Origin of the sequence: Anaerotruncus sp. G3(2012), from assembly GCF_000403395.2 — a bacterium.
Lineage (GTDB): Bacteria > Bacillota > Clostridia > Oscillospirales > Ruminococcaceae > Anaerotruncus.
Genome location: NZ_KE159657.1, coordinates 486,172 through 601,074, shown reverse-complemented (window position 1 = coordinate 601,074; position 114,903 = coordinate 486,172). Strand labels below are relative to the sequence as shown.

Below are 114,903 nucleotides of genomic sequence, written 5' to 3'. Positions count from 1 at the left end.
CCATCTGGGTCAGCAGCTCAAGGGTGCGGGCGCGCCGGGCTTCCTTATCGAGCGTGGTGTGGTATTTAAGATTCTCCCCGATCTGGTAGCCGATCGTATAGACCGGGTTGAGCGCAGTCATCGGGTCCTGGAAGATCATCGCGATGTCCGCGCCGCGCAGGGAGCGCATCTCCTTGCCGTTGCGCTCGAGCAGGTCGATGCGGATATCCCCATCGGGGGCATGGTAGGTGATGCTGCCGCTCTCAATCCGCGAGAGCTTGGGCAGAAGCTGCATGATCGAGGAAGCGGTTACACTCTTGCCGCAGCCGGATTCCCCGACCACACAGAGGGTGCGTCCTTTATAAAGCTCAAACGAAATCCCGTTGAGCACCTTGTTGCAGCGTTTATCCGAATAAAAATAGGTTCTAAGATCCTTGACCGTAATAATCGCCTGTTGTTGCATCGTGTCGCCTCCTTAGCCCTGCTGGGTCGGGTCGGTGGAATCGCGCAGGCCATCGCCGATACAGTTGATCGAGATGACGAACAGGGATACCACGATACCAACCGGCAACCACATCCACCAGTAATTCTGCATGACATAAAGGTCCTGCGCCGCGTTCAGGATGTTGCCCCATGTCGCGACCTCGGGCGGGACGCCCAGACCGAGGAAGCTCATCGCAGCCTCATCGAGGATAAACATTGCGGTCGAAAGGGTCAGGTTGACCACGACCGGTCCGATCGCATTCGGGAGCATATGCTTGTAGGCGATGACAAAATCGTTCAAGCCAAACGCCTTCATCGACTGTACATACTCCTCTTCACGCAGCGAGAGCATCTTGGCGCGAGCCTGCCGGTAGACAGCGCCCCAGCCAGTGATGATGAAGATAATCACGAGGTTCCAAAGCCCGCGCCCGAAGATCGAGCCGAGCATAATTACGAGGATCAGCTGCGGGAAGGACATAAACACCTCGGAAAGCCGCAGGATCACCTGGTCAAGCAGGCCACCCTTGTAGCCGGCATAACAGCCGAGCAGCACGCCGATAATCGCCGCGCCCATCGCCGAGCCAAGCCCGATCAACATCGAGAGCCGCCCGCCGTAAAGGGTGCGGGTAAAGACATCCCGCCCGAGCTTGTCGGTGCCGAACAGATGCTGCATAGAGGGCGGTTTCGTCATCTGGGTGAGGTCGGTCATCTGGGGATCGTAGGAGGAGATGACTGGCGCAAGCAGGCAGGCGAGGAAGATGATCGCAAAGACCGCCACGCCGATCACCGCCAGCCGGTTGCCGAGCATCTTGCGCAGCGAACGGTTCATTTTGCTTCTTTTGAGCAGGCCCGCTTCCTCCGCATCGCGCAGTTTGTCAAACTTCCGGTCGAGCCGGGTTCTTTTCCTGGTCAGTTCAGCCGTCATGTTTGCGCCCTCCTTATTCCAATTTGACACGCGGGTCGAGGATTGCCGTCAGGATATCCACCAGGAAACTCGCCATCAGCACCGCGAGCACCGAGAACAGCGCAATCATCATGACCAACGGATAGTTCTGGCCGGTAACAGCCGTTTTGAACGCATTGCCGATGCCGGGCCACTGGAAGATCGTCTCGATAACCACCGAACCGCCGATCAGCGTCGGCAGACGGAATCCGATCAGAACCACCACTGGCGTGAGCGAGACACGGAATCCATGCACCAGATTGACCCGCCACTCGGGAAGCCCCTTGGCGCGGGCGGTTTTGATGTAGTCCTTGTTCATTGTGTCGAGCATACTTGAACGGGCATAACGCATGACGCCAGCTGTCAGCGAGATACCAAGCACGCTCGCGGGCAGGATCAGGAATTTCAGATGGGCAAATGCCCCGGTCATACCGGGAGCGGTGCGTCCTCCGATCGGCAGCCAGCCGAGGTTGAGTGCAAACACCACGATGCAGACCATGCCAAAGAAGAACTGCGGGATCGAAACGCCGATCATACCCGCAACCGTGAGCAGGTTGTCGCCGAGCGAGCCTTTTTTCAGTGCGCTCAGGATGCCCAGCACGCTTCCGAGTATGGTCGAGATGAAGAGCGCCGCAAGCGAAAGTTCAAGCGTTGCCGGGAAAAGCTGGGCAAGCAGGTCTTTGATCGCTACGCCGTTGGTGATCGAATATCCGAAATTGCCCTGCAAAAGCTGCCAGAGCCACTTCAGATAACGAAGGAAAAACGGGTCGTTCAGCCCGTAAAGCTCACGCATCTCGGCAAGCTTCTGCGGGTCGATGTTGGCGAGCTGGTCGGGCGAGAACATATACGAGATCGGGTCGCCCGGCGTAAGATCCAGCCCCCAGTAGATCAGGAATGTGATGACGAGCACCATCGGGATCATCAACAACAGTTTTTTCAGGACGTATTGCAGCGTATTTCGCATTTTCCACCCTCCTTGGGATCAAAATAGGGTAAAAGGAAGAGGCGGCATCCGCCGCCTCTTCCTAACGAAGCCTGTTTCGCGCCCGAGAAACACACAACGGGCAGCGGAACCAGGGTTTATGTCGCTGAGGCGCCGTGATCCAGATTATCCAACAGTCCAGTTTTGGATATCCCAGTCATAATTGAACTGCGGATTCGCTTTCTTGATATCACCGATCCGGTCGCTGGTGATCAGGAAGATCGGCTGATAATAAAGCGCCATTGTGAACATTGACTCGTTCTCATATTTAGACAGCTCTTTGAAAGCCGCAATCTGCTCTTCCATCTTGGGGGAAGCGTTGGTCGCGTCGATCAGCTCGTTGAGCTTTGCGTCCTCCGGGGTATGGGAATTGGTGGGGGAGCCGGTGCGGTAACGGTCATAATACTCGTGCAGGGAGAGCGCTGCGTTTGCCGCATAGCACATATCCCAGTTGACCGCTGTCGGGCCGTTGACCTGGTCCGCCGGAGCCGCCCACAGCAGGGTTGCAAGGTCGCCCTGTACCAGCTCAAATTCCATCTTGATACCGACCTGTCCCAGGAACGCCTGGATTGCCGTCATCAGATCGACCGTAGCCTGATCGGTGTAGTAATAGACTGTTTTGAGGGTGGTATTCGGATCCCAGTTTGCCTCGGCGAGCAGCTCCTTGGCTTTCTCCGGATTGTAGTCATAGTTTTCCAGCCCAGACGCCTTGTCCGCTTCGCCCGGGATCAGGCTGTTTGCCGGAACCGCCGAACCCTGGAACAGGGTCTCACAGATCGTTTTCATGTCGATCGCATACCGAATCGCCTGACGTACCCGCGCATCTGCCAGCGGCGAAGGAGTACCATCGGTCTTGGAGAATTTGTTGAGGTAGAGCAGGCGGGTATACCGGACGTCAACCGGAGTGATGGTGATGCCCGGAGTGCCCTCCAGCGACTGAACGTCCGAGATCATCTTGGTGTAGCCGTAGTCAAGCTGGCCGGATTTGGCGCGGGTAACGATGTTCGGGTCGCTGTCGCCCGCGCTCGGCAGGAGCTGGATTTTGAAGTCCGCAACGCCGTTGTAGTACTTGTCAAACGGAGCCAGAATCGCATAGTTCTTCATCTGCACGTCCTCTACCATGAACGGGCCGGAGCCGATCGGTTTCTGGAAGTAAGGAGCCTGCTGGACCTGGAGCGGATCCACATCCGCGAAACACTTCTTCGGAACCGGAGCGAACTGAGTGAAGGTCAGCAGAGCGTCGGGCGCGATGCTGTCAAACGCAATCGTGATCTTCTGTCCATCAATCACAATGCCGTCAAACGTCTCGTTGATGTCGCCATTTGCATCGGTGCTTCCCGCAATCGCCTTGAAAGTCGCGAGGAACACCGGGTTGACCACTGCGGTTTTCGAGACGTACTCAATGCTCCATTTGATGTCCTCCGGGGTGATCTTCTCACCGTCGTGCCAGTAAGCGTCATCGCGCAGTTCGAAGGTCAGGGTCTTGCCGTCGTCACTGTAGGAATAGGTTGCCAGTGCGTCGGGATGGTCAGGGATCGGGCTGAGGTTTTCATCCGCCACGATCAGGTGGGAATAAAGCGCTTTGGAATAGGTATAAGTACCCGGGTTGAGCCACGGGGTCTCAAAGAACTCTTCCGGACCGCCGTTGGAATAGATGATCTTCGCGCCGTCCGCCGAAGGAGCCGGAGCCGCAGGCTGTGCCGCACTGGGCGCCGCCGACGATGCTGCTCCGGGGTCTGCCGCCGGAGCGCTGCCCGAACCCCCACAGGCAGTCATCCCCGTCATTGCCAGAACGAGCAGCGTACTGAGCGCGCGTTTCCACATCTTTTTCATATTGGGTTGTTCTCCTTCCTCTTTTGGAACTTTCTGGTTTATGTGCCGTTGACATAAAGCACTGGGTAAAATACTAACCTCATTATAGACCCGATGAAAACCATTTTCAATTATAATTGTCTACGAAAATTCTATTCAAAGTTTGTCTATTTCGCTTATTTTTTTTTACTTTTATAAAAATATCTTGTAAGTTTTGCACCTTGCCTATATAATTGAAAAGTAATCGTGACAATTTGCACCATTGCGAAAGGCGGAAACGATATGGATAACATCCTGGATAGAGTCATCCAGAACTATCATTTTTTTACACGATCGGAAAACAAGGTCGCTGATTACATCCTCAAGGCCAAACAGGAGATTCAGAGTATGACGATCTCCGAACTGGCTGCCAATTGTGGCGTTGCCGAAGCGACTGTTACCCGGTTCTGCCGGTCGCTTGGCTGCAAGGGATTCCACGATTTTAAAATGGCGGTCGCACTTGCGGTGCTTTCCCCGGAAGGGGGCTCGGCGTCTGAGCGGTACGGGATGTGCGGGGAGGTGCACGCTGAGGACAGTATTGAGGAAAAATGCCGAAAACTCTGCTATATCGGAACCGAAGCACTCCAGCAGACCTGCACCCTGATCGAGCCTGAGCAGATTCGTGCAGCGGTCGACTGCCTCTTTCAGGCCAGGTGCGTCTACTGTTTCGGGCAGGGCAACTCCTCTATTACTGCGATGGAGGCGTGGGGCCGGTTCTCATCGGTCACCCACAAATTCCATTGGATTTCCGATGTGCACATGCAGGCTTATACCGCTTCCCTGCTTGGCCCGCAGGACGCAGTCCTCTATTTTTCGTTTTCAGGGGCAACCCGTGAGCTTTCCGAGATTGGAGAGCTGCTGCGCCAGAACGGCGCGCGCATGATCCTCATTACCCGGTTTCCCAATTCTCCAGGCGCCTCCTATGCCAGCCCGATCCTGATCTGCGGGGCGAATGAAGGCCCCTTGCAACAGGGTTCTCTTTCCGCCAAGATCGCCCAGCTCTACCTAATCGACGTGCTGTTTAACGAATATTGCAGCCGCGATCTCGAGCGGACGATCGAAAATCGTGCTAAAACAAGCAATTCTTTGCGTTCCAAGCTGCTATAAAAATGAAGAAGGACAGACTACCGCCTGCCCTTCTTCGCTCTGTATGCATCAAACAGCGGTCAACACCTGTCTCCCGCCAGATATTCCTTGGCGTACCGTTTTGGGGAAGTCCCCGTCAGGGTGCCAAAGGTACGGATAAAATGTTCGTTGTTCCGAAATCCGACCGCCTCGCCCACCTCCTGCACCCGCATTCCCTGACGAAGCAGCTCACGTGCCTTGAGCACCCGGCACTGGATGATATATTCGATCACGCTGAACCCAGTGGCGGACTTGAAGATGTGGCAAAGATGGTATTTATTGATAAAAAACCGCGAGGAGATCATGTCCAGGGTGAGCGGCTCGGTGATGTGCTGCTGTATGTACTCGAGGATCGGGGCGACCCGCGCAAATTCAGGGCTGAACATCCCTTCTTCCCGCCCGATCGTTTCGAATGAGGTGAACACCTGAAGCAGAAACCGCATCAGCAGGATCACCCGTTCAATATCGCTGCCAAACCGGCTGTTTTCGGGCGCGGCAAGCTGTTCAAAAAGCTCCACCAGTTCCTGGGTCTGCTCCTGATCAAGACGGGTGCAGTGGCCCGCCTGACGGATGCTTGCGAGGAAATCGGTCTGCGACGTGGAAAAAGACTGCAATGCCGAAGGCGGCAGATGCATCACGTACCGCTTGTAAGCATCGTTTGCGATGCTCTTGTGAAGCGTCGCTTCTCCCACCAGCAGCAGGGTGCCGCAGTGCAGCGGGTAGAGCTCGTTTTCAATGAAAAAGTCCCCTCCATCCGAAAGCGAAAGCAGGATTTCCACGTCCTCGTGGAAATGTGGACGGTCCATGTGCCATTTATCGTCCCGGCTGAGCCGGAGCTGGTATTTCGCCTGTATCAACGCCATTCCCCCTTTGCAAAGCCTGTAGCTGAAAATCGGCAGGCTTCACCCTGCAAAAACAGTATAGCATAAGACAGCAAGATATGCAAACTATCCGCAAAAACAGTCAAATTTCAAAAAACACTGTGCAAACCTGTCGCTTTGTGGATTGCCTGTGAATATTTTTTAGTCGAAAAAGACAGAACTTTTGCCTCTCTCTTTCCGGATTCTTAAATCTAACACAACATATGCAAGTTTTTTAACAAATCTTTATAAGTAATCCTGCTCAGAATGTGTTATACTGGAAATACAGAGGAACACTTTCCTAAATATCCTGATCCTTTTGCGCTCCGGCGCATCCGGGCGGTGTCCGCCCTGCAAAATACATATTTTTGGAGGTTTTATCGTGAAAAAAGTGTATCAATTGTCTGATGCGATTTCCAAGTTCGTCCACGACGGCGACTACATCGCATTCGGCGGCTTCACCACCAACAGAAAGCCGATTGCCGCTGTCTCGGAGATCATCCGTCAGGGTCAGAAGGACTTTATTCTCGATTCCGGCCCGACCGGAAGCGATGCTGATATGCTCATCGGCGCCGGCCGCGTAAAAGCCTACATCAACTGCTACACCGCCAACTCGGGTGTTACCAACGTTTCCCGCCGGTTCCGCCACGCGATCGAAAAGGGCGAGATCCTGTTTGAGGACTACTCGCAGGACGCTGCGGTTCTGATGTTCCACGGTGCAGCGCTCGGCCTGCCGTACGTCCCGATCCGCATGATGCTCGGCACCGGCCTGGTCGATCACTGGGGCATCAGCAAAGAGGAGCGCCAGAAGATTGACAAACTGCCCAACGACAAATTCCTGATCCAGGACGATCCGTTCAATCCCGGTAACCAGATTGTCCTGCTGCCGGTCCCGAAGATCGACGTCGCGATCCTCCATGTCCAGATGGCTTCGTTCGACGGCACCTGCCGCATTGATGGCGACGAGTTCCACGACGTTGACCTCGCAATCGCTTCCAAGCATTGCATCGTCACCTGCGAAGAGCTAGTCACCGACGAGTATATCCGCCGCGAGCCTTCCCTCAACACGATCCCCGGCTTCTGTGTTGACGCGGTTGTCCACCTCCCGCATGGCGCACATCCGTCCCAGTGCTATGGCTGCTATGACTATGATAACCCGTTCTATGTCATGTATGACAAGGCGAGCAAAACACAGGAAGATTTCGACCAGTTCCTGAAAGACTGGGTCTATGATGTCAAGGATCATAATGGTTATCTTAACAAGGTTGGCGGGGCGCGTCTGGCGGATCTGAAGGCGGTTCCCGGATTCGGATATCACACCGATATGACCAAGATGGCACAGGAGGGTTAATCAATGGCTGACTACACCAACTATACCAATAGAGAAATGCAGGCGATTTCGATCGCCAAATCGATCAGCGATGGACAGATCGCGATCGTCGGAACCGGCCTGCCGCTGATCGGCGCTGCGCTGGCAAAACGCATCTACGCCCCCAACTGCACCCTGATCGTCGAGAGCGGCCTTATGGACTGCGCTCCGATCGAGGTTCCCCGCAGTGTCGGCGACATCCGCCTGATGGCGCACTGTGCGGTGCAGTGGCCGAATGTCCGGTACGTCGGCTTCCAGGCCAACGAGTGGCTGCATGACACCTCCCGTATGGTCGCGTTCATCGGCGGCGCACAGATCGACGCTTACGGCAACGTCAACTCGACCTGCATCGGCGACTATCACAACCCGGTCACCCGGTTCACCGGTTCGGGCGGCGCGAACGGCATCGCCACCTTCGTCAACACGATCATCATGATGCAGCATGAGAAGCGCCGCTTCATGGATAAGATCGACTATGTCACCAGCGCTGGCTGGATCGACGGTCCGGATGGGCGTGCAAAGGTCGGCCTGCCTGCAAACCGCGGCCCGCAGATGGTTGTTACCGATCGCGGCATTATGAAGTTCGACGAGCAGACCAAACGTATGTATCTGTACGGCTACTACGAGACCTCCTCCCCCGAGGATATCATTGAGAATACCGGCTTTGAGATCGATGTTTCCAAGGCGGTCAAGATTGACCCGCCCACTCCGGACATCATCAAGATCATCCGCGAGGAGATCGACCCGAAACAGGCATTCATCAAAGTTCCCCAGTAATCCCTCGTGATTCCGCGCCGGGCGTCCCGTTTGCGGGGATGTCCGGCGCTCCAAATTCCCAGATTAGGAAGGTATGCAATGAGTATCTACACGATGGGCATTGATGTCGGTTCGACATCCTCCAAATGCGTGATCCTCAAGGACGGTCAGGAGATCGTCTGCAAGTCGCTCGTTGCCTCCGGCACCGGCACCTCCGGCCCCGACCGCGCGGTTGCCGAACTGCTGGAAAAGAGCGGCTTGAAAAAGGAGGATATGTCCTATATCCTCGCAACCGGCTACGGCCGCAACTCAATCGACTGGGTAGACCAGCAGATGAGCGAGCTGAGCTGCCATGCGCGTGGTGCTTACCACCTGTTCCCGGAAGTCCACACCGTTATTGACATTGGCGGGCAGGACGTCAAGGTGCTCCAGATTGAGAATGGCGCGATGATCAATTTCCAGATGAATGACAAGTGTGCTGCCGGCACCGGCCGCTTCCTTGATGTCATGGCGCGGGTGCTCGAGGTCAATGTTTCCGACCTCGCCGAGCTGGGCGCGAAGTCTACCAAGAAAATCGGCATCAGCTCGACCTGCACTGTCTTTGCGGAGAGCGAGGTTATCAGCCAGCTTGCGCAGGGAAGCGACAAATGTGACATCATCAACGGTATCCACCACTCGATCGCCAACCGGGTTGCCGGGCTTACCCACCGGGTCGGTGTGCGTGACCAGCTCGTCATGACCGGCGGCGTCGCCCAGAACAGCGGCGTGGTCAAGGCACTCGAGGAGGAACTGGGCCACACCATCTTCACCTCCCCGATCACCCAGTATGTCGGCGCGCTTGGTGCGTCCCTCTTCGCCTATCAGAAGGCGCTCAAAAAGTAGTTTCCCAGTTCCCGGAAAAGCTCCCGGCATCCGCTCCTGACCGAGAAGTATGCCGGGAATCCAAGTTTTAGATTCGGAGGTATGAATCATCATGGCTGAAACCGAGAAAACCACGGCTGCGGCTCCTGCCGCGAAGCCGAAGAAAGAAGCCAGCCCCGCAACAAAAGCACTGCGCAAGGTCGTTTCCGACGTTTACGCCGCTGCGTGGACTGCAAAAGAACAGGGCCGTCCGATCGGCTGGTCCTCCTCCAAGTTCCCGGCCGAGATCGCCGAGACGCTTGGCCTTGCCGTTGTCTATCCGGAGAACCAGGCAGCCGGTATTGCTGCCCAACACGATGGCGAGCGGATGTGCCAGATCGCCGAGGAGATGGGCTTTGACGCGGACATCTGCGGATATGCGCGGATCAGCCTGGCCTGTGCGAACGGCGCCATCACCACCAACGAAGGCCGCCGCGTACCCCGCCCGGACTTCGTCCTCTGCTGCAACAACATCTGCAACTGCATGACCAAATGGTATGAGAATATCGCCCGCATGAACAACTGCCCGCTGATTATGATCGACGTCCCCTACAACAACCATGTGGAAGTCGATGACAGCTATGTGCAGTACATACGCGGCCAGTTCGACGACGCGATCGTCCAGCTTGAGAAGATTTCCGGCAACAAGTGGGATGAAGAGAAGTTCAAACAGGTCTGCGCCAACGCCAACCGCACCGCAAAAGCCTGGCTGAAGGTCTGCGACTATCTCCAGTATAAGCCCGCACCGATGTCCGGTTTTGACCTGTTCAACCACATGGCCGACGTCGTAACCGCCCGCTGCAAGGTCGAGGCTGCTGAGGCGTTCGAACTGCTGGCTGAGGAACTCGAAGAGCATGTCAAGAACGGCACCTCTACCCTGCCGTTCCCCGAGCAGTACCGTGTCATGTTTGAGGGTATCCCCTGCTGGCCCGACCTGAAAGCGCTCTTCAAGCCGCTCAAAGGCAATGGCGTCAACGTCACCGCGGTCGTTTATGCGCCTGCGTTCGGCTTTGTCTACGATGATATGGACTCCCTCTGCCGCGCCTACTGCAAAGCGCCGAACTCGGTCTGCATCGAGCAGGGTGTTGACTGGCGTGAAGGCATCTGCCGCGACAACAAGGTGGATGGTGTTCTGGTCCACTACAACCGCAGCTGCAAACCGTGGAGCGGCTACATGGCCGAGATGCAGCGCCGGTTTACCAAAGACCTCGGCGTCCCCTGCGCAGGGTTCGACGGCGACCAGGCCGACCCCCGCAACTTCAACGCTGCCCAGTATGAGACCCGCGTACAGGGACTTGTGGAAGCGATGGAGCAAAACAAGCTCGCTAAGGAGGCCAAAGCGCAATGAGTATCGAAGTTTTGCTGAACGAATTTAAGGAAATTGCCGCCAACCCTGCCAAACAGCTCAACGACTGCAAGGCAGCAGGAAAAAAAGCGATCGGCGTTCTGCCGTATTTTGCGCCCGAAGAGCTGGTTTACGCCGCCGGTATGATGCCGTTCGGCATCTGGGGCAGCAACACCAAAACCATCAACCGCTCAAAGGAATATTGCGCAACCTTCTATTGCACCATTGCGCAGCTGGCGCTTGAGATGCTGCTTGACGGTACCATGGATCAGCTGGACGGGATCATCACCCCGACCATCTGCGACACCCTGCGCCCGATGTCCCAGAACTTCCGCGTCTCGATGGGCGACAAGATGAAGGTCATCTTCCTCGCACATCCGCAGAACCGCGCGAAAGAGTACGGCATTACCTTCTGCATGAGCCAGTACAGCAATATCCGCAAGGAGCTGGAAGAGCTGAAAGGCTCGCCGATCTCGGATGAAGCGATTTCGGAGGCGATCAAGGTCTATAATAAAAGCCGCGCCGCCCGCCGCAAATTCGTCAAGCTGGCGAACGAGCATTGCGATGTCATCACCCCGACCAAGCGTAGCGCAGTCCTCAAGGCTTCCTACTTCATGATGAAGGATGTCTATACCGAGAAGCTCGAGGCGCTCAATGCTGAACTGGAGAAACTGCCGGTTTGCAACTGGAAGGGTGTCAAGGTGGTCACTTCGGGCATCATCTGTGACAATCCCAAACTGCTCCAGATTTTCGAGGACAACAACATCGCGATTGCGGCAGACGACGTTGCGCACGAGAGCCGCATGATCCGTGTCGATGCACCCGAAGAGGGCGACCCGATACGCGCGCTCGCACAGCAGTTTGCGATGCAGGATTATGACGTCCTCCTTTACGATCCTGCTTCCGAGCAGAACCGCCGCGCTGAATTTGTTGCCCAGATGGTCAAAGACAGCGGTGCGCAGGGCCTTGTGCTCTTCATGCAGCAATTCTGCGACCCCGAGGAGATGGAATATCCTTCGTTCAAAAAAGCGCTTGATGAGGCGGATATCCCGCACATCAAGCTCGGCGTTGACCAGCAGATGCGTGACTTCGGTCAGGCAAGCACTGCGATCCAGGCATTCGCCGACGTGCTCAGCACCCGCTAACCTCATTTTCTCCCATTAAAAACAGGAGGGAAAGCAAAGATGCTTTCCCTCCTGTTTTTGTCATCCACGCCATACGCGGCTGATAAAATGAAACCTTTCTCTGTTTTGGAGAGAAGACACAGGTCCGGACAGCCTCAAGCCAGACGCAAGTCCAACATATCTGGAAATCGGACTTCCGCTGCCGGAGAGCCTTTTGACCCATGCAAAAATGGGCTGCCAAAAGCGCTGTGCAGAAATTGCACAGCGCTTTTTTTATTCCCCGTCAGTTTTCTTTTTTCCAAACGGGATCAGATTTTTCAGTTTTTGCAGGAAACCGGGCTGTTCCGCCTCTTCCTCCGGCGGCACAGGCGTCTCTTCAACCTCGATCTCCGCAACTTTCATCACAAACTGTACTGCATCTACCTCGGTATTTTTAGGGCTGACGAACGAGGGCATCACAAATTCTTTATTGCGGTATTCCTCCATCATCTCGTCAATCCGGTCATCCACCTCAGTGTCCATGTCCCAGGTCTTATCGCGCAGTTCGGTCGTGCCATCGGTCAGCTCAATCGTTCCATCTTTCAGCTCTAGCGTCCCATCATAGAGCTGGTCGGAACCGTCGCGCAGATCGACTGTCCCATCATACAGCTCCTTGGCACCCTGTTTCAAGTCCTGTGCGCCGGTGCTCAGCTCGCTCATGCCGCCGCGCAGTTCCCGAATCCCGTCATACAGATCGTAATACGCACCGGAGAGCGTGTCAGCCCCCTCGGTATACTGATGAATCCCCACATTCAGTGCCGGATAACTCCCCGCGAGCTGTCCAATGCCCGCATCAATCGCGGCATAACCTGCCCGGAGCTGTTCCAACAAGGCGATCTGATCGTCAATCATCGCCAATAGCATCCCCTGGTCTTCCATCGAGAGGGTGAGCGATTCCGGCGGATTGCCTGTATCCTTCATCGGCTGTACCTGTGCCTTGCGGAGCTGATCCCGCTGTTTGGAAAACATCGCGATCAACTGGTCAAGCTGTGCAAGATATTGCTCCGAACCGGCTTCGATCTGTTTCAGCCCCTGCGCAACCTGCTCCGAACCAGCGGTCAGAGTGTCCGACTGGCTGGTCAGGGTGCGCAGCCCAACCCGGAACGCCTCCGCGCCGTCAGTCAGGGCATCCGACCCGTCTGAGAGCTTCTCCACCCCTTTTTTGAGGTCCTTCGTCCCATCGAACAGGTCATATGCGCCGTCCTCGAGGTCAATTGCACCGTCTTTCAGCTCGGTCACGCCGTCCTGAAGTTCGGTCACACCGTCATCCAATTTGGCCGCTCCGTCATCCAGTTCCACCGCACCATCCTGTAGTTCGTAAACCTTATCCATCAATTCAGCGGTGTCCGGGTCGTCGATATTGAGGGTAAGCGGAATTCCGTTGATCTGGATGCCGCTCATCTCGAAATCGGTTACATCTGTCGAGATGGAAAACGATTTTTCCTTGTTCGCCAGTACAATATAGGAAAGCTGTTTGTTCTCGCCCACATTGGCAACCGTTGCATCCGGGGCAATGATATTTTTGCACCGCTCACTATCGAGCAGAATAGTAGCCTGCAATGCGAAATTTTCCAGATAGAGCGGGTTCGCGCTGTGGTTCTGGGTCAGACTCACCTGCATCTCAAGATGGCCGCTCTTCCCGGCAAGGTCTTCCCCGCTGACCGATTTCCCATCAAGCGTGTAGGAAATCCCAACCTTCCACGGCATTTCACGCGTTTTGAGCGTCCCCTGATAGTAGAACTTCCCGGCGGGCACATCCACTGTCACCTGCCTGTTCTGGAGCGAGAGCGGTGCAGTGGTTGTCAGGTTGCGCACCGCGCTGTAGTCCCCATAATCGGTGATCTTTCCCGGCTGGGCAAGTTCAAATACATTGACCACATAAATTTCATCGACCGAACCATCATGGTTAAGGTTGACATAGACCACCTCATCTTTGGAGGTCGGGCTCCCCTCTGCAAAGGTCTGTGTTCCGATCACACAGGGCATCGACACTGCCAACACCATCGCCCATGTGCGCCTTGTGATTGATTTCATCTCAAAAAAGCCTCCCTATTCATCCTCTTGCAGGGTAAATTCCGGTTTGGACAGGAGAAGCTCCCCGTTTCTTCCATCCGGTCTGTCGTAATAGGTGCGGGAATTGCCCGCCTTGTCTTTCAATACCGCTTTCACCAGCCGGTAGGTTCCGCCTGTCTTGGTTTTTGTCCCCTTGAGGGTCCCGGTGAATCGGTTTCCTTCCCGGTGCACCAGATCAACCGAAACCGCCTTTCCGCTGTAACTCTCAAATCGCAGCTTTACCGAATCCACACCCGAAAAATCGTCGGTCACAACCGCGTCCACTCGGATCAGCTTGCCAGTATCAGCGGTTTTCGGACTGACCTGTACACTATGCAAAACCGGTGCTGTCTCATCCGCCGAACCCGTAACCCGGCTGTTCACCGCAAACGAGACCGTCTGCGGCAAGGGGAGCTTGTGGTTGGCTTCCTTGACGTCTGCCGGACGGCAATACGCCTGATAATTTTTGGCCCGATCCGTCACGCCCACATTATCGAGCAGGAATGTCCCCGCTGGTTCACTCTTTTTGACTTCGAGCGTGCCGGTAAAGACACCGTTTTTTCCGTCTTCGGCCTTTAACACCTTGCTCAACGTCCGCCCGTTTGCCGGATTTTCAAACCGCACCGTGATATGGTCGATCCCAATGCCGTTATCCGAGACCTGCACCCGCAGCCGGTAGTTCCAGTGGTCCCCTTCAGCTCCCTCCAGGGTGACTTCCACCAGCTCCAGACGCGGTTTGGAAAGGGCGTTGTTCCGGTTTCCCGCTGTCACCGTGAAACCGCAGGAAAACGGCAACGGAAGATCGTCCTCGATCGTTGTGCTGGTGCTGTAGCTCTGTTTGTTTCCCCCCGCATCCTCTGCCGACATCCGATAGAGGGTGAACTGCCCCGCTGGCTCCTGTAGCGGTACTTCCAGTTCCACCTGATAGGACCCGTCCGGTTGCCGGTCGTCCCGGTCAGCGGTGCAGAGAATCTTGCGCCCGTTGACGGGATTTTGGAACACCAGCGTCGCCTTTTTCAGTGAGGCGGGAGTTCCATCCAGCCGGAAGGACAGCAACGCGGTACCGCCCGGCCCAATCTCCTGCCTGCTGAGGGTACATCCTGACACAACAGGCTGGGTGGATTCCCGTACCACCGTAAACGAGGCCGGCTGTCCCTCCAAAAGGTAGGACTCGTCGTTCGACCGGCGCATATCCTTGCGCTGGTAGTAATACCGGCTGATGTTCTCCTCCCGGTCGGTCAGCTCGACCGATTTCACCTGGTAGACGCCTGCCTGTGCAGACGCTGGAATATGTAGGGTGCCGCCATACCGTTCGTTGATGTCCGACTCCTCCGATGTTTCCCGCAGGGTGAACGAAAGCTGTCTGCCCGATTCGCTCTGGAACCGCACGACGATCTTCTCTATCCCGTCTTCGTCCACTGCGTCCAGCCCAAGCTCGATCTCCCCGCCCGGCAGGGTGGTGGTATTCCCATACAGGGTGATCCCGCGAAACTCCGGGGCGTCCCCATCTCCATCCGCAAAAGCCGCGATAGGTGCTACAGCGAGGGCAGCTGCCACAGATGCCGCGAGCAATTTCTGGACTCTCTGTCTGTTCATGCCTGCACCTCCTCCCGGTTTTCTGCTAGTGTGTAAAAATGGAGCTTTCTGGTTGTTCTTTTGATTACCGGTTCCATATTGGCGAGCATGGATGGCAGAAATACCAGCACCAGAATCGCCGAGAGCACCGCGCCGCGTGCGATCAAAATACCGAGCTGGCTGATAACCCCATTGGTTGAGATCAGGCCGAGGACCAATCCCGCCGAGGTCAGGATTCCGCCCGAGGTCAGGATGCTGCCCGCCGTGTCCTGAATCGTCCGAGCCGCGCACTGTTTTTTCGGCATCTCCGCCCGATTTTCCAGATAACGGTTGGTAAACAGGATCGCATAGTCAACCGTCGCGCCAAGCTGCACCGAACTGATAATCAGATAGCCGATATAGTTGAGGGTCTGCCCGGTGAAGTAGGGAACCGCCAGATTCAGAAAGATCGAAGATTCGATCGTCAGCAACAGGAAAAAAGGCAGGGTAAACGAATGGAACGTGAGCAGGAGGATCAATGCGATTGCACCAATCGAGATCAGGTTGACCTTAATGCTGTCAGCAGTAATCGTATCCTTCATGTCATAGACGTTTGCAGTCTCCCCCGCCAGATGATAGCCCTCCGGATAATAGGTACCCGCCAATTCCCGCAGCTTCTCAACGAATGCGAAGGTCTTTTCACTTTCAGGAGGCACCCGCGCCATCACGACCATACGGGTGTATTCGTCCGAATTGAGCATCTTGAGCGACTCCTTGGGCACATACTGCTCAGGGATTGGCCGTCCCACATTTTCGACAAACGAAAGTACGGAAGAAACCTCCGGAAGTGCTTTGAGCGCATCGTTCAGCTCCTGCTCGTTTGCAGAATTGCCTTTTGGCAGGAGCAGCGCATAGGATGCGGACTCCCCGAATAGGTCGTTGATCGCGTCCCGGTCGTTGACAACCTGGGACCCTGGCGCCGCCATGCCCGACATCCCATACATAAATGAAATCTGCTTCTGCGCAAGGTAGCTGGGAATCAGGCAGACCAGCAGACAGATGGTGACAAACCCTTTGGCGCGGTCTGCCCAGCGTGCGGTCCGCTCGAAGGTCGGCATAAACGAGCGGTGCTGCGTGCGGTCGATCAGCTTATAGCAGCACATAGTCAGGCAGGGCATAAACAGCAGCGTCACCAAAAGGGAGATGACAATTCCTTTAGAGAGTACATATCCCATGTCCGGGCCGATCTTGAACCGCATAGCGATCAGGGCTGCAAAACCAACCACAGTGGTCAGGCCGCTTGAGAGGATTGATGCAGCCGATTTGGACACCGCAATCGACATCGCGTCGATCGCTTCGTACCCTTCCCGGCGGATTTCCTCAAACCGGTCGACCAGGAAGATCGCATAGTCCATCGAGCAGGCGAGCTGTAGGATTGCACCGGTCGTCTTGGTAATGAACGAAATCTCCCCGAATATCAGATTGGTACCCATATTAAGTACGATCGCAACCCCGACGTTCAGCATAAACAGCACCGGCTCAAACCAGGAGGAGGTTGTAAACAGCAGGATCGCAAACATCAGTGGGATGATAATGCTCATCATATGTTTGATCTCCGCGCTGGTCGAAACCTGGGCATTTACCGTATCGACCGGGTTCCCGCTCATCGCGCCTTCCTCCCCGATCAGCTCCCGGATCTGCGCCAGCGTCTGCTGTTGTTCCGCCTCACTCACCACGATCGAGAAGAGTGCGTTTTTATCCTTATACCAGTCCTCGACTGTTTTCTGGCTCTGTACCTCAAGCGGCACCTTGATGTCCACCTGGTCGTCCAGCCAGTTGATGTCCTCCACTCCCGGCAGCGCTTTGATCCGCTCTTTATAGTCGAGTGCCTCCGGAATGGAAACATCCCGCACCATCACCCGCAGGTTTGGCACCGACTTTTCATAGGATTCGTCCATCACATCAAGCGCGATGGTGGAGGGCGCCTCATCTGGCAGATAGTCGATCATATCATAGTTGGTCCGCACCTGAAAGGTCATGATCCCACAGAGCACCGCCGCTGCCAGAAACAGGATTAGAACCAGCCCGCGCAGCCGCAGCATCCATTTTACCACTTTTTCCAAGTTGATCCCCCGCATTCCGTCTATCAGTCTATTCATTTCGTTGTCAAATAATAAACTGTTGTTGACTATTCTTACAGGAGATATTATAATAAACGTAAGACAAAAATACCATAGTCAATTTAACGGCAGAAAGTCCTTTAAAAGACAATTTGATAGCATTTGTCTATTATTCCCGAAAAAAAGAGGTGAAATTTTTATGAACGAAAAACAGGATGATCGAAGGGTCCGAAAAACAAAGAAAGCGCTGCGGGAAGGATTTGCTGTTCTGCTTGCCCAGAAAAATATTAAGGATATTTCGGTTCGGGAGCTGACCGACCTTGCTGACCTGCATCGCGGCACCTTTTATCTGCACTATCGGGATATCTACGACCTGTACGCTAATATTGAAGAAGAGATGGTCAGCGATGTTGTAAACATCCTGGATGCCTACCGGTTCAAACCGGGGGAATCGCCGTTCCCACTGATCCTTGAGCTGATTAACTATCTCGCCGAAAATGCCCAGCTCTGCCGGTCATTTCTCAGCCGCAACGGGGACATGGCATTCGTCGAACACCTGAGCGATCTGATCCGCCGAAAATGCCTGAGCGATTGGCTCGACCTCTACCGTGGGGGCAGCAACGACACCCAGAGGTTCGAATTTTTCAGCGCTTTCCTCGTTTCCGGCTGTGTAGGTGTACTGCGTCACTGGCTCGATACCGGGATGCTCCAGAACCCCAAAGAGATCTCCGAACTGCTCGAACAGATGGCAACACAGGTCATCTCGGCCCTCTCAAGTTCCAAAACCTAGAGGAAAGGAAAACGTAAACTGGCTTGGGAACGCCATTGGCGCTCCTCAAGCCATTCTTTTTTGGAATGTTGCCCCAGTTTGATTGACAATGGGGTGACAAACGTTTAAACTTAAAAGAAGGAGGGATTTCTGTGAAAACGGCCGGAAAGGCACCGCCTTTCAGCAATGCCTTTCCGACCTTTCACAAGATATATAGGGGGCGTTGGAATCCGGACCGGGAAAAGTCCGGTTCCAATTTAAGAAGTAAGCTGTTTTTATTCTGCCGCTCAGGAGAAGAAGCCACCGCCAACCGGAATATGCGCACCGGTGATGGAACTGGAAGCATCACTCGCTAGAAAGAGCAGCACACCTTGCAGTTTTTCATTCTCTTCGAGAGACTCAATCTGGGAACCCAATCCGGTTTCCCCAAGAGGCACCTGATTTTCCACAGTCCAGCTAGGCTTTGGGCAGAGCGTGTTCACCCGGATCCCCTTACGTGCGGAAAATGCGGCCAACATCCTCGCATATTGTGAAATCGCTGTTTTGGCTGAGTCATAGGCGGCGTCCGGCAGCGGACAGAATGTATCCGCACCCTCCTCCACATTCGATTCGGCTGCGGAGAAGGTAAAGATGATTGATCCGCCACGATGCTCCTGCATAAGCTGTTGAACGAGCCTTCCGGTCTGGAATATGTTGTCCAGATTTTCATGCAGCGCCAGCTTCCAGCTCTCCTCCGAAACGAGCGCCTCCTCCTCCACCTGGATTCTCGTATTGATATGGGCGACATCAATCGTCCCCATCTCCTGCAACAATTCTTCCCGAAGAGCATCCAACTGCTCATCCTCCAGATTGTTGCAGCAGAACACCGCAACTTTTACATCGAATCGTTCTTCAAGCTCTTCTGCAAGCCGTTCCAGCTGGTCGCTGTCTCGTTCATCTCCCAACAATGCCAGATCGGCTCCTGCTTCTGCAAAGGCCATAGCAGAGCTTTTTCCGATTCCATCAGCCGCTTTTGTCACCATCGCTTTTTTGCCCTTCAGTGAGAACAGGTCAAAAATATTTGTTTTGCGTTCCACTCGAGCATCCAGCGGATGATCCATAGGTTTCATCCTCCTTCTGTAAAGTAGATTTGGAAGCAGCTATGTCGAATTGAGGTTGTCCTTCCGTGAGATTTTGTCTTTCTGTTACTTATCATACCATATGAAATGAAAAAATTCCAATCTTTTTTATTTATATGACGTCCATAACTAAAATTTATGGCCTTCATAAAAAAGAGCATATTATACATAAATTTGGTGGTTAGCTTTTTGCATAATATACAAACACCCAATAGAAAGGAGGATGTAATATGCAGATTCAGCAGTTGGAATACCTGATGAAAGTAGTGGAATGTGGCTCAATTACCCGCGCTGCACAGCAGCTTTTTCTGAGCCAGCCCAGTCTGACCAAATCGATTTCCAATCTGGAAAGCGAATATCACATTAAAATTTTCGACCGCAGGCCAAAAGGCATCCAGCTCACACCGGAGGGAAAAGAGTTCCTCTACTATGCGCAGAATGTTCTGAACGCGATCCGTTCTCTGGATAAGGTCTTTGAGGATGGGTTTCGTTCTGGACGTCACATCCTCTCAATCGCTTCGCAGCAGTTCTCGTTTCTATATGACCTAATCCTGCAAACCTACCGGCAGTTTGAATCCCATTCGATCCATATTGATCTGCTCGAGGCAGACAGAGGGGAGATTGTAGAGGCCGTGATTGGCCGGACCGCAGACATCGGGCTGATTGTATGCAGCCATATAGATGCCCGTCCGTTTCACTGGCTGGTCAATGACAAAAATCTGGAAGTGCATGTGATCGATTATTCCAACATTTATGTCAGTGTCGGTCCAAAATCCCCCCTATACAATGCAGAAAGTGTCCGGCCTGAAGAGCTTGTAGATCAGCTTCAGATCGTCCTTGATATGGAAGATGATACTAAATCAGGTGTTTATTCCAAAAAAGAGGGGCACATCAATACGCATCATGTTTTTTTCTGCAACTCGCTTGCTTCCTGCATCCATTTCCTGCTCCGGACCGATGCATTTGCTTTCACCCAGAAATGGGTCATTGATTCCCTCGAAAAAACGCCGATCCGTTCGATCCCTCTGGAAAGCCGCTCCCAGTCGAATGAGCTTGTCTGGGTGAAACGCACCAACGAAGCCACCAGCGAGGTGGAGAAGCAGTTCCTGCATAATCTTTATAATCATTTTGGGAACTCAATCCCACCACTTTAATCTCCATAGCGAAAGGGAGCCTCCTGGATCAGGAAGCTCCCTCTTTTTTATCTGTTCTGCGCAAGGCGTTCCACCAGTTCGCTATCCGGATCAACAATCGCGGTCTGATAAGGCTCATAGAGCACCAGCCCTGGTTTATTTGCGGGATGCTTGCGCACATTGCGGATTTCGGTATAATCGACAGGTACTTTTCCCGATTCCCGCGCATTCGAGTTATATGCGGCAATCACCGCCGCCTGCTCGAGCGTACGGTTGGGGACCGGCCTGCCCTCGGTCACCACCACCACATGCGATCCGGGTATCTTCTGGGTGTGGAACCAGATGTCATGGTTGCGGCTGTCTTTGAGGGTCATGCGGTCATTCTGGGTATTGTTGCGGCCGCAGAGGATGGGAAATCCGTCATCCGAGAGATATCGCAGAGGCGGGAGTTTCTCCTCCTTCATCCCACGTCGTGTCGGATTGCGCAGATAGCCCTCTGAGGCCAGCTCCGTACGGATGGCAGCCAATTCACTGTCCAGCGAGGCACGTGCAAGCTCATCGAATACAGTGTCAAAATATTGCAGCTCTGCCTCCCCCTGCTCGATCAAGGTTTTCAGCTTCTTTTCGGCGGTATCTGCCTTCCGGTAACGGGCGTAGTAACGCTGCGCGTTCTGGGAAGGGGTGAGCATCGGGTCAAGCGTGATTTCCACCCGGGGACATCCCTCCTCATAGTAGTTTTCCACCACAGCAAGGGACATCCCCTTTTCCAGTGCATAGAGGTTAGAATTGAGCAGGTCTCCATAGACTTTCCAACGCTCCCGTCCCGCTGATTCTTTCAGCTCTTCCCGCTGCGCCGCCAGCTTACGGGTCACCCGCTCCGAAAGATTGACCAGCAGCCTGAGCAGGTCGGAACTGCGCTGGTGCATCCGGTCGATCCGGTCGCGCTCGCTATAAAACCGGTCAAGCAGCTCACTGTAACGTTCATACGTCCGGCAGACCAATGTGTGCCCGTATTGGTTGATGTCTAGGAAGGTGAAATCCTTCGGCTTGCCCGCAGCATCAACCAGCATGGTTGGCGTAGTCTCGCCTGCGCGCAACCGGTCTGAAAGCTGGGAAAGGTAAAATTTCAACCGCATGGTCTGTTCTTCATCCAGCTGGGAGACCGTCCGCTCGTTCCCCCGGGTGACACTATGCGCAATCTCCCGGCAGATCAACGGGCTGAATCCCTCCAGCGCCTGGAGGAGTGCTTTGGAAAGCTCGCAGTCAGGCCCGGACCGAAGGCGGCTGACAATCTGCGCCGGCGGCGCCTGGCGGACATCCAACCGCTGCTGCGCCGGCACAAGCACATATCCCTGTCCTGGCAGGATCGGACGCACCCGAGACATCTCGGGGCTGATCCGCTTGATCGCATCGACGACCGTCCCATCCGGAGAGACCAGGATAATATTGCTGTGCCTGCCCATGATCTCGACCGCGAGTGTCATCACCACCCGATCCCCCATCTCATTGACCGTCTCAAACAGAAAATGCAGGATACGGTCAAGTCCGATCTGCCGCACTTCGACCAGCTTTGCCCCGGTCAGATGCTTGCGCATCAGCATACAGAACATGGGCGGGGACTTGGGATTGTCCTGCGGCCGGGCGGTGAAATGCAGCCGTGGGTTGGATGCGGACGCCGAGATCAACAGTTTATGATTGCCGCCCTGCGCGCGCATCGCGACCACAATCGTCTCTTTTGCAGGCTGATGGATCTTGTCCACCCGCCCGCCAACTATGACCGCCGAGATCTCCTGCTGGAGCTGGCTGAGAAAGATTCCGTCTAAAGGCATAATGTTTCTCCTGTAAATTTTTTGTATTTTCTTCTGTAAAGCAAAATGCCGAACGCATGAAACAGGTGGCTGAGGCAGGCGGCAACTCGAGGATTTCCCTTTTCAGACGCGCCCCGGTATCCGCATACGCACAACTGCCCGCAGCACAAAATAGAGCATTGCGGTTTCGATCGGGAGCATGATTGCATTTTTCACCAGACGCGCTGCGACCAGAACGGTGTAGGACTGTCCATAAAGAATCGAGAGCCAGAGGGGATTCAGGATCAGGCTATTGACCGTCGTGACCGCCAGTTTCGCCAGAAAAACCCGAGGGAGTGTAGGCTGTTTCCGATAGAGAAAAATACCATAGAGGAAACCGACTGCAAATTCACTGATCGTAAACCCGATAAAATAGGCCTCGCCATTGTTCCTGACGAAGAACCGCAGGATATCCACCATTGCGCCCAGAGAGCCGGTCAAAACAGGGCCATAAAGCATCCCCGAAACCGCGATCGGCAGAAAGGTGAAGCTAATACGCATCAGCTGCGAAAGGAACGCGGTGGTGAACTGATGGATTACGATGCTGACCGCTGTCAGCATTGCCCCACCGGTGAGCGCCCGGATCGAATGCAGCTCACGCACAGAATCGTGAATCATGCCCGGCAGTGCGCAGACCTCTGCGCCAAAGGATTTTACCATTTTTAACACAAAAAAACTCCTTTCATGTAACAGTAAGCTACATGAAAAGAGAATTTTTTTCTCTTTTTATGCAGCAGCGGGATGCGAAACCGGCACCGCAAGGGTTCCTTTTCGTCCGCCTGACAACTCCCCGTCCAGGCAGCACTTAACGCGCCGGTTTCTACTCTGCTTTTGTCCTGTTTTTATGCCGTTATACGGCTATCATAAAATGCAGCCACTTCCTATTTGCCTGAAAGCGGTTTGGCTATAGAACCGAAATACTCTCAAAGAACCAAACCTTTCTTTGGAAGTCTACGGCCTTTTGGCCGCAGAGAGCCGCCAATGGCGTCTCTATTCCACGCTATATAGCCAGCAAGCATATTTATGCCTGATTGTGGGTATCTGCCCGCTGCTTGAATACCGAATGGATTTCAAGCAGGCTGACTTTATCATAACACATTTTTGAGCAGTTGCAAGAGATTTTTTCAAACGCGGGACATAAAATGCTCTTTTTCTGTTGACAGATTGATTGAAAGCACCTTTTCACGCATCTCCAAAATGGAAGCCGGCGTTACCGAAAGCTCGGTGACTCCCATCCGCAGATAATGTTCGGTCAGCCGGCGGTCAGCCGCAGATTCCCCACAGACGCCGCACCATATCCCATGCCGGCGGGCGCTCTCAGCAGCAATCTGCACGAGGCGCAGCACCGCCGGGTTGCGGGGATCGTAAAGGTCACCGACCTTCATATTCATCCGGTCGACCGCGAGGGTATACTGGGTCAGATCGTTGGTCCCGATTGAGAAAAAATCCACCTCCGGTGCAAACAGGTCGCTCAGGAGCGCGGCCGCAGGGGTTTCAATCATAATCCCCAGCTCCATGTCCCCATAGGGAATCCCCTCCTGTTCCAGTTCCTCCCGGCAGACCTCCACCAGTTCCTTTGCCTGCCGGATTTCATCCAGCGAAATAACCATCGGAAACATGATCGCAAGATGTCCATACAGTGCTGCACGCAGGAGCGCCCGCAGCTGAGTTTTGAAGAGCGCCTGTTCTTTCAGGCAGATTCGGAGTGCGCGGTAGCCTAGGGCGGGGTTCTCCTCCGCCGGCAGGGAGATGCCCGGCGCCGCCTTATCTGCTCCCAGGTCCAGCGTGCGAACCACCACCCTCCGTCCGTTCATCCGCTCGAGAACCGATCGGTACGCTTCGAACTGCGTCTGCTCGGACGGAATTCCACCATATTCCATATAGAGGAACTCGGTTCGGAACAGGCCGACTCCCTGTCCGTCGTTTGCAAGTACCGAATCCACATCCGACGGATGCCCGATATTCCCATAGATTTCTATTTCAACACCGTCCTGTGTGCGGCTTGGCACCCCTTTCAGCGTTTGCAGCCGTTCCCGATAGAGCTGGTATTCCGCCTGCTTGCAGTGGTAATCCTTGAGCAGCTTGTCCGGAGGGTTGGCGATCAAAACGCCATTAAAACCGTCCAAAACAATCATGTCTCCGTCAACCAGCTCCGCAAGCTGATCCCCCAGTCCAATCACAGAGGGAATCCCCATCGTCCGCGCCAAAATCGACGAATGGGATACCTGCGACCCGCCGCTTGTTACAAATCCAAGCACCCTGTCACGGTCGAGCTGGATCGTTTCACTGGGCAGCAGGTCCTTTGCAGCAATGATAATCTGCCCCTTGATCTGGGAGACATCATAAGCCGCCTCCCCCTGTAAAAGGCGGACCACCCGACTGGAAATATCAATCATATCCGCGCTGCGCTCCCGCAGATAGGCGTCCTCCATTGCGGAAAACATCTGGGCAAACCGCTCTCCCGTTTGCTGGGCAGCATATGCTGCGCTATAGTGGGATTTTGCGATCAGCTCGTGGACACTGTTGACATAATCGTTATCCCGCAGCAGCAGCTGATGGATTTCAAAAATGATAGATTCCTCTGGCCCCACGGTGTTTTTGGCCTTCTGGTGCAGTTCCTCAAGCATCTCGATCGCTTTGAGACGCGCTTCCTCAAACCGTTCCATCTCCAGAACCGTGTCAACTACAGTGTCGCACTCGACCCGCTTTACCACATTATCAATAAAATGTACTTTTCCAATCGCAACGCCCCGAGAAGCCCCTATTCCGGTAAGCCTTTTCACGGAATCACCTCCAGATGATTGATCATCCCTGGCTCAAAATGTGTTTTCACAGAACCTTTTCAAAAGCTCTGCTTCTTCTTCCTCTTTCGGACCTTCCAGCTTGAATTTAATGGCGTCGCCACAGCGGATCCCCAGGCTCATCACGCCGAACAACCGCCTTGCATCTACTTTCCTCCCCTTTTTTACAACCACGATACGGGAAGAAAGTTCCCCTGCTTTTTTTACAAGAAGGCTGGCGGGGCGCGCATGAAGCCCCAGTTCATCCCGAATGGTATAATGAAATTCTTTCATTGAAAGTTCCTCTGCATGGCCTTACTATTTGTTCCCATTATAATCCGCCTTTTCGGTTCCGTCAACTATACTGTCTCAAAATTTTGCAGGATTTTTAAAAAAGGGATGCAAAAACCCTTTGCACCCCTTTTGCTCCTATTCTTCCTCTTCCTCCTCCGAAGGCTTCTTTTTTCCGATCGGCTGGACTGTGTGCGCCCGGCGGCCGACATGGAATTTTTTCTCCTTCGAGGCACTCTTCCCCGATGGATCTCGCGGCAGCGGGGCTTCCGGGGAACAGTAGCTGTCCAGCTCGACCGGCATGCTCCGCAGATACAGGCGGGAGTCAATCAGCTTGCGTATCAGCATCAGGATAACCGACCAGACTGGCACACCGAAGAACATCCCCAAAAAGCCGTAAAGCCCGCCAAACAGCATAATGGAGAAGACCACCCAAAAGGCGGAAAGCCCGGTTGAATCGCCCAGAATCTTGGGGCCGAGGATGTTGCCGTCAAACTGCTGCAACAGAAAGATGAATACAATAAACCAAAGGGATTTGATCGGATGATCAATCAGAATGATAAAAAACGAAGGGATCGCACCAATGAACGGGCCAAAATATGGGATCACGTTGGTGACGCCCACAATCACCGAAACCAGCATGGTATTTGGCATATTCATGAGGGTCATACAGATAAAACAGAGGATGCCGATGATGAGAGAATCGAGCAGTTTGCCGCTGATAAACCCACCAAAAATACGGTTTGCATCGCTGCTCAACTCCAGCAGCCAGTCAGCATTTTTATTCGGCAGGAACGCATAGAGAATCTTTTTGATTCCCGCGCAGAACCTCTCCTTGTCGCTCAACATGTAGATCGAAACGATCACCCCGACAATGACCTGCAACAATCCGGATGCGAAGTTGGTCGAGAAGGTCACCACCCACGGTACCAGCTTCTTCAGGGTATCCAGCGTGGTCTGCGCGATCGTGTCCGCATACTGTCCAATATAGGTCGAAAGGGTTGTCGGCAGGTCAATTTCAGGAAAATAGGAAAGCAGAACCGGCATCCAGGTGTCCGCTGTGTTTACATAAACTGTCAGCCGATTGATCAGACGCGTCAAACTCAGGACGAGCTGCGGCATCACGATCCCACCAAACGCGGCAATCAGCCCTGCGGCAAACAGATAGGTCAGCAGGATACTCAATCCACGTTTTGGTCGGTCGTTGATCCGGTCTCCCAGCAGGCGGTCAAGGCAATCATGCTCAAAAAACTTCAGCACCGGGTTGAGCAGATAGGCGATCGCAAACCCATAGATAAACGGCGTGAGCAGCCCGACAACCAGTTCAATTTGCCGCTCAAAATATTTGAGATTCCCCAGAAAACCGCTAAACAGTGCCGCTGCTGCCAACACCAAAAACGCATATAGCGCAATGGTGTTATAACGCTTGTTAAATTCAAACTTCATATAAAAAATTTCACGCTTCCATTTCTGTCATTTTGTCCTGTAGGGAAATCCGAACCAACCGGCAGATCCAACCCGTCTGCTGTCGGCAAAAATGCCCCACGATTATATCCTTTTGCCATAAGGGTGGGCTAACTGTGTTATACTTTTCACATATTATAGCATACTGTTCCAGCTAATTCAATACTGCAATAGATTTATTCAGCAGCATGGCAAAGACCAGCCAGACCAGATAAGGCGTCATTAGCCAGAGGGTGCGGCGGTCAATCAGTGCGAAGCAAATTATGGTTGCCAATGCAAGCAGAAAGATAGTGCAAAGCAGCCGAAACGCCCAGGCATACGCGCCCCAGCGGAAGAAAAGCGGACTCCATAAAAAATTCAGAAAAAGCTGTACCAGATAAAAGGTCATCGCCTGGGTACGGGCTTCCCCTTTTGGGGACTCCATCACCAGATAATATGCAGCTGCAATCAGCAGATAAAGCACCGGCCAGACAACGGCAAACACCCAGTCGGGCGGCGCAAACCATGGCAGGTTCAGTGTCTGATAGATTCCCTTGACATCCCCTGAAAGCCGGTTGCTTAGAAACCCGCCTCCCATAGCAAGTGCAATGGAAGCGATCAGCGGTTTTGCCCGAATCTGTGCAGTCATCTTGTTTCCCCTTTCCCAAAAACAGTTTCTTCAAAGTATAGGGCGAATTTCTCCAAAATATGCTTCCAGATTTGACGCCGGACATTTCGGATGGTATCATATAGGCGAGGAGGGGTTCCCAATGACAAAAAAAGAAACCGCGCAGATGGCGGTTGAACTGCTCAAGCAGGAATATCCGGATGCGATCTGTTCGCTCACCTATACCCGCCCCCATGAGCTGCTGATTGCCACCCGTCTCGCCGCGCAATGCACCGATGTGCGGGTTAACATTGTGTGCAAGGATCTGTATGCCAGATATCCTTCGGTTCAGGCGTTTGCCGAGGCCGACCTTACCGATGTTGAAGAATGCATCAAATCCTGTGGGTTGTATAAAACCAAGGCCAAAGACATCATTGCAATGTGCCGGATGATAATGGAGCAGTATGGCGGGGAGGTCCCGGATTCTCTGGAAGAACTGGTCAAGCTCCCCGGCATCGGACGCAAAACCGCCAACCTGATGATGGGGGATATTTTTCACAAACCGGCGATCGTCGTCGATACCCACTGCATCCGCCTAACCAACCTGTTGGGGCTTTCGGAAGGCAAAGACCCGGTCAAGGTTGAAAACCAGCTGCGGCCCTTGCTCCCGCCTGAGGAATCCAATGATTTCTGCCACCGTTTGGTGCTGCATGGGCGGGCAGTCTGCGTTGCGAGGCGTCCGCAGTGCGACCGGTGTGTTCTGAACGTCTGCTGCAAACATTATCAGGAGACCTATCATCCGGGGAGCGCTTAAAAAACAATAAAAAGTTTCGCCAGCCCTTGCTGCGGTCGGAACGCCGCATCCTGTTTTTCCGGGCAAAAGTAGGCGTTGGAGCAGGAGGAAAAGCCTCCGCAGAGAAAGAAGCCGCGCAGATTCTTGGAATCTGCGCGGCTTCTTTCTTGCAGGAAATCAAATGTCAGATTGCATTTTCAGAGAACCTACCGAATCAGCCTGCGCAGATCGTCACGGGTAAACAGGTACTTTTTGCTGCAAAAATGGCAGCCGACTTCGGTTGTCTCCTGCTCATCGATCATGCTTTGCAGCTCTTCCCTCCCGATGCTGACCAGTGCACGCTCCACCCGCTGGCGCGAGCAGCTGCACCGGTAGCTGATTTCCGTTTCCTCCAACAGGTCAGGGCTGAATCCGTCCAGCACTGTGTGGACGATTTCAGCCGGCGTCATGCCGCTTTGAATCATCTCGGTGACCGGCCTGACCTTCTCCAGGGATTGTTCAAGCTTCTGGATCACATCCTCCCCCGCGCCCGGAAGGAGCTGGATCAGGTAGCCGCCCGCCGCCCTGACGCTCAAGTCCGGGTTGACCAGCACCCCCAGTGCGCACACAGCCGGCGTCTGCTCGCTGACCGCATAATAGCTGGTGACATCCTCGGCAATCTCGCCCGAAATAATCGGCACCGAACCGGTCGCCGGCTCGGGAAGCCCCACATCCTTGATTACTGTCAGCGTGCCCTGCCTGCCAACCGCACCCGCGACATCCAGTTTCCCATACTGGTTGAGCGGAATTTCAACAATCGGGTTGGCAACATAGCCGCGCGGATTACCATGGCTGTCCGAAACTGCGATCAGCGAACCGGCAGGCCCATCCCCCGCCAGACGGACGGTAACGCTGTCGGTATCATTTTTCAGCTGGCTCCCCATGATCGAAGCCGCGGTAATCAACCGCCCCAACGCAGCGGTGACGGTTGCGGATGGTTGATGGATCCGTTCCATCTCCGCGACCACATCGGTCGAATCCACCGCGGTGCAGACACAACTCCCGTCAGCAGCGATTGCTCTTATCAGTTTTCCCATAACATTTCTCAAATCCTTATCTTTCTCGTTTGCGGGCAAGATAAACCGCCCGCTGGGTATCCTCCTGCACAGGGTCGAACGTATCCCCGGCATACACCCCGAGCAGCTCATATCCCGCCTCTTCCAGCCAGCCGCAAAGCTGGTCATGGGAATAGGCCCGTTCAAAAAAATGCTCTTCTTCCCGGAAATAAGCGTCCCCATCCCGCTCGAACAGGTCGATCGAGATCTCCGTACGCAGGTCCTGACTGGTCGTATTCTGCCAGACACAGTATACCTCGTCAAAGTCATAGACAAAGGTGTTGTCCGCCAGGATTTCCCGATGCTTGTACTCGGTGTTCACGTCGAACACAAACAGCCCGCCCGGAACCGTGAAGAGCGAAACCCGCTCAAACGCCTTCCGGACGGTATCTGGATCATCAATATGGTTGATCGAGTCGAGCGCGCAAACCGCAGCGTCGACCGTCCCGTACAGGTCGAGCCGGTCAAACGGCTGGCAGAGGAACAGAACCGGACGGTCCCCGCTGTTTTTGGCAGCTGCCTCCGAAAGCATCTCGGCGCTTGCGTCCACACCGATCACATCGTATCCCAGCTCGGAAAACGCAACCGACAGGCTCCCGGTTCCGCAGGCAAGGTCGAGCAGGATGGTCTGTGCGGTGACCGGTATCCATGTCCGGATCATCTGGTCGAAATACCCCGCGCGCGCCGGATAGTCGATCTCCCCTGTCAGCAGATCGTACCACGCGGCAAATGCACTTCCATAGGCCATCAGTTGCGCACCCGTTCGAACACCACCTGATAACCGTCGCTGCCATAGTTGAGCGAACGGTTTACCCGGCTGATCGTGGCTGTGGATGCGCCGGTTTTGGCGACAATATCGCTGTAAACCCGTCCTTCATTGAGCATCCGGGCCACCTCCAGCCGTTGCGAAAGAGCTTTCAGTTCCTGGACTGTGCAGAGGTCTTCAAAAAAATGGTAGCATTCATCCATCGTCTTTAAGGCCAGAACTGCCTTGAACAGGTATTCCACATTTACATCCTTTAGCTTAGTATTCACGAGGATCCCCCTAAAAATAAAAGTACAGACTTCTTTTATTTTATCATTTTAGAGTGTGAAAGTAAAGAGTTTTTCTACATCAATGTGAAATTTTTAGCGATTTTGTTGAGTCAGGGTGCCCGCCCACGAAGACGCCTTCTGTCCACCTAAAAAAAGGACGCCTCTAACCTGGTAAGTGTACGCACTGACCCGAACCATCGTCTCAAGGCTGCGAGAATGCCCATCATCCGAGCCATTTTCGGAGAAAATCGTATCCTCCACGAAGAGGAACCGACCGGTGAATCGTCCAAGCGATGGATTGTGCGACTCCCATCCGATCACCGGCGGGGTCTGTCCGGCGGGAATCTGATAGTTGTTGTAAAACCGTACCGGCTGTGGGAAGCCCACTTCAAGATGGCCGCCAATCGTCCAGTCCCCGTTTTCCCGGGAAATCCGACTCTCCCCGGTAAACGGGAACCGGTTTTCCTCTTCATCGTAATAGCTGCCGCTGGCGATCCAAACCCCACTCTGCAACAAAAATGTATGCTCCATCTTTCATCCCTCTTTTCCATCAAAAACCGCCCGTCCCAGCCTGGGGCAGGCGGCATCCGCTTTTCTATTATCAGAATAGCTGACAGTTTAAGCCGTGCGCTGGATTGCTATAGAATCTGAAGCACCGCTTACAGCAGATCATTGCGGATGATATCGTCGAGCGTCTCCCGCCTGACCACCACCCGATCTTTCCCATCCCGGAGCATGACAACCGCAGGTTTTGGGATACGGTTATAATTGGAGGCCATCGAGTAGTTATACGCACCGGTGGAGAGCACCGCAATGATGTCTCCCGCCTGCACCTCCTGAAGCGGCATCCTTTCTCCGATCAGGTCTCCGCTCTCGCAACATTTTCCAGCGATCGTAACCGTACGCAGACGGGGCTGGGACGCCTTGTTCGCGACCATCGCTTCATATTCGGACTGGTAGAGGATATAGCGCGGGTTGTCGCACATCCCGCCATCGACCGCCACATAGGTGCGGACGCCGGGGATCTCCTTGACCGACCCGACGGTATAAAGGGTGACCCCGGCAGGCCCGACGATCGAACGGCCCGGCTCAATCACGATATAGGGGGTGTTGATCCCCAGCGCCGCACAGGATTTTTTGACCGTCTCGGAAACCTGCATCATATAGCGGTCATATTGCACCGGGTCATGCTCGGGCAGATATTTGATCCCAAAACCGCCGCCCAGATCGAGAATCTTAAGTGCCAGGCCAGTTTTTTCCCTGATCTCGGCGATGAATCCGAGCATCACTTCGGCAGCGTGCTCGAACGGCTCGATGTCAAAGATCTGTGACCCGATATGGCAGTGCAGGCCCTTCAGTTCGATCCCTTCCATCCCTGCCGCCATCCGGACCGCCCCAAGCGCTTCACCCGTCTCTAACGCAAACCCGAACTTGCTGTCAATCTGTCCGGTGCGGATAAAGGCATGGGTATGCGCATCCACCCCCGGCTTGATCCGGAAGAGGATGCTCGCTTTCTGGTTGTGGCTGATTGCAAGCTGGTTGAGCAGTTCCAGTTCGGACAGGTTGTCAACCACGATCTGCCCGACCCCGTACTCCAGTGCAGCAAGCAGCTCCTGTACCGTTTTGTTGTTGCCGTGGAAAAAGATACGTTCGGGCGGGAAACCGACGCTCTGGGCGGTATACAGCTCCCCGATCGAGACGACATCCAGCCCCAGCCCCTCTTCCATCGCGATCTTGCAGGCCGCCTTACAGCAGAACGCCTTGCTCGCATAGGTCACAAGCCCGCGCCCGCCATAATACTTGTTGATCGACTCGCGGTAGCTCGCGCAGGCGCGCCGGATCTCATCTTCATCCATCACATAAAGCGGGGTTCCATAGGTCTGCGCCAGCTCGACGGTATCCCGCCCGCCGATCGTCAGATGCCCAAGCGCGTTCAGCCCCAAACAGTCGGAAACAAACATTGTCTAATCATCCTTTTCGCGCGCAGGACCCGCCTGCGTTTCTAGTTGACCCCTATTCTGCCGCATCTGCGGCGCATTCTGCCTCGATTTCGGCAATGATCTCTTTCACCGCGTCCACCCCATCCCCTTTTTCAGACGAAAACGGGATCATCGTGATCTGATCCGCACAGGGCAGCTCGGAGCGCAGCGCGTCCAGACGCTCCTGCTGCTGTTTGAGGGAGAGTTTGTCCCGCTTGGTCAGGATCACCACAAACGGGAATTCGTGGTCAATCAGGAAATTGACCATCATCAGGTCGTCCACGGTCGGCGGATGGCGCATATCAATCAGCTGGAACACCAGCTGCAGATTGCGGTCCTGTGCAAAGTAGCCTTCGATCAGCTCCGCCCAGCGGCGTTTTTCCCCCTTGCTGACCTTTGCATAACCGTAACCGGGCAGATCGACAAACCGAATCCCATCCACATGGAAAAAGTTAATCGTTGCGGTCTTGCCCGGCACGCAGGAAACACGCGCAAGCTGTTTGCGGTTGAAAAGCTTGTTAATCATTGAGCTTTTCCCGACGTTCGACCGGCCTGCAAACGCGATTTCCGGCAGGTCAGACGCCGGAAGCTGCTCGGATGTGCCATAGCTCGCCTCAAATTTCACGTTATGATAGTTCATCTTTCCTCCTCACTGTGGGATCGGCGTGTTCGCGGGGAGATCGGGCACCTGCTTCTGCCCGAGCGCGTCGAGTGCGGGTGCACTGATCCTCGGCACAGGCTTTTTCACCAGCGCAGCCTCGATCACGGTATCAATCCGCTCGGCCGGTACAAACCGCAGATGCTCCCGCACCACCTCGTCGATCTCCGCGAGGTCCGGCTCGTTTTCCTTGGGGATCACGACTGTTTTGATCCCGGCGCGGTAGGCGGCCATCGTCTTTTCTTTCAATCCGCCAATCGCCAACACCCGTCCGCGGAGGGTCACCTCGCCTGTCATCGCAACATCCCGATGCACCGGGGTGTCCGAGAGCGCGGAAACCAGCGCAGTGGTGATGGTCACGCCCGCCGAAGGGCCGTCTTTCGGGACCGCCCCCTCCGGGACATGGATATGGATATCCTTTGTCTTATAAAAATCGTGTTCAATCCCGTATGCTTCCCAGTGGGCGCGGATAAAGCTGACTGCGGCGCGCGCGGACTCCTTCATCACATCTCCGAGCGAGCCAGTCAGCTCGATCTTGCCGCTCCCATCAAGGACCGCCACTTCCACCTGTAGCATCTCTCCGCCCACCGAAGTCCACGCCAGCCCATTGACCATGCCCACTTCATCATACGGCTGGATCTGCTCAGGGCGCATCTTACGGGGGCCGAGGTAATCGGTGATATTTTCATCGGTGATGACCACCTTTTTGGACTCGCCTGCGACAATCTGCTTTGCCGACTTGCGCAGCAGCGACGCGACCTCCCGTTCGAGGCTGCGGACCCCGGCTTCACGGGTATAGTTGTCGATCAGGGCGTAAAGCGCATCATCTGCGACCCTGGCTTTGGATGCGGTCAGCCCATGCCGTTTCATCTGCTTGGGCAGCAGATGGTGTTTGGCAATCTGGAATTTCTCTTCGCGGGTGTAGCTGGTCAGCTCAATGACCTCCATACGGTCGCGGAGCGGGCCGGGAATGGTGCTCAGTGTGTTGGCAGTTGCGATAAAGAGCACATCCGAAAGGTCGAACGGCACCTCGATATAGTGGTCTCGGAACGCATGGTTCTGCTCCGAATCAAGCACTTCGAGCAGTGCCGCGGACGGATCCCCCCGGTAGTCGTTGCCCAGTTTGTCCACCTCATCGAGCAGCATCAGCGGGTTGGAACTGCCCGCCAGCTTCATCGCAGCCATGATCCGTCCGGGCATCGCGCCGATATAGGTTTTGCGGTGGCCGCGTACGTCGCTTTCGTCCCGCACGCCGCCCAGCGAAATCCGCACGTATTTACGCCCCATCGACTTTGCGATCGAGCGGGCAATCGAAGTCTTGCCAACTCCCGGCGGCCCCACCAGGCAGATGATCTGCCCTTTGATGTCGGGCGCGAGCTTGCGCACCGAAAGCAGCTCCAGAATCCGCTCCTTGACCTTCTTCAGGCCGTAGTGCTCCTTGTCGAGCAGCGCCTGTGCCTTTTTGATGTCGATTTTATCGGTGGTGCGCTTGTTCCAGGGGAGGTCAAGCACTGTATCCAGATACCCCCGGATCACCCCTGCTTCGTTCGAGTTGCCCGGCAGACGCGCGAGACGGTCGGCCTCCTTGGTCAGCTTCTCGGTCGTCTCCTCATCCAGCTTGAGCTTCCCGATCCGTGAGAGGTAATTGTCCACCTCATCCTGTAGTTCGTCCTCGCCCAGTTCGCTCGAGATCGCTTTCATCTGCTCGCGCAGATAGTATTCCCGCTGGTTTTTGTCCACCTGCCCTTTGACCTTCTCCTGGATGTCCGCCTCAAGCGAAAGAATGTCGTTCTCCTCCTCAAGGATGCGGGCCAGAATTTCCAGCCGTTTGAGCGGGTCACTCTGGGAAAGGATGGTCTGTTTGTCCTCGACCTCCATCTGCATGTTGCCGGCTATGTATTCGGCGAGATGGATCGGGTCCTCACTGACCAGCGCGTTGATAACCAACTCTTTGGGCATCCGCGGGATCAGGAAGCAGTACTCTTCGAACAGGTCTTTCACCGTTCTCATCAGCGCGTCGCAGAGGGCGGATTTGAGGTTGCGCCCGGTTTTCAGCGGGAACGGCAGAACCGTTCCTTCGAAATAAGGCTCTTCAGTGAGCACTTCTGTAACCTTGGCGCGGTAGACCCCTTCCACCAGTACCCGCCAGGTCCCCCCCTGCGATTTGATGATCTGCCGGACCTCGGCGACCACGCCAACTTTATAGATCGAGTCCGCTTTTGGCTCATCGTCCCGGATGTTTTTCTGTGCGACAAGGAAAATCCTCCTGTCGGTGCTCATCACGGAATTGAGCGCGAGGATCGACTTTTCCCGCCCTACATCAAAATGCAGCACCATCTGCGGATAGAGCACCAGCCCACGCAGCACCAGCATCGGCATTTTGACCGGCTGGGATTGTTCAGATTTTATATCGTCCGGGTTTTCCACCAGCTTTATTTTTTCGTTCAATTCGCTCATTTCAGTCCCTCCATTCTGTAAGGAGCCACACAAAAACAGGGAATCTCTTCACACAAGGTCCCCTACTCTTTTGCATCTATGATACCACGCAGGCCCTCTGGATCGGGTTGCAGGCTGTATCCAAGTATAGTAGCTGCTTTTCAGCTATTATAACCACAATCGCAAAGCGATGTGGTTATAATTGGCCATTGGGACGGGAGCAGGCTCTGCCTGTGCATCGTCCTGGCCATAGCTCGGGTATAATAGCTGCTTTTCAGCTATTATAACCACAATCGCAAAGCGATGTGGTTATAATTGGCCATCGGGACGGGAGCAGGCTCTGCCTGTGCATCGTCCTGGCCATAGCTCGGGTATAATAGCTGCTTTTCAGCTATTATACCACAGCGGCATTCCTTCTGTAAACGATACCACAACGGTAAATTCCTGTACAAAAACATCCGGAAAATGGCCCTTTAGTCAAACAGGAACAGCAGTTCAATGGGTGCCCCTACTGCGCGGGAGACTGAAACTGCGAGTTTGAGAGACGGGTTGTATCTGCCCGACTCCAACCGTATAATCGTCTCTCTGCGCACCCCGACCAGCACCGCAAGCTGCTCCTGCGTCAACCCCTTGCGTTGGCGGTACTGTTTCAGGCAGCATGTAAACTCTCCCATTTCAAACGCCGCTCCTGTAAAAAATATTGCGTATTCTCTTTTCTGGCATGGCAGCTCCCTGAAAAGGCAACTGCTCCTTCCCTTTTGAGATACAAATATATCACCGTCCCGCCGAATTGTCAAGTACAGGCCATGGAAAGGAAGCGGCAGCCAAATATTATTTTTATTTTGCCTATTTTGCCATTGACAAACAGGAAAATATATGATAATATACAAAACGTTGAAAGACGCGGCAGTGCTGGAACAGGCAGACAGGCACGTTTGAGGGGCGTGTGCGCGAGCGTGTGGGTTCAAGTCCCATCTGCCGCACCATTTCAAAAACAGAGAGCATTCAAATCGTTTCTTGTAAAAGAGGATTTGGATGCTTTTTCTGTTTTCATGACGTACAATCTGGCAGATTCTTTGGATGTTGAAAAACAAGCAGATTCATGGTATTATATGCAGAGAATCCACATGGGTTGCTGTTGCGCACCCGCTAAAGAAGGTTAGTATGAACAGATACCCTTTTTTCAAACCTGCATCCACTGTGCGGGGGCGTCTGGGACAGCTATGCCTGTTCTGTGCGGCGGCCGCACTGGCGGTATTGTTTTTCAGCCAGACCGGACTCTACCACTGCCCGCTGCGGTGGGGGCTTGGGATCGAATGCCCGGGATGCGGGATGACCCGGGCTGCGGCCTGCCTGCTCCGGCTGGATTTTGCCGGCGCCTGGCGGATGCACCCCCTCGTCTTTGCAGCAGCAGGATTCCTCCTGTTCGCCGCTTGGATGTGGGTTACCGGCCAAGGGAACCCTTTGCGCAAAAAATGGCTGCTCCGAACATTTGCGGCCCTGTTTGCGCTCTGGTGGGGGTTCCGCATCCTGCGGTTTTTGCAGGGGCAGCAGCCTGATTTGTTAGAACCGCAGGCGCTGCTTCCACGCGTCCTGCGCCTGTTGACCGGCCGCTGAACCGGTTTTGTTTTAAAGATAGCGCCGTACCCGTTTCATATACTGCAAATACGCCTTGCCGAACTGCTCCCTGCACCATCTTTCTTCGGAACGGATGATCCAATGGGCAGAGATCTGGAAGCTCAGCACAAAAGCGAGCAGCAACGGGGACTGTGTGAGCAGGACGCATCCCAGAAATATGATAAAATATGCTATATACATCGGATTGCGTGACAACCGGTAAATACCGCTTTGGTTGAACCCGTTTTCGGGCAGGACCGCAAAGTGGCAGACGGTAACCGCAAGCAGCAGGATGCCTACCGCATAGACTGCTATGCCGGCAGCATACAACCCTGACGGGGCTGTTCTGATCCGAAGGAAAAACAGGGACAGAAAAATCGCCGCCGTAGAAAGCTGGTAAACCCAATATGCTGCCTTTTCCCGCTTCTGTAGGGGTGCAAAATATGCGGCGCGCAGAACAGCTCCCCGACCCAGGATGGACAGCAGCCCAAATCGGACCAGCAAAAAAGGGATCATCAGCACAAAGCCCATTCCATCCCCTCCTGTTCTCTCGGTTTGTCCAGATGTGTCATATTTTAAAAGTATACCATAATGGGTTGAAAAAGACAACCATATCCCATATTGGAACAAAAAACGAACGAGGTGACGATTATGTCCGCACCGCTCGCAGACCGCATCCGCCCGCAATCGCTGGACGATGTGGTCGGGCAGGAGCACCTGCTCGGAAAAGATCGGGTGCTTCGCCGGATGGTGGAAACCGGCAGCATCCCCAACCTGATCTTTTATGGGCCGTCCGGGGTTGGCAAAACCACCGTTGCATCCATCATCGCCAAACTGGCCGGAAAAAAACTTTACCGGCTGAATGGTACGACCGCTTCAACGTCGGACATCCGGGAGGTGGTCGCCGGGTGCGACACCATCGACGGGATCGGTGGTGTGATCCTCTATCTCGACGAGATCCAGTATCTGAATAAAAAACAGCAGCAGACGCTGCTTGAATTCATCGAAAATGGGTCGATCACGCTGATCGCCTCGACCACTGAAAACCCCTATTTCTACATCTATAACGCGATCCTCTCCCGGAGCACTGTCTTTGAATTTAAACCGATCCAACCCGAGGCTGTGGAACGGGCGATTTGTCGTGCCTTCCGAATTGCGGAGGAGAGCTTCGGCCATCCGCTCGAGCTGGAGGAGGGCGTGACACGGGAGCTTTCGTTCTCCTGCGGCGGGGATGTCCGCAAAGCGATCAATGCGGTCGAGATGCTTGCGCTCGCCTCGGGGGACAGTGGAAAGGTTACGCTGGCGGATCTCGAACAGATCGTCCAGCGGAGCGCGGGCCGTTATGACAAGGAGGGGGACGAGCATTACGACCTGCTCTCCGCCCTGCAAAAGTCAATCCGCGGCTCGGATGAGAATGCAGCGCTGCACTATCTCGCGCGCCTGCTCGATTCAGGGGATCTGATCTCCCCCTGCCGGCGTCTGCTGGTCATTGCAAGTGAGGACGTGGGGCTGGCCTACCCGCAGGCGGCTGCGATCGTGAAAGCGTGCGTGGACAGTGCCTTCCAGCTCGGGCTGCCCGAAGCACGCGTCCCGCTGGCAATGGCGGTTGTCCTGATGGCTACCTCCCCCAAATCCAACTCCTCCTATAAAGCGATCAACGCGGCAATGGCCGATGTACAGGCTGGACGCGGCAGTGGATTTCCACGCTGCCTGCAAAATAAGCATTACGATGGTGCTGAGGTCGAACGGAAAGGACAATTCTACCTCTACCCACACGATTTCCCCAACCACTTTGTCCGGCAGCAGTATCTGCCGGATGCCCTTGCCGGAACCGTTTACTACCAGTTCGGCGAAAACAAAAATGAATCCGCAGCGCGCGCCTATCGGGAAAAGCTGCTGCGGGAATCCGAAACGGGGGGGAAAAGATGACACTGTTTCCGAAAGTGGGGATTCTGGTTTTTGGGGTGTTGATGGTATTCTGCGCTTGCTCGCAAGGGTTGCCCGGCAATCCGCCCCAGGCCCCGGAAACTGTTTCGCAGGGAAACGCTTCATCAGAACAAACTCCAGAGAGCCGGCCAGCCGATCCGGCGCCTGCGGCGGTCGGTTTTGGGATGCGGTTTCTCGAGGCGCTCCAGCGCGGCGACATCGCGGAGATGGAGACGATGGTCTGGAGCTGGGAGGAAACGCCGGATGCGCTCTCCTATTGGGAGACCGTCACCTTCAGGGATACTTTCACTGCCAGCTTTGTTACCGAACAAACCAGTGAGGATTACGCGGTAATCCAGGTATCCCTTTCGATCGAAGACCCGGGAGAATCCCCTCTGGTTTCCGGTGAGAACCAGCTTGTGCTGACGGTTGGCTGTCCACCGTTTGGAATCGGAGAGGATGTCCGGGTTCTGTCCCTGATCCCACAGGCAGAATATGATCTCAACCGCTCGGAAGACCCAGCTGCTTTCCAGGTGTGGACCTTCCGCAGCTGGGGAAGCGTCGAACCGTTTGACACTGCTGCACAGATTGATCGGAATATTTTGCTGAACTATGTGGTGACAGCAGCAAGCCGGGATTTCTCCACGCACACCGACGGGTGGTCCTATGAGCCGCTTGAGGAGCTGACACAGGCGCAGATCGACCAGACTGCGGATCGTTATTTTGGCATCGAGCGCCTTGTACGGACCGATGCGGCCTGTTACGATCGGGAAAAGCAGGTCTACCGGCTATTTGGCCGGGATGGGGGATACTCCTCGGACCGGGTAGTCTCCAATCTGGAACTGCCCGACGGGAACCGCGAGGTGGTGATTGGGCAGTTCGGCATCGACCCGCTTGAACTGCTTCCATATGCAAAGACCCGATACCTCCTTGCACCGAATGGGGACGGTTCCTACCGGTTTCTTTCCGCGACACAGGAAGTGTTTCAGCCATAAACCAACAAGACAGAGAAAGGAGCAGACATTCATGCGAATCAAAAAGGTGGACCATGTGGTCATCACAACCGAACATCTGGAGGAAAGCATCAAATTTTACAAAATGCTCGGATTTGAAGCGGTCAATGCAATGGGACACTGGGAGATGAAACTTGGTGATTTCAAGGTCAATCTCCATGTGAAAGGGGTCGCGCTCGAACCAGAAGTGAAGCACGTCCAGCCGGGCAGTTTGGAGCTTTGCTTCGAACTGGATGGCGACCTGCACAAGCTCAAATCCTATCTCGAAGGACAGGGACTGGAAGTTGCCGAACCGCGTATCATGGCGCGTACCGGAGCCAAAGGCCCGGCAATGTCGTTCTACCTGCGCGACCCGGACGGAAATCTGGTAGAGCTTTGCAGCTACGGAAAAAGTGATACCTGATAAAAGCCCATATCCACCTATAAAGCGCCTGCGGCAGTTATTCCCTGCCGCAGGCGCTTTTGATTTTCAGGCTGTGGATTGATGGCCAGATACACTGCCATACAAAATCAAGGCATTTCGTTCTTCTGGAGAAAAACAGAGATGGATAGAATTTCAGTCCCCAGGTGCAAAAAACAACCAAAAGGAACCTTGACAAGTTAGACAGATTGTCGTATACTCTTAAGTATATTCAATTAGTATACTTTCGTTTCCTGAAAGGGGACTTACCATGCATATCACGCTGGAAGCCGACTATGCAGTACGCATTGTCAACTGTTTGGCCAAACATAAAGTCCGAATGGACGCCAAGTCGCTTTCGGGGGCAACAGGGGTGACGCTGCGGTTTTCCCTGAAAATCCTGCGCAAGTTAGTGGCAGAGGGAATTGTCCGGTCGTATAAAGGCACGCAGGGCGGCTACGAGCTGGCCCGGCCCGCTGGGGAAATCTCTCTCGGCGAGGTGATCGAGGTCGTAGAAGGGCCTATCACGATCAGCCGGTGCGTTGGCGTGGAAGGGTTTAAATGCAGCCGTGGGGAGGATTCATTCTGCCAATTCAACCAAACCTATTCAGAGATTTCCAAAATGGTGCGGGAAAAGCTATATGCTGTGCATTTTGGGGAAGAATAACAGAGCCGGACGGAAATCCGTCCGGCTCTGCCGTTCTCTATCCAATCTTTTTATACCTTCCCGATTCGCGTCCATAGCAGGCCGTCAGGCTTTTTTCTTTTCAAAGAAAGCGTCGATTGACTTTTTAATATCCGCAGGTTTCGAATGTTTCAGCAGATAGCCAGACGGTTTCAGAGGCATGACCTTGATCATACTCTCCCGATCCCTCCTGCCGGTCAGGAAAATCACCGGAATGTCTGCAAATTCCTTTTCCGCGCGGAGCATCTCCAATACCTGGCTGCCATCGCAGATCGGCATTTCGTAGTCCAGCAAGATCAAATCCGGACGGTTCAAGGTAATGGTGCGAATCGCGGCCACACCGGATTCGGCCAGCGCGACCTCATAATCCGCATCCAGAAGCTGCTTCATGCCATGCCGCACAGTTATGGAATCATCTACCACGAGTATCTTCGGCTTCTGATTCTGTATCTCCTGCTCCTCCCGCTTTTCCAGATATTTTTTGACTTCATCCAGCGCATTTTCGTTTTCGAGAGGGGTCCCAATCCCATCTTGCAGCAGATGGGGCGCGATAACGCAATAGGAAAAATAGCCGGCTCCCCCAGTGTTAAACAGCAGGCTGATATGCGGTTTTTCCGTCTCGAACACCTTACGGAACTGCTCATAAGAAAGAAGATGCTCCTTTTTCAGCTCATACGATTTTGTACTCGGAAGGCTCTCCATAATACGTCCCGCAAACTGTTTCGCCGTATATCTGCTGGCATTGACCAACATGCTGTCCAGCTTGTTGGTCTTAATCCCCATAATTTTTCCAACCGTATTGATCAGAAGTTTTTCCTCAAAAACCAGAAGGATCTCCTGCGTTTTTTCGTGCTGCCCTGTTCCATAAACCAGGCGGTAATAGATTCCCCTTCCAAACTTTTCTCCGCTATATACATCGCTGACCAACTGTGACTCCAGACGGAACATATCAAACACAAGCTGAATAATCAGTTTTTTTATGGCGGCAACCTCTTCCTCCGGCAAGAGGTTTTTCCATTTGCTGATCCCCTCCCCTGCAATGGCAACGTCCTCTGTGAGGGTATGCCCGATCAGCCAGCCGGCGCAGACGCCCAAAAAGTGATCTACCGCGTCCGGGGAATACTCTGTCCGTTTCAGCTCCTGTTCAAGCGCCGGAAGCGTATTTTCCCGAAATCCTTTGTGCACACGTTTATGCTGTTCCAGTCCTTCGTAGCCAATAGACTCCATATATTCTTCTTCATCTGCAAAATGCCGTATCGCATGTGTCTTGAAAAACTTAATTGCTTCCTGACAGGCCCACTGGTTGTCTTTTTCCTCTTTCCGGAGCGCGAAAAGTTTGTTGATAATCCTTAAAAGCTGCCGGTGTTCCCGGTCGATGCTGCTCACTCCGATATTGAATTCTTCCTGCCATGCAAACTGAACGTCATTCATGCAAAATCCTCCTTATTATTCTGTCTGACTGATGATAAACATGACAAAGCCACTGTAAAATAACCTGTTATTTTACAGTGGTGGGCATGCCCACCAACACAATCCTGCGTGGATGGGCTATAGAACCCGGAGCAATACCGCTCTTAGCGGTTTACAATGGTTGAATCAATAAATGGATATTTAAAAACCAGCTTTGATTTCCGGTACCCGCCCTGAGCGGTTTTTTTCCGTCTCTATTATTATAGTTTGGAATTTCCGGAAGGGTCCTTAGTAATCGATCACCACAAATTCCCCGAAATTTCGGGGATCTTCACGGGAAAGGGAGAAATCCGCCGGAAAAAAGCACCCATAATGCGGACGCCGGGAATTTTCGCAAGTCTTATAAAAATTTCCCCGGAAGGTGGCGCCCGGCAGGGCAGAAAAACCACTGGCGCAACGTCCTAATATATGGGAAGAAACAATGATATTCCCTCCCCAATATACGCCTTGTAGATCTTCCCCCTCAAACGTATGCACCAAAACCCCATCCAACGGTTCCGAACCATCTCCCGCAGAAGCCATGGAAGCCCCATCCGCCTGAAGCGAGAGCCGGAGGGGCGGCCCCGCATCCAAAAACTGTAGGATCGCTTCCATCCGGCTGTCGGGAAGCGGCTTTGACTCGAAGCTCAGAAACTGGAGATGCAGCGCATCTGCCGCAAAGCAGATGCGCACCTGCGAATAGGGCCGATAATCGCGCGTCTCGAGCGGGAAGCAGGTCAGCTTGGCGACATGCAGCGTCTCGTAATCGGGCGCACCGGGAAAAAGCCGGACTTTAAATGCCATGAGAGGAATCCTCCTGTCAGTTGGGATTTGGGCTTTCCTGAACTATCAAATAGCTTTCCACGCCGTTTTCCTTTAATACTTCCTGTACGGCCTGAACCATAGCAGTGCTGTTGTTCGGGTCCTGAATCAGCGCAGTGAACTGCCCCGGAAGCCGACCCGACAAGGCATCAAGCATCCTCTGGACCGTATCCCCCGGGTCCTGCATTGGATGTTCGACCGTGAAGCCGCCCGCAGAGAAGTTTTCTCCGAGAACCGCCGGGGAAAGGTTCAGAGTGATCTGGTCAGAAAGTACAAGCGGATCACCGCCGAGGCTGTCCGGATTGGAAAATACATCCACTGCCCGAACGATAAGGCTCACCGTTCCGCCTTTAGCAGACACTGCACTGGAAACCTGCCGGACAAATGCGGAAAGCACCTCCGAACGGCTGACGTCCCCAGTTTCCCCATAGGTCGCGGCATCCAGCCGAACGCCAACCGGGAACATCACGCTGTCAAGCAGGATCTGTTCGACCCCCATTGAAACCGCTTCCTCCGCCAGTCCAACCAGATAGGCACGCGCCTGTTCGGAATAGGGGTTCAGCCATGGTTTGCCGCCCTTCTCCCGGGAGTTATCCAGCCAGTGCTCCCTTGTGTCGAGATATTGCACCGCCATATTATTGTCCGAGAGTGCCGCAGTGTAGTCGCGGAAGGTGTGCATCCGTCCAATCGGGAGCATCCCCGCAGCGCGGATCTGTTCACAGGCCGCAGACAGATCATAAGGGGTGACCCCTTCCTCAAGCGGGATGCGTCCCCGCTTCGAGCGGTAAAGCAAACTGCCGTTGGCATCCTTGAGGTCGACCAGTACCGCTGTATACCCGGCCTCCTGAAAATCGGAAAGCCGCGCAGCGAGCAGATTCGGGTCAAGCAGATCTGAAACCGGCAGGTAAGCGCCTCGAAACTGTGTTCCGGATGGAATTTCTGAACCCTCCGGCGCTGCCGGTTCTGATTCTGCCGGCGCAGGATCAGATGCGGATACCACCGGTTCCGGTGGCAGCTCTGGCAGCGATTCCGGAGCGGGTGCTTCCGGCTCGGGAGACGCAGAAATATCCGGGATTTCCGGGAGGGATGGCGTAGGATTGTTTTTCCATTCAAAGGCGATGCTGTCGAGATAGGCCCGAACCGGCTCATAGGCGCTCCAGCCGATGAACCCGAGCAGGCCGACCACCACCACGATGCAAACGACCCGAAGCAGGATCGAAAGGGGGGTGCGGCGCTTATAGATATTTTTATAGCGCTTTACCTTGACTGCCTTTGGCATTTGAGGTACCTCCGAGGAAAAGTTAATCAGGTGGGGAGCTGGTGCCCGATCAGGCCATAGATGGCGAGAGAAAGGATACCCGCATAGAGCAGCATGACCGGCATCCCACGAAACGCCCGCGGGACATCCGAAAGGGCGATCCGGCGCCGGCCCTCACAGAGCAACAGGATCGCTAATGTATAGCCGATCCCTGAGCCAAGCGCAAAGCCGACTGTCTGCACCAGTCCATAGCTGCCCGAAAACGCGATCAGCAGAGACCCAAGTGTTGCCGAATTGAAGGACGCACTCGAGAGCATATTGCGGATGTCATAATGGACGCCAGGAAAAATATATTTGGTCAATAGCCAGACCGCGGTATAAACAATGCAGATGCTGGCGAGGGTTGCGGCATATCGGGCAGCCAGCTGAACACCCGCCTCCAGCCGGTCCCGCAAAACGAGCTGCACCGGCCACGCAAGGAGCGAAGAGAGGGTTGCAACGACAGTGAGCGTACAACCAAACTGCAGGATTTTTTGGGAAGAAGTGCGCATCAGGCTGCCCTTGCTCGCACCAAACCCACGAGTAAAGATCGCATTTTGCAGGACGATCGCACTCAGGACAATCAACAGAAAATCATTCAGCAGATTCATAAACTACCTCCCAGAAGGCTGGCCTGCAGCCTCCGCCTGACGTCTGGGGCGGCGGCAAAGCAGGGCAATCACAACCCGATGCAGGGACCGGAAGAGTGCACCAAACAGTGCCACAAGGATGAAGCCCGCGAAGGCAATCTGCATCCCGCGGGTCCGGATCGGGAATTTGACCGCGATCCCCCAGATCGTATTGCTGCCGAACAGCTCACGCACACAGGCGATCAACGCCATGGCCAAGGCGAATCCGGCGCTATAGACCACCGCGTCCACCATCAGAAGGAATGGCCGGACACGTTTGGAGGCAGCACGCGCACAAAGGGTGGAGAGCACCGTATTGACCGACAGGATCGGAAGATAGACGCCAAGGGTGTCATTGATCCCTGGGGCAATTGGCAGGATCAGCGGTTCGCTTGCGACTACCAGCGCCAGCGCCATCCCCATATAAAGCATCGAAGCGATCCACTGGGGCAGGCGCCTGCCGATCAGCAAGGCGAACAGGACAGTGGGGACCAGCGAACAGGCCATCAAAATCGAAATTGCAGCCGCGCTTTTGAGATTGTGGCTGACAATGATCGCGAGCGGCAGGGCAAGCCCCCCGATCAGGACAGGGTTTTTCCAAAAAAGCCCGTCTGACCAGCGGCTATGCTTCCTGTAGGTTCTGATTCTTGCGAGATTCAAGCTGTTTCCTCCTTATCAGGCGGTGGAGCCGTTCGTTATACCGGTCGATCAGCGGGACAAACGCATTGGCGAGCAGGACGGCAAACGGCATACTCTCCTCAAATCCGCCAAAGTAGCGGAACCCCATTGTGATGCTCCCGGCAAAGATGCCATAGACAAAATAAGCGGAATCGCGCTTGGGGCTGGTGACCGGGTCACTGATCATAAAGACCGCACCAAAGAGCAGCAATCCGGACATCATCTCAAACTCGACCGAACGCAGCCCGCTCTGCCCAGTACGCGGGAACAGAAGGGCGATCAATGCGCAGGTCCCGAGGAAGGGGATCGGCATCTGCCAGCGGACCGTCCGTCGGAACAGCAGGTAAACCAGACAGGTCATCAGGACCAGGATATTGGTTGCACCCATCGGACCGGGATAGTTTCCCAAAAGCATCTCAGTAAGGTCATTGGTGGGCACCCCGCCCACCTTGAGTACAAAGGCCGGGTTCTGGTAGAGGCGCAGGCTGATTTCCTGCGCAATCCCCTGTGCATTGACCGAACTGTATGTATAATAGTAGTCGGTGGCGTTTGCGGCGACCGTCCCCAGCACCCCGATCCGGGAAAACGGCATCGGGTAGATGAACACCAGCCGCGGCCAGCAGATCGCGGCGAACGAGATTCCGGATGCCGCGGGATTGAACAGGTTGTTCCCCAGCCCGCCGAACGGGTGCTTGGCGATCGCGATTGCGAAGAATGCCGCTGATGCAACGATTTTGAAACTGATTGTCGCGGGCATACAGAGCGCAATCAGCATTCCAGTGACGACTGGGGAAAGGTCAAACAGGTTCAGACGCCTGCCGCGCAGCAGGGTGCAGACCGCATCGGTGAGAACCGCCGTCAGCACCGATACGCCGCAGACAACAAGTGCGCGTAATCCATAAAAAAGATAGGCCAGCACCATCAACACCATCAGGAGGATCAGCACGTCGGACATCAAGGTCCGGTTATTCTCCTGGTGGCGGATGTGCGGGGCGGGATGTCTGCTCAGTTTCATTGGGTTTCCTCCCCTACGTTGACAGGATCATGGTCGGGCCGTCTGTCCGGACTGCCCCAGTCGGCAGCTGCGCGTTCTGCCGCCTCGCGGGCAGCTGCGGCGTCGGCCTGTGCCTGTGCAAGCCGCTGCGCAAGAAAGGTCCGGGTCGCCTGATATTGGGCGGCGATCTCCTCGGATGCGGTTTGCCAGGCGTCCGCAGCGGCTTTCATTGCGGCGTCATACACCGCCTTCGCCGATTCACTCTCGAGCCGGAACCGCTCCTGCGCGTCGGCGTCGGCCTTTTCCCGCACCTGCTGCGCCTCGCGGAGCTTTTCAGCGCACACCTGTCCAGTATATTCGACCGTCCGCTCCTGCCCCGAAACCTGTGCCGCCGCCCCGTCGATCGCTTTGACTGCGTCCTGCGCGGCAGCCTGGAGCGCTTGTGCGTTCCGATGCTGCTGTTCCGCGTCGAGGCGGGCAGCGGCGAGGCGTTCGTTTGCCTTAGCGGTTTCGGCTGCGGCCTTTTCCGCAGCTTTCTCCGCATCCGAAAGGTTTTTCGCTGCAAACTTGGCCCCTTCGGAAGCCTGTTTCGCGGCAGCTTTTGCCGAGTGAAGCGTCTGCCCGGAACTATCTCCCGAAAGCGCAGATTTTGCTTCCTGCGCCCGTCGGGCGTCGGACTCGCTCCTGGACACCGCCTGCTTGATGGTGGGCAGCATCTTTTCGAGGTCCTGTTGGGCTGCGGCCTTCTGTTTCACCTCCGTCTCCAGTGCGGAAACCCTTGCATCCGCCTGCAAGGCCCTTTCACGGGCCTTCTGTGCGGCTTCCTGCGCTCGCTGCGCATTCAGCTGGACCTGCTCCAGCTGCTGGCCGGTTTGTGTCTGAACCGACCTGGCCGCCTCGATTGTGACCTGTACCGTTTCCTCTGCCAGTTTGAACTGGTCGGCCGAAGCCTTCAGCGCCTGCTCCAGCGCCGCCTGTGCGGCATTGTTAGCAGCTTCCAGATTCGCCGCGGCTTGCTTTTCCGCCTCCTGAAGCTCCGCCTTCACGGCGCGCTCATTCGATAGCCGCGCCTTTTCCAGCTGGCGCAGGTCCTTCTTCTGGGCTTTGCCCTCCTGATAAAGCAGATAGTCCTGATAGTAGCTCCTATATTCCGCATCCTTTTTCTTCTGCTCGAGCGCTTTGGTCAGCCGGATCGAACCGATCATCCGGCGCATCTCAGCCTGTCCCCGCAGGATCGAGCCGGTCAGATCGAGCTTTGCGGGACAAACATAGCTGCACGAACCACACCCAATACACATCTGCGGGTCAGCCTTGCGGAACTCTTCATACCGGCGCTGGTGGAAGCTGCGGTAGAGAAAAAAGGGATTCAGACCTTCGGGGCAGGCGTGCACGCACCGGGAGCAACCGATACAATTGAAGTCGCTCTCCCCGATCCGGGCACGAAACGCAAGGATTGCCCGGGTGGATGGGTTAATCAAGGTTTTGTCGGTGTCGATAACGCTGATACCAGTCATCGAACCGCCAATAACCACCCGCACCGGATCATCGATCAGGCCGCATCGTTCGAGCGTCTGAGTGACCGTCATCCCCAGCGAAACCTCCAGGTTGGTGGGGTTGCCGATGCAGTCCCCCGCGACGGTGACAAACGTGGTGGTCTGCGGACGGTTGAAGAGAACCGCACGCGCAAGGTGGATGATCGCGCCCACCCCGACCTCGAGCACCCCGCGTTCGGAGCCGTAGAACCTGGACGCCTGATATTCGGCGGGATAACGCCCATGAATCCGGCGCACCTTGTAGGAACCGATTGTCTTGGGAATCCGGATTTCGAGGTCGGTCAGATTGCGATAGACGGCAAAACACGCCTGTGGCGCATTCACCGCCTTTTGCAGCAGGGCAAGCCCACAAAAAGCGACCTCCTGATTTTTCAGCAGCGGGTTGAGCTGGCTGGAAATATACGGCTCATCGTCGATCGCATCACCCACCAGCAGGCGCAGCTTGCGGACCCGCGCCCGCAGGATTTTATCAATCAGAGGGGTGCCGTCCCGCTCGTCCACGATCTTTGCTTCCCGCGCGATCTCGCAGATTTCATCGGCGGAGAGCCGGTTGGGGTCCTCCACCTGCGGGCGGTTCATCTGGATGCCGATTGTATCCGCATTGAAAAATTCCCGCAGATCCCGCGAGAGTGCCGGTTCTTTATGCTGTTGGAGCAAGATGCCCCGGTATAAAAATCCTGCCATAGGAAACCTCCGGTCAATTCAATCATATATCTGGGTTGAGGGGGGAACGGTATGGAAATCAAGCGACTGGGGAACAGCAGACTAAGCATCCGCATCTCAGAACCCGAGCTTACGGCACTCGGCTTTTCCTGCGAAATGGTAGACTGCGCCAGTCAGGCCACACAGGCGATGGTGCTCGCCCTGCTCGAGATCGCGGAAAAGGAGGTTGGCTTCCAGCCGGAGGACTGTCTAGTGGTCCGGATTGAGCCGCTGGAAGACGGAGGATGCCTTCTGCTTTTTTCGTCTCCGCAGGATCGGTCTCCCCGCAGATGGAAGGTGCGGCGCCATGCCGCATCACCGGTAATCTACGCCTTTTCCGATGTGGATGCCCTGATCGGCGGATCGGTGAAGCTATTTCAACGATATGCCCACAGGATACGAAAAAGTATGCTTTACCGGATCAACGGGGAATGGAGGCTTGCAGTCTACCCTCTCGACATACTCGAAAACCGTTCGCTCGCGGTTCTGGATGAGTTTGGACCGCGCTGGGGAGAAGGACCGGTCGCGGCAGCCTGGCTGGACGAACATGCAGAACTGCTCATCGAAAAAGATGCCATCGACCTGCTCTCCTCCTATTTCGGATAGCGATTGCCTTTTTCCTTTAAAATAGGGAAACCTTCCGGGCATGGGCGCGGAGATTCTCCACCGCTGCCCGGTAATCAGGCTGTGAAAAGAGTGCACTGCCTGCCACAAATACATTTGCGCCTGCCTGTGCCGCCTGTGAAACTGTCTGGTCATCAATACCGCCATCCACCTCGAGGTCAACAGAAAGCCCCCGCCGGTCAATCTCCTGGCGGATCGACCAAATCTTGGGGCAAAGCTCCGGCTGGAACTTCTGCCCGCCAAATCCGGGTTCCACCGTCATCACCAACACCAGGTCGATCTGTTCAAGATAGGGGAAAACCACCTCTGCGGGGGTGGCTGGCTTGACCGACAGGCCACAGAGACTGCCAGTCCGCTTGATCGCATCAATGGTCTGCTGAACATCACTTTCACTCTCGACATGAAAGGTGACGAGGTTGGCGCCCGCATCCACAAATTTCTGTGCATAGGAAAGCGGGCTGGAAATCATCAGGTGCACATCCAAAAAGACGTCGGTCTTTTTGCGAAGGGAAGCGACCACGGGAAGCCCAAGGCTCAAATTCGGAACAAAATGTCCATCCATCACATCAATATGGATCATATCCGCCCCGGCGCGCCGCATGGCCGAAACCTCCGCTTCAAGATTTGCAAAGTCACAGGACAGGATGGATGGCGCAATCTTCAGCATAGGGACCCCTCTTTCACAAGCAGGACAGACCCTGGTTGATCCACCCCGATAATTTGACCTATTCAGTATAGCGGAAAAGCGCAGAAATTGCAAGAATCTCCCCTGCAATGGCGCAGAATTCATAACCTGTTAATCTTTTCCCATCCTCTGCCGCGAAAATTCGAACAAATATTCAGGGAAAAAACATGCATAAGCCCTTGACAAATTGCGGCAGGTTTGTTAAAATAAATAGCGTCGCTTGGGTTGTGCGGGTGTAGTTCAATGGTAGAATGTCAGCCTTCCAAGCTGAACACGTGGGTTCGATTCCCATCACCCGCTCCATATTCGCACCCCATAGATCATAAAGCGCAAGTTTGTGCCAGTAGCTCAACTGGATAGAGCAACTGCCTTCTAAGCAGTAGGTCGGGGGTTCGAGTCCCTCCTGGCGCGCCAGAATATGGTGGGTATAGCGTAGTTGGTTAACGCGTCAGTTTGTGGCACTGAAGACCGTGGGTTCGAATCCCACTATCCACCCCACAAAAATCTCTGCCCGCCTGCCGAGCGGAGATTTTTTCTTTGGGCTATCGTCAAGCGGTAAGACACAGCACTTTGACTGCTGCATTCGCTGGTTCGAATCCAGCTAGCCCAGCCATCATAATATCTTTGGATACCACCGGCATTTCTGCCGGTGGTATCGCCGTTTCAGGATCAATATTCCCCCAGCCCGGTTTTCCACACACCCAGCGGCGAAGGAATTCGCAAAAAACTGACGCAGTTCAGAAAGTGCGCCAAGGCAAAAAGGCATCGGCACTGATATGTGCCGATGCCTTTTCCGATTTTTTCACAGAATTTCAAAAAATGGGGACTACCGGTCGCCCGACTATAGGAACTGGAACCTATTCACATCAAAAACCCCCATATCGGTGATCCGGATTTCCGGGATCACCGGAAGCGCCATGAAACTCAGGGTAATGAATGGGTCAATCCCTTCCGCGACCCCTGCCCGCCGCGCCTTTTCAATCATGCTGTCGAGATCGGCAATCAGGCGGTCAGCCGGTCCTGTACTCATCAGTCCGGCGATCGGCAGAGGCAGCGACCCGAGCACGTGGCCGTCCTGCACAATCGTGTATCCTCCTGCGATCCGTTTGATCTCCTCAACCGCCGCAAACAGGTCCGCGTCGTTGTCTCCGACCACAATCAGGTTGTGCGAATCATGCGCAACGGTGGTCGCAACCGCTCCGTGAGTCAACCCATACCCCTCGATCAACCCAACACCAATATTACCGGTCGCATGGTGGCGCTCGATCACCGCGATTTTGCGCAGTCTGCCCGAAGCGATCTGTTCGTCCACTGCATCTGCCGGGACAGTGGATGCAGCCGTTACGATCTGCCCCTTTACAATCCGGATTACCGGATGCTCCGCCCGCTCGGGCAGGGCAAACGCGTCCGGTGGGAGCGGCGCGAGATTGACAGCGTTTTCCACATCCCCGACCGTCCCCCAGGCGTATCCAAACGTCAATCTACCGCTGCGCACCTTCTGTTCTCCATCTTTATAGACCGAAAGCACGTTGAAGTCGGTGAGGTTGTCCAGCACGACGAGATCCGCCCGATAACCAACCGCAACGGCTCCCAGTCTGGGCAGGCGATAGATCCGCGCGGCATTGATGGTCGCCATCTGGATAGCAGTGAGCGGGTCCAGGCCAAGCTCAACCGCCAGCCGGATGTTCCAGCGGATGGTGCCCTCCCGGCGGATATCCGCAAGGTGCTTGTCATCGGTGCAGAACGCCAGACAGGTCGTGTCAATACGGTCACGGACCACACCGGTGAGGATGTCCCGGAGGTTTTTGGAGGCGCTCCCCTCCCGCACCAGCACCGCCATGCCTGCGCGCAGCTTTTCCCGCGCCTCTTCGTAAGTGGTGCTCTCATGGTCGGTATGGATGCCCGCCGCCACATATGCCTGCAACCCTTTCCCGGAAAGGGAAGGTGCATGCCCGTCGATCACGCTTTCGCCAAACAGTTCCAGTTTGGCGAGCACCTCCGGGTCGCAGCCCGCCACCCCCGGATAGTTCATCATCTCGCCCAGCCCCAACACCCGCGGGTCGGATTTGAGCGGTTCCATCTTCTCAGCGGTGAGCACCTCTCCGGCGTGCTCGAACGGGGTTGCCGGCACACAGGAGGGTACCTGCACATAGTAGTTGACACCGCTCCCTTCGGCTGCCCGAAGCATAAACCGGATACCCTCTGCGCCCAGAACATTTGCGATCTCGTGAGGGTCGGTAACCAGCGTGGTGACCCCCCAGCGCAGTTCTTCCGGGCCGTAGTCAAGCGGGGTGACCATCGAGCTTTCTACATGACAGTGAGCGTTGATGAAGCCAGGGACCAGATATGCGCCGCCAAGCTCCACCTCGTTCTTCCCGCAATAGCTGCCCACACCGCAGATCATACCGTCCGAAATCGCGACGTCGGCTTCTTCGATCTCCCGGGTGAATACGTTGACCACCTTCGCGTGCTTGAGTACCAGCTCGGGCAGTTCTTCGCCCAGCGCCAGTTTTATCGCGCTCTTTCGTTCCATCCTGCACACTCCTTCAAAAATTTGAGAGACATCGGGGAATCCTGTGCTTGACAGCCCTTATCGGATTTTCCGGCACTCGAGATAGAACCGTTTTTCATGTGCATGCCCCATCGAAAAGGTTTTTCTGGGGAGCGCGCCGTCGATCTGGACGGTGCGGAACAGCTCGTCTTTGCCCATGACAGGGAGCAGGAACCCGATGGCGTCTTCCCTCTGACAGAGTTTTTCGAGGGTATCCTCCCCATGGATATAGTCCACCTCGCCGCCGTGGGAAGCAAGGTAACGGTCGATAAAGAGCTGAAGCGTTCCAACCGCAAGCTGGGAGGGCGGGTTCTTCACAACGATCCTGCCGGAACGGTCGGCTGTCCGCCACTCAAAGGACTGCCCCTCACCGGTTTGGGAAATCTCACAGAACCGGTTCAGTTCGTCCAGCAGTTCCTGCGGCTTCACGCCAAACACCACCCGGTGGATCGGCTCGAACTCCAGCGCCGCATCGTGCAGATTGACCAGCTCTACCAGCGCATACCGCGCCGGGTGGTTTTTCCATTCCTCCTCGGGCAGTGTCTGCTTGAGCTGCTCATAACAGGCTTTCGCGGTTGCAAGCGAATGGTTGCCATCCCCCATGGCAAAATAGAGCGGCGCCTTGTCCGGCGCGATCGCCCGGTTGGCCTGTTCGGCCTGCTCTGCGAGCCGCGCAAGCGCCTGATCCACCCGGTCGGCCCCGGCCTGGTCGAGCGACCAGCCGCGCACAGCTCCCCCATTTTCCATCAGTGTGAACTGGTAGACCTGCTGCATCTGCGCAGCCTGTGCCGCAAGCGGCTCGATCACCAGGCCATCCGGATCGTCAATCAGCACCATAACATGCGGCAGTTCCAGCGGCGCGTCCTGCCGCACCCGGATGCGCGGCGGCAGGCGGCTTTCGACCGTCCCTTCGGTCGGCCGCACCCCCGACTGGCTGCCCGGCTTATAGTCATACGCTTCAAGGTCGATCTTTCCGATCAGCCCATGGCGCACCTTTCCCGGGGCCAGCTCCCGTTCCAGATAGAGGTAGCTGTCCGGAAGGGTGCGGAACAGCCCTTCCGAAAGGTATTTCTGCATCTCCGCATTCACCCGGCTGATCCGCCCATCCAGCCCGGGCTGGCTCAGGTATGCTTCCGGGATAATCAGATGGGATGATGAAGGGATTCCCTGTGTGCGCTGCTCCACCCGGTCCCAGTAGTCCGGCTCGGAGGTGTACTGGTCGCACGCGACCACGCTCCACCCGGAAAGGTCTTCCCCCTGCGGCAGCAGGATTTCAGCTCTGGAAAAAATCTGCATTGTCAATAACCATCCTTCCACTGTTTTGAACCAAACCCAAACACTGTCCATAGGATAGAACAATGCCCCCTTGCGGGAAATCCTGAACAGGTGGTGTCTGGAATGTTTCTGTTCTTATGCTTTACCGCGTTTGCCCTGAGTGCCGACGGCTTTGCCGCCGGTCTTGCGCTCGGCCTGCGCGGGGTCAAAATCAGTGCCCCGGCAAAAGCGGCTGTTGCGCTGCTCTCCGCCGCCTTTGCAGCCCTTTCGATCAGCGCGGGCTCCCTGCTGCGCGTTTTGATTCCGAACAGCATGGCATCTCTGCTTGGCGCAGGCATTTTGCTGCTGCTGGGAGCGCTTTCGGTCATCCGCTCCCTGCTGCCCGAAAAACCGCCCAGTCCCCCCAGCCCCCATATCTTCCACTCGCTCGGCATGACCATCCAGGTCATCCGAAACCCCGAACAGGGCGACCTGGATCATTCCGGAACCATCGACCTTATGGAAGCGGCCTTCCTTGGGATTTCCCTGTCGATGGATATGCTTGGGGCCGGGATCGGGCTTGCGCTGGGAAGCACCGGGATAGAATGGAGGCTGCCTGTCACTGTCGGACTGATGCAGGCGGCCTGCCTGTCGCTCGGCGCTTCTGCCGGACGTGTCCTACATAGACGTACCGTCAGCAGACGTGCGGCCGGCTGTCTTTCCGGCGCGCTGCTGCTGGCGCTCGGCACAGTGCGCATCTTCTTTTGATACCCTTCCATTATAATGCCTGTCCGGAAAAGCTGCAAGACAAAAAAAGAATTGCGAAAGAGGCTCTGACACAAGAACGTCTCTTTCGCAATCTTTTTTCGATGCCGTATCCGAGGCCCATTGCCGCTCGCGCCTGGCCCGCGCAGATACCACGAAATACAATCAGCGTTTCGCGGCGGCAATTGTATTTTTCATCAGCATGGTGATGGTCATTGGCCCAACGCCGCCCGGAACCGGGGTAATCGCGCCTGCAACCTCGCAGACTGCGTCAAAGTCCACATCCCCACAGAGTTTACCATTTTCGTCGCGGTTCATCCCCACGTCGATGACAGTCGCCCCCTGCTTGACCATATCCGCGGTGACAAACTTTGCCTTTCCAACCGCCGCGACCAGAATGTCCGCCCGCCGGGTGACCTCCGCGAGGTCTCTGGTCCGCGAATGGCAGATAGTGACCGTCCCGTTCTGGTGCAGCAGGAGCATCGCCATCGGTTTGCCGACAATGTTGCTGCGCCCGATCACGACGCATTCCTTGCCGCTCACCTCGACCTGCGCCGCACGCAGCAGTTCCATCACCCCTGCCGGTGTGCAGGGCAGGAATTTGTAGTTGCCAATCATGATTTTCCCGACATTCTGCGCATGGAACGCGTCCACATCCTTTTCCGGGGAAATGGCCGCAATCACAGCCTTTTCATCAAGATGCCCGGGCAGCGGGAGCTGGACCAGGATACCGTCAATGTCCGGCTTTCCGTTGAGCTTGTCCACCAGCGCGAGCAGTTCTTCCTGTGTTGTCTGGGCAGGAAGCAGATATTTTTCCGAGTAAATCCCCAGCTCTTCACACGCTTTTTCCTTGTTGCGTACATAGACCTGCGAGGCCGGGTCCTCCCCGACCAGCACCACTGCCAGTCCCGGGGTGATCCCCTCCTCCGCGAGCGCGGCAACCTCCGCCTTCATCTGCCCGCGCAGTTCAGCGCTTACCGCTTTCCCGTCAATCAGTTTTGCGTTCATCCTGCTCTTCCTCCTCCTTTGGGGCAGCGTCCTGCCCTGCCGGCATCCCGCTGTCCGGCTGTTCTGTTTGCGCCGGCTCCTCTTCCTCTGCCGCGACCGGCCCTTCCTGCGGCCTGGAATAGAATTCCCCGCGCAGGATGGCCTGTCCTTCTTCGGTATCCACATAAAGTTTCCAGCGGTCCGGGCCGTCCGCGCTTTTGATCTTCCGGCAAACCACAAATACTGCCGCGGCCGATGCGATCACCAGCACCACTGCGAGCGCCTGCGAAACCCGTACGCTTCCCCACATCAGGCTGTCGGTGCGCAGCCCTTCAATCACCGACCGGCCAAGCCCGTACCAGCCTGCATAGAAGAGGGTGAGCTGACCGTCAAACCGGCGGCGGCCGGTCATCCAGACGATCAGCAGGAACCCGGTCAGGCACCAGACCGATTCATAGAAAAAGGTTGGATGTACACCGAGCGTCCCGGCCGTGATCTGGTCGGCAACCGTCTGGTCGATCTGCCCTGTGCGAAGCAGGAAATCCGCTGCTGCGGGGGAGCACATCCGCCACGCGCCGCCGGTGACGCTTCCAAACGCCTCGATATTGACGAAGTTGCCCCAGCGCCCGATTGCCTGCCCGAGAATCAGCCCGCCAACCGCGAGGTCTGCCATGGGCAGAAACTTCACTTTGCGAATCCGGCAGGTCAGATACCCGGCGAGGAACCCGCCGATCACGCTCCCATAGATCGCGATTCCGCCTTCCCAGATTTTAAAAATATTGACCAGATTGTCCTTGTACTGGTCCCACGAAAAGATTACGAAATAGGCCCGCGCACCGATAATCCCGCCCAGCGCGCCGCCGAGCACCACGTCAAGCGCCCGGTCCGGGTCCAGACCGAAGACAGGCGCGCGTTTGGAAATATACAGGATTGCGAGCAGGAACGCCAATGCAAAAAGGATACCGTACCAGTAGACCGGCCAGTCGATCCCGGGGATGGTGAACGCCACCCGGTCGAGCTGGAACGGCTCAATCCCAAGCCCGGGGAAAGCGACCGTATGCCTTTCCATACTCATTCCACCGTTCCCCCTGTCTCGCTGTCCTGCGGCCGGACGATCGAAAGTGCGGATTTCTCCGGATCGAACGCGACCCGCAGCCGCTCTTCCATCTGTTCAAGGGTTGCGTTGGCGATGACGTCAAGCAGAGAGAAGATGTCGTCGATCCCCGCGAAGTGGGCGGCGCACATCAGCCCCGCGACCGGCTCGGTGCGGCTGTACAGGCCGATATACCGCCCATAGGTTGCCCGCCGGATCAGCTCGAACTGCTCCCGGTCGATCCCGTCCCGCCTGAGCGCCGCGACCTCTTCCCTGATCTGCTCCGCCACCTTTTCCGGCTCACGCGATTCACCCGAGAAGATCGCGCACATATAATCGCGTCCTGCCATCACCTCGGTACCGAACGTCGCGTTGATGATCCCCGCATCATACAGCCTGCGGTAGAGCGGGGAAGCCTCCCCTGCGATCAGGTCACAGAGCATCTCGTCCAGAATCTGATTTTTCAGGTTGCCCGCTTCACCGCTGGAAACCCCTTTGAATCCGAAGTGGAAGAGCGGCGTTGCGACCGAAAGTTTCTGTTCGACCAGCGGCTGACAGATCGAATCCGGCTCATCGACCCTGCCGCGCTCGATCTCCACCGGCTTGGCGTCCGGTTTCAGCACCCGTCCGGCGACCTCCAGCACCTGCCCGACCGTAAAGTTGCCCGCCACGCAAAGCACCATGTTATTGAGATGATAGAAGGTGCGGTGGCAGCGGTATAGCAGTTCGTGGTCGATCTGCGCGATCGACTCAACGGTGCCCGCAATGTCGATGCGCACCGGATGGTTGTGATAGAGCGCGCCGAGCAGGTTGAACATCACCCGCCAGTCCCCGCTGTCATCGTACATCCGGATTTCCTGTCCGATAATTCCCTGCTCCTTCTGCACCGACGCTTCAGTAAAATAGGGCCGGCGGACAAAATCCAGCAGGATTTCGAGCGATTCCGAAAACCGGTCGGTGCAGGCAAACAGATAGCTCGTGCGGTCGAACGAGGTGAACGCGTTTGCCGAAGCGCCGGTTTTTGCATACCGGGCAAATGCGTCCCCTTCCTCATTTTCGAACATCTTATGCTCGAGGAAATGGGCGACCCCCTCCGGAACATCCACAAAATCCGCGTCATCCTGGGTTTTAAACCGGGTGTCCACCGAGCCGAGCTTGGTTGTAAACGCCGCGTAGGCGGTCGAGAACCCTTCCATGGGGCAGAGCAGCATGGTCAGCCCCGAGTCGTGTTTGATCCGGCAGACCTCGATCCCCAGACGTTCCGAGCGGATGATGGTCTTTTCCATTTACTCCGCCTCCTTTCCGGTGAGAAAATAAACGGTATCCAACGTGACCTGGCCGGCCGCCTCGACAATCTCTTCGCGGGTTACCGCCTCGATCATCGCGCTTTCCTCCTCGGGCGAACAGGCCCTGCCCATCATGATCTGGGTCATATACCAGTCGTCGATTGCGCCGAGCGAATCCCCCACCGCGTTCAACGAAGTCTGCATCAGCAGCTTGGTCGCGGTGATCTCATCATCGGTAAATTCGCCCCTCTGCATCACCCGGAACTGGTTCATGATCTCGTCGTACGCCTTCTGTTTGTTGGCCTTCTCCACCCCGCTGTCCACGAACATCAGCCCGGTGAGCCGGTTCAGACGGGCGGAGCAGTAGTAGCAGAGGCTCTGCTTCTCCCGCACATGGAGGAACAGGCGGGAATTGGGGGTCCCGCCATAGAGCGCAACCATGACCCGCATGGCAGCAAGCTTTTTGAGGTCACCGCCGATGCCGCCGGTGCGGAAGCCCAGCACCAGTTTTGACTGCGCGACATCCAGCTGTTCGGTCACCTCGTTGACCTGCTCGGCTCTGGGGCGGGTGTGGACCGGTTCCACCGGGACCGGTGCGCGCTCCACAGATGAGAACGCCTGCCGGAAAATTTCCTTCGCGGTCGCGGGATTTCCGCAGCCGACAAAGAGCAGTTCGATCTGGGCGCTGCGAAGAATCCGGCGGTAGGCATCTGCTGCCGAAGCCGGGGTAATTTTGTGCGCGTCCTCGATATAGCCATACTTTTCGATCGCGATCTTTTCCCCTTCGCACATGATCGACTGGCACCGGCTCATCGCATAGAACCGCTTGTCGTTGATCTGGCTTTCGAGCACGTCAATGATCTGCTGCCGCTCGAGTTCCACATCCTTTTCTGGGAACACACCGTCTGCAAAGGCTGGATCGAGCAGGATGTCGGTCAAAAGCTGCGCGCAGGGACGGACCATCTCCTCCCCGCCGAGGGTGAACCGGTCGTCAACCCCATAGATCGACAGATCAAGCGACTGGCAGCCGCCATATTTTGTCACATCACAGGCGAGCGACGCGCCATACAGCTCGTAGAGTTTCCGGTTGAGCCTGGTAAAATCCGGGCAGCTTCTGCACCCCTTGCGCAGGAGGAACGGAACTACTGCGTTGTCGGTCACCGTCTCGCGGTCGAGCGGGATCACCAGATTGGCTGTTATGCGGTTGTGCTTGAATTTGGGATCTGTGACACTGCTGAAGTGCACTCCGTCACAGAGCTGTTCTCGCTGAAATGAATTGCTCATCGAATGATCTCCTGTCTGAAAGATAAAATTGTAGATACGACATTCTGACTGCACACGCCGCATCGCGGCGCCGAACCCAGCCGTTCCCCATGATAAACCATGAAGCGGCTGGCCCGGTAGACCTTATTATAGCACAGATTCCCGCGATTGTACCAACTTTTTCATCCTGTTTTTAAATCGTTAACAAAATCGTATGGGAGCCACCGTCCGCAGGGATTTGTTCAGCCGGCTGTCCGTCCACCGTGAGCGAACGGTTCCCGGTGCGCACCACCTCGACCAAGAGGACAGCGTCCCCCTCCCGGATGGACGCGGAAAACCGGTTCCATTCGGGAGGCAGGCTGGGTGAAAGGGTGAGCCTCCCGTCCCGGAACCGCAGGCCCAGCAGCTCTTCAAGCACCGCGCGGTAGTACCAGCCCGCCGCTCCGGTATAAAGGCTCCAACCTCCGTGTCCACAGACCCCGCTATGGGTGTAGATGTCGGCAGGCATCCAGTAGGGCTCGGTCTTGAACTGGCGGGCAAGGGTCCCATCGGTGCATCTGGAGGATGGATTCAGCAGATCGAGCAGATCCCATCCCTCCTGACGCCGCCCCGCACGCAGCAGTGCCATCGCAAACCAGACCGCCGCATGGGTGTACTGACCGCCATTTTCCCGGATTCCGGCCGGATAGGCCCCGACATATCCGGGTTGCTGCTCCGAGCGGTCGAATGGCGGGGTGAACAGCCGCACCAAGCGGTGTTTCCCATCCACAAGGCGGCGGATCGCGCTGTCCAGTGCGGCGTCGGTCCGGGTGCAGTCGGGCATTTCTGCGAGCACCGCAAAACTCTGCGGCAGCAGATCGATCTGACATTCATCGTTCCGGCGGCTCCCCATCGGCATCCCGTTGTCATAGAATGCCCGCAGGTACCACCTTCCGTCCCAGCAGTTTCGGTCGATCTGCTTGCGGAGCTGTTCCGCATCCCGCCGGAACCCCTCCGCCCGGACAGGGTCTCCCTGCTGCTCGCAGACCGGCGCAAACCGTTCGAGCAGAACCGAAAGGAACATCCCCAGCCAGACACTTTGCCCGCGTCCTTCTACCCCGACATTGGAAAATCCGTCGTTCCAGTCGCCGCAGCCGATCAGGGGGATTCCCCTGTCCCCGAGGCGGGACGCCCGGTCGATCGCCCGGAGGCAGTGGCCGTAGACGCTTGCCTTCTCTTTGGTGTAGCCGGTTTCAAAATACCGCTCCTGTTCGGACTCCTCAAGCGGCTCCCCCGCGCAGAAACTGACTGGATGATGCAGCAGTGTGCTGTCCCCGGTCGCTTCGAGGTAGTCACATACCGTATAGGGCAGCCAGAGCAGGTCGTCGGAAAAACGGGTGCGCACCCCGCGCATCCGTCCGGGCGGGAGCGGATGCCACCAGTGAAGCACATCCCCCTGTACAAACTGCGCGGTGCAGCACCGCAGAATCTGACGCCGGGTTTCGTCCGGTGCAATCGCAAGACAGGCGCCCGCATCCTGAAGCTGGTCGCGGAACCCGTACGCCCCCGAACTCTGATAAAATGCGCTTCTGCCGAACAGCCGCCCCGCCAGAATCTGATGTGGCAGGAAGGTGTTGACCAGCCGGTCGAGCGGCTCGCTCGGGGTGGAAATCCGGATGGTGCGTCTTTCAAACGGATGCCCCGCGCCCGGACAGGCGGTCTTTGCCGCGCGGATTGCGTCCTCCCGGCTTGCCGCCGCCGCGAGAACAAAGGTGATCTGCTGCGCCTGATGGGGCGGCAGGCGTTTGCGCACCATGACTCCTATGACCGGATCGCTGCCTGGGATAAGCTCCCGGGCGGACCAGTCCCCAGAAAGCAGGGCCGCGCGGCTTGACGTGTAACTCGGATGCTCCCCCGGGACGTGTATCGCCGCAAAACAGCCGGACATGGTGTAGGGATTGTGTAGGAGCAGGCAGTTTTCATCCTGCTCCATCTGGAGGTGTTTCGCTGTCAGACGGCTCACCCCCAGTACCGGTTCGACCAGATAGGTGCAGACCACCTCGGTTTCCACCATTCTGGTGTTTTCCAGCCGCAGGCTGACCTGCTTCGCGCTCTGTTCCCCGCAGAGCGCGACCGCTGCCGTACAGGCAATTCCGCCCGCTCTGCCCATATAGCGCGCCTCTTCCGGGGAAAATGCGGCCCGCGCCCCCTTGCAGAGGTCATAAATCCCTTCGGTGGTTTGCAGGAGCAGCCGTTCCCCGTCCAGACCCGAAGCAATGTCGTTGCTCCAGGACGAGAGCCTGCATTCGTGGGCATTTCTCCACCAGGTGCATCCGAGGCTCGCGTCATTGAGCAGGCACCCGAAGGTGCGGTTTGCAAGGATGTGGGTGAACGGGAGCGGGGTCACCCGATCGACATAAAACCATCCGTCCAGATAGGCGCCCCCCACGAGGTCGAACCGGCCCTCTCCCCCTGGAATCTCCGCAGGCAGGAGATGCAGCATCTCGACGGGAAAAACCGCCCGCTTCCCTTCGGCAGCCCCTTCGACCCCAAAAATCCCGCAGGACGCCGCATAGAGCGCCGTGAGGGACTGTGGATCGAGCGTGTCCGGGTCAAGCGCACGCACCCCCTCCGGCAGTTCGAACGTCGGTGCGCCCAACAGACAGAGATCAAATTCCAGACCTGCGAACCGGAGCTGGTCCCAACAGCGCAGGCAGGCCCCGAGGGAATCCGGTTCCGGCCTGGTACGCCAGTCGTAGAGCAGGATTGGACGGTCCCCTGAAATTCCCAGCGACCAGAGCGCATCCTGCCCGCGCCGGCTTTCCGCACGCGCCTGCCGGATTGGTTCGGGAATCCCAGTCCCAAACAGAAGTGCGGGCAAAAAGGTCCGCGCCATCCGTCCGGCGAGGGAATCCTCCGGCAGAACCGGCTGCGCAGGCTGTACCCCACGTTCCCGCACCGAAATCAGGTTTCCTACGCTTTCCTCCAGCGTTGCCGCCACAGAGAGCAGCAGGGTGACCTGGGCCTCTCCCTCCGCCGGAACCAGTGTGGACAGCCGGAGCGCGCAGCAGCCGTCCGGGGTGGCAGTCCCCCCGTCAAACGGAAGCGTGTCGAACCGAAGCAGGTTTTGCAGCCCGTCCGGATAGGGGGTCACATCCTCCCGGCGCAGGGCATAGGCGTAGCTGTACCGCCGGTCGAACCCGAGGGTCAGGAACAGCCCGTCCGAACCGTCCCGGTTCCGGCGGGAAAAGACCACCGTATCCGCCGCCTGTTCCCGCCCGCCGCAGACAAACAGCTTGGAAAAGGCGGGATGAGCGGCATACGCACTTTCGGTCGAAAGCACTGGTTCGAGATAGAACAGCAGGTCGGCAACCGCCTGAATCCCGGTGCCATTCTGAACCGTTACGGTGCATCCCTCTACCGGGAGCGACCGGTCGATTACAAATGTCTGGGAAACCCCCAGATTCCCTTTGCGCGCCTGATAGGCCGCCTGTCCGCCCGCGCACCCGAACCGGTGCTCCACCCCTTCCTGAAAGAAGGGAGCGGCAACCGCGCTGATCGTCTCCCCGCAGAGCCGCACCACCGCCAGAATGCCCTGGCTATCCCGCAACAGGCCGCGGGACCGGCGGGTGACCTCCTGATCTCCGCAGGAAAGCCAGTTGGTTCCCGTGTCCGCAAAAAAATGGCTCAATCCGCTCCCGGTGAGCATCCCGCAGACTGGCTGGTCCGGATTCCCCACCGGCTGGAGGGAGAGCGGTTCCCGCTTTAAGCCCTCCCTTGGAGTTGGTTCCTGTTTTCTCATTCTGCCATACACCACCACATCTTTTGCTACTTTTTCCTGTAGGAATTCCTGTGCAGAACCCATCGCGTGGTCCCGCAGAAACCGCTTCTGCATCCGGTTCTGGAAAAGCGCGTTCACCGCTGCGGCAAGGCTCATCCCGACATGGTGCGCCATAAACGACCGTACGATCCGGTATTCCCCGCCGCATCGTTCCTCGGTGAAATCCGCCGCCTCATAAAACCCATACTGCCCGACCAGCCCAAGCTGTTCCAGCCGGCGGAGGTTCTCCATCCCGCTGTGCGGGTCAAACGGCAGAGCCAGAAAGCTGGAGTAGGGGGAGACGACACATTCCCGATCCATCCCCTGTTTGGCGGCGAGCGCCTGTACCCCGTGTGCCTTGTACTGGTAGTTGAGCTGGCTGTCGAACGCGAAATAGCCGCTCTCGCTGATCCCCCAGGGCAGGCCGGCACATTTTGCACGCATATTCTGGCACCAAAGGGCGTAGTGTACCGCTTCCCCCAGCAGCGAACCCTGACAGACCGGCAGGAGCAGATGCGGCATGAGATATTCAAACAGGGTGCCGGTCCAGGAGATCGGGCCGGCGTATGCCCCCTCCCGGCTCATCGACCGGTTGAGCGCGCGCCAGTGCCGGTGCGGCACCTGCCGGGACGCAATCGCATAATAGCTCATCGTGCGTGCTTCGCTCATCAGGAAATCATAGTGGGAGCCAACCCGGTTCCCATTCTGATCCAGCCCGATGGAAAACAGCTCCCGGTTGGGGTTGTAAAAGACCGAAAGATCTGTGGTTTTCAGGATGGTCTCAATCTGATCGATAATCTCCTGCAGCCGGGGTTCACAGGGTACATATTCATAAAGACCCTCCTTGAGTGTCACCAGAGCACAGAGGTAGTTCCCGCTGTCCACCGCCGAGACAAACCGGTCAGGGAGCACCCGCAGATCATCGGTCGCATACCAGTTATAGAGGTTCCCATGGCAGGTTTCAAGCTGCCCGATCGTTTCAAAGGTGCGCGAAAGCCGCAGCGCAAGCCCGGCGCTGTCGATCAGATGCAGATCCCGCGCCGCAAGGTTGGAAAGCAGCAGCATCCCGATATTGGTCGGGGAGGTACGGCGCGCCACCCGTTCCACAGGGGAGAACTGTACGTTGTCGGGCGGCAGGTAATGGTTTTCCGCGTTGGCGTAGTCCTCGTAATAGCGGAACATCTGCGCACACCAGCCCAGCAGTTCCCGACGCTCTTCGTCCGAAAGAGCGGGGCTACGATCCGGGCATTTCCGGGCAGTTACCGCCGCTAGGGCCGGATAAAGCAGAAAGAAAAGCCCGAACAGGCGTATCCACCAGCGGCCCGCCGGTGCAAACAGGACGAGCAATCCGCCCAGCGCCGCTGTACCCCAACTGCGGCGCAGCATTGCCAGAAAACCGATCCTTCTGACCTCGCTTTGGGCAGCGGTGGTCCACTCGAGCAGGTGCTTTCCGGTGCGCAGACGGCCGAGAGTGCGCACCGCTGCATCAAGCGAGGCCACCGCCTGTTCCGCACATAGGGAAACCAGAAGCCCACCCTGCGCCGCAAGTTCGATTGCGAGCGGCAATCCGTGTCCAAAATACCGGCGGGAAGCTGCTGCGCCCCATCCGCCCAGCAGAGCGCGAACACACCCCAACAACGGCCCCAACGCGATCGAAAGGAATGCCGCCGCGCATAGGATGCCGGAAATCTGCGGCGCCGTGAAGCAGGACAGAACCACGCATAAAACCGCAAAGACCGGGTTGAGCGACCGGCGCAGGTTGTCAAAAAGCTGGTAGCGGGCCAATGTACTGATCGGATGGGGGCGTCTGACTCCATGCAAAGTGAACTGCCTGCCCAGAAAACGCAGGTTCTGCCAGTCCCCGCGCACCCAACGGTGCAGCCGGGCGAGCCAGGAGGCAGCGTTGCGCGGTGCGCTGTCGGTCATCTCCAGATCGGAAACCAACCCCACCCGCAGATAGGCTCCCTCCAGAATATCGTGACTGAGCACTGCCCCCTCGGGGAACCGCCGTCCAACCACCTCATGGAACGTCTGAATGTCGATCAATCCCTTGCCCGAAAAGATCGCGCTTCCGAACAGGTCCTGGTAGAAGTCGCTGCACGCCTGTTCATAGGTCGCGATGCCGCCCGCACCCGCCATGATCCGGGTAAAGACGGTGGCCTTCGCGGACTCCAAATCCACCCCGATCCGCGGGACAAGGATGCCGAACCCCTGGGTGACGATCTGCCGTTTGTCGATGACCGGGCGATTGAGCGGGTGCTCCGCAACTGAAATCAGCCGGTTTGCCGCGTCAAACGAAAGCCCGGTGTCCGCATCCAGTGTGATGAGATATTTCATCTCGGTAAGCTGCTCCCGATTCCCAACAAAGCAGACCGGTTCCACCTGTCCGCCCTGCAAAAACCGCACAAATTCGATGATTGCGCCGCGCTTACGTTCCCAGCCTGAATAGGCGTCCTGGGTCTTGTTGTAGGTGCGCCGGCGGATGAAGAGCACGAACCGTCCCCCATACCGGCTGTTGAGATGCACAAAGACCTTTTTCGCAGCAGCAATATTCGCCTCATCCTGTGGATGCCAGGGACGTTTCTCCTCCCGCAGATCGGCAAGCAGACAGAAAAACAGGTTATCCGCGCGGTTGGAAAAAGAAAGCCGCTCAAACTGTGCAAGCAGGGTTTCAGATTCCGAAGCATCCGGCAGTACCATGGAGACCGTAACCACCGTTTTGGGGGCGTGATTATCCAGACGGATGCGCGGCAGATGGGCAGGCCGCGTTCTGTACAATGCGGCAGCAGTCAGCAAAAGACGCACCGTCTCCACCAGCGGCAGATAGGCCGCCAGCGCGGCAGGCAGGCTGTAAACTCCCAGCAGGACACAGAGCGCCAGCGGGATCAGCCAGACTGCTGCAAGCAGGATGCCGCCCATCCGGTGGGCATGGATTTCCTGTGGATCGCGGTTAAGCAGGTAAAATCCCACATGCCGTTCCCGCTCCGCATCCGCCTGCTGGGCGCAGTGCAGCACATCGCGTGCCACCTGACTTTCTGCGATCCCCGAGCGCTGTGCAATCCGCGCCACAATCTGTCGGTAATGCGCCCTGGATTCCCGCTCCATCCGCAGGTAAACGCATGATGGATCCTGCTCCAATATTGATTCCACCGGGCTGCAATGCCGGCTGACTTTGTCAAAGTCGATCTCATAGACCGCATCCAGTCCCGCTGCCGCATAGGTAAGCAGCGGTTCCCGCCTCTCCTCAGAACAGTCGTCTCTGCATGCATCCGCCGCAATCAAGATCAGGATCCCTTTCAATGCCGTATAAACAAAACTGAGCTGGCATTCCTCCAGTTCAGCAGTCGCATTGGCGGTTCGGAGCGCCTGTTCCACCGCCTCCTGACCAAGCGGTTCCTGTCCATCCGAAAATACTTCGTAAAGCAGAAACGTGATTCGGTAAAGCGGGATTCCACGTCCGCGCAGACTCTGCATCTCCTCGATCGTATGGAGGGCATGTCCCTCGAATGCGTAAAAATGGTCATATACCCATCTTTTCCAGCCGTCCTGCGGCTGCTGTTCCAGCGCATGATAAGTCTTGCGCAGCAACAGCAGCGCGTCCTTCAGGATATAACGCAGCTGGCGGATGCCGTCGGATTTCTGGAGCGCGCGCTGATATGCGTCTTGCGCCTTTTTTTCAATTTTTTGTAAGCGTTGTTTGTCCATTGCCCTATCCGTCCATTCGTTTTTTCTGGAACTAGTGTGGGCAAATTTTACCGGAAACATACAAAATACGCATCAGCGCACCAAATGCAGAAAAAGAGCACTTTTTTCTTGACAGAAAAGTGCTCTTTTCATTTCAGCAGGTATAGCCTTTTACAGAAGGATCAGATCGCATGGCTCGTGGTTTAGCTCTTCCCACAGCAGCTTCACTTCAGAAATCGGGCGGAAGGTTTCGTTCCCTTCCGTAACCTGTGCGCTGATCGCAAAAGAATCAAAATACTCCTCCAGCATGGCGATCATCTCTTCATAATTTCCAGAGGCATGATAACGATCCTGATTGAATTCGATACAGGTGGGAATTTTGTGGCTTTGATAGAGCGAACGGCTCCCCTTCAATACTTCATACTCGTGTCCTTCTACATCAATCCAGATATATTTGATCTCGCTCTGCGCAATATTGTGCTCTTTTAAATACTGGTCAAGCGTGGTGGTTGCGACAATCTCATCCGCATCCTCCTTGCTGCCCGTTATCAGGCTGTTTCCTCCCTGATTTTCCATACTGTTGACGCGGAGCGCCGCTTTTTCTCTCACCTGGTCCGACAACGCGATCTGTTCCACCTGAAATTCCGGACCGATTCCATTGATCTCCGCATTGCACCGCAGCAGCTTTGCACAGATGCTGTAAGGCTCAAACGCAATGAACCGGAACGCCTTTTTCAGCTTCATCTTACAGTAGATGGAGGTTGTCCCAATATTTCCACCTATATCCAGGAAAATGCCAGATTGAGGTGCTTTACCCTGATAATATACACGGTCCGCAAGGCCGATAAAATTGTCGATGTCGTCTCCCGACCAGTTTCGCCCACTCCCCATCATATAGTGCGGGATGACCTTATCCTGTCTTTCATAAAAATAGGTGATCCCTTCTACGTTCAGGCTGAAATACGGCCCTTCATACTGCTGTACCATATCGTACGACTGTAAGGACTTATACTCCGGAGAATTCATGAAATTGGCCCGCAGCTCTTTCCAGCCAAGCTGGTTTCCCTCTACGATTTCCGGCCTTTCCGGCTCCCGGTCAAGCAGGTACCGATAGGCATAGAGCATGGCGGCCTTTTTGCTGTCTTGATCCATTTCCCCTCTGGAGATCTCCTGTCTGATGGCAGCAATGGAGGCTTCCAGCTGAAAAACAGCCGCTTCCAGTTTGTCGATTCCCCCACCGTATTTCTGGTCAGCCTGTTCCTCCAATCTGCTGGTTTCTTCCTTGCACTTCTGTCCAAGCCGCTCTTCCAATTTGCAGATTTCTTCGCCGTATTTTTGCCCAAGCTGTGCGTCCTGCTCCTCCAGCTTCCCGATCTTCTCATCACACCGCTCCGCCTGCATCCGGCAGGTCTGCTCGAGCTGTCCCACCCTGCTGTTAACACGCTCCAGCTCTTCGAGAATCTGCTTTTTTGATACCATTTTTAAACGCTCCTTATTTTCTATCGTAATGTGGGAAGCCCGGCAGATCAATCGTATTTCTGTCTCTCGTATGAGAGACAGAAACGGGACGTCCCGTTTCTGTCTCTCGTATGAGAGACAGAAACGGGACGTCCCGTTTCTGCTTTGGATAATTTTAGCATATTGCGCAGTTCCCTGTCAAGATGACCGGAAAATGCGCCATTGACAACTCCGCTCCTATCCTTGTATAATACACTTGAAAACAATTCTGTTTTCAAGCAGCGGGTAAATACCCGCAAGCATGCTGTATGCATGCTTATTCACTATATAATACGAAATAGAACCGCCTTTGGCGGCTCCCTGCGGCCAAAAGGCCGCAGGCATCAAAAGAACACTTTGATCCTTTTGATGTATTTCGATTATAAAATTGCATGGGGAGACTCTCCCAGTGCAGATGCCCAGGTGCAGATATTCCTGCACAGCGGCAGCCGACAAATCCTATACGCATGGCAGTGCCGCAAGGCCTGACAGGGAATCTATATCGTCAGCCCGCCAAATGCGCTTTTGACGATGGAATCAGAGCAGCCCCCGCTACTGTATGGAGGACGAGGTTCTGAAGATGTCACTGGGAGACCGGGAAGACCAGAACTGAGGATGAATCCGAGCCAGGAGACCTGCTGTCATGTGGGAAACAACGCTTTCGGTGGGAAAGCCGCGTGGTCAAAACGCTGTGTCCAAACAGCGTTCTTTTGGCGTACACGGACAGATCGAAAGATTTGTCTTTTTTTATTGTCTGCCGCAACAAAACAATCGAAGGAGGACAACACATGAGAACCATCCATTTTTCCAGACTGATCGCCGTGGCGCTCAGTCTCACCCTGCTGGCGGGCTGCGGAACACAGGCCGCCAAATCCGGGCCTACCCCCTCTGCGGAATCGGCGCCATCATCCGAGTCAGCGCCAGCTTCCTCCACTTTGGCGGATGAGGAAGCTTATGAGCCGGTCACCATTCAGAACGGGGATCAAACCATCACCTTCACCAAGATGCCCGAAAAGGTGCTCTGCTGCCACCTGTACGCGGCCGAAAACATGGTGATGCTGGGACTGGAATCGTACATCGCAGGAAAAAATGTTCCAACCAACCCCGCCGAAATGCCGCTTGATGAACTGAAGCCTAAATTTGAAGGCATTCCGGAGGTTGAGCGTTCGCATGAAAACGCGGTTGCGCTCGGGACGGATCTGGTGATCGGTCAAGTCAGCGCATTCAAGGAAACTGGCTGGGGAAGCTACGAGCAGTTCGAGTCCAAAGGGATTCATTGTCTGACCATCTCAGGCACACTGGTCCCGGATGAAACGATCGAGAATGTCTATGAGGACATTGAAAATCTAGGAAAAATCTTCAAGGTGGAGGACCGCGCCGCTGAGTTGATCGCCAGCATTCAAAAGCAGATCGCGGAAGTGCAGGAGGCCGTGAAGGAAGTCCCTGAAACAGAGCGCGTCAAGGCGTTCGTGCTGGATACCTTCAATGGCAATGAAATCTATACCACTTCCAGCGGACTGCAAAGCAATCTGATCGAGCTGGCCGGCGGGATCAACACCACCCGTGGAATGGCGGATTCCAGGTGGTTCAATACCAGTGTGGAGACTCTGGTGGAGGTCAACCCGGATGTCATTATTCTGAATGACTATGGCTCGCAGACGATTCAGGAGAAGCTCGATTTTCTCAACAACAATCCTGCCCTGCGGGAGGTGACCGCGGTCAAAAATCAGGCGTATCTGACCGTTCCGCTCGTGGCGGTGATGCAGGATGTGCGCGCAGCGAGCGCCTGCCGCACCTTCGCGGAATACTTCTATCCGGAATGCTTCGCGTAACCGGAGCGCTGAGGAGACGGAGTCTGCGGGGGCTGCTCCTTTTCCTGTTTCTGCTTCTCGTGCTGGGCGGGTCGGTGGTCGGGACGATCCGGGTCGGCTCGGCACAAATCCCTGTTCCTGAGGTATTTGGGATCCTGAAAGACCAGCTGTTTTTGGGTGGCAGGGAACTGGCATCCGGACGTTGGGAGATGCCGCATTTCCAGATTGTCTGGAATATCCGGCTCCCACGGGTACTGTTCGGCATCTTCTGCGGCGCCGGACTTGCGGCCTGCGGAGCAGCGATGCAGTCTCTGGTGCTTAACCCGATCGCCGACCCTTATATTCTGGGTATCTCCTCCGGCGCATCCGCCGGGGCGGCATGGGCACTGTTGATGCCGCTCCCGGCCTTTGGCGGGCAGTACCAGACCACCTTAGCCGCATTTGCAGGGGCAGCCGCTGCAGCCTGTGCGGTCTATTTTATCGCCAAGACCGCAGGCGGCGGACGGTTGCAGCCGATGACCCTCCTGCTCTCCGGAACTGCGGTCAATGCGGTGATGGGTGCGGTCACCAGCTTTCTGATCTTCCTGGCAAAGAGCCCGGAAAGCATCGCAGCGGTCTACAACTGGCAGATGGGAAGCCTTGCGGCAGCCCAGTGGAAAACCCTCCTGTTTCCCGCGGTCGGGACGACAGCCGGCATCGCGGTGTTTACCCACTGTGGAACCCGGTTCAACATGCTGATGATGGGGGATGAGGATGCGGCCGCAATGGGACTGCGAGTCAAGCCGTTTCGGGCATTGATGTTCCTCGTCTGTGCAGTGCTGGTCGCCTCCCTCGTCTCGGTTACCGGCGTGATTGGATTTGTCGGTCTGGTCGTACCGCACGCGGTCCGGCTGCTTTCCGGTACAAGCGACTGCCGCGCCGTGATCCCGCTGAGTGCGCTGCTTGGGGGGATTTATCTGGTATGGGCAGACGCCCTTGCGCGGAGCGCGTTCGGAGCGGCGGAACTGCCGCTCGGCATTATCACCGCATTTATCGGTGCGCCATTCTTTCTGTATCTGATGGCCCGCAGAGGGAGGTACAACGGATGAAACTGGAATATGACCAAATCCGGGTGCGTCTCAGTGGCCGAGAGATTCTCAAGGGGGTGTCTCTAATCGCAGAAAGTGGGCGGATGACTGGTATCATCGGCCCGAACGGATGCGGAAAATCTACGCTGGTTAAAACGACATTTGGTATCTGCATCCCAAATACCGGACAAGTGCTGGCAGACGGTTCCGATCTCTCCCAGTACAGCCCGCGTGAACGGGCCGCCCTGATCGGCTATGTCGGACAGGATACAGGCTGTCCGTTTGATTTTTCGGTATCCGATGTAGTTGGGATGGCGATGTATGCCCGCAGCGATCGTTCCCTGTCCGCCAAAGAGGTCATCAGGCAGGCGCTGGAAGAGCTGCAAATCTCCCATCTTCGCAACCGAAGTATCCTTTCATTATCAGGCGGGGAGCGGAAACTGGCCTTTATCGCCCGGGCCGTTGCCCAGGGAGCGGATGCTCTGATCCTGGACGAACCCACTAACCATCTGGATATCCGTCACCAGCTTTTTCTGCTGGACTACCTGAAATCCAGAGGAAAAACGGTCCTCATCGTACTCCACGATCTGCGGCTGGCTGCGCATTACTGCGATCATCTGGTCCTGCTTGCGGATGGACTGGTCGCCGCCAGTGGGAAACCACTGGAAGTCCTGTCCGCAGAACGGGTGAAGCAGGTATTCGGAATCTGCGGGAAAGCTTACGCCGCAGATGGGCAGGTTGATTTTTCACTTTTCCGGTGATACGATCATAGAGATCAAAAAAGGATTGGCGCGATTGCGTCAATCCTTTTTTGCTGCCTTTTTCAGTTTCTGCACACGTCCTCTTTGGAAAGAAAACGCCTTCTCTCTTTCTGGGCGGTCATTCCAAGAGAGCATTTGTTAAAAAAAGAGGGGCATCTTTTGGGCGAAATCCCCCTATAATCTGGAGTTTATTTACAACTTTCTAATTGGGAAAAGCATATAATTTTTCCCCGTCTGTGGACAGGTAAAATCGTGGACTGCCCCCACCAATGGAATGGAATTCTCCTCCAGGTATTTTATTGTCTTTGAAAAGGTATCGCTATCTTCACATTCTACATAAATATATTCACAGCCAGGAATAATCCATTTTTTCCAACCATCAGGAGCTTCCGCATCATCTCGGCATTCTACTCCGGCAAGGTAAAGACCTTTTCTGAAATCTTCCCATGGATCAAATGAATGAGAAAAATCAGACATAACCCCCCATATGCCACAGATATTTCCATTTTCATCCTTTTTAGCTAGATGCTGAACTTCTCCAAAATGAGAATTTGCATCAATCCATAATCTTTGAATAAAACCTTCTCCATCTAAAGTTGAACCTTCTTTCCCTATCACAATAAAAGATTCTTTTATGCATCTTTCAACTTTCATATTTCATATTCTCCCTCATAAAATCTTATCCTTTTTCCTCGATAATCAATCGACGAACCTTATCGCCGATCACCTTGAATTCTTCTCTAGAAAGTCCGGATGTTTCGATCGGGGGAAGGATATGCAATCGCACCGCCGCAGGCTTGATCCACATATGGTTGGCCTCCATCGCCTTGTACGATCCACCGATGCAAACCGGCACGATCGGTGCACCAGTTTTCTGCGCGATCTTAAATCCGCCTGCCTTGAATTCGCCTACTTCATCGTTGCGGCTGCGGGTGCCTTCCGGGAAGATAATCATGGAACCGCCTTCCTGAATATTCCTGATCGCCTGATTAAGTGCAGCCATCGAGCGCCGGGGGTTGTTCCGGTCGATGAATACACAGTTGAAATACCGCATCCAGATGCGGATAAACGGGATTTTCTGCAACTCTATCTTGGCTACGATCCCATGTACCCGGTCAAGGTTACACAGAAGGATCGGAATATCGAAGTTCCCCTGATGGTTACTGACAAAAACAGCCGGACAATTCGGAATATTCTCCAGCCCGCTCACCGTTACCTCCACCCCTGCGAGCCGGAGCAACGAACCCATCCACCAGCGCACCCGGCTGTTGACCATACGGTCGCGCTTTTCCCACTTTTGGCGCGAGGTAAGAAACTGGGCGCGCAGCATGCTCGGGACCAGCAGGATAAGAGAAAGCCAGAAATAGAGAAACCAGATGATTGTTCTCATACAAAAAACTCCCCAATCATAAAATTCGACTGTTTTACTATTATAATGTAGTTTTTTAAAAATGACAAGCACAGAAACGAGTCCCATTTTTTGTGTCCCGTACAGGACGGCAGAAAACCTGTATATCCTCTCTGTGGGGATTCACGCTCTCCTGCTTCTGCGGTTATGAAATCTGGCCGCCATTTTATGAAACCAGGTATCGAGCCATGGGTCCAGAAGCAGCCCTATAACGATACCCGCCAGATCTTCCAGAAAATAACCCATATCCAGCCCTCCACAGCTCAGACTGATAGTTTTATTTTAACGCAGGTATTCGGCAGAATCAATACATCCCGCGGAGAAGATAAGATAGATTTTCAAAATTCTGGACAGTTGACAAGTCTTCCGTAAAGTGGTATCCTAAAGAAAGAACTAATGTTCTTTCTTGGAGGGTTGAATGTGGACGTAATGGAAAAACTCGAGATACTTTCCGCCTCGGCAAAATACGATGTTGCCTGCACCTCCAGTGGTGTCGATCGGGCCGGTGTCAAAGGTGGGATCGGCTCCTGTGTCGCACGTGGAATCTGCCACAGCTTTGCTGCCGATGGGAGATGCATTGCGCTGCTCAAGGTGCTGATGACCAACTACTGCATCTATGACTGCAAATACTGTGTCAACCGCCGCTCGAACGATACCCCCCGCACAGCATTTACGCCACGGGAGCTGGCAGAACTGACGATCCAGTTCTACCGCAGAAACTATATCGAAGGTCTGTTTCTCTCGTCGGGCATCCTGAAAAATCCGGACTACACCTGCGAGCAGATGATCCGTGTGCTCGAGCTTCTGCGGGGAGAATATCGGTTCAATGGATATATCCACGCAAAAGCAATTCCAGGAGCGGACAACGCCCTGCTCCAGCGGATGGGGATGCTTGCCGACCGGATGAGTGTCAACATCGAGCTTCCCAGCCAACAGAGCCTGAATCTGCTCGCGCCGGACAAGAGCCGAACCTCTATCCTGCGCCCGATGGGGCTGATCCAGAGCCGGATCGCGGAAAATTCCACCGATCTGGTGCGCTATCGGCATGCACCGAAGTTTGCGCCAGCAGGCCAGAGCACCCAGATGATTATTGGGGCAACCCCCGATACCGACTACCAGATCCTGAACCTCACGCAGGCGCTTTATAAAAAGTACAACCTGAAGCGGGTCTTTTTCTCAGCATATATGCCGGTGCTGGAACACCGCCTGCTTCCCGCGCTCGACACCAAACCGCCGCTTTTGCGGGAGCACAGGCTCTATCAAGCTGACTGGCTGCTGCGCTTTTATGGATTCGAAGCATCCGAGCTGCTCGACCAACAGCATCAGAGCTTTAACCCGCTGGTTGATCCAAAATGCAACTGGGCGATCAACCATATGGAACAGTTCCCGGTCGAGGTAAACAGTGCACCGTATGAAATGCTGCTGCGGGTTCCGGGGATCGGCGTCAAAAGTGCCCAGCGGATTCTGGCGGCACGCCGCACCACTCTGCTCGATTTTGACGGGCTGAAACGGATTGGGGTGGTGCTCAAGCGGGCGCAGTATTTCCTGCTCTGCAAGGGCAGGATGATCGACGGGCTACGGGTCACACCGGATGGTGTCCTGCGTGCCCTGATTTCTGAGCGGGATTATGAATTGGCGCGTCTGCCGGAGGAAGCGCCGGAGCAGCTCTCGCTCTTCGACCGTCAACCGACCGGCCGGGATGTGGTGCAAAGCCTGACCGGCCAGCTCTGAAAACCGGTCCCCTATCTTTCCCTATCTGAAGTTGTACACAAATTTTTTACTGTTGCCGCAGGGCGGAACGTCTGCCTAATCTCCCCCGCCGGGAAACAAACAGGCCGGCCGGCTTGGGGACAGCTCGATCGAAACGGACAACCGAAAGGAGGTATTTCCGTGGAAACAGCATATACCTACGATGGAAGCCTTGGCGGCCTGCTCTGCTGCGTGTTTGACAGTTACACCCGGCGGGAGATGCCGCTGGCGATCCTGACCGAGGGTGAACCGACCTTTTACCGGACTTGGCCGGTCGAGACAGTCGAAGCCCATGCTATACGGGTCTGGCGTTCGCTCGGACGGCTCTCGGGTGAGATTCAGGAATGGGTAAAACGCGGCTGGTTTTCCTGTGTGCAGGACAGGGAATGGATGATCTATCAGTTTATCCGGCTGGCTTACCAGTATGGCGCGCGGGTAACTTCGATGCTGACCAATGCGACTGTCTGCCAACTATTCAAGGCGGTCCGGATGGTGGGCAATGAAGCAGGGCAACTCATCGAGTTTCTCCGGTTTTCCGATTGCGGAGAGGGATTGGTCGCGGTAATCGAACCCAAGTGTATCGTCCTGCCTTTGATGCAGCAGCATTTTACCGACCGGTATCCCGAAGAAATCTTCCTGATCCACGACAAAACCAACCATATGGCCCTCTTCTACCGGCCATATCAGGCACAGATTCTTCCGGTGGAACATCTGGAAGTCCCGGCAATGGGAGCGGAAGAGCAGATGTTCCGCGCACTCTGGCGCAAATATTACGAGGTCGCTGCAGTCGAAGGACGGGAGAATCCCCGCTGCCGGATGGGGCATATGCCAAAACGCTTCTGGAACCACATGACTGAGTTTTCCCAAACTCCAGCAGGAGAACCAGAACCCGGTACCGATCGGCTGACGCAAGGCCCCTCTCCTTCCATCCTTCCAGGATAACATATGGAGTATTGCCCCCTATAAACGTTTACTACCACCAGAAAGGAGAAATCCATGTCAAAATTAACATCCATGATGAACATTGGAAAGGAAATGTCCAAAAAACTAATCTCTATTGGCATTGATTCGCCTGAAAAGCTGATTGAAACCGGTTCCGAACAGGCATTTTTAAAATTGAAAGAGGCGTACCCTCGAGTTTGTCTGGTGTATTTATACACACTGGAAGGCGCGATCCAGAACATCGAATTCAACTGCCTTCCGGAAGACCGGAAAAAGGAACTGAAAGCGTTCAGCGACCAGCTCAAGAAGAAATTTTAAATGGATATAGATTCCCTCCGTGATCCCGAGTAGCATTCGCCCCACCTGCGGAATAGGGTAATAGGGGGTAATACATCCCTGAATCTTGAAATAGGTGGAGAATGAAGATGGAACAAAAGATGATTCCGCTGAGCCGGGTGCCGGAAGGCCGCGCAGCGCGGGTGGTCAGGCTGCTGACCACCGGTGAGATGCGGCGCAGGCTACAGGACATCGGGCTGATACAAGGTACCAAAATAGAGTGTTTGCAAAAAAGCCCCGCCGGAGATCCGGTGGCCTATTACGTCCGTGGCGCGGTGATCGCGCTGCGCTCGGAAGATTCGGATCACATAATGGTGCAATATGCATAAACAGGAGGGATCTTGATGGGGTTGACAGCCAGGTCCACCGGAAAAGGAGCGATGGACCGAAGTCTGACGATTGAGCGGGGTGGGGACCTGCGAGTGGTGGCGCTCGCAGGGAACCCCAACGTCGGAAAAAGCACCGTTTTTAACCAGTTGACAGGAATGCGTCAACATACCGGAAACTGGCCGGGCAAAACGGTGACAAACGCGCAGGGGCGATACCGGCGCGGCGGGCAGGACTATCTGCTGGTGGACCTGCCTGGAGCGTACTCTTTGCTGGCCCATTCGGCAGAAGAGGAAGTGGCGCGGGATTTCATCTGCTTCGAGGAGCCGGACGCAGTCATCGTAGTCTGCGACGCGACCTGCCTCGAGCGAAATCTGAATCTGGCGCTCCAAACACTGGAAGTCACACCTCATGTGGTGCTCTGTGTCAATCTGCTGGATGAAGCAGGAAAAAAGCAGATTCGGATTGACCTTCCCCGGCTCTCCCGACGGCTGGGGGTTCCGGTGATTGGAACGAGTGCGCGGAGCAGCAAAGGGTTGGAACAGCTCACCGGTGCGGTCGAACAGATATGCCGTAAGCCCCCTGACACAAAACCGCTGCGCACGCGGTACCCAGAAGCGGTCGAGCGGGCGCTGGGGCTGTTGGTTCCAGCTCTGGAGCCGCTGAACCTTAAAAAACTCCCTGCCCGCTGGATTGCGGTCAAACTGCTTTCGGAGGATACACAGCTGCTTGCGTCGATCGACGCGTACTTAAAAATCCAGCTCCGAATGCATCCAGAAGTCCGGGACGCACTTGAGGAGGCACAAAGACATCTGACCGAAGAGGGCATCGCGCCCGAAAAATTCCGGGATATGGTGGCGGCATCGGCTGTTCTGTTGGCCGAAGAGCTCTGCATGGATACCGTATCCTACCAGAAAGCCAGCTGTCACGACCGCGACCGGGCGCTTGACCGGCTGCTCACCAGCCGCGCTACCGGAATCCCAGCGATGCTCCTGCTGCTCGCCTTTGTTTTCTGGTTAACGATTGCTGGCGCGAACGTCCCCTCACGCCTGCTCTCCGACCTGCTTTTCCAGGGACAGGGGATACTCGCGGAAGCGCTGTCCTGGGTGGGCGCCCCGCCTTGGCTGAACAGGATGCTTACGGATGGGGTCTATCGAACACTGGCGTGGGTGGTCTCGGTCATGCTGCCTCCCATGGCAATTTTTTTCCCGCTTTTTACTTTGTTGGAGGATTCCGGATATCTCCCCCGCATCGCCTTCAACCTTGACAAAGGCTTCCAACGGTGCCGCGCTTGCGGGAAACAGGCGCTCACCATGTGCATGGGATTTGGATGCAACGCTGCAGGGATCACCGGCGCTCGAATCATCGACTCGCCGCGCGAACGGCTGATCGCGATCATCACCAACAATTTCGTCCCCTGCAACGGACGGTTTCCCACCCTCATCTCGATTATCACAATGTTTTTCATCGGCAGCGCTTCCGGACTTGGGGCAAGCCTCCTTTCCGCCCTGCTGCTGACCGGCATCATCCTGCTTGGCGTGTTGATGACCTTTGCTGTCTCGTTTGTACTCTCCCAAACCATCCTCAAGGGGGTCCCCTCCTCCTTTACACTCGAGCTGCCCCCCTACCGGCGTCCGCAGATCGTCCAGGTGATTGTGCGGTCGATTTTTGACCGTACCCTGTTTGTTCTTGGGCGTGCAGCAGCGGTCGCTGCACCTGCTGGCCTGCTGATCTGGTGTATGGCCAATCTGACGGTCGGCGGACAGAGCCTTCTGGCACACTGCAGCGGATTCTTCGACCCGTTTGCCCGCCTGCTGGGGCTGGATGGAGTGATCCTGATGGCATTCATCCTAGGATTCCCAGCGAATGAAATCGTGGTGCCGGTTATGTTGATGGCCTATCTTTCGACTGGGAGCCTAACCGAAATCAACGACCTGACACAGCTGAAAACCCTGCTGACCAGCCAAGGCTGGACCTGGCTGACCGCTACCTGCACGATGCTGTTTTCCCTGTTGCACTGGCCCTGCTCGACAAGCTGCATGACCATCTATAAGGAAACCCACAGCATCCGGTGGACGCTGGTTTCGTTCTTGGTACCGACCGTGATCGGCATGGTGATCTGCGGTACAGTTGCGGGGGCGGCCCGCCTGTTCGCGCTGACGTGAATGGCAGACAGGGATTCTGCTACGTGCGGTTTAGTTTGGTACATTCAGGACGATTATTTATGTTAGAAAGATGTGGAACAGATGTTGTGTTGAACACAAAGGGAGGGTTGAGGAATGAAGGTTCAGTCCAGTATCCAGTATTATCCGCCCCGGACCTCGGTGAAGGAGCAGGAGAAAAAGACACAGAACCCTGTGTCGCTGTCCGCTGATGAGCAACGGAAAAACCTGCTTTCCCAGCTGAAAGAGCAGGAGGAGGCCCGGGAGAAATCGCAGGCACAGATGATGCAGGCCGCGATGGGCAAAAGCAGCGGTGGGAAAGTCTCGGTTTCCACCAGTTCACAGAACTCGGTCGGGGAGCTTGCCACCATGCTTGCGAATGCGCAGAGTACGATGGATGTCCAGCGGGTGATCTCCAAGGGAATGATGGCATTGGCGGGTTTGAAGATGGCGCAGCCGCTCGCGGAGGGCAAACAGAAGAATAAGATCACAGCACAGATCCGCCGGATTGAAAAACTGCTCAAGCGTTCGCGCAACAAGATCCGGCATCTGAACAAAGAGGCCGAACTGGAGCGGAAGCAGAAGAAGGCTGAGAAGGCACAGGAGGAGCAGAAAGCGCACGCCCAACGGGAAGAACTGAAAAGCCGCCGGAACAAGCGCCGGCGGGACGAGACGCGGTATGCACAGAAGGAGGTTTCCAGAGACGCACAGGAGCGTCAGGAAGCCATGCTCGAAGGGATGGCCGGAGCAGTCGGAGGATCGTCCCCAGCGGTGGCTCCGGTTGCTGCTCCTGTGGCATCCGCCCCGGTTGCTGCCGAAGTTCCTGTTGGGGCGGATATGGCTGCGGCGGATGTCCCGGCCGTATCCATGGATATTTCTGTTTGACCCTTGCGCAGTCTCAGGGAACAGCTGCTCCTGGTATCTTTCATCCCTGAATGGGAGGTAAGAAGTACGGGACTACAAGCAGGAACATCTGGCACATGGGGAAACCGAACTGCATGGTGGTGTTCTGCCCGGCCAGCTTCCTTATCCGGAATGGCTTGCGCTCGTAGAACGCAACGCTGTCTTTGAGGCGGTCTCCCCCAGACGGGGGGGCTTCCACCTTTTTTGCAGTGCGGCTTTCAAACCACCGGCTGATTGAAACGGTAAACATCCGGCACACCTTAAATGAGTATCTGCGGCAATATAGCGGCCATATTGGATACGGGGTGCGTCCCTGCGAGCGAGGCAAGGGGTATGCCGGACAGATTCTGCGGCTGTCATTGAAATTTGCCTGTTCGGTCGGCCTGCACCGTTTGATGCTCGTCTGCGACAAAAACAATCCTGCATCTGCGCGGACGATCCTTTCGAATGGCGGTATCCTGGAACGGGAATCTGCACATCCCAATGGAGAACCGATACAGATCTACTGGATGAAAAGACAGACAGCCCGCTCTAATCCGGAGCGGGCTGCTTTTCTATCCCAATCAGCGGGAATTCCTGAACGACATCATTCCGAAGGCAAGCAGGAGAAATCCACAACAGATCAACACCGCCTGTCCGGCGAATAAGCGGCAGCAGAAGGTACCAAGCGCTGCCCCGCCGATAAATGACAGGATGATCCCGCAGTAATGCAGGCTCTCAGTACGCCGGGAAGGGTCGCCAGTGGTCCAGAATAGGTAAAACCGCTCGGCGGCTGAGCGCAGGTTCCCGGTGCACATGGTGGTTGCAGCAGCGTTTCCCAGAATCTTACGGAATCCCTCGACCTGCATGGCACAGAGCAATGAGATCATAATGTTGGCGGCAGAGTCCCAGCTCCCGAGCGGCAGAAAGGCAACAATGACCAGAAGTACCATCTCCACTGCAACCACAAGCTGGCGCCAATGGATGGCCTGGCAGTTTTGAAACCGGGATCTGATCCACTCGGTCAGCAGAACCCCGCAGAGGAACGCCAGAATCGGCAGCAGGTAGTAGGAAGCCTTGAGGAACTCCCCTTGGGCGGCAGAAAGCCCAAGCAGAACGATATTACCGGTCTGTGCATTGGCAAATACGTGCCCGCGCAGCAGATAGGTGTAAGCATCCAGAAATCCGCCCACCACAGCGAGCAGAACTCCCACCGTGAGCGAATCCGACATCTGTTTTTGTTTCAGTTTTTGTCCCATAAGACGTTGTAGAATGAAGCCTGTCCCACAAGGGGGCGGTTTTTTCATTCTTTCTCCTTTCTTCAAAAACAGGATATAGCGGGGGCCGCCACCCATACCGTTCAGAGACATCCCTGAAATTGGGAGCTGATGGATGCCAGTCTAAAAAATACAGCAAACATGCCGCGGGCAGAAATTTCTGCCCACGGCAAACAGAAGAGAGTCCCCCTTTATCCTGCGCGCTCCATATCATGGTAGCAGCGCTGCATCGTCATGGCCTCCTGGCCCAGACGCGCAGTCTCCATGTCCAGCCGGATCAGCTTGTCCGATGTATACGGCACCTTACCGGCGATCAGGCGTTTCATCTGTTTGCGATTGCGGTCAATTTTTCTCCAGTTCCCTTCGATTCGACAAGCAATCAGCCATAATACCAATTTCTTCAATTTCCGCATTCCTATATACCTCCTATACATGCAACCTTTTTATATTCGCCAAAAACATGAAAAAACCGGTTATTTCCATGTGACAAGCTTCACCCTGTCTGCATTTTGACTTAGAAGTCAAACCAAAGCCTCTTTCTTCCTCAACATTTCGTTTCTTCCACAGCATTCGCGACGGGACCATGGACCTAAAAATCGTTTCTTCTGAAGCTGTTTGCTTCTGTCTGAAGGCCTCTTGCATGTTTATTATATACAAGAGCGGTGTCATCTCTTGTCGAAAAAACGGACTATTCTATATTTTTCTCGCTACATCCCTAAAATTCGAGGTTCCTTTTCCCTAAAAAGCTCGAATTTTGCAATATTTAAGATTCTTTATACAATCTGGCAAATTTGGCCATCAATTTTTTGGTGCCAACGCTTCCAAATGCGACCTCCAGCAGATGGTCATTTCCCATCGGCGTGACCGAAAGAACCGTCCCCTCTCCAAAAACCTTGTGGCTGACCCGGTCACCCGTACGGTAGGAAATCTCAGGTTGATTCTCCTGCTGGGAACGGGGCATACCGCCTCCAATCCCGATCAGCTTATCGGTCGGATTGACCCGCTGCCTGCGAACGGTGGGCTGTTTCTGCGGTGCCGCCGCCTGTCGCTGCAAAACCGCATCGGTCAGCTGGGTCAGCTCCCCGGGGACTTCAGCCAAAAAACGAGACGGACGGTTCCGCATTGTCTGCCCAAACAGCATCCTCTGTGCAGCGGTTGAAAGATAGAGCCGCTTTTTTGCCCGGGTGAGTGAAACGTATGCGAGCCGCCGTTCCTCCTCGATTTGGGCCGGATCGAACATCGACTGCACACCTGGGAAGATTCCTTCCTCGATCCCCGCAACAAACACATGGTCAAATTCCAGCCCTTTTGCCGAGTGCATCGTCATCAGCACCACATTGTCCGCAGTCGGATCGAACTTGTCGATGTCGGTATAAAGCGAGATTTCCTCGAGAAAACCGGCCAGAGTCGGCTCTGTGTTCTCCTCTTCATATCGGTTCATGGTGGACTTCAGTTCCTCGATGTTCTCAAGGCGGGTCTGCCCTTCAAATCCTTCCGCTTGAAGCATCCGCAGATAGCCGGTATCCTCGAGCAGGGTGTCAAGCAGTTCTCCCAAGGGGCAGGTGTCCGCCAGCTCCATCAGACGATGGATCATCTGCCCGAACTGCATCAGATCGGATGCCCGGCGCGCGAGCGGTTCATATGTATCCGCATGGTCCACCACCTCAAATGCCGATTTTCCCGATTCGGCGGCAAGTTCGAGCACCATGTTTACAGTCCCGTCACCAATCTTTCGTTTCGGCTCGTTGATGATCCGGCGCAGACGCAGGGTATCCGCCGGATTGTGGATCAGGCTGAGATAGGCGACAATATCTTTGATCTCCTTACGCTCATAAAATCGTACACCACCGATAATCCGATACGGGATGCCCGCTTTGACCATCCCCCGCTCCAGCATCTGCGCCTGCGCATTCATCCGGTAAAGAACCACATGGTCGGCATAATGCGCCCCATTTTTGACATTCTCGGAAATCCGGTCACAGATATGCTGCGCCTCTCCGTTTTCGTCTATTGCCCGGTAAACGTCGATCGGCTCGCCGGTTCCGTTCTCTGTCCAGAGGGTTTTGCCCTTACGTTCGGTGTTGTTCTCGATCACCGCGTTTGCCGCATCTAGGATGGTGCTGGTACACCGGTAGTTCTGTTCCAGACGGATCACCCGCGCGCCCGGGAAGGTGTCCTCAAACTGTAGGATATTTTCGATCGTCGCTCCCCGGAACTTGTAAATACTCTGGTCATCATCGCCTACCACGCAGAGATTTCCGCTGTGGGACGAAAGCAACCGCACCAGCTCAAACTGGGCACGATTGGTGTCCTGGTATTCGTCTACCATCAGATAGCGGAACCGGTTGCGGTAATGCTCCAGCACCTCGGGGAACTGCTGGAAGAGCTGGACAGTCAGCATGATGATGTCATCGAAATCCACCGCATTTGCTGCCCGCAGCTGTTGCTGATAGATTCGATAGACCTTAGAAGCCACCTGAAGCCGGAAGTCCTCCCCTGCCGAATCCGCAAAATCTTCCGGCGTTTTCAGCTCATCCTTAGCGCGCCCGATCGTCGAAAGAACCCCTTTCGCGGAGAATTTTTTCTCATCCAGATTCAGTTCCTTGAGTGCGGCCTTGACCAGTCGCACCGAATCATCAGTGTCATAGATCGTGAAGCTGCTCGAGTAGCCCAGACGGTCGATTTCGCGGCGGAGGATGCGCATACAGGCCGAGTGGAAGGTCGAAGCGTTTACCTCATCCGCGAGCGAGCCAAGCATCGCGGAGAGCCGCTCCCGCAGCTCCCCCGCAGCCTTATTCGTGAACGTGATCGCCAGAATGTTCCAAGGCATGACCGCTCGGTTCTTAATCAGCGAGAAAGCCCGCTCCATCTCCCAGTTTTCTCCTGCTGCATATTCCTCCAGAAAGGACACATCCTCCTCGGTGATCCCCTCGGGCATCCAATCGCTATGATAGGCGTTCCCAAACTGCACCATGTTTGCAATTCGGTTGATGATAACGGTGGTTTTGCCGCTTCCCGCCCCCGCGAGGATCAGAACTGGCCCATCCACCGCAAAGACCGCCTCCCGCTGCCTGTCGTTCATCCGTTTGAAAAAGTCGTCTATGATCTCCTTTTTGACTTTGATATATCGCGCTTTTAACTGTAAATCCATTCTCTTTCCCTTCCAAGCTGCATCTAAATTTTAAAGCCTGTTTTCTGCCTTTCTTTCAAAATGCTTCCGCACCTGAAAAGCCCCCGCTTATCGTCCAAACGTGCTTCACCAGTGAGCCGTATTTTACGCCCAGCTTGCAGAACGGTTGCGTTCAAAATGTTTCGCTGCGGCTCGCAGTAGAAACTACGATTTTGCAAAGCAGGTCCCTGTCAAAGTCCACGCAAGAAAACACGCCGCGGATGCATTCTGCATCCGCGGCATCGTCTTTTTTTACAGGACAGATTATTTCAAAACCGCAAGCAGGACGCCGGCAGCAACCGCCGAACCGATAACACCCGCAACATTCGGACCCATTGCATGCATGAGCAGGAAGTTGGTGGGGTTCTCCGCCTGGCCGACCTTCTGAGAAACACGCGCTGCCATCGGAACCGCAGAAACACCAGCCGAACCGATCAGCGGGTTGATCTTGCCGCCCGAGAGGACGCACATCAGTTTGCCGAGCAGGACACCGCCCGCAGTACCGCACGCAAACGCACAGAGGCCCATTGCGACAATGCCCAGCGTTTTCAGGTTCAGGAAGCTGGCGGCGTTCGCAGTCGCACCGACGGTGACGCCGAGGAAGATGGTGACAATATTCATCAGCTCATTCTGGGCCGTTTTGGAAAGACGATCGGTGACGCCCGACTCTTTAAACAGGTTGCCCAGCATGAGCATACCGATCAGCGGGGTGGTATCCGGAACCAGGAAGGAAACGACCATCGTAACCAGGACCGGGAAAATCAGCTTCTCGATCTTGGAAACCGGACGGAGCTGCTCCATCTTGATCATACGCTCTTCTTTGGTGGTCAGCGCCTTCATGATCGGCGGCTGGATGATCGGGACAAGCGCCATATAGGAATATGCTGCAACCGCAATCGAACCAAGGAGATGCGGGGCAAGCTGTGTTGTCGTGAAGATCGCAGTCGGACCATCCGCACCGCCGATGATACCGATCGAACCGGCTTCCGCAGGTGTAAACCCGATGCAGAGCGCGCCAAAGAACGCGAGGAAGATACCGAGCTGCGCCGCCGCACCCATCAGGAAGCTCTTGGGGTTTGCAATCAGCGGACCAAAGTCGGTCATACAGCCGACGCCGAGGAAGATCAGCGGCGGGTAGATGCCCAGCTTGACGCCCAGATAGAGATAATCGAGCAGACCGCCTGTCTCAGCGAGCAGCGACCAGTCGATATGCCCTGTTTCGTTGATAAAGATCAGGGTATGATAAAGGTTTGCGTTGGGGATATTGGTCAGAAACATGCCGAATGCAATCGGCAGAAGGAGAAGCGGCTCAAATCCGCGGCCGATCGCAAGATACATCAGTACAAACGAGACGAGAATCATGAGCGCCTGCCCAAACGACAAGCTGGTAAAGCCGCAGTTTTGGATCAGCGTGCCTACAGAATCCAGAAAAATTGCAAACATGTTGTCAGTCCTTTCAACAAATTCATTCAAGATTGATTAAAACGGCTGCGTATTCTGCATCAGACCCGCCTGTGCCCATGCGGGACGCCCACCCTTTACCTGCTGGTGCTGGGGAGCTGTGCCAACAACCGGAGCCGCATTCTGAATGCTTTGCAGGACATACCCACCGGATTCTCCTGCGCCCATCGCCTCAACTGCCGCCGCAATGACTGCCACAATCTCATCGCCGATCCCGTCTTCCACAACTGGGACTGGCGCTGCCTTGGGTGCCGGAGCAGCAGGGGCAGAGGGAGCTGCCGCCTTTGGGGCCGGAGCTGGCGCCGCTTTGGGCGGCTCGGACGGTTTGGGCTTATTCGATGCCGCTGAAAAGAACCTTCCAAACAGGGCGACAATCCCCCAAAGCCCGACCAGCGCAGTGAATACGACTACGAGTCCGGTAAAGATTACCGCACCTGCCAGGGTAAAATCGATGCTCATAATCATTCTCCTTACCTTTATAAAGTTATACGAACAAAAAACGAAACTATGTTTAGTATACTATATTCTCTTGGTTTTTGCAATCGGTTTTGTGCCAACTTATGAAAAAATCTTAACAAACTTTTCACGGAACCGCAAAAAACGCCGCATATCCTTGCATTTCCCGACAAATCGCTATATACTTGGTTTGCCAAAAAAATTCTTATTCTTTTAGGGAGGGATTTTCATGAAAAAAATGCTTTGCCTGCTCTGCACAGCCCTAGCGGCCCTAAATACAGGATGCAGCAGCCCCGGCTCCGCTCCAGACCTCTGCCGCGAACCGCCCGCCGCTGATTTCACCCAGATGTTCGGTGCGCTCGATGCGCTGCCCGAAGCATGGGACGACGGTACCCGTGACCTGCGCAGCACCGATCTGCGGTCGGCGGACCTCTCCGGGGAGCTGGACGCACTCCTCCTTTCGGACTTTGACAGCCAAACACTTTGGCCGGACACTCTGCCGGACGGGTTCGACCCTGCTGCTGTGATGGAACAGGGCAAAAACCCGGGGTTGGGGGTGCGCGCCCTGCATGAAAAAGGGATCACCGGGAAAGGAGTCGGAATCGCGATCATTGACCAGACCCTTCTGACCGGGCACCAAGAGTATGCCGACCGGCTGCGCTGCTACCGGGAATATGGGCCGGTCTCCTCAAGGGCAGGTGCACAGATGCATGGGGCGGCGGTCGCTTCGATCGCGGCCGGGAAAACGGTTGGGGTCGCGCCGGACGCCCTGCTCTATTTTTTTGCGTGTGACGGTTCCTCCGAGGATGGAGAACCCGACCTCACCCTGCGCGCGCAAACGGTCGATGAGATCATCGCCCTGAACAGCACGCTTCCGGCTGGGGAGAAAATCCGTGTGATTTCGATGTCACGTGGTTGGATGCCGGATACCCGGGGTGCTGCCGAGATGCAGGCCGCAGTAAAACGTGCACAGGAAGCGGGGATCGCATTTGTCTACGTGGCGGATAATGACCCGCTGCTGCCGTTTATGGGAAGCGGCCGCCTTCCACTTGCCGACCCGGAGGCCCCTTCCAGCGTGCGGCCGGGCATGTTCTGGGAACCGTATCTCTTTGAAGAAGATGCCCAGGACTACAGCGGCCAACTGCTGATCCCGATGGACCGCCGCGCCACTGCCTCCCCCACCGGTGAACAGGACTATGTTTTCTATAACAACGGCGGCATGAGTTGGGCGGTTCCGTATGTTGCGGGGCTGTATGCGCTCGCCTGCCAGGCACAGCCCGGCATCACCTTTGAGCTGTTTGTACAGGCACTGCAAGAGACTTCACGTCCCGCCACACTGGAGCGGGACGGCAAAACCTATTCGTTTGGAAAAACCATCGACCCTGCGGCGATGATCGAACGGGTGTCCGTATCCTAAGAAATCCCGTTCCTCTATAATAAAAAACCTCGCCGCTGGCGAGGTTTTTTTGCAGGCTGAACACTTATACTCACTTTAAGTGCTGCTATATCCCTGACAGGCGGGCAGGACATATCTGGTGAAGTAATCGCGGGAAGCATAGCTGCTTTGTGGGCCGGGGCTGGCAATCACTGTCACAAGATTCAAAGAGGGCACAACAAAAATATACTGCCCCCATGCACCAAAAGCATAATAAGTGTCCGTATTCCCGAAAGAACGAATCCACCACTGGTAACCGTAGGCCCCTGTTCCGTCACCGGCACCGTTGTTTTTGACGGTGGTGGATTCTGTCACCCAGTCTGCCGGAACGAGCTGCTGACCATTCCAGATTCCGCCATCCAAAAAGAGCTGGCCGAACTTCGCCGCATCCCGGGCAGACATGATCAGTCCATTTCCACCATCGGCGATCCCCTGCGGATCGGTCCCCCAGATAACGCTCTCCATCCCCATGGGGTCAAACAGCTTCTCTCTGGCATAATCAGCCAGACCCTTGCCGGTAACCCTCTCCAAAACAGCTGCCAGCAGATGGGTGTTGCCGGTGCTGTAATTGAATACGGTTCCGGGGGCGTAGACCAGCCGACGGCCCAAAATATAGTCCACCCAGTTCTCCGCCGAACGGAATTCTCCCCAGTTGCTGTAGCTTCCGCCCCACTCATACCATTCCAGCCCCGAAGTATGGGTCAGCAGATGCCGCAGGGTAATCTGCTGCTTTCCCTCGTCCTCCAGCTCCAATACCTGGGGAAGATAGTCAGAGAGCAGATCGTCCACACTGCCAATATAGCCTTCCTCCATGGCGATCCCAAACAGAGCACTGGTCACTGACTTGGAGGCGGAATGAAAGGCATAGGCGCTGTCCTCGTTATCCCCTTCCTGGTAGAATTCATCGACAATAACCCCATCTTTTGCTGTCAGCACCGTATAGACCGGCGCCCCTGTCAGGGCTATGTGCATCTGCTCCAATAAGGCAGGGTCCATGCCGTGGTTTTCCGGTGCATCAAACTGCCAGCGATTGTCTGGTTCTGGCTCCGGCGGCGGTTCCGGGCTGGACTCCGGTTCCCGAGCCGCTGCCGGTTCAGAGGCTATGGAGGTGCTCTCTGCGGACGGCGTGTCGGACGCATCGGAGGAGACTGGGGAAGAATGAGCGCAGCCTGACAGCAGGAGCGCCACTGCCATTAGAGCGGCAAAAAATGATTTCATGACAAAAGGTTCCTTCCTTTCACTCTGGTTATTTATCCCTCATCCGCTGGTCCGTAGCCCTCAAGTCCAAAGACCGGCGGGAGCGCGTTCAGCTCCATTTCCGGCAAAGGCCCGTTTTCTGCCTCCCAGGCAGCTATTTCAGCGGCGACTCTCTGGCGCAGAGTTTCCATGTCCGGCGCAGGGGAATCCGTAATAGGGAGTCTTTGTGGCGTGGGATAGTCCAAGGGACAGGAGGGAGCCGGAAAGGACTCCGCTATCTCCCGGTTCTGTTCCGCCGTCAATACACCGGCAGCTATGAGATTTTGCCCCCAGTGGTGGGAGGCAGCCATCGTCCTGTCTCCCCGAAGGAAGTATCTATAGCCTACCGAACCGCGACGGGAAATCGCGTCCTCCAACTGGCTGTCCAGATGGTACCACACCCCGTCAACTTTCACCAGCGTCCAGGCATGATCCACCAGGTTTCCCTCTGCGGAATAGGTAAGCCCCGGCATATATGCGGCCTCCAGCCCCATCTCCCGCAGCAGCAGCGTGAGTGCGGCGGCATAGTCCTCGCACATTCCCACTCCAAACCGCAGCGGACCAATCGCCCGCTGCTCTATAAAAGGGATCGCTTCTGCCCCGCCGCCATGAACACGCCAGAGTTCAAGACCTATCGGTTCCCCTATCGAAACATGGGTAATCAGGTAGTCGAAAGCTGCTTTTGCCTTCTCATATTCACCCATTCCCGGAGTGGAAAGCTCCGCTGCGATATCTGCTGTCAGCCCTTTCACATAGGGATGCAGCTGGGATACTCCTGCTTCTTCGGATTTCTCCGGTTCCCCCGCAGGCTCGGCAGGAGGCGAAACCACGCGCAGGATGGCATGTCCGTCCATGCTGTCCGGGGGCAGACCGCCGGAGCTTGGCACATCCTCCGGGCCGGTGCATCCGGTTGACAGAATGGAACCGAGCAAAAGGACTGCGAGAAAACCCTTGATTTGCTGTTTCATATGGCGGATTCTCCTGTCTGCTGTAGAATGAAACCCTTTATCAGAGTACACCTTGGAGTTTGCTCGAAGTCAAGACCGGAATCGTAAACCTCCAGTAAAGATTCCATGAAAAAAAGATGAACAGAGCAATCTGCTTCCAGGTCAACAGTCCAATCCACTTCTACAGCGTGTCTCTCCGCAGTCCGGGCTTGCAGGTTTACGCTGTATACATTATAATAGGCCATATAACAAACCTGCAACATGCAGGAAAATCCAGATGAACGACTGACAGGAGAGATGATTTTGGGACAGGAAAATATGACATTCCGTTTTGCACAAAAAGAAGACGCTGCGCTGATCCTGCATTTTATCCGGGAGCTGGCGAAATATGAAAAGCGACCGGACCAGGTCTTTGCGACCGAAGAGATGATTACCGAATGGCTGTTTGAAAAAGAGCGGGCCGAGGCATTCTTTCTCGTTGTGGATGGAAAAGAGATCGGTTATGCGCTCTTTTTCCATAATTTCTCGACCTTCTCCGGTCGAGGAGGCATCTACCTTGAGGATTTGTATGTCGATCCAGCCTTCCGGGGGCGCGGATATGGCAAAGCATCCCTTCAGCAGCTCGCGCGGATCGCGTCTGAACGAGGCTGCAACCGGATGGAATGGACCTGTCTGGACTGGAACAAGCCCAGCCTGGACTTTTACCAGTCACTCGGTGCGCATCCCAAAGAGGGCTGTGTCGCTTTCCGTCTGGAGGGGGATGCGCTCAACAAGCTAGCCGAATAGGGACGGATAAAACATGTTGAAAAACCATCTCCAGCCTCCTGGTTTGGTCAAAAACAGGACATAAGACTGGTGCCTCTGATCCTAAAATTCAAGGCTTCCCTGTATGGAAGCCCTCTTGAGATTATCCCGCAAACAGAGTATAATAGTATCATAAAGAAGATGGTAATCTGCGGGGAGGGATTCTGATGTTGGAGAAAAAACGGGGATGGGCACTGATACTGTCTGTGGCGATCATGCTCTGCACAGTGTCGGTTTTCCTGTCGTCTGACGTATATGCACGCCGTGACAGTGGGTATGATCGTCCGAGTTATACGATTTCGTCTTTTTGGGAGCGGGTGATCGACCGGATTGCGGACGCCAGCCGCGGCGACCACATCCAGATAAACGCCGGGACGCGCACCACAATGCCCGCTGACGTGCTGCGGGAGATGAAGTACAGCGGGACGACCCTCTCGATCAAGCGGTCGGGCAAGTCCACGATCGTGATTCGTTCCTACGAGATCGGGCGGATTCCGAACAGTAAGAATTATTACACCCTTAGCTCGCTGGCAGCGGTCTACAGGACGGTGGGGACTGGCACGACCAGCCGCGCCTCCTCTTCGTCTTCGTCACAGGAGTTTGAATATCCCGAGTTCGAGTATCCCGAATATGAATATCCCAGCGCCGCACAGAGTCCCAGATATGCTGTACCGGTACAGACGCCAAGCGTGAGTGCTCCCTCCAGTTCGAGCAGCTTGACAGAGTCCAGCTCCTCCTCTTCTATACCGGAGAGCAGTTCTGAACCGGCCTCCTCTTCTGAATCCGAAGCTTCTTCAAGCAGCTCCGAACCAGACCCGGAACCGGTACCCCCACCTGATCCGGAGCCACCCAGCACGCCCGACCAGCCCGCTGCACCAGCGGTGACCGTAAACGGCCTGGTTCAGAATCCCCTTGCGCCGCTAACCTTCCTCTTCCTCCTGCTTTCGGTGATGTCCACTTCCGGACTGATTGCGGCAGTGGCAACCTTCCTGCTCTGGAAAAGGCGTAGGCGGGTCTATTGATCCCAAAAACAGAAATTTAGATGGATTTCATAAAATCTTCACATTCTCTTGACTTTTTTTGGTTCTTCTGTTACCATATGAGATAGGAAGAGAATGGCAGAGGGCGAAACGCCCATGAAAATGCTTATCTTCATATCCTCACCCCCCTATTGAGGAGCGGGCTGTAAACAGTTTCGTTTGCAGCCCGCTTCTCATCTTTTGGAGAACCGTTACCGTTCTTCCTCAATCTTGATCTTATCCCGCGCAAATTCCAGTGCCATCCCGATCACCTCGTTGCGGCTCCGATTGGTCTGCTGCGCAAGGCGGTCGTAAAAATCGACCAAAGATTTGTCAATGCGGATGCTGAACATGACCGGTTCGGTGCGTTTGGAGATTTTCAGTTCGTCCATCTTTGCCACCTCAAAATTCAACGGTTTTCTACTTAATATTATGACTAAAATTCAGTAGAATAAAATGTCTAATTTTGTTTTGTTTATTAGTTGAATTTTAAACTAAAATTGATATATAATAAGCATCGATAAACATGGAGTCGTCCTGTCTGCATCCAGAAATGCCCATTTTTAACTCGATCTTTACGGCCTGCAAGCCGGTTTTTAACCGTGTTATCCGGCCCGCAGGGTACTAGCGCCTCTCTATTACATCCCCAAGCACCGTCCACATGTCTTGGGTAAATGCCACCTTGTTCCCAGATGAAAAACTGTCCACGCATTCTTACAAAACTCGATCAAAAAAATTTCTTTTTTTGAAGTTTTTATGTGGGATGGCTCGTTTAGTTCTATGGAGCCAAAAAAAGAAACGGTTTTTTGAAAAAATACTTGCATTTTCAGTGGTTATGTGTTATATTTTTCTGTATTAAGCAGAATAGTACACTTGATACAAAAATCCATACATAGCAAGGAGCGGAAACGATGAATGAAACGACGGATAAGCTGGACTATCAGGAAGTGGTACCTGTCGAGACGCAGGCGGCGGTCACTGCAAGCCAACAGCAGGAGATCGCGCGGTTTACCCGAAAAAAGCCGAAGAAGAAAAAGATCATCATGGGTGCGGTCGTCATCGCGGCGGTCGCCATTGGCGGCGCGAAGATCCTTCTGGCGAAGCCACCGGTCCCGGCGGTGACCACTGTGGGCCTCGAGCGGCGCGAACTGGTGAACCAGGTCGGCGTTTCGGGGGTGGTTGAGAGCGCGCAGGGGATGCAGGTCTATTCAACCGTCTCAAGCACTGTCAATACCGTCAACGTCAAGGTGGGGGACCGGGTCAGCGAGGGGGATGTCCTTGCCCAGCTCGATACCACCGACCTCGAACTGGATATTGCACAGCAGCAGTCCAGCATCTATAAACAGGCACAGCTTGGCCAGCTTGAGCTGGAAGCGGCGCAGCGGGAACGGGACTATCTCGACAGCGACCTCCAGGAGGATATGGACAGCCAGCTGGTGTCGGCCGAGCACGCGCTTGATGCGGCGCAGCGGGAACTGAATGATGCGCGGCGCGATCTCAAAGACAACAAGGACGACATCGACTTTGCGGAAGAGGTCCTTCTTGATCTCGAGCGCAAGCGGGACCGCGCCGAGGATGCGCTCAAAAAGGTGGAAAAGGAACTGAAAAAGGCCCAGCAGAACGGTACCGTGACCCCTGAACTGGAACAGCGGGTTGAAACTGCGCGGGATAATTACATGAAAGCGGCGACCGAGTACCACGAAGAGGACACCAGCTTCGATGGGGACTACAGCATGTACACCAAGCTCTATCGCCAGGCGCGCACCGCATATGAGACGGCGCTCTCCAACTATGAGATCGCCAAACAGAACGCGGGACGCCGGCTGGAAAATTCGGAGGACGCAATCAGACGCGCCCGCCTGAGCGCCGACCAGAGCGCCGCACAATACACCCTCAAGCAGCTCCAGAACCGGCTGGAGGATTCAACCATCAAAGCACCGATTGCAGGGACTGTCACCGCTGTCTATGCAAAAGAGGGCGGCCAGGGCAGCGGGCTCCTGTTCGTGATCGAGAACACCGACGATCTCGTGGTCAAAACCAAGGTCAAAGAGTTCGACATCGGTTCGGTCAAGGAAGGGATGTCCGCAGTCATCAAGTCGGATGCCACCGGCGATGAGGAATTCGAAGGCCGCATCGAGCGGATCTCCCCTGCTGCCAACAAGAATGCTGCGGGAGAGGTGCAGTCGAGCGGCTCGGTCGAGTTCGACACCGACGTGGCACTCCTTTCCAAGGACAGCGGCCTGCGGGTAGGCATGAACGTCCGCCTGAATATCATCCTTGACCGCAAGGAGAACGTATTTGCGGTACCGTTCGAAGCAGTGATCACCGATCCGGAGGGGAAAGAGATCGTCTATGCAGCGCGTCCAAACGCGGAAGGAAAGCTGATCGCGACCGCAGTTCCGGTCACCAGCGGGATGGAAACTGACTTCTATCTCGAAGTAAGCGGTGAAGGATTGCAGGAAGGTGACCTCATTATTTCGGATGCTGCAAGCATCACCGATGGGATGGAAGTGCAGGATCTTTCGAGCGCCCTCAATGCGGCAGCTGCGGTGAAATAACCATGAGCGACACCAAGATGACGGTTGCCGGCCAGTCGACGGCAGCCAGGCGTCTGATTATTGACATGAAGGGAATCGTCAAGCGGTTCTATATCGGACAGCCAAATGAACTTGAGATTCTCAAGGGAATCGACTTACAGGTTTACAAAGGGGAGTTTGTCTCGATCGTCGGCGCGTCCGGCTCGGGCAAGTCCACACTGATGAATATTATCGGCGCGCTCGACCGCCCGACCTTCGGCAGTTACCAGCTCGACGGGGTCCCGATGGGCGAGGTGCCCGATGACATGCTTTCGGAAATCCGCAACTACAAGATCGGATTTGTGTTCCAGACCTTCAATCTCATCCCCCGCACCTCTGCATTGAGCAATGTGGAACTGCCGATGCTCTATGCGGGTGTACCGCGCTCCCAGCGCACCGCCCGGGCCAAGGAGCTGCTGCGGCAGGTCGAGATGGAGGACCGGATGAAGCATCAGCCCAACGAGCTTTCGGGCGGGCAGAAACAGCGTGTGGCGATTGCGCGCGCGATGGCCAACGACCCGGCGATCATCCTCGCGGACGAACCGACCGGTGCGCTCGACTCTTCCACCGGGCGGCTGGTGATGGACCTGTTCCACCGCCTGCACCGGGAACAGGGCAAGACCATCGTACTCATTACCCATAACCCCGAACTGGCTGAGGAGACCGAGCGGATCATTACGATCAGCGACGGGCAGATCGTCGGGGTGAAGAAAGGGGGCGGCGTGCATGTTTAACTTTAAGGAAAACATCTCGCTTGCGGTCAACGGCCTGCGTTCCAATAAGATGCGCGCCCTGCTCACCATGCTCGGCATCATTATCGGCATCAGCTCGGTTATTACGATCGTCACTGTGGGCGATTCGATGACCAAATCGATCACCGATGTGTTCAACGATATGGGCGCGAACAGCGTCCAGCTCTACATCATCGACCGGCCGGATGAAAACGGCAATACCAACTGGTCCCGCCCGTATCAGGCAGAGGACTACATTTCGGACGAGATGATCGACCAGTTTCTTGAGGCGTTCGGCGACCGGATCGCCTGCTGGGCGGTTTCGGAGAGTGTCGGACCCGGACAGGCGATCAACGGGCACAACAAGGCGGATGGCCGGATACAGGGCGTGAACGCCAATGCGCTCGGGATCAACAACATCGACATCATTGCGGGGCATGACCTGAACGAACGCGAGGTCAGCGGCGAAAAGAGCGTCGCGGTGATCTCGGACAAATTTGTGGAGGACCTGTTCCCGGGCCTCCCTGTCCATGAAGCGCTCGGAAAAGAGATCAAATTACAGCTTTCTCAAGGAACCTATACCTTCACGGTGGTCGGAGTTTACCAGTATGAGGTCAGCGGTATGGCGGCGATGATGGGCGCCGGCAGTGTCACCACCAATGTATTTGTACCCATGGGCGTCGCCAAGGACATGATTCGGGATACCGACAGTGTTACCAATGTCACTGACGGCTATTATGCAATGCAGATCAAGGGAAACGAAAAGGTCACCGACAGCAAAGCATTCACCGAAGAAATCGACAACTATTTCAACAACAAGCTCTACCGCAGCAACAAATATGTGATGGTCCGCGCCGAGAGCATGGACAGCATGATCGGGGAGATGACCAGTTCGCTGGATATGATTAAACTGGCGATCTCGATCATCGCGGCGATCTCGCTGCTGGTTGGCGGTATCGGCGTTATGAACATCATGCTTGTATCGGTGACCGAGCGTACCCGTGAGATTGGCACCCGGAAAGCACTCGGCGCAAAAAATATCGCCATCCGCGTCCAGTTCATCGTTGAGTCGATGATTATCTGCCTCTTCGGAGGGGTCATCGGCGTGATTCTGGGCACCACCCTTGGCAGGCTCGGGTCCACCCTGCTCGGCGCTCCCGGTTGGCCATCGGTGAGCATCGTGTTGATCGCGGTCGGCTTCTCAATGGGGATCGGCGTATTTTTCGGGTACTACCCCGCCAACAAAGCCGCTAAACTCGATCCGATCGAGGCCCTGCGCTACGAATGATTCTCTGGATTTCCCAGGAAATCACAGACAGCACCCCAAAACACCCCCGGCATTTTGCCGGGGGTGTTTGCTTCTATCGCTGAACAGAGGCCAGGCAGGGCGCATATTGGTTGCCCGCTATTTTTCCAAGACGCTTTCTTTCATCGCTGTGCAGCCAGCCGGGTGATCACACCATCCATAAGGCACCCCCTATGCAGAACCAATATATGAGCGGGGCTGTACCACACCCGAAGGCGGCAAAAGTCGGGGCAATGCATGGTACTGTTTCATTCCATCAAAAAGGATTGCCAGAAATGCGGCAATCCTTTTTGAGAGTTTTATGGAAGGTTAAAGAGAATTTCATTTTTGCTTACAGGAACGCGACACACTCGACTTCGACCAGCCCGCCCAGCGGGAGTTTTGCTACCTGCACACAGGAGCGGGCAGGATACTGACCGTCGAAATAGGATTGATAGACCTCGTTGACTGTGGCAAAATCGTCCATATTGGTTAAGAAGATGGTGGTTTTCAAAATTTTGCTGTAATCGCTCCCCGCTTCCCTCAGAATCGCACCCAGATTTTTCATCGAGCAATGCGCCTGCTCTTCCACCGTGGCGGCGAGCTTTCCCTCAGCCGGATTGATTCCCAGCTGTCCGGAGCAGTAAATGATATTTTCCAGCTTGGTAGCCTGCACATAAGGCCCTACCGCACCGGGTGCGTTCTTCGTTGCAACGACCTGTTTCTCCATTATTTCACAACCTCTTTCCCTTTCTTCTTCAGGACCACACCGTTGCGTGTGCCGGTATGTTTGCCGTCCTTCACAGCCAGCTCGCCGTTGACCATGACATGCACGATCCCTTCTGGATACTGGATCGGGTCGGTGAAGGTACCCTTATCAATGACGGTTTCCGGGTTGAAGATGCACAGGTCTGCGTAAGCGCCCTCCCGGATTTCTCCGCGGTCGGTCATATTGAAGGTCGTTGCCGGTTTTTTGGTCATCTTATAGATGGCCTCTTCCAGCGTCAGCGCCTTGTCCTCACGCACGTATTTTCCCAGAATGCGGGGGAATGCGCCGTATACACGCGGATGCGGCTTGCCGCCCAGCAGCCCGTCGGTACAGGCATTCATCTCCGGACGTTTCATGAACAGCTGGACATGCTCCTCAGTACCGTAGAAATCGACCATGCCAACCGCGTTCTCCTCCTCGTAGAGAAGGTCGAAGGTTGCCGTATACGGGTCGGTCCCACGCAGCTCGCCCAACTGGGTCAGGCTCAGGCCGACCGCATCCTGATTCTTTTCGGTCTTGACGCTGGTTACGAAGATCTGGTCCAGACCGGCAAATTCGACAAAGTTGTCCCAGCCGGGGATGCCATGTTCGATGTCATAGACCATCTTTTTGCGCAGTTCCTTGTCTGCGAGGCGCTCGAGCACCTTGTCGGTGCCGCCGTCGTGTACCCAGGGAGGCAGGATAACGCCCAGCATCGTGCTGCCTGCCACATAGGGATACTGGTCGAACGAAACGTCAATCCCCTCCGCTTTCGCCTGTTCCAGCAGACGGATCACGTCATCAATCTTATCCCAGTTTTTCTTGCCGCATACCTTGAAGTGGGAGTAATGGATTTTAACGCCCGACTCGCGCCCAATGGTGATGACCTCTTTCATCGAATCGAGGATGGTATCCGCCTCACTCCGCTGGTGGATGACGAACCGTCCGTCGTACTCGGCCACGACCTTGCACATCTCAATGATCTCTTTCGACTCGGAATAGGCGCAGGGCATATAGATCAGGCCGGTGGACAGGCCGATTGCACCCGCTTCCATCTCCCGGCGGGTGATCTGGCGCATCTTCTCCAGCTCTTCCTCGTTGGGCAGGCGGTTTTCCAGACCCATTGCTTCCATGCGGATATTGCCATGGGGCACCAGATAGCACTCGTTCAGGCCCGGTTTTGCAGCTTCCACCATTTTCAGATAGCCTTCGGTGGTCTCGTAGTTCCAGTTGATCGCGTCGCTGTCCCCATCCAGGCCAGCCAGGTTTTTACGCCAGGGGCTGATGTACTGTTTCGGCAGCGGCGACATGGAAATCCCGTCCTGGCCAAGGATCTCGGTGGTGATTCCCTGCATCACCTTGGGCTGGATTTCAGGGTTAACCAGTACCTCAAGGTCGCTGTGGCTGTGGGTATCGATAAAGCCCGGTGCAACTACCAGCCCGCTTGCGTCGATCACTTCCATCGAATCGTCCGGCTCGATCGAACCGATTTTGGCAATCCGGTCGTCCTCCACCAGTACATCCGCTTTGAATCCTGCTTTCTGGGTTCCGTCGATGACAAGCCCGCCTTGAATCAGTTTTTTCATCCCGATGCTCCTCCTGTCTTACATCTATCGTTGATCTTGGTGTATGGTGCGGTTATTGCTATCCTGGTGCGTTTTTAGGGAGGGGCTTTTTTCTTGTAAAAAGCCCCTCTTGCCGCCCTGCGGGCGTCAATTCACCCCCAAATACGCTTCTCAGGATAAAGATTCCGCGTCCTGCGGGACGCGGCCAAAGGCTCTGCCTTTGGGAACCGCGATTTTTTGAAAAAAATCGAGTAAAACTTAGAACCTGTATTTATAATCAGAGGATGCCGGATGAGCGAGGGATTTTGCTGCCCTGCAAGGCGAAAAAACGCAGACAATACTTTGTGTATTGCAAGATTTTTCAACGCGGCAGGCCGGCAAAAGACCCGCTCAGACGGTATCGAATGGTTGTGAATACGGGTTCTTAGTCCTCGAGCTGGATTTCCGGTGCTGCCGGCACGCCGTTTGCGCGCTCGATCTTGGAGACTGCGAAGATCACTGCCAGAGCTACCAGACCGCCCGGTACCATCGCGCTGAGGCCCCACGGGGTATTCAGCACATAAATCCAGATTGCTGCTACGACAGTTCCCGATACGATCGAAATAAAGCCTGCACGCTGGGTCACGTTCTTATAGAACAGGCCGCAGATGAACGCCGCGAATGGACCTGCGCTGCGCAGAGCGAATGCGCCCATCATAACGCTGATGATGTTGGATGCGGTCAGCGCTACAGTCAGGCCGACGCCGCCTACGATCACCATGACCACTCTGGAAATCCAGATTTCTTTCTGGTCATCCTGCTTGCCGCCATTGATATAGGGGCGGAAAATATCGTTGGTAAACATGGTTGCCGTACCGATCATGTTGCCCGAAGCGGAACTCATGGTCGCCGCCACGACTGCCGCAAGCACGATACCTGCTACCACCGCCGGGGCAAACCGCATGGTCGCATCTGCGAGTGCGTTCTTCTGGGAGCTTGCCGCATAACCGTCGATGAAGGTGTATGCCATCAGGCCGATCAGTGCCGGAACCACCGCATAAACTGCGGAAAGGACACCTGCGATCAGGGAACCGAGCTTCGCGGATGCGCCATCCTTAGCGGAGCAATAGGTTTGTACGATCTCCTGTCCGGTGGGGAAGGTCATGAAATACATGGCGATGTAGCCAATGACGGTCGGTACACCGATTTTGGTCATGCTGAGGAGGTTCATGTTCGCACCGTTCGCGTCGGTGATCTCTTTGGCGTGCGCGAACAGGTTCGACATACCGCCAACCTCGGGGCTGTTCACCATAACGAACATCGCAATGGTCATGCCGACGGTGATGAACAGGACGTGCATCAGGTTTGCCGCTGCTACCGACTGGAAGCCGCCCACCATCGTATAGATAATGACCACGATGGTAATGATGATCGCCGCTGTGTTGAAGTCAAGCCCGGTCACCACATTGATGATAGAAGCGGTCGCGATGATCTGCGCGCCGGTTGCCATAAACAGGGCCGCAATCGAGGTAAATGCCGTAAAGATGTGGGACGCCTTGCCGTACCGCTTGCTGATGATCTGCGGGACTGTGCTGGCCTGCGCCTTACGGAAGTAGGGTGCGATGAACGAAACCAGGATGAATCCGATTCCTGCCGCGACCACATACCAGCAGGCGGAAAGCCCATAGCTGAATACGTTGGTTGCGATACCGGTCGTGCTGGCGCCGCCTGTGTTCGCCGCGAAGAGGGTCCCTGCCAGAACCAGTGGGCCGAGGGATTTTCCCGCCATCAGGAAGTCCTCATTGCTCTGCTTTTCCGAGAGTTTCGCCTGCTTCCGTTTGGATACTACCAGACCAAGCACGATTGTCAGCGCCATATAGATAAATATGATAACCAACGCTGTTGTCTGTTTGCTGCTCATACTGTTACCCCTTTCTCAAAAGAACCTCAACGCCCGTTCTTATTTCAAAAGCGCCTGCATCACGCCATAATAGCAGTCGGTGACTTTCACCAGCTGGTCTACCTCGATGTACTCGTTCACCGTATGCGCCAGATTTTCCTTAGAGGGGCCAAGGCCGAATGTCTTAATCTGCGCCTCGCCCGCATAATGGCTGCCGTTGGTGCAGAAGTTGTACTGGGTGATCTCCGGCTGGTAGCCCATCCCCTCGAGCTGTTTCTTCACATCCTGCACGAATGCATCGTTCTCGTCGTAGAGCCAGCCCGGGAAGAACCGCTCTCCGGTGATCTCAGCGCCGGTGTGGCAAAGCTCTTTGCCGACCGCATAGGAAACCTTCGCCTTGAGCTGAGGGTCCTCTGCCATCAGTCCATCGAGCAGCTTCTGAATCGGCTCGAGCACGCTCTCCTTGGTCTCGCCCACCAGCAGACGGCGGTCATAGGTCGCCCGGCAGTACTCGGGCACCACCGATGCGCCCGGATACGGTGCGGATTTGATGTCGGTCAGTTCGAGGATGCCGTCCCCCAGAACCGGGTGATGGGTCGGCTCCAGCGTGCGGATCGCCTCGATCACCTTGGCCATTTTGTAAACAGCGTTGATGCCCTTTTCCGGGTTTGCGGAATGGCAGGGCTTGCCGAACGTTTCGACCACGATTTCTCCGCGGCCTCTCTGGCCGATCTTGAGGTTGAGCTGGGACGCCTCGCCGATTACCACATAGTCGGGCTGTACCGCCTTGCTGATCTCGCGTGCCGCCACGCCCTCGAAGCACTCCTCGTGCACAACGCCGGCTACATAGATTTCGCCTGCGAAGTCCTTACCAGTGTCCTTGGCAAATGCCGCAGCCGCTGTTACAAAGCCGGCCACCGCGCCTTTCATATCGCTGGTCCCGCGGCCGTAGATTTTGCCGTCGTGAATCTCTGCCGCGAACGGAGGATAGGTCCACTCAGTCTCGTCCCCCACCGGGACAGTGTCAATATGACCGTCAAACAGGATCTTTTTTCCCGGACGGCTGCCTTTGATGCATCCGATGATGTTGCCGTACCGGTCCACTGTGACCGAGTCGAACCCCTCCGCTTTCATCTGCGCGGACAGCTCCGCCACTACCCCGTCCTCATGCCCGGAATAGCTCTGCTGCCGGATCAGCTTTTGGCACAATTCCACCACTTGCTCTTGTCTCTCTTTGCTCAACATTGACCTTACCTCCTCTATATTCTCAATGCAAAACCGGCCTGCGGCCCTGCATATGGGTGCCTGACTTCCAATCGGTTAAAATGCTTTGCTGGGGTATTTTCCGTCCCACACGATTGCTTTATAGTTTTCCTGGTCGGTGTCACCCTCGGTGCTGAAAAACAGGACGCGGGATGTTTCGTTCAGGCCCAGCTTTTCCTTCATCCAAGCCAGCTCCGGATTGGTCATGATCTCCGCCACGCAGCCGAACGAGGCTGCACCGCTCTCTCCGGATACCACGCGGTCGTCTCTGCCTGCCGGGTTGCCGAGAATCCGCATCCCCTTCGCCGCCACATAATCGGGGCAGGAGATGAAATGATCCGCATAATCGGCAAGGATGTTCCAGCCGATGCTGCAAGGCTCCCCGCAGGCCAGCCCTGCCATAATGGTATTCATATCTCCGGTCACGAAATGGCGCTGTCCGTCGTTGGCTTCCGCTGTCCGGTAGAGGCAGTTTGCTTTCTCCGGCTCCACAATCGTGATGATCGGGCGGTCTTTGCCGCAGCAGGCCGCGAACAGCCCAGTCACTGCGCCTGCCATCGAGCCGACGCCCGCCTGGAGGAAGATGTGTGTGGGCATCTGGGAAAGCTGCTCATATGCCTCAAGCCCCATGGTGCCGTAGCCCTGCATGATCCAGGTGGGGATATCCTCATACCCTTCCCATGCGGTATCCTGCACCATGACCCAGCCTTTTTCCTCTGCCTGGCGGTTGGCTAGCCGGACCGCGTCGTCATAGTTCAGCTCGGTGATAGAAGCTTCAGCCCCCTCAGCCTGAATGTTAGCCAGCCGTTCGGCGGCGCTCCCTTTGGGCATATATACCACAGCCTTCTGGCCGAACTGCCGGGCCGCCCATGCGACACCCCGTCCATGGTTGCCATCTGTGGCCGTTACAAAGGTGAGTTCTCCCAGCTGCTGTTTCACCTCGTCCGAGATCAGGGTCTGATAATCCACCTCGGAAATCTCTTTGCCCAGCTTTTCCGCGAGATAATGCCCAATGGCGTAGCTGCCGCCCAGCACCTTAAACGCATTCAGTCCAAACCGGTAGGATTCATCCTTGACATACATTTCCCCAAGTCCCAGGCAAGCCGCAGTTGCGGGCAATTTTGCCAGCGGCGTGGGGGCATACATCGGGAAACTCTTATGAAAATTCTGTATCTTTACAGCCTCCTGCTTGTTCAGGAAGCTAAGGTCGCAACCTTTTCCGCCATGTTCTCTGCTTACCAGTTTAAATGTCTCTTTCATCTTGTTCCACGCCCTTTCTCTGTGTGCCTATTTATAGAGCAAGTTCTGTTCCAACCGTATTATCTTCAAATCGTTTCTACATTTCCGTATAATTTTTCATGCCTTATTTGGTGTATATCTACAAAAACAGGAGCCTTTATCCGAATCCCTCTGATTGAGATTCGCAAAAGCTCCTGTTTTTGAGTGGATAGCATTTTCTTGTTTTAAGAATTTTTCTCGATTTAAGAATTTGTTTTCTTGTTTTGAGAATTAAGAAAGGCCGTATTCTTCCAGTTTACGGTACAGAGTCGCCAAGCTGATCCCCAGCCGACTGGCCGCCTGCTTTTTTCCGCTGGTTGAGACACCATAAAGAGAAAGGGCTTTCCGAATCTCCTGCTGCTCCAGTTCCTTCAGTGGAATGACCGCAGCCATTGGAATCCCCTCCTGTATACCAGATAGACGCTGTGATCCCTCCTCTCTGCCTACCGACACCCGCTCGGTTCTGCCTTCTTTGCAACTGTCAAAACGTTCGGGCAGTGTACACGTGTTCAGAACCCCGTCCTCTCGGACCATATTCATCATAAATTCCAGCACATTTTCCAGCTCCCGCACATTCCCTTCCCAACGGTCAGACTTCAAACGCTCCATCGCGTCATCACTGATCCTCCAGAAATACCGGTCGAGACGTTTGGCGTAACGGCGTGCAAAAAACAGTGCCAGCTCTTCAATATCCCCTTTCCGCTCCCGCAGCGGGACCAGACGAAGCGGAATCACGTTCAACCGATAGTATAAATCCTGCCGAAATTTCCCTTCCTGCACCATTTCCCACAGGTCTTTATTGGTCGCAGCCAGAATCCGCACGTCGATAGGCACCACCTGATTCGACCCAACCCGGATGATCTTCCGTTCCTGGAGCACCCGCAGCAGCTTGACCTGCAAATGGAGAGGCATGTCTCCGATCTCATCCAAAAACAAGATGCCATGATCCGCCAGTTCAAATTTCCCCATCCTGCCGCCCGGGTCTGCCCCGGAAAAGGCTCCCTTCACATAACCGAACAGCTCGGATTCCAGCAGGTTCTCCGGGATGGCCGCACAGTTGATCGCGACAAACGGGGCGGCACTCCGGTCGCCTGCTTTCCAGATGGCGCGGGCAACCATCTCCTTTCCAGTCCCGCTCTCCCCAGTGATCAGCACAGTGGAGGTCCCCTTGGATACCCGGTGGATACTCTCCTTCAGATGCTGCATCTGCGGGCTGCTGCCAATAATGTCACCGCAGGCCAGCGTTTCCTCCAGAGCGCGTTCATGCGCCTGACGCACTTCCTCCCGGACCTTCACCAGAATGAACTGTGTGATCTGATCCAAAAAGTCCAGGTATAGTTTTTCATTCTGAAGTATCTGTTTCTTCTGCTCCAGGCTGGTACCCACCAGGCCGATCACACCAAGAATCTGCCCGTTCATAGATACCGGCATGGAAATTTCGATCTCTTCATAGCATTTGTTGCAGAGCGGGCAGCTGCGGCAGATCGGTTCCCGCCCCGGCTCATAAATAATCTGGGGTTTCCCGGTTTTCAGCACCTGTTTATATACATAGCCCTCTGCCGCCATATTTTCGTTGACCCGGCCGCTGAAAATACCGGTACCCGCCACGCGGTACAGGCGGTCATCCACGACCTCCACATCCACCCTGGAAATCTGGGAGACAATGTCCGCATAATTTACAACCGTGTCCTGAATCCGCATCAGAATGCTCTTTTCCTGCTGCTCCATCCAAGCGCCACCCTTTCCGTATGTGATGTGGAAAATTGAGTCCTAAACCAAACGAAAATGCGTCCCAAGCCTTCCTGTCAAAAGAAAAAGCCCGAAGGAGCACTATACTCCCTCAGAACTTCTCTTGTTGACAACTGCACTCCAACAGGCCCTTTATTTGTCCAGCAGCTTTATGGCTGGACATTGTTTCTCCACTCCGCATACCGTTACATAAGTTATCAAATCGTGACCATTCATGCCAGTTTTCCTACTTTCTCGGCATATCGTTTAGTGTTACACAGTGTATTCCATGATTTGTCGTAAAACTCAGCTTATCTTAATTTTGCCCTCCAGGTTGGAAATTGATTCCATCTTCTTCTCTTTGGTGGCCTCGTTATACACGTCCATTGTAGTTTCAATGTTCCGACGCCCCATGATTTCCTGGATAATCTTGATATTCGGCTCGTTCTCACAAAGCCTTGTACAAAAAGTGGGCCGTAGGTTGTGGACGGAAAAATGCGGTAACCAGATCGCTCCGGTTTCTCCTGCCTCAATGTTACGATCCCGGATGATGCGCCAGATGGCCCGATGAACTAGATGTGGAATGAGGATCTCCTGAAAACGATTTTGGAAGATAAAGCCGGAATAGCCATCTATCCCGGTTCGTGTAAAGCCATGCTCCATTTGTTTCAGCCTCTTGTCTAACAAGGCCCGCTTCACATCATCGAACATCGGAATAATGCGAATGCCCGCCTTTGTTTTCGGAGTTGTGATATAGATTTCCATATTCCCGGCTTCTGTGACTCGATGTATGAGATTGTGATTTACATTAATAATCTTGCCCTTAAAGTCACAGTCTTCCCACCGAAGGCCAAGGCACTCGCCTACTCTCATTCCAGTACCAAGCAACACGGTGAACAAGTTTGACCAGTGACAGTACGTTGGAGTTCGTGCCACAAAATCAACGAATGCCTCCTGCTCAGAAACTGTCAGCGCGTGACGCTTAGGCTTCTCCCAGTCGTGGCTCTTCTTGATTTCAGTAATCACCCCATCCCTGAGAACTTCACAGGAACGCTTCTTCAGCGGCAATTTGTCACTTTTTCCGTCGGCACACCGGCTCTCCCCTGTTCTGAGGAGACGGTCTTTGCCATCTCGTCTCTTTTCTGACATGGATACCCCTTTCAAAAAAGGACATGGCAGGGCGTAAGCATTGTACCATGTCCTTCGTTGGATTTCAAGTAATAGAATCACATCATCAAGGACTTTTTCATCATATTTACAAATTATTCACAAAACGGCGATAAAAATGACCGGGAGCCTGTTGCGGTTCCCGGTCTACTTGCGCTGTTACTCGTTTTCCGTCACCTGACGGACTTCCTCACGAAGTAGGCGTTTGATTTCGTCCTCCATTGTCTTGGTGCTGGTGGTGCTGAAATGCGCCCACACCCGGTAGGTGGTCTTGCCGATTTTCTTCACCAGCACGGGCGGGGTCTGCGGCGTGGCCTTGGGGTAGATGCTCGTCTCGGTGGTGCTGGTTTCATTACTCATAGTTCTCCTTTCTCGGTGGCGGTCTGCCGATGGCTGGCCGCAGTTGATGTGATAATCTGCCGCGCCGCCGCCTTTGTGTTGGCGGCGTTGTCCTCACGGAAGTTCTTTCCGGCAAAGAGGAGGGGGGCGCAGCGTTCTAAAATCCGGTCATAGATACGGGCGTGGGTGAGGTCGGGCGGGGCGCTTCAACTCATCCAGCTTCAGATTCGTGGTCACGATCAGCGGCTTGTTGCAACGATACCGGCTGTCGATGATGGAAAACATCTGCTCAAGGGCATACTCGGTGTTGCGCTTCGCGCCCAGATCGTCTATGATTAACAGGTCATGGTCTCCCAGGCTGTCCAGAAAGTCCGTCCTGTCCTCTCCGAATGTCCCGCACAGGCGGGCCAGGATAGCGGGGAAGTTGGTCATGAGTACAGGTATGTCCCGGTCGAGAAGGGCGTTTGCGATGCACCCGGCCGCGAAAGATTTACCAGTCCCCACGTCGCCGAACAGCAACAGCCCAATGTTCCGCTTAAACGCCTGGGGCCAATGGTCAACGTATGCGTGGGCTTTCGTCATAACAGGGTTATCGCCGTTATCGTGGGCGAAAGTGTAGCCGTAGAGGTAGCGGTCTTGCAAGCCTTGGGCTTTGCGCCGCTTGATGCGCTCTATGCGCTGGCGGCGTTCCTCGGCCTCCTTGCGGCGGCGTTCCGCCTCCTGCTGACAGGGGCAGACGCAACGGGGCTTGAAGCTGCCGCCCTTGAACGGGTCGGGAATGACCGCCTGCCGGGGGCCTCCGCATTTCCGGCAATGAATCAATCCGTCAGCCGGGTCTGTGTACTCGTCCTCGCGGATCTCCGTCATACCGTGTCACCATCCTTCACACTGTAATCTCGATCACGGGCAGGGGGAGCGGCTTTGCGGCGGTCATCCGCTATCCAGCGGCGAATGGTGGCAGCGTGGCTTTTGTACGTCCTGCCGGTGGAGGCCATGTACTCGGATAACCTCTCGATGTACTCCTGCCAGACGGTGGGGAAGTCAGCTTGCAGTTCTGACAATTCACCAGCAGACAGAAAAACATTTTGATACCGGCCCAACGTGCGGGCGTGTTCCCCCTCTCTATTCTCTAAACTCTTATCTCTATACTCTTTATCTCTAATCTCTAATATAGGGGGACATTTGTCCACCTGGTCTATGGGTGGACAAATGTCCACTTTGCCGGAGGGCAGCAGTTTTTGACGCTGTAACCGGCTCCGCTCCCGCTTCTTCCTCTCGCCCTCGGTGGAGGACTGACCAATCAGCAGTTGAATGTCAGCCATATAGAAAGCGCCGTCTGTCAGGACTTCCACAAGGCCAAATTCCATGAACACCTTGATTGCCCTCTCTACCGTCCCGATCTGGTGCCGGGTAAAGGTGGCAATGGTCTGGACAGTATGGGGAAGATGCTCGTTGAGCATGAGGATTCCGCCGCTTTTCAGTGACATAAGGTACATTTTCAGCAGCAGATTCGAGTACAACAGGCCATCCGGCATACTTTCCAGGACAACCATAGTCTCGCTGTTGTAGAAACCTTCTTTCAGTTTGAGATAGTAAAATCTCCTGTTTTCAGCCATAGGGTAAAACTCCTTTGTAGAATCGCCGTTGCAGGCCGTCTGAGGGCCTTCCGGGGGGCTGGATAGGGAATGTATCAGGCCCCCATTGAGCCGCTCCCGGAAAGCCTTGAAAAATCAGGACTTTTTAGGCCCTAAATGCGTAGAATCGTAGTAGCGTTTGCGCTGGCGCTCTGCTTCTTTCTTCCGGCGGGCCGCAACAGCACATTCCGGGCAGTATTTCGCCCGGTTAGATTTCGGCAGATAGTAGCCGCCGCAGAGAACGCATTTCTTTCTGTCTGCCCGGTGGAGCAGGGCGGCGCACAGGCCAGCGTCCAGCGGCAGGACGGCGGCGCGGAACCAACGGCACACCAGAGAATATGTGATGCTCTGCGGGCAGACACATTCCTCACCATCGTCCAGGAGCAGACAGTTCCCACAATCGTAGTTACAGCAGCTATGTACTAGCCTCCGGGCGGTGCGGTACTGCTGGTAGTTCATGTGGACAATCACGGCTCGTTCTCTCCTGTGGGTAACTTGATGTAGATGTGATAGGGGGTATGGAGGGCTATCAGCTTCTTCTCCACCAGCCCCACGGCCTCCAACTCCCGCAGAGATTGCGCCACGGTGCTGGAGGTGCGGTCGATGATCTCCGCGATGGTCTTGTTGTAGAACGCCAGATACCGCCGCCCGCGCTTGTCGGTTTGCGCGGCCTCGGAGTTCAGCGTCATATCCAGCATGATCGGTAGACTTCTTTGGCCGTCAGCCGGATATTCATGCCCAGCAGAAACCGGGGATAAGCCAGGTAGGGCGGCAGGGTGGAGCCGCTGGTGATGTAGTCAGTTTTCATGTTCCTTCTCCATTTCGTGTCGGATTTCATGCACCTTCTCGAAAAATCCTTTGATTGCGGTCGTGACCGAATATGCACTGTCTCCAAGCTCATCAAATTGGGAAATTGTCATTCCGGCGAAAATTTCCGCCCGATGGTGGAGGGATTCAATGCCGGAAACATAGCGGGCGCATAGGGCCTTAAACTCGCTCAACGCCGCTTCGCCGTCCATCATCCCCTGCCGCCTTCGGTGTGGGCGGCGCTACGGTCAGAACGGCAGCAGCTTCCTCCTGCTGGTCAGGGGGCAGTCTGGAAATTTTCAGCGCGGCCCCCTTGGTGATCTTATCGCCAGCGTCCCGGATGGTTTTCTTTGCCTCCGGGGTCAGATTGGCAGCAGTCTGGACAAGCTGCTCAACGGTGCGCTTGCTGACCCCCAACTTTTCGGCGGTGTCCTGGGCAAAGGACTTTGTTTCTAAAAGCGAAAAATTTGCGTTTTTAGCCGTCTTCCCATTTCGCTGGCCCTGGCGGGTTTCGGGGTGGATGGCTTCATAGAGTTCCTTCCGGCGCAGAAGCAGATCGCCCAACTCCCGGTGGGACAGACCCGCCCGAACAAAATTCTCGTCAATCTCCGCCAACTCCGCTTGCAGTCCGTCCGCCTCACTGATAGCGCACTCGATCTCCGTCCAACCCAGCAACTTCACAGCTTCCAGGCGGTGCAGACCAGCAATAAGCGTATTGTCCTGGGTAACAGTGATCGGGTTCATCAGGCCCACGGCGGCGATGCTTCGAGCCAGTTCCTCCACGTTCCGCTGCTGGGTGTCGCGCCGCCCAGGATTGATTTTGATTTCGCTGATTTTCATTTGCATGGCGGTTGCCCTCAATGCGAAAATATAGCGATAATCCGGTTGAGCATTTCCAGGTCAGAGCCGTCCAGCGATTCCCCCAGCCTGCGGAGAAAAGTGATCTCCGCAGAGTTCAGCGAACGGCGGTCCAGGTGAAACCACTCCGCCACTCTGACGCCGCCATGATGGCCTTTTACGGTTTCAACCGGATAGGAACAGGTCAGCACCACAATGTCACGGCGAATTGTCCCGGTGCTGACATTAAACTCATGCGCCAGATTTCTGTAAGTATCGTGCCGCCGGAGGCATAAAACCTCCAAAATCTTCTGGCGGCGTTCCCACGGGTTCATATCCATAATTGCAAAATCCTTTCTTCAAAATCATAGTGTTATCGTTCATTTTCCTTCTGCTGGTGCTGCCCATCACGAGCCAGACGGTCAGCGGTTTTACGGAGTGATTCAACCGCTTTGATCTCATCCCGCATATCCCGCATTTCCTGATAATCTGCGTCCTTCTGCATGGTCAGCTTCGCGGCCTCGGCCCGCCATGCCTTGGGCGTGATCGCTTCGCCGGACGCTTTCAAATCTTTCAGAAAACGCTCTGCGGCTTCAAAGTCGGCTAACTCGGCCCTATGCTCCTGCTGGTACTGCTCCCGCTTGCGGGGCTTTACCTTGTCCAGCTTCTGGCGGACGGCCTTGCACCTGTCGTATTGAGCGCACATTTCCAGCCGTTCATCCAGCACAGCAAGACGGCGCTCGGCCTTGACAATTTGTCCCCGGAGATCGTAATAATCCTTGTTCATGGCAGTAACCTTTTCATAAAGTTCCTGCATGGACGTGATACCGTTGCCCTGTAAAAACGCCAGCAGCTTCGCGTTCTCCTGGAGGGCCTTAATCCTGCCGGAACGGTAGCGGGCTTTGTTCCTGTTGACCTCCGCCTGGGCTTCATAGAGACGGGTCACAAGACTGCCGTTGTCCGGGGGATGGTCGGCTTGGGCCTGCTCCTTCGTCCAGTTGTAAATCCGGGTGATACGGGCTTTGAGTTCCTTCAGCAATTTGTTATCTGCGGCGATTTGGCGGTTGACGTTCCCTTTCTCCGTCTGGATGCCCTTCCGTTCCATCTGGCTGGCGGCAACACCCATGTGGATGGAAGGGATTTTGTCAATGCCCTGCCGCTCGTAGCTGCGATGGTCGATGCGCTCCGGCCTGCCCGCCGCCTCCAACGCACGATTAGCGTAAGCGGCCCACGCCGCCCGCCACTTCTCGGCGTTCTCCCGATTGTTCCAATCGGTGGTGTCCTCTCGGTGATTCTTCCAGCCGCCTTTGCCGTCCGGGATACGGTTGCCCTGGCTGTCCAGGTCGTATACCTTGCGGCACTTCGGCCCCCAGCGTCCGTCCGGTTTCAATGGTCGAATGGTCAGCAGAATATGAGCGTGAGGGTTCCCGTCACCCTTGTCGTGGAGCGCAAAATCGGCGCACATCCCAGCAGCTACAAAGTTATCTTTGATGAATGCCCGGACAAGGGCCAACTGCTCCGCTCTGGACAACTCCACAGGAAGGGCAGCTTCGATTTCACGGGCAAGCTGGGCGTCGCTGGCTTTCTCGATCTGCTCCACAGAGTTCCAAAGGGTGGAACGGTCTTGAAACTCCGGCGGGGCGTGAGCAGGCAGCATGATCTCCGTATGGACAACACCGGGTTTATGCGTGTAGTCGTGGGTTTTTCCGTCCCACTCATTAGTCAGCCGTTCGCCGCTCCGGTAGGCGGCGGCAGCGACAGCAGAGCGGCCTATGCTCCGCTTGATGATTTGAATGGGACAGTGAAAAATTGCTATCTGCTTTTCCTCCTTCCTCCGCAGTCGGTGGCGGGGAATATAGGCCAGCGGAAACGAAACAGACGCAAAGCGGATGTTCTGTTTTTGCTGGCGCACATGGGGTTTGGGGAAGGTACTTCCCCATCGCGTCCGCAGGACGCAACAAGCCCCAACCTGGGGTCCCCGCGCAAGCCCAGCGGAGCGGGTTGCGTGGGGAAAGGAGGAGCAAGGGAGCGGACGCAGTTTTCGCCGCAGGCGGAAACGGAGTTGAGCGGACTTTGCGACGACGCGCGCACGGCACCGGACACGGTGTATAAGTGCGCCGTTCTCCGAACGGACTATCCCTCGTCCCCGGCGTTCTGTGCTTTTTCCGCCGCCCCCGTTGCTCCCGGCAGACGGGAAAGGGCAATAAGAAATGCCTTGATCGCCTCGCCGTCCATGCTGGCGGTGAAAGGGAACACTCCCTCCATGATTGCGCCATGCACAATCAGGCGGTGATTCCGGGCGTGGCGCTCTGCGTCCCTCTGCTTGTTCAGCAAAATCTTTATCTGGTTTTCATACTGGCGGGCTTCCTTTTCTGCCTCGGCCTTTTGAGCCTCTAACAATTCTTTGTCCATTTGCGCATCAAGCCTCCTTCGGCATCCAGCCGCTTTTGATGAAAAACCGTTCCAGCTTCGTGATCGCACTGGCGGCGGCGCGGGCGTGGGACTGCCGGACTTGGACCTGGGACAGATTCGCCAGCAGCAACGCTACTGCGGCTTCGTCCTGGATCAGCAATTCCTCCAAGGGCAGTACCAAGAGGGGTGTAGGGGTGCAGTTGATTGGGCAGCGAGGGTGGCGGTGCTTCAGTCTGATAATTGTCATAAAGACCTCCTTCAAATGTCAGAAGGGACAAGCCGCCGCAGCAGCTTGTCCCTCCCGGTGATGGAGCATATTGCCCCTCACTTTATAGCCGTTTTGAAGTGCCTATCGTAAGGGCCATATAAATTAGGAAAACCGCAAATACAAGGCTTTTCGGAGCCTACCAACAACAAAAATAATATTTGATCTATCACATTACGCTGAAAGGCCGTCCGGCCATCAAAACCGGGCGGCTTTTTTGCGTGGGTAGACAGGAAGGAGGCAAAAAATAATTACAGAAATTTAAGCCTGAAATTTGTGCAACTTTAACGAAAAGGAGGTTAGGGCTTGTTTGAAAAATAGTGAAGGCTGAGCTAAATCAACAAAATAGCGATAGCGGCAATGTAAACGAAAGCGAGAAAAGACGCATCCAATTTGTCATATCTGGTGGCGATTCTGCGAAACCATTTGAGCTTTTGGAAGAAGCATTCAACCAAATGACGCTCTTTATATAAGCACCAGTCTACCGGCCATGGCTCAGAAACATTGCTCTGCGGTGGGATCACATAGCTGGCTCCTTGTTCCGAGATGTAAGCTCGGATCGTCTTTGCCCCATAAGCCCGGTCTGCTAATACATTGCTGCCGCTGATTTTTACCTTTTCCAGCAGTTCAACAGCGTGGACTGAATCATGGTCATTCCCTGCAGACAGCATGAATTCAACCGGATTCCCCAGTCCATCCACAATAGCGTGCAGCTTTGTGTTCAACCCACCTCTGGTCCGCCCAACTGCCTTATCCGCCGTTTTTTCCCCCTCCGTTGGCACTCTCGTGAACCTTGATGCAGGTAGAGTCCAGGCTCAGGTTTTCCATATCCGCATCTGCGGTCAATGCGCGAAATATGGTTTCCAATGTACCATCGTCCCGCCATTTGGCAAATCGGGCATACACAGACTGCCAGGGGCCATACGCCTCCGGCAATTCGCGCCACTGTGCTCCGCTGCGGACGATCCAAAGCATCCCATTGAGCATATTTCGATCATCTTTCCGAGGTCGGCCTCGTTTCCCCGTCCTCCCTGCTGGAAGCAACTTCTTCACGCGTTCCCATTGTGCTTTTGTCAATTCATATCGCTTCATAGCTCTATTTTCGCACTTTTATTTGGTTTGTGCAATATTTATTTTTCAAACAAGCCCTAACAATCATATTTGAATTATTTAGTTCGCATTTTCTCGAAGAAACGAAATCAAATCGCTGTCTGTTTTTTCCATAAACACCGCACCATGCAATTTTGCTTCCATAACAATACGTTCTTCCCGCATAGCAGACATAAGGATAAACAGCATAGAAAACTTTTCCTGTCTGCAAAATTCTAACAGTTCAAGCCCGGTTCCGTCCGGCATAGCATAGTCAGAGCAAATCACATCAAATACAGTGGTTGACACTTCCTTTTTAGCTTCTGTCAGATTGCCAGCGGTTGTTACTTCATAATGGTCTTTCAGAACATAGCTTAATCCCTCTAAAATATCAGGGTAATCATCTACGATTAAGATTTTTTTCATGGTCAGTCACCCCGCATTTACTACATTGACAATGCTTGTCTTTTTAATCTTCCGGGACGGTGCAATGACAGCAATAAATGTAGTCAGGATTGCCGCTGAAATTACTACGGCAAGAACCAATAACGGCGGTTCCCATTCCTGCCCCCAATTAGAAGTAATAAGCATTTCAAAGAAAAAGCGGTGCAGGAATAACCCTGATACAGCCCCGGCAATGCTGCCAGTGATAGCGTAAGCTGCGGCTTCTGCCCGTATTACCTTTTGAATTTGTTTCCCCGACATTCCGACTGCCCGCATGACACCATAATGATTGATCCTGCTGGAAACGCTTGCATTGACCGTGTTGATAATATTGATTAAAGCCACCAGCGCAATCACGATCAGAAATCCATAGACAAAGACCGCCATAGCAAAATACCCGGTGCGTACTTCCTCGTTGTGCTGCCGCATATCAAGCAGTTTCATATCAGGAGTAATCAGGTTCCTGATCTGCCCGGATATGTCTGTACTTGCCTGAACTTCGATAATCTTATAATCAGTAATACCCGTTAAAGCGGTAAACGTATTTTCGGAACAGACAATAATCCACTCCCCATTGGAAGAATCCAGCGGAACGTCAGACACAATGCCGGAAACCGTCGCTTCATGCGTTGTGCCGTTTATATCCAACGTGATAATGTCGCCAATCTCCCAATGAAATTCCTGTGAATAGCCATAATCCACTAAAACGCCGTTTCCATTCTGAACATTTTCAATATCCCCGGAAATCAACACATCACTTGCCCATGAAAATTGAGGTTCATCATAAGAAACTAAGAAGCTGTATTCATAAGCGTTTAAGCAAGGTATGGAAATGAGAAATTTTGACGATAGTCTCAGCAGATGAGACGGATATCTCATAATCTTTACT

General features: G+C 55.1%; 103 protein-coding genes, 5 tRNA genes, 2 pseudogenes and 2 riboswitches (1 of these 112 only partly in view). Of the genes and pseudogenes, 37 read left to right on the top strand and 73 right to left on the bottom strand.

Annotated features, from left to right (window positions below):
• From C814_RS08640 to C814_RS08625, 4 genes are all read right to left on the bottom strand, one after another.
• On the bottom strand, positions 1-442 hold the 5' portion of the coding sequence (locus tag C814_RS08640; RefSeq protein WP_016315282.1) for an ABC transporter ATP-binding protein. 590 nt of this gene lie to the left of the window's left edge; 442 of the gene's 1,032 nt are visible here — the first part of the coding sequence; the start codon lies at positions 440-442; its stop codon lies beyond the left edge, outside the window.
• Between the two features lie 12 nt (positions 443-454).
• Positions 455-1,387, bottom strand: a complete 933-nt coding sequence (locus tag C814_RS08635; protein ID WP_016315281.1) for an ABC transporter permease — start codon at positions 1,385-1,387, stop codon at positions 455-457.
• Positions 1,388-1,400: 13 nt separating this feature from the next.
• Positions 1,401-2,369, bottom strand: coding sequence for an ABC transporter permease (locus C814_RS08630; protein ID WP_016315280.1), 969 nt, complete (start codon positions 2,367-2,369; stop codon positions 1,401-1,403).
• Between the two features lie 144 nt (positions 2,370-2,513).
• Entirely contained in the window at positions 2,514-4,220 is a 1,707-nt protein-coding gene (locus C814_RS08625; protein ID WP_016315279.1) for an ABC transporter substrate-binding protein, read from the bottom strand.
• A gap of 261 nt (positions 4,221-4,481) precedes the next feature.
• Between C814_RS08625 and C814_RS08620 the strand changes: the two genes are divergently transcribed.
• The gene (locus C814_RS08620) at positions 4,482-5,345 is read left to right on the top strand and encodes a MurR/RpiR family transcriptional regulator (protein ID WP_016315278.1); all 864 of its coding nucleotides are present in this window, start codon (positions 4,482-4,484) and stop codon (positions 5,343-5,345) included.
• A 59-nt stretch (positions 5,346-5,404) separates the two neighbouring features.
• On the opposite strand, the gene C814_RS08615 is transcribed toward C814_RS08620, so the two are convergent.
• On the bottom strand, positions 5,405-6,226 hold the full coding sequence (locus C814_RS08615) for a helix-turn-helix transcriptional regulator (protein ID WP_081644903.1): 822 nt from the start codon (positions 6,224-6,226) through the stop codon (positions 5,405-5,407).
• A 379-nt stretch (positions 6,227-6,605) separates the two neighbouring features.
• Here C814_RS08615 and gctA point away from each other — a divergent pair, with 379 nt between their 5' ends.
• The 5 genes from gctA (at position 6,606) to hgdB (ending at position 11,738) form a co-directional block, all read left to right on the top strand.
• Positions 6,606-7,574, top strand: coding sequence for a glutaconate CoA-transferase subunit A (gctA, locus tag C814_RS08610; RefSeq protein ID WP_016315276.1), 969 nt, complete (start codon positions 6,606-6,608; stop codon positions 7,572-7,574).
• Positions 7,575-7,577: 3 nt separating this feature from the next.
• Positions 7,578-8,369 carry a glutaconate CoA-transferase subunit B gene (gene gctB / locus C814_RS08605; RefSeq protein WP_016315275.1) on the top strand — a complete coding sequence of 264 codons (792 nt, stop codon included), beginning with the start codon at positions 7,578-7,580 and terminating at the stop codon, positions 8,367-8,369.
• Between the two features lie 78 nt (positions 8,370-8,447).
• On the top strand, positions 8,448-9,230 hold the full coding sequence (hgdC, locus tag C814_RS08600; protein WP_016315274.1) for a (R)-2-hydroxyglutaryl-CoA dehydratase activase HgdC: 783 nt from the start codon (positions 8,448-8,450) through the stop codon (positions 9,228-9,230).
• A gap of 91 nt (positions 9,231-9,321) precedes the next feature.
• Positions 9,322-10,596 carry a 2-hydroxyacyl-CoA dehydratase subunit D gene (locus C814_RS08595; RefSeq protein ID WP_016315273.1) on the top strand — a complete coding sequence of 425 codons (1,275 nt, stop codon included), beginning with the start codon at positions 9,322-9,324 and terminating at the stop codon, positions 10,594-10,596.
• Positions 10,593-11,738, top strand: a complete 1,146-nt coding sequence (gene hgdB / locus C814_RS08590; protein ID WP_016315272.1) for a (R)-2-hydroxyglutaryl-CoA dehydratase subunit beta — start codon at positions 10,593-10,595, stop codon at positions 11,736-11,738. The genes C814_RS08595 and hgdB overlap by 4 nt, the downstream gene beginning before the upstream one ends.
• Before the next feature lie 252 nt (positions 11,739-11,990).
• Here the strand turns inward: hgdB and C814_RS08585 are convergent, their stop codons facing one another.
• From C814_RS08585 to C814_RS08575, 3 genes are read right to left on the bottom strand one after another with little or no spacing between them, the layout of a single operon-like run.
• The gene (locus C814_RS08585; protein WP_016315271.1) at positions 11,991-13,790 is read right to left on the bottom strand and encodes a coiled-coil domain-containing protein; all 1,800 of its coding nucleotides are present in this window, start codon (positions 13,788-13,790) and stop codon (positions 11,991-11,993) included.
• Positions 13,791-13,805: 15 nt separating this feature from the next.
• Positions 13,806-15,404: a hypothetical protein gene (locus C814_RS08580; RefSeq protein WP_016315270.1), complete on the bottom strand. Its 1,599-nt coding sequence runs from the start codon at positions 15,402-15,404 to the stop codon at positions 13,806-13,808.
• Positions 15,401-17,476: an efflux RND transporter permease subunit gene (locus C814_RS08575; RefSeq protein ID WP_242828994.1), complete on the bottom strand. Its 2,076-nt coding sequence runs from the start codon at positions 17,474-17,476 to the stop codon at positions 15,401-15,403. Before C814_RS08575 ends, C814_RS08580 begins: the two co-directional genes overlap by 4 nt.
• 205 nt (positions 17,477-17,681) lie before the next feature.
• Here C814_RS08575 and C814_RS08570 point away from each other — a divergent pair, with 205 nt between their 5' ends.
• Positions 17,682-18,272: a TetR/AcrR family transcriptional regulator gene (locus C814_RS08570; protein WP_016315268.1), complete on the top strand. Its 591-nt coding sequence runs from the start codon at positions 17,682-17,684 to the stop codon at positions 18,270-18,272.
• Positions 18,273-18,538: 266 nt separating this feature from the next.
• Here the strand turns inward: C814_RS08570 and C814_RS08565 are convergent, their stop codons facing one another.
• Positions 18,539-19,351, bottom strand: coding sequence for an SDR family NAD(P)-dependent oxidoreductase (locus tag C814_RS08565; protein ID WP_016315266.1), 813 nt, complete (start codon positions 19,349-19,351; stop codon positions 18,539-18,541).
• A gap of 248 nt (positions 19,352-19,599) precedes the next feature.
• On the opposite strand from C814_RS08565, the gene C814_RS08560 reads away from it, so the two are divergent.
• Entirely contained in the window at positions 19,600-20,523 is a 924-nt protein-coding gene (locus C814_RS08560; RefSeq protein ID WP_016315265.1) for a LysR family transcriptional regulator, read from the top strand.
• A 47-nt stretch (positions 20,524-20,570) separates the two neighbouring features.
• On the opposite strand, the gene C814_RS08555 is transcribed toward C814_RS08560, so the two are convergent.
• From C814_RS08555 to C814_RS08530, 6 genes are all read right to left on the bottom strand, one after another.
• Positions 20,571-22,331, bottom strand: coding sequence for an Rqc2 family fibronectin-binding protein (locus tag C814_RS08555; RefSeq protein WP_016315264.1), 1,761 nt, complete (start codon positions 22,329-22,331; stop codon positions 20,571-20,573).
• Between the two features lie 102 nt (positions 22,332-22,433).
• Positions 22,434-23,009 carry a folate family ECF transporter S component gene (locus tag C814_RS08550; protein ID WP_022788243.1) on the bottom strand — a complete coding sequence of 192 codons (576 nt, stop codon included), beginning with the start codon at positions 23,007-23,009 and terminating at the stop codon, positions 22,434-22,436.
• 72 nt (positions 23,010-23,081) lie between these two features.
• Positions 23,082-23,179: riboswitch (THF riboswitch) on the bottom strand.
• A 294-nt stretch (positions 23,180-23,473) separates the two neighbouring features.
• Positions 23,474-25,132 carry a phosphoenolpyruvate--protein phosphotransferase gene (gene ptsP, locus C814_RS08545; protein ID WP_016315262.1) on the bottom strand — a complete coding sequence of 553 codons (1,659 nt, stop codon included), beginning with the start codon at positions 25,130-25,132 and terminating at the stop codon, positions 23,474-23,476.
• A 33-nt stretch (positions 25,133-25,165) separates the two neighbouring features.
• Positions 25,166-25,423 (bottom strand): HPr family phosphocarrier protein, encoded by a 258-nt coding sequence (locus C814_RS08540; protein WP_016315261.1) that lies wholly within the window; start codon positions 25,421-25,423, stop codon positions 25,166-25,168.
• A gap of 135 nt (positions 25,424-25,558) precedes the next feature.
• Positions 25,559-26,866: an AI-2E family transporter gene (locus C814_RS08535; protein ID WP_016315260.1), complete on the bottom strand. Its 1,308-nt coding sequence runs from the start codon at positions 26,864-26,866 to the stop codon at positions 25,559-25,561.
• 172 nt (positions 26,867-27,038) lie between these two features.
• Positions 27,039-27,512 (bottom strand): TspO/MBR family protein, encoded by a 474-nt coding sequence (locus C814_RS08530; RefSeq protein ID WP_016315259.1) that lies wholly within the window; start codon positions 27,510-27,512, stop codon positions 27,039-27,041.
• A 121-nt stretch (positions 27,513-27,633) separates the two neighbouring features.
• Here C814_RS08530 and nth point away from each other — a divergent pair, with 121 nt between their 5' ends.
• Positions 27,634-28,284 (top strand): endonuclease III, encoded by a 651-nt coding sequence (gene nth, locus C814_RS08525; protein WP_016315258.1) that lies wholly within the window; start codon positions 27,634-27,636, stop codon positions 28,282-28,284.
• Between the two features lie 185 nt (positions 28,285-28,469).
• Here nth and hslO read toward each other — a convergent pair whose 3' ends face one another.
• The 8 genes from hslO to C814_RS08485 all read right to left on the bottom strand — a co-directional run bounded on the left by hslO (position 28,470) and on the right by C814_RS08485 (position 36,139).
• Positions 28,470-29,339 (bottom strand): Hsp33 family molecular chaperone HslO, encoded by an 870-nt coding sequence (gene hslO / locus C814_RS08520; RefSeq protein WP_016315257.1) that lies wholly within the window; start codon positions 29,337-29,339, stop codon positions 28,470-28,472.
• Positions 29,340-29,355: 16 nt separating this feature from the next.
• Complete coding sequence (locus C814_RS08515) at positions 29,356-30,105, bottom strand: class I SAM-dependent DNA methyltransferase (RefSeq protein ID WP_016315256.1); 750 nt, start codon at positions 30,103-30,105, stop codon at positions 29,356-29,358.
• Positions 30,105-30,392 carry a YerC/YecD family TrpR-related protein gene (locus C814_RS08510; protein ID WP_016315255.1) on the bottom strand — a complete coding sequence of 96 codons (288 nt, stop codon included), beginning with the start codon at positions 30,390-30,392 and terminating at the stop codon, positions 30,105-30,107. The genes C814_RS08515 and C814_RS08510 overlap by 1 nt, the downstream gene beginning before the upstream one ends.
• A 93-nt stretch (positions 30,393-30,485) precedes the next feature.
• Complete coding sequence (locus tag C814_RS08505; RefSeq protein ID WP_016315254.1) at positions 30,486-30,923, bottom strand: hypothetical protein; 438 nt, start codon at positions 30,921-30,923, stop codon at positions 30,486-30,488.
• 128 nt (positions 30,924-31,051) lie between these two features.
• Positions 31,052-32,353, bottom strand: a complete 1,302-nt coding sequence (gene lysA, locus C814_RS08500) for a diaminopimelate decarboxylase (RefSeq protein ID WP_016315253.1) — start codon at positions 32,351-32,353, stop codon at positions 31,052-31,054.
• A 52-nt stretch (positions 32,354-32,405) separates the two neighbouring features.
• Positions 32,406-33,011 carry a ribosome biogenesis GTP-binding protein YihA/YsxC gene (gene yihA / locus C814_RS08495; RefSeq protein ID WP_016315252.1) on the bottom strand — a complete coding sequence of 202 codons (606 nt, stop codon included), beginning with the start codon at positions 33,009-33,011 and terminating at the stop codon, positions 32,406-32,408.
• 9 nt (positions 33,012-33,020) lie between these two features.
• Positions 33,021-35,486 (bottom strand): endopeptidase La, encoded by a 2,466-nt coding sequence (lon, locus tag C814_RS08490; RefSeq protein WP_016315251.1) that lies wholly within the window; start codon positions 35,484-35,486, stop codon positions 33,021-33,023.
• Between the two features lie 452 nt (positions 35,487-35,938).
• Complete coding sequence (locus C814_RS08485) at positions 35,939-36,139, bottom strand: helix-turn-helix transcriptional regulator (RefSeq protein ID WP_016315250.1); 201 nt, start codon at positions 36,137-36,139, stop codon at positions 35,939-35,941.
• A 229-nt stretch (positions 36,140-36,368) separates the two neighbouring features.
• Between C814_RS08485 and C814_RS08480 the strand changes: the two genes are divergently transcribed.
• Positions 36,369-36,451: transfer RNA gene (locus C814_RS08480), tRNA-Leu, on the top strand.
• 178 nt (positions 36,452-36,629) lie between these two features.
• On the top strand, positions 36,630-37,082 hold the full coding sequence (locus tag C814_RS22080) for a DUF2752 domain-containing protein (protein WP_016315249.1): 453 nt from the start codon (positions 36,630-36,632) through the stop codon (positions 37,080-37,082).
• Positions 37,083-37,094: 12 nt separating this feature from the next.
• Here C814_RS22080 and C814_RS08475 read toward each other — a convergent pair whose 3' ends face one another.
• Positions 37,095-37,613 carry a methyltransferase family protein gene (locus C814_RS08475; RefSeq protein WP_016315248.1) on the bottom strand — a complete coding sequence of 173 codons (519 nt, stop codon included), beginning with the start codon at positions 37,611-37,613 and terminating at the stop codon, positions 37,095-37,097.
• A 120-nt stretch (positions 37,614-37,733) separates the two neighbouring features.
• On the opposite strand from C814_RS08475, the gene C814_RS08470 reads away from it, so the two are divergent.
• The 4 genes from C814_RS08470 to C814_RS08455 all read left to right on the top strand — a co-directional run bounded on the left by C814_RS08470 (position 37,734) and on the right by C814_RS08455 (position 41,088).
• Positions 37,734-39,011, top strand: a complete 1,278-nt coding sequence (locus tag C814_RS08470) for a replication-associated recombination protein A (RefSeq protein WP_016315247.1) — start codon at positions 37,734-37,736, stop codon at positions 39,009-39,011.
• Entirely contained in the window at positions 39,008-40,003 is a 996-nt protein-coding gene (locus tag C814_RS08465; protein ID WP_016315246.1) for a hypothetical protein, read from the top strand. Before C814_RS08470 ends, C814_RS08465 begins: the two co-directional genes overlap by 4 nt.
• Before the next feature lie 31 nt (positions 40,004-40,034).
• Positions 40,035-40,424: a VOC family protein gene (locus C814_RS08460; RefSeq protein WP_016315245.1), complete on the top strand. Its 390-nt coding sequence runs from the start codon at positions 40,035-40,037 to the stop codon at positions 40,422-40,424.
• Between the two features lie 268 nt (positions 40,425-40,692).
• Positions 40,693-41,088 (top strand): RrF2 family transcriptional regulator, encoded by a 396-nt coding sequence (locus tag C814_RS08455; protein ID WP_016315244.1) that lies wholly within the window; start codon positions 40,693-40,695, stop codon positions 41,086-41,088.
• Positions 41,089-41,172: 84 nt separating this feature from the next.
• Here the strand turns inward: C814_RS08455 and C814_RS08450 are convergent, their stop codons facing one another.
• The 7 genes from C814_RS08450 to C814_RS08425 form a co-directional block, all read right to left on the bottom strand.
• The gene (locus C814_RS08450; RefSeq protein WP_016315243.1) at positions 41,173-42,537 is read right to left on the bottom strand and encodes a hemerythrin domain-containing protein; all 1,365 of its coding nucleotides are present in this window, start codon (positions 42,535-42,537) and stop codon (positions 41,173-41,175) included.
• Positions 42,538-42,804: 267 nt separating this feature from the next.
• Positions 42,805-43,359 carry a hypothetical protein gene (locus C814_RS08445; RefSeq protein ID WP_016315242.1) on the bottom strand — a complete coding sequence of 185 codons (555 nt, stop codon included), beginning with the start codon at positions 43,357-43,359 and terminating at the stop codon, positions 42,805-42,807.
• A 16-nt stretch (positions 43,360-43,375) separates the two neighbouring features.
• Positions 43,376-44,656, bottom strand: coding sequence for a putative glycoside hydrolase (locus tag C814_RS08440; protein ID WP_016315241.1), 1,281 nt, complete (start codon positions 44,654-44,656; stop codon positions 43,376-43,378).
• A gap of 26 nt (positions 44,657-44,682) precedes the next feature.
• Positions 44,683-45,285 carry an Rnf-Nqr domain containing protein gene (locus tag C814_RS22075; RefSeq protein ID WP_016315240.1) on the bottom strand — a complete coding sequence of 201 codons (603 nt, stop codon included), beginning with the start codon at positions 45,283-45,285 and terminating at the stop codon, positions 44,683-44,685.
• 3 nt (positions 45,286-45,288) lie between these two features.
• Positions 45,289-45,963, bottom strand: a complete 675-nt coding sequence (locus C814_RS08435) for an Rnf-Nqr domain containing protein (protein WP_016315239.1) — start codon at positions 45,961-45,963, stop codon at positions 45,289-45,291.
• On the bottom strand, positions 45,926-46,996 hold the full coding sequence (locus C814_RS08430) for an RnfABCDGE type electron transport complex subunit D (protein WP_016315238.1): 1,071 nt from the start codon (positions 46,994-46,996) through the stop codon (positions 45,926-45,928). The genes C814_RS08435 and C814_RS08430 overlap by 38 nt, the downstream gene beginning before the upstream one ends.
• Positions 46,993-49,212 (bottom strand): 4Fe-4S dicluster domain-containing protein, encoded by a 2,220-nt coding sequence (locus C814_RS08425; protein ID WP_016315237.1) that lies wholly within the window; start codon positions 49,210-49,212, stop codon positions 46,993-46,995. Before C814_RS08425 ends, C814_RS08430 begins: the two co-directional genes overlap by 4 nt.
• A gap of 51 nt (positions 49,213-49,263) precedes the next feature.
• Between C814_RS08425 and C814_RS08420 the strand changes: the two genes are divergently transcribed.
• The gene (locus tag C814_RS08420; RefSeq protein ID WP_016315236.1) at positions 49,264-49,836 is read left to right on the top strand and encodes an adaptor protein MecA; all 573 of its coding nucleotides are present in this window, start codon (positions 49,264-49,266) and stop codon (positions 49,834-49,836) included.
• A 16-nt stretch (positions 49,837-49,852) separates the two neighbouring features.
• On the opposite strand, the gene rpe is transcribed toward C814_RS08420, so the two are convergent.
• Entirely contained in the window at positions 49,853-50,521 is a 669-nt protein-coding gene (gene rpe / locus C814_RS08415; protein ID WP_016315235.1) for a ribulose-phosphate 3-epimerase, read from the bottom strand.
• A gap of 247 nt (positions 50,522-50,768) precedes the next feature.
• Between rpe and C814_RS08410 the strand changes: the two genes are divergently transcribed.
• The 4 genes from C814_RS08410 to C814_RS08395 all read left to right on the top strand — a co-directional run bounded on the left by C814_RS08410 (position 50,769) and on the right by C814_RS08395 (position 51,152).
• Positions 50,769-50,842 (top strand) — tRNA-Gly (locus tag C814_RS08410).
• 34 nt (positions 50,843-50,876) lie between these two features.
• Positions 50,877-50,953: transfer RNA gene (locus C814_RS08405), tRNA-Arg, on the top strand.
• A 7-nt stretch (positions 50,954-50,960) separates the two neighbouring features.
• Positions 50,961-51,037, top strand: a tRNA-His gene (locus C814_RS08400).
• A gap of 40 nt (positions 51,038-51,077) precedes the next feature.
• A tRNA-Gln gene (locus C814_RS08395) sits at positions 51,078-51,152 on the top strand.
• 228 nt (positions 51,153-51,380) lie between these two features.
• On the opposite strand, the gene ade is transcribed toward C814_RS08395, so the two are convergent.
• Both ade and C814_RS08385 read right to left on the bottom strand, forming a co-directional pair.
• Positions 51,381-53,072: an adenine deaminase gene (gene ade / locus C814_RS08390; RefSeq protein WP_016315234.1), complete on the bottom strand. Its 1,692-nt coding sequence runs from the start codon at positions 53,070-53,072 to the stop codon at positions 51,381-51,383.
• A 57-nt stretch (positions 53,073-53,129) separates the two neighbouring features.
• Entirely contained in the window at positions 53,130-54,386 is a 1,257-nt protein-coding gene (locus C814_RS08385) for a DUF1015 domain-containing protein (RefSeq protein ID WP_016315233.1), read from the bottom strand.
• Positions 54,387-54,488: 102 nt separating this feature from the next.
• Here C814_RS08385 and C814_RS08380 point away from each other — a divergent pair, with 102 nt between their 5' ends.
• A complete protein-coding gene (locus C814_RS08380) occupies positions 54,489-55,112 on the top strand; it encodes a manganese efflux pump (protein ID WP_016315232.1) in 624 nt (207 codons plus the stop codon).
• Between the two features lie 162 nt (positions 55,113-55,274).
• On the opposite strand, the gene folD is transcribed toward C814_RS08380, so the two are convergent.
• The 6 genes from folD to C814_RS08350 all read right to left on the bottom strand — a co-directional run bounded on the left by folD (position 55,275) and on the right by C814_RS08350 (position 68,700).
• A complete protein-coding gene (folD, locus tag C814_RS08375) occupies positions 55,275-56,117 on the bottom strand; it encodes a bifunctional methylenetetrahydrofolate dehydrogenase/methenyltetrahydrofolate cyclohydrolase FolD (protein WP_016315231.1) in 843 nt (280 codons plus the stop codon).
• Entirely contained in the window at positions 56,098-57,171 is a 1,074-nt protein-coding gene (gene lgt, locus C814_RS08370) for a prolipoprotein diacylglyceryl transferase (protein ID WP_016315230.1), read from the bottom strand. The genes folD and lgt overlap by 20 nt, the downstream gene beginning before the upstream one ends.
• Positions 57,168-58,475, bottom strand: coding sequence for an EF-P 5-aminopentanol modification-associated protein YfmH (gene yfmH / locus C814_RS08365; protein WP_016315229.1), 1,308 nt, complete (start codon positions 58,473-58,475; stop codon positions 57,168-57,170). Before yfmH ends, lgt begins: the two co-directional genes overlap by 4 nt.
• Positions 58,476-59,759 (bottom strand): EF-P 5-aminopentanol modification-associated protein YfmF, encoded by a 1,284-nt coding sequence (yfmF, locus tag C814_RS08360; RefSeq protein WP_016315228.1) that lies wholly within the window; start codon positions 59,757-59,759, stop codon positions 58,476-58,478. It abuts the gene before it with no gap.
• A gap of 172 nt (positions 59,760-59,931) precedes the next feature.
• The gene (locus C814_RS08355; RefSeq protein WP_016315227.1) at positions 59,932-67,242 is read right to left on the bottom strand and encodes a GH36-type glycosyl hydrolase domain-containing protein; all 7,311 of its coding nucleotides are present in this window, start codon (positions 67,240-67,242) and stop codon (positions 59,932-59,934) included.
• A 150-nt stretch (positions 67,243-67,392) separates the two neighbouring features.
• Positions 67,393-68,700 (bottom strand): FkbM family methyltransferase, encoded by a 1,308-nt coding sequence (locus C814_RS08350; protein ID WP_016315226.1) that lies wholly within the window; start codon positions 68,698-68,700, stop codon positions 67,393-67,395.
• A 472-nt stretch (positions 68,701-69,172) separates the two neighbouring features.
• A riboswitch (cobalamin riboswitch) is annotated at positions 69,173-69,376 on the top strand.
• A gap of 130 nt (positions 69,377-69,506) precedes the next feature.
• Here C814_RS08350 and C814_RS08345 point away from each other — a divergent pair.
• Genes C814_RS08345 through C814_RS08335 form a run of 3 tightly spaced genes read left to right on the top strand, consistent with a single transcriptional unit; the run spans position 69,507 to position 72,357 of the window.
• Positions 69,507-70,550, top strand: coding sequence for an ABC transporter substrate-binding protein (locus C814_RS08345; protein WP_016315225.1), 1,044 nt, complete (start codon positions 69,507-69,509; stop codon positions 70,548-70,550).
• Positions 70,538-71,617, top strand: a complete 1,080-nt coding sequence (locus C814_RS08340; protein WP_016315224.1) for a FecCD family ABC transporter permease — start codon at positions 70,538-70,540, stop codon at positions 71,615-71,617. The genes C814_RS08345 and C814_RS08340 overlap by 13 nt, the downstream gene beginning before the upstream one ends.
• Positions 71,614-72,357: an ABC transporter ATP-binding protein gene (locus C814_RS08335; protein WP_016315223.1), complete on the top strand. Its 744-nt coding sequence runs from the start codon at positions 71,614-71,616 to the stop codon at positions 72,355-72,357. Before C814_RS08340 ends, C814_RS08335 begins: the two co-directional genes overlap by 4 nt.
• A 192-nt stretch (positions 72,358-72,549) precedes the next feature.
• On the opposite strand, the gene C814_RS08330 is transcribed toward C814_RS08335, so the two are convergent.
• Both C814_RS08330 and C814_RS08325 read right to left on the bottom strand, forming a co-directional pair.
• The gene (locus C814_RS08330) at positions 72,550-73,011 is read right to left on the bottom strand and encodes a GyrI-like domain-containing protein (protein WP_016315222.1); all 462 of its coding nucleotides are present in this window, start codon (positions 73,009-73,011) and stop codon (positions 72,550-72,552) included.
• Between the two features lie 25 nt (positions 73,012-73,036).
• Positions 73,037-73,747 carry a lysophospholipid acyltransferase family protein gene (locus tag C814_RS08325; RefSeq protein ID WP_016315221.1) on the bottom strand — a complete coding sequence of 237 codons (711 nt, stop codon included), beginning with the start codon at positions 73,745-73,747 and terminating at the stop codon, positions 73,037-73,039.
• A gap of 438 nt (positions 73,748-74,185) precedes the next feature.
• Here C814_RS08325 and C814_RS08320 point away from each other — a divergent pair, with 438 nt between their 5' ends.
• From C814_RS08320 to C814_RS08295, 6 genes are all read left to right on the top strand, one after another.
• Positions 74,186-75,496, top strand: a complete 1,311-nt coding sequence (locus C814_RS08320) for a putative DNA modification/repair radical SAM protein (protein WP_016315219.1) — start codon at positions 74,186-74,188, stop codon at positions 75,494-75,496.
• A gap of 159 nt (positions 75,497-75,655) precedes the next feature.
• Complete coding sequence (locus tag C814_RS08315; protein ID WP_016315218.1) at positions 75,656-76,456, top strand: TIGR03915 family putative DNA repair protein; 801 nt, start codon at positions 75,656-75,658, stop codon at positions 76,454-76,456.
• 54 nt (positions 76,457-76,510) lie between these two features.
• Entirely contained in the window at positions 76,511-76,774 is a 264-nt protein-coding gene (locus C814_RS08310) for a TfoX/Sxy family DNA transformation protein (protein WP_016315217.1), read from the top strand.
• 107 nt (positions 76,775-76,881) lie between these two features.
• Positions 76,882-77,121, top strand: a complete 240-nt coding sequence (locus tag C814_RS08305) for a FeoA family protein (protein WP_016315216.1) — start codon at positions 76,882-76,884, stop codon at positions 77,119-77,121.
• Positions 77,122-77,136: 15 nt separating this feature from the next.
• Positions 77,137-79,284 (top strand): ferrous iron transport protein B, encoded by a 2,148-nt coding sequence (gene feoB / locus C814_RS08300; protein WP_016315215.1) that lies wholly within the window; start codon positions 77,137-77,139, stop codon positions 79,282-79,284.
• A 114-nt stretch (positions 79,285-79,398) separates the two neighbouring features.
• Positions 79,399-80,166, top strand: coding sequence for a hypothetical protein (locus C814_RS08295; RefSeq protein WP_016315214.1), 768 nt, complete (start codon positions 79,399-79,401; stop codon positions 80,164-80,166).
• A 40-nt stretch (positions 80,167-80,206) separates the two neighbouring features.
• Here C814_RS08295 and C814_RS23445 read toward each other — a convergent pair whose 3' ends face one another.
• Complete coding sequence (locus tag C814_RS23445; RefSeq protein WP_016315213.1) at positions 80,207-80,434, bottom strand: hypothetical protein; 228 nt, start codon at positions 80,432-80,434, stop codon at positions 80,207-80,209.
• On the opposite strand from C814_RS23445, the gene C814_RS24870 reads away from it, so the two are divergent.
• A complete protein-coding gene (locus tag C814_RS24870; protein WP_369750546.1) occupies positions 80,394-80,831 on the top strand; it encodes a GNAT family N-acetyltransferase in 438 nt (145 codons plus the stop codon). The two genes, C814_RS23445 and C814_RS24870, sit on opposite strands and share 41 nt — an antisense overlap.
• Here the strand turns inward: C814_RS24870 and C814_RS08285 are convergent.
• From C814_RS08285 to C814_RS22070, 5 genes are all read right to left on the bottom strand, one after another.
• The gene (locus C814_RS08285; protein WP_016315212.1) at positions 80,748-81,470 is read right to left on the bottom strand and encodes a YoaK family protein; all 723 of its coding nucleotides are present in this window, start codon (positions 81,468-81,470) and stop codon (positions 80,748-80,750) included. The two genes, C814_RS24870 and C814_RS08285, sit on opposite strands and share 84 nt — an antisense overlap.
• 161 nt (positions 81,471-81,631) lie before the next feature.
• Positions 81,632-81,853 (bottom strand): hypothetical protein, encoded by a 222-nt coding sequence (locus C814_RS08280; RefSeq protein WP_016315211.1) that lies wholly within the window; start codon positions 81,851-81,853, stop codon positions 81,632-81,634.
• Between the two features lie 350 nt (positions 81,854-82,203).
• Positions 82,204-84,591, bottom strand: a complete 2,388-nt coding sequence (locus C814_RS08275; protein WP_016315210.1) for an ATP-dependent helicase — start codon at positions 84,589-84,591, stop codon at positions 82,204-82,206.
• A gap of 282 nt (positions 84,592-84,873) precedes the next feature.
• Positions 84,874-86,052 carry a sodium ion-translocating decarboxylase subunit beta gene (locus C814_RS08270; RefSeq protein ID WP_016315209.1) on the bottom strand — a complete coding sequence of 393 codons (1,179 nt, stop codon included), beginning with the start codon at positions 86,050-86,052 and terminating at the stop codon, positions 84,874-84,876.
• Between the two features lie 36 nt (positions 86,053-86,088).
• Positions 86,089-86,529 carry an OadG family transporter subunit gene (locus tag C814_RS22070; RefSeq protein WP_016315208.1) on the bottom strand — a complete coding sequence of 147 codons (441 nt, stop codon included), beginning with the start codon at positions 86,527-86,529 and terminating at the stop codon, positions 86,089-86,091.
• A 226-nt stretch (positions 86,530-86,755) separates the two neighbouring features.
• Between C814_RS22070 and C814_RS22065 the strand changes: the two genes are divergently transcribed.
• Positions 86,756-87,943 carry a S8 family serine peptidase gene (locus C814_RS22065; RefSeq protein ID WP_016315207.1) on the top strand — a complete coding sequence of 396 codons (1,188 nt, stop codon included), beginning with the start codon at positions 86,756-86,758 and terminating at the stop codon, positions 87,941-87,943.
• 75 nt (positions 87,944-88,018) lie between these two features.
• On the opposite strand, the gene C814_RS0103885 is transcribed toward C814_RS22065, so the two are convergent.
• Together C814_RS0103885 and C814_RS08260 are read right to left on the bottom strand one after the other, a co-directional pair.
• Positions 88,019-89,179, bottom strand: a complete 1,161-nt coding sequence (locus C814_RS0103885) for a serine hydrolase domain-containing protein (protein WP_016315206.1) — start codon at positions 89,177-89,179, stop codon at positions 88,019-88,021.
• Between the two features lie 32 nt (positions 89,180-89,211).
• Positions 89,212-90,165, bottom strand: coding sequence for a transglutaminase domain-containing protein (locus tag C814_RS08260; RefSeq protein WP_016315205.1), 954 nt, complete (start codon positions 90,163-90,165; stop codon positions 89,212-89,214).
• 276 nt (positions 90,166-90,441) lie between these two features.
• Between C814_RS08260 and C814_RS08255 the strand changes: the two genes are divergently transcribed.
• Both C814_RS08255 and C814_RS08250 read left to right on the top strand, forming a co-directional pair.
• Complete coding sequence (locus C814_RS08255) at positions 90,442-90,930, top strand: GNAT family N-acetyltransferase (RefSeq protein WP_369750538.1); 489 nt, start codon at positions 90,442-90,444, stop codon at positions 90,928-90,930.
• A gap of 185 nt (positions 90,931-91,115) precedes the next feature.
• Positions 91,116-91,970 carry a hypothetical protein gene (locus C814_RS08250; RefSeq protein ID WP_016315203.1) on the top strand — a complete coding sequence of 285 codons (855 nt, stop codon included), beginning with the start codon at positions 91,116-91,118 and terminating at the stop codon, positions 91,968-91,970.
• 209 nt (positions 91,971-92,179) lie between these two features.
• On the opposite strand, the gene C814_RS08245 is transcribed toward C814_RS08250, so the two are convergent.
• On the bottom strand, positions 92,180-92,359 hold the full coding sequence (locus tag C814_RS08245) for a ribbon-helix-helix domain-containing protein (RefSeq protein ID WP_016315202.1): 180 nt from the start codon (positions 92,357-92,359) through the stop codon (positions 92,180-92,182).
• A gap of 519 nt (positions 92,360-92,878) precedes the next feature.
• On the opposite strand from C814_RS08245, the gene C814_RS08240 reads away from it, so the two are divergent.
• The 3 genes from C814_RS08240 to C814_RS08230 are packed head-to-tail and all read left to right on the top strand — an operon-like array spanning position 92,879 to position 96,562.
• Entirely contained in the window at positions 92,879-94,525 is a 1,647-nt protein-coding gene (locus tag C814_RS08240) for an efflux RND transporter periplasmic adaptor subunit (protein ID WP_016315201.1), read from the top strand.
• Positions 94,526-94,527: 2 nt separating this feature from the next.
• Positions 94,528-95,277 carry an ABC transporter ATP-binding protein gene (locus tag C814_RS08235; protein ID WP_022788236.1) on the top strand — a complete coding sequence of 250 codons (750 nt, stop codon included), beginning with the start codon at positions 94,528-94,530 and terminating at the stop codon, positions 95,275-95,277.
• Entirely contained in the window at positions 95,270-96,562 is a 1,293-nt protein-coding gene (locus C814_RS08230) for an ABC transporter permease (protein ID WP_016315199.1), read from the top strand. Before C814_RS08235 ends, C814_RS08230 begins: the two co-directional genes overlap by 8 nt.
• A gap of 349 nt (positions 96,563-96,911) precedes the next feature.
• Here the strand turns inward: C814_RS08230 and C814_RS08225 are convergent, their stop codons facing one another.
• The 22 genes and pseudogenes from C814_RS08225 to C814_RS08125 all read right to left on the bottom strand — a co-directional run.
• On the bottom strand, positions 96,912-97,289 hold the full coding sequence (locus C814_RS08225; RefSeq protein ID WP_016315198.1) for a RidA family protein: 378 nt from the start codon (positions 97,287-97,289) through the stop codon (positions 96,912-96,914).
• Entirely contained in the window at positions 97,289-98,893 is a 1,605-nt protein-coding gene (locus tag C814_RS08220) for an N-acyl-D-amino-acid deacylase family protein (RefSeq protein ID WP_016315197.1), read from the bottom strand. The genes C814_RS08225 and C814_RS08220 overlap by 1 nt, the downstream gene beginning before the upstream one ends.
• Before the next feature lie 403 nt (positions 98,894-99,296).
• A complete protein-coding gene (locus tag C814_RS08215) occupies positions 99,297-100,772 on the bottom strand; it encodes a sodium:solute symporter family protein (protein WP_016315196.1) in 1,476 nt (491 codons plus the stop codon).
• Positions 100,773-100,811: 39 nt separating this feature from the next.
• The gene (locus tag C814_RS08210) at positions 100,812-101,996 is read right to left on the bottom strand and encodes a YgeY family selenium metabolism-linked hydrolase (RefSeq protein WP_016315195.1); all 1,185 of its coding nucleotides are present in this window, start codon (positions 101,994-101,996) and stop codon (positions 100,812-100,814) included.
• A gap of 75 nt (positions 101,997-102,071) precedes the next feature.
• The gene (gene dpaL, locus C814_RS08205; RefSeq protein WP_016315194.1) at positions 102,072-103,274 is read right to left on the bottom strand and encodes a diaminopropionate ammonia-lyase; all 1,203 of its coding nucleotides are present in this window, start codon (positions 103,272-103,274) and stop codon (positions 102,072-102,074) included.
• A 249-nt stretch (positions 103,275-103,523) separates the two neighbouring features.
• Positions 103,524-105,020 (bottom strand): sigma-54 interaction domain-containing protein, encoded by a 1,497-nt coding sequence (locus C814_RS08200; protein WP_016315193.1) that lies wholly within the window; start codon positions 105,018-105,020, stop codon positions 103,524-103,526.
• A 306-nt stretch (positions 105,021-105,326) separates the two neighbouring features.
• Positions 105,327-106,169, bottom strand: a complete 843-nt coding sequence (locus C814_RS08195; RefSeq protein ID WP_016315192.1) for a site-specific integrase — start codon at positions 106,167-106,169, stop codon at positions 105,327-105,329.
• Positions 106,170-106,346: 177 nt separating this feature from the next.
• Entirely contained in the window at positions 106,347-106,547 is a 201-nt protein-coding gene (locus C814_RS08190; protein ID WP_016315191.1) for a transposon-encoded TnpW family protein, read from the bottom strand.
• Positions 106,544-107,393 (bottom strand): annotated as a pseudogene (locus C814_RS08185) (ATP-binding protein). The gene C814_RS08190 and the pseudogene C814_RS08185 overlap by 4 nt, the downstream one beginning before the upstream one ends.
• Complete coding sequence (locus tag C814_RS08180) at positions 107,390-108,142, bottom strand: phage replisome organizer N-terminal domain-containing protein (RefSeq protein WP_016315189.1); 753 nt, start codon at positions 108,140-108,142, stop codon at positions 107,390-107,392. Before C814_RS08180 ends, C814_RS08185 begins: the two are co-directional and overlap by 4 nt.
• A 114-nt stretch (positions 108,143-108,256) precedes the next feature.
• Positions 108,257-108,619 carry a cysteine-rich VLP domain-containing protein gene (locus C814_RS08175; RefSeq protein ID WP_031219452.1) on the bottom strand — a complete coding sequence of 121 codons (363 nt, stop codon included), beginning with the start codon at positions 108,617-108,619 and terminating at the stop codon, positions 108,257-108,259.
• Positions 108,620-108,627: 8 nt separating this feature from the next.
• Entirely contained in the window at positions 108,628-108,858 is a 231-nt protein-coding gene (locus C814_RS08170) for a hypothetical protein (protein ID WP_022788235.1), read from the bottom strand.
• Complete coding sequence (locus C814_RS24770) at positions 108,846-108,968, bottom strand: hypothetical protein (protein WP_016315186.1); 123 nt, start codon at positions 108,966-108,968, stop codon at positions 108,846-108,848. Before C814_RS24770 ends, C814_RS08170 begins: the two co-directional genes overlap by 13 nt.
• Entirely contained in the window at positions 108,958-109,182 is a 225-nt protein-coding gene (locus C814_RS08165) for a hypothetical protein (protein ID WP_016315185.1), read from the bottom strand. The genes C814_RS24770 and C814_RS08165 overlap by 11 nt, the downstream gene beginning before the upstream one ends.
• Entirely contained in the window at positions 109,148-109,813 is a 666-nt protein-coding gene (locus C814_RS08160; protein ID WP_016315184.1) for a ParB N-terminal domain-containing protein, read from the bottom strand. The genes C814_RS08165 and C814_RS08160 overlap by 35 nt, the downstream gene beginning before the upstream one ends.
• A gap of 11 nt (positions 109,814-109,824) precedes the next feature.
• On the bottom strand, positions 109,825-110,145 hold the full coding sequence (locus tag C814_RS08155) for a DeoR family transcriptional regulator (RefSeq protein WP_016315183.1): 321 nt from the start codon (positions 110,143-110,145) through the stop codon (positions 109,825-109,827).
• 32 nt (positions 110,146-110,177) lie between these two features.
• Positions 110,178-111,716 carry a MobQ family relaxase gene (mobQ, locus tag C814_RS08150; protein WP_016315182.1) on the bottom strand — a complete coding sequence of 513 codons (1,539 nt, stop codon included), beginning with the start codon at positions 111,714-111,716 and terminating at the stop codon, positions 110,178-110,180.
• A gap of 221 nt (positions 111,717-111,937) precedes the next feature.
• Positions 111,938-112,216, bottom strand: a complete 279-nt coding sequence (locus C814_RS08145) for a DUF3847 domain-containing protein (RefSeq protein WP_016315181.1) — start codon at positions 112,214-112,216, stop codon at positions 111,938-111,940.
• A 7-nt stretch (positions 112,217-112,223) separates the two neighbouring features.
• Entirely contained in the window at positions 112,224-112,463 is a 240-nt protein-coding gene (locus C814_RS08140) for a hypothetical protein (protein ID WP_016315180.1), read from the bottom strand.
• Positions 112,464-112,813: 350 nt separating this feature from the next.
• Positions 112,814-113,573, bottom strand: a pseudogene (locus C814_RS22825) (IS5 family transposase).
• 78 nt (positions 113,574-113,651) lie between these two features.
• Entirely contained in the window at positions 113,652-113,996 is a 345-nt protein-coding gene (locus tag C814_RS08130; protein WP_016315179.1) for a response regulator, read from the bottom strand.
• A gap of 6 nt (positions 113,997-114,002) precedes the next feature.
• Positions 114,003-114,903 (bottom strand): ABC transporter permease (locus C814_RS08125; RefSeq protein WP_016315178.1); only part of this gene is annotated, 901 nt, incomplete at its 5' end.

Excerpts from the sequence above, each read along its gene's own strand:
- C814_RS08130 (WP_016315179.1), bottom strand. The coding sequence starts at position 113,996 with ATGAAAAAAATCTTAATCGTAGATGATTACCCTGATATTTTAGAGGGA.
- C814_RS24770 (WP_016315186.1), bottom strand. The coding sequence starts at position 108,968 with ATGAAAACTGACTACATCACCAGCGGCTCCACCCTGCCGCCCTACCTG.
- C814_RS08250 (WP_016315203.1), top strand. The coding sequence starts at position 91,116 with ATGTTGGAGAAAAAACGGGGATGGGCACTGATACTGTCTGTGGCGATC.
- C814_RS08305 (WP_016315216.1), top strand. The coding sequence starts at position 76,882 with ATGGAACAAAAGATGATTCCGCTGAGCCGGGTGCCGGAAGGCCGCGCA.
- C814_RS08515 (WP_016315256.1), bottom strand. The coding sequence starts at position 30,105 with ATGGCCTATGGAAGTGCATTTGCCGCGTGGTACGATCTGCTGACAGGG.
- C814_RS08285 (WP_016315212.1), bottom strand. The coding sequence starts at position 81,470 with ATGAAAAAACCGCCCCCTTGTGGGACAGGCTTCATTCTACAACGTCTT.
- C814_RS08330 (WP_016315222.1), bottom strand. The coding sequence starts at position 73,011 with ATGAAAGTTGAAAGATGCATAAAAGAATCTTTTATTGTGATAGGGAAA.
- rpe (WP_016315235.1), bottom strand. The coding sequence starts at position 50,521 with ATGCTGAAGATTGCGCCATCCATCCTGTCCTGTGACTTTGCAAATCTT.
- C814_RS08635 (WP_016315281.1), bottom strand. The coding sequence starts at position 1,387 with ATGACGGCTGAACTGACCAGGAAAAGAACCCGGCTCGACCGGAAGTTT.
- C814_RS08225 (WP_016315198.1), bottom strand. The coding sequence starts at position 97,289 with ATGGAGAAACAGGTCGTTGCAACGAAGAACGCACCCGGTGCGGTAGGG.
- nth (WP_016315258.1), top strand. The coding sequence starts at position 27,634 with ATGACAAAAAAAGAAACCGCGCAGATGGCGGTTGAACTGCTCAAGCAG.
- C814_RS08615 (WP_081644903.1), bottom strand. The coding sequence starts at position 6,226 with ATGGCGTTGATACAGGCGAAATACCAGCTCCGGCTCAGCCGGGACGAT.
- C814_RS08580 (WP_016315270.1), bottom strand. The coding sequence starts at position 15,404 with ATGAACAGACAGAGAGTCCAGAAATTGCTCGCGGCATCTGTGGCAGCT.
- lon (WP_016315251.1), bottom strand. The coding sequence starts at position 35,486 with ATGAGCGAATTGAACGAAAAAATAAAGCTGGTGGAAAACCCGGACGAT.
- C814_RS08230 (WP_016315199.1), top strand. The coding sequence starts at position 95,270 with ATGTTTAACTTTAAGGAAAACATCTCGCTTGCGGTCAACGGCCTGCGT.
- C814_RS08385 (WP_016315233.1), bottom strand. The coding sequence starts at position 54,386 with ATGCAGATTTTTTCCAGAGCTGAAATCCTGCTGCCGCAGGGGGAAGAC.
- C814_RS08565 (WP_016315266.1), bottom strand. The coding sequence starts at position 19,351 with ATGGATCATCCGCTGGATGCTCGAGTGGAACGCAAAACAAATATTTTT.
- C814_RS08595 (WP_016315273.1), top strand. The coding sequence starts at position 9,322 with ATGGCTGAAACCGAGAAAACCACGGCTGCGGCTCCTGCCGCGAAGCCG.
- lgt (WP_016315230.1), bottom strand. The coding sequence starts at position 57,171 with ATGAGTATGGAAAGGCATACGGTCGCTTTCCCCGGGCTTGGGATTGAG.
- C814_RS22080 (WP_016315249.1), top strand. The coding sequence starts at position 36,630 with ATGAACAGATACCCTTTTTTCAAACCTGCATCCACTGTGCGGGGGCGT.
- C814_RS08270 (WP_016315209.1), bottom strand. The coding sequence starts at position 86,052 with ATGTTTGCAATTTTTCTGGATTCTGTAGGCACGCTGATCCAAAACTGC.
- C814_RS08445 (WP_016315242.1), bottom strand. The coding sequence starts at position 43,359 with ATGGCATTTAAAGTCCGGCTTTTTCCCGGTGCGCCCGATTACGAGACG.
- hslO (WP_016315257.1), bottom strand. The coding sequence starts at position 29,339 with ATGGGAAAACTGATAAGAGCAATCGCTGCTGACGGGAGTTGTGTCTGC.
- C814_RS08340 (WP_016315224.1), top strand. The coding sequence starts at position 70,538 with ATGCTTCGCGTAACCGGAGCGCTGAGGAGACGGAGTCTGCGGGGGCTG.
- C814_RS08505 (WP_016315254.1), bottom strand. The coding sequence starts at position 30,923 with ATGGAGCATACATTTTTGTTGCAGAGTGGGGTTTGGATCGCCAGCGGC.
- C814_RS08255 (WP_369750538.1), top strand. The coding sequence starts at position 90,442 with ATGATTTTGGGACAGGAAAATATGACATTCCGTTTTGCACAAAAAGAA.
- lysA (WP_016315253.1), bottom strand. The coding sequence starts at position 32,353 with ATGTTTGTTTCCGACTGTTTGGGGCTGAACGCGCTTGGGCATCTGACG.
- C814_RS08425 (WP_016315237.1), bottom strand. The coding sequence starts at position 49,212 with ATGGCAGGATTTTTATACCGGGGCATCTTGCTCCAACAGCATAAAGAA.
- C814_RS08280 (WP_016315211.1), bottom strand. The coding sequence starts at position 81,853 with ATGCGGAAATTGAAGAAATTGGTATTATGGCTGATTGCTTGTCGAATC.
- C814_RS08630 (WP_016315280.1), bottom strand. The coding sequence starts at position 2,369 with ATGCGAAATACGCTGCAATACGTCCTGAAAAAACTGTTGTTGATGATC.
- C814_RS08215 (WP_016315196.1), bottom strand. The coding sequence starts at position 100,772 with ATGAGCAGCAAACAGACAACAGCGTTGGTTATCATATTTATCTATATG.
- C814_RS08625 (WP_016315279.1), bottom strand. The coding sequence starts at position 4,220 with ATGAAAAAGATGTGGAAACGCGCGCTCAGTACGCTGCTCGTTCTGGCA.
- C814_RS08585 (WP_016315271.1), bottom strand. The coding sequence starts at position 13,790 with ATGAAATCAATCACAAGGCGCACATGGGCGATGGTGTTGGCAGTGTCG.
- C814_RS08165 (WP_016315185.1), bottom strand. The coding sequence starts at position 109,182 with ATGATGGACGGCGAAGCGGCGTTGAGCGAGTTTAAGGCCCTATGCGCC.
- C814_RS08530 (WP_016315259.1), bottom strand. The coding sequence starts at position 27,512 with ATGACTGCACAGATTCGGGCAAAACCGCTGATCGCTTCCATTGCACTT.
- C814_RS08380 (WP_016315232.1), top strand. The coding sequence starts at position 54,489 with ATGTTTCTGTTCTTATGCTTTACCGCGTTTGCCCTGAGTGCCGACGGC.
- C814_RS22070 (WP_016315208.1), bottom strand. The coding sequence starts at position 86,529 with ATGAGCATCGATTTTACCCTGGCAGGTGCGGTAATCTTTACCGGACTC.
- C814_RS08450 (WP_016315243.1), bottom strand. The coding sequence starts at position 42,537 with ATGAATGACGTTCAGTTTGCATGGCAGGAAGAATTCAATATCGGAGTG.
- C814_RS22075 (WP_016315240.1), bottom strand. The coding sequence starts at position 45,285 with ATGAATCTGCTGAATGATTTTCTGTTGATTGTCCTGAGTGCGATCGTC.
- C814_RS08475 (WP_016315248.1), bottom strand. The coding sequence starts at position 37,613 with ATGGGCTTTGTGCTGATGATCCCTTTTTTGCTGGTCCGATTTGGGCTG.
- C814_RS08550 (WP_022788243.1), bottom strand. The coding sequence starts at position 23,009 with ATGGTAAAATCCTTTGGCGCAGAGGTCTGCGCACTGCCGGGCATGATT.
- C814_RS08155 (WP_016315183.1), bottom strand. The coding sequence starts at position 110,145 with ATGGATATGAACCCGTGGGAACGCCGCCAGAAGATTTTGGAGGTTTTA.
- C814_RS08350 (WP_016315226.1), bottom strand. The coding sequence starts at position 68,700 with ATGGTATCAAAAAAGCAGATTCTCGAAGAGCTGGAGCGTGTTAACAGC.
- C814_RS23445 (WP_016315213.1), bottom strand. The coding sequence starts at position 80,434 with ATGTTTACCGTTTCAATCAGCCGGTGGTTTGAAAGCCGCACTGCAAAA.
- C814_RS08190 (WP_016315191.1), bottom strand. The coding sequence starts at position 106,547 with ATGAGTAATGAAACCAGCACCACCGAGACGAGCATCTACCCCAAGGCC.
- yfmF (WP_016315228.1), bottom strand. The coding sequence starts at position 59,759 with ATGAGCAATTCATTTCAGCGAGAACAGCTCTGTGACGGAGTGCACTTC.
- C814_RS08540 (WP_016315261.1), bottom strand. The coding sequence starts at position 25,423 with ATGAAAGAATTTCATTATACCATTCGGGATGAACTGGGGCTTCATGCG.
- C814_RS08535 (WP_016315260.1), bottom strand. The coding sequence starts at position 26,866 with ATGAAGTTTGAATTTAACAAGCGTTATAACACCATTGCGCTATATGCG.
- C814_RS08200 (WP_016315193.1), bottom strand. The coding sequence starts at position 105,020 with ATGGAGCAGCAGGAAAAGAGCATTCTGATGCGGATTCAGGACACGGTT.
- folD (WP_016315231.1), bottom strand. The coding sequence starts at position 56,117 with ATGAACGCAAAACTGATTGACGGGAAAGCGGTAAGCGCTGAACTGCGC.
- C814_RS08420 (WP_016315236.1), top strand. The coding sequence starts at position 49,264 with ATGGAAATCAAGCGACTGGGGAACAGCAGACTAAGCATCCGCATCTCA.
- yihA (WP_016315252.1), bottom strand. The coding sequence starts at position 33,011 with ATGAACTATCATAACGTGAAATTTGAGGCGAGCTATGGCACATCCGAG.
- C814_RS08240 (WP_016315201.1), top strand. The coding sequence starts at position 92,879 with ATGAATGAAACGACGGATAAGCTGGACTATCAGGAAGTGGTACCTGTC.
- C814_RS08335 (WP_016315223.1), top strand. The coding sequence starts at position 71,614 with ATGAAACTGGAATATGACCAAATCCGGGTGCGTCTCAGTGGCCGAGAG.
- C814_RS08295 (WP_016315214.1), top strand. The coding sequence starts at position 79,399 with ATGAAGGTTCAGTCCAGTATCCAGTATTATCCGCCCCGGACCTCGGTG.
- C814_RS08160 (WP_016315184.1), bottom strand. The coding sequence starts at position 109,813 with ATGCAAATGAAAATCAGCGAAATCAAAATCAATCCTGGGCGGCGCGAC.
- C814_RS0103885 (WP_016315206.1), bottom strand. The coding sequence starts at position 89,179 with ATGAAATCATTTTTTGCCGCTCTAATGGCAGTGGCGCTCCTGCTGTCA.
- C814_RS08235 (WP_022788236.1), top strand. The coding sequence starts at position 94,528 with ATGAGCGACACCAAGATGACGGTTGCCGGCCAGTCGACGGCAGCCAGG.
- C814_RS08460 (WP_016315245.1), top strand. The coding sequence starts at position 40,035 with ATGCGAATCAAAAAGGTGGACCATGTGGTCATCACAACCGAACATCTG.
- C814_RS08555 (WP_016315264.1), bottom strand. The coding sequence starts at position 22,331 with ATGCCTTTAGACGGAATCTTTCTCAGCCAGCTCCAGCAGGAGATCTCG.
- C814_RS08620 (WP_016315278.1), top strand. The coding sequence starts at position 4,482 with ATGGATAACATCCTGGATAGAGTCATCCAGAACTATCATTTTTTTACA.
- hgdB (WP_016315272.1), top strand. The coding sequence starts at position 10,593 with ATGAGTATCGAAGTTTTGCTGAACGAATTTAAGGAAATTGCCGCCAAC.
- C814_RS08175 (WP_031219452.1), bottom strand. The coding sequence starts at position 108,619 with ATGAACTACCAGCAGTACCGCACCGCCCGGAGGCTAGTACATAGCTGC.
- C814_RS08355 (WP_016315227.1), bottom strand. The coding sequence starts at position 67,242 with ATGGACAAACAACGCTTACAAAAAATTGAAAAAAAGGCGCAAGACGCA.
- C814_RS08485 (WP_016315250.1), bottom strand. The coding sequence starts at position 36,139 with ATGGGAGAGTTTACATGCTGCCTGAAACAGTACCGCCAACGCAAGGGG.
- C814_RS08275 (WP_016315210.1), bottom strand. The coding sequence starts at position 84,591 with ATGGATTTACAGTTAAAAGCGCGATATATCAAAGTCAAAAAGGAGATC.
- yfmH (WP_016315229.1), bottom strand. The coding sequence starts at position 58,475 with ATGGAAAAGACCATCATCCGCTCGGAACGTCTGGGGATCGAGGTCTGC.
- C814_RS08570 (WP_016315268.1), top strand. The coding sequence starts at position 17,682 with ATGAACGAAAAACAGGATGATCGAAGGGTCCGAAAAACAAAGAAAGCG.
- C814_RS08430 (WP_016315238.1), bottom strand. The coding sequence starts at position 46,996 with ATGAAACTGAGCAGACATCCCGCCCCGCACATCCGCCACCAGGAGAAT.
- C814_RS22065 (WP_016315207.1), top strand. The coding sequence starts at position 86,756 with ATGAAAAAAATGCTTTGCCTGCTCTGCACAGCCCTAGCGGCCCTAAAT.
- C814_RS08145 (WP_016315181.1), bottom strand. The coding sequence starts at position 112,216 with ATGGACAAAGAATTGTTAGAGGCTCAAAAGGCCGAGGCAGAAAAGGAA.
- C814_RS08470 (WP_016315247.1), top strand. The coding sequence starts at position 37,734 with ATGTCCGCACCGCTCGCAGACCGCATCCGCCCGCAATCGCTGGACGAT.
- C814_RS08180 (WP_016315189.1), bottom strand. The coding sequence starts at position 108,142 with ATGGCTGAAAACAGGAGATTTTACTATCTCAAACTGAAAGAAGGTTTC.
- feoB (WP_016315215.1), top strand. The coding sequence starts at position 77,137 with ATGGGGTTGACAGCCAGGTCCACCGGAAAAGGAGCGATGGACCGAAGT.
- C814_RS08440 (WP_016315241.1), bottom strand. The coding sequence starts at position 44,656 with ATGCCAAAGGCAGTCAAGGTAAAGCGCTATAAAAATATCTATAAGCGC.
- C814_RS08455 (WP_016315244.1), top strand. The coding sequence starts at position 40,693 with ATGCATATCACGCTGGAAGCCGACTATGCAGTACGCATTGTCAACTGT.
- ade (WP_016315234.1), bottom strand. The coding sequence starts at position 53,072 with ATGGAACGAAAGAGCGCGATAAAACTGGCGCTGGGCGAAGAACTGCCC.
- C814_RS08245 (WP_016315202.1), bottom strand. The coding sequence starts at position 92,359 with ATGGACGAACTGAAAATCTCCAAACGCACCGAACCGGTCATGTTCAGC.
- C814_RS08345 (WP_016315225.1), top strand. The coding sequence starts at position 69,507 with ATGAGAACCATCCATTTTTCCAGACTGATCGCCGTGGCGCTCAGTCTC.
- C814_RS08210 (WP_016315195.1), bottom strand. The coding sequence starts at position 101,996 with ATGTTGAGCAAAGAGAGACAAGAGCAAGTGGTGGAATTGTGCCAAAAG.
- C814_RS08260 (WP_016315205.1), bottom strand. The coding sequence starts at position 90,165 with ATGAAACAGCAAATCAAGGGTTTTCTCGCAGTCCTTTTGCTCGGTTCC.
- C814_RS08220 (WP_016315197.1), bottom strand. The coding sequence starts at position 98,893 with ATGAAAAAACTGATTCAAGGCGGGCTTGTCATCGACGGAACCCAGAAA.
- dpaL (WP_016315194.1), bottom strand. The coding sequence starts at position 103,274 with ATGAAAGAGACATTTAAACTGGTAAGCAGAGAACATGGCGGAAAAGGT.
- C814_RS08140 (WP_016315180.1), bottom strand. The coding sequence starts at position 112,463 with ATGACAATTATCAGACTGAAGCACCGCCACCCTCGCTGCCCAATCAAC.
- C814_RS08195 (WP_016315192.1), bottom strand. The coding sequence starts at position 106,169 with ATGTCAGAAAAGAGACGAGATGGCAAAGACCGTCTCCTCAGAACAGGG.
- gctB (WP_016315275.1), top strand. The coding sequence starts at position 7,578 with ATGGCTGACTACACCAACTATACCAATAGAGAAATGCAGGCGATTTCG.
- C814_RS08310 (WP_016315217.1), top strand. The coding sequence starts at position 76,511 with ATGTCAAAATTAACATCCATGATGAACATTGGAAAGGAAATGTCCAAA.
- C814_RS08560 (WP_016315265.1), top strand. The coding sequence starts at position 19,600 with ATGCAGATTCAGCAGTTGGAATACCTGATGAAAGTAGTGGAATGTGGC.
- hgdC (WP_016315274.1), top strand. The coding sequence starts at position 8,448 with ATGAGTATCTACACGATGGGCATTGATGTCGGTTCGACATCCTCCAAA.
- C814_RS08465 (WP_016315246.1), top strand. The coding sequence starts at position 39,008 with ATGACACTGTTTCCGAAAGTGGGGATTCTGGTTTTTGGGGTGTTGATG.
- C814_RS08170 (WP_022788235.1), bottom strand. The coding sequence starts at position 108,858 with ATGCTGGATATGACGCTGAACTCCGAGGCCGCGCAAACCGACAAGCGC.
- C814_RS08325 (WP_016315221.1), bottom strand. The coding sequence starts at position 73,747 with ATGAGAACAATCATCTGGTTTCTCTATTTCTGGCTTTCTCTTATCCTG.